Origin of the sequence: Adlercreutzia mucosicola DSM 19490 (assembly GCF_000422625.1) — a bacterium.
In the GTDB taxonomy this organism is placed as follows: Bacteria; Actinomycetota; Coriobacteriia; order Coriobacteriales; family Eggerthellaceae; genus Adlercreutzia; species Adlercreutzia mucosicola.
Genome location: NZ_KE383895.1, coordinates 4,810 through 120,152, shown reverse-complemented (window position 1 = coordinate 120,152; position 115,343 = coordinate 4,810). Strand labels below are relative to the sequence as shown.

Here is a 115,343-nt window from a genome sequence, read left to right as displayed (position 1 = left end):
TCCACGATGCCTCCGCTTGAAAAGCGAGAGGAGTACCGGTCGTCCACGTCGATGTTCTTTGGCGCGCGGTCGGCCGACAGCACCACCTGCTTGCCTTGGGCCGTGAGCGAGTTGAACAGCTGAAACACCATGTCAAGACACTGCTTTTTATTCTGCAGGTACTGGATATCGTCGATGAGCAGAACGTCGGCTTCCTCGTAGTAGTGCTTGAAGTTCTTGAAGCTCGCCTTCTCCCGATCATGGGCGACGCTGGCCTCCATGTACTTCGATACGAAGTCGGCCGAGTCGGCATACACGGTGCGCAGATGCGGCTGGGTCTTGTCGATGTAGTTCTTGATGGCCAGCATGAGGTGGGTCTTGCCCAGCCCGCTCTTGCCGTAGATGAAGAGGGGGTTGAAAATGGGCCGCCCAGGGTTGCCCGCCACCTCATTGGCCATGGAGTAGGCCATCTGGTTCGACTCGCCGATAACGAAGTTGCTGAACGTGAGGGTGGAGGAGGGCTGGTCGCCGGCGGCGGGATCCACCGGCGCGCTGGGTGCGGGGGAGGCGGCCGCCCTGGAAGCCTCGGAAGTTTCGATTGCCCCCGCGGGTGCGACGGAAGCGGGAGAGGGCGGGGTGGCCGGGGCGCCTGAGAACGGCTGCGGCTCGGCCACCGGTGCGACCGTGGACGGTGCAGCCACCTCCACGACCTGGCAAGGTTCAGCGCCCGCAGCCACTGCAGAGACGGGGTTCAGCCCGCCGCCCGCCCCCGCCGTAATGGGAGTCGCGGGGGTCGCAGGAGCAGCCAAGGGCACCGCGGCTCCCGCGGCCTGCGCCATCACGGGTGCGGCCGCAGCGGGAGAGGGCGCCGCCGTGGCGGCCCCCGCCTGCGCGGTCTGGCGCTGTTCCTGGGTGGGATCAACGGCGATGGCCACGGCGAAGGGTGTGCCGGTCATATCGAACAGGGCGCGCTGAATCGAGGCGAGGTAGTGATCCTCCACCCAGGTCTTGATGAACTCGTTGCCCGCTGTCAGCATCAGGAACGAGTCGCTCATGGCCTGGGGCTCCAATCGCGAGAAGAACGCGCTGATCTCGGCAGCGTTCACATCGGGGTAGCCCAAAATCTGCGCTTTGACCGCAGACCATCGATCATTGAGTTTTTCACTGTCCATAATCGTCTCCCAAGATAAGCCGCTCGATGGAGTCCGCCGCACCAGTGAGAGCACGGCGGCTCATGGTAACAAATAAGTGTGCAGAACCCGATGCTTAGAGGGTTCGGGCTATCTGCATGCCGAAGTCCGTCAGATGCTTCACCTTGTTTCGATCGACGATCAGCCCCTCATTCTCAAGTTTCTTCACGAGCCCGTTCATGCTGGATGCCGATATGCAGGTTGCCTTGCACAGGTCTACCTGACGGGCAGGACCGTGGTCCCGAAGAAGGGCAAGCGTCATTTTCTCGCGATCGGTTAGGCTGGCTGCCGTCGGCGCTGCCGGCGCGTACCCGTAGGGAACGGGCTGCGGTGCGGCCGCGTAAGCGGGATAGGGGACCGGTTGTGCGGTGGCGGGGTAGGATCCGTAGGGCGGCGCCGGCACATAGGGCGCGGGTTGAGCCGGATAGGCACCGTAGGCCGCCGCGCCCGTGCTGTAAGGAGTCGCGTAGCCGGCCTGGGCAGGTGCTGCGGCTGCGGGCGGGTTGAAGCCCGCCCCTACGGGAAGGTAGGGGTCGGGGGCGTAGAGTCCCTGGGCGCCGCTCGCGGGGTAGGGCAGCGCACTGGCGGCTGGGTCGAAGTCGGCTTCCTCGCCCCCGCTGCCCTCTAAGTTGCCGTTTTCGAAATCGTCGGCGGGGAATCCATCGGCGGCGTACTCGCTCGGGGCTGCGCCGCGTACAAGGCTGATGGTCACGACGGCGCCGGTGCCGAGATTGTCCTCGATGGTTATGGTGCCATTGGAAAGCTCCAGATACTCGCGCACCCGAGGAAGCCCCGATCCGACGCCGCGGATGTAGGTGCGCATCGGCTCGACCGCCGAGGAGAAGCCGGGCATCTGGGCCTTCTCTTTAGAGGGGATGCCGGGCCCGTGGTCGGCAAAGCGAATCGTGCAGCCGTGATCCAAGATTGTGACCAGGGCTTCTTTGAATTGGGCGTGGATAAAGTTCTCGGACACTTCGCGAATCACCGTATAGGGGATCGACCCGCCCGCACCCCGCGCCTGCTCGTAGACCGTGGTCGCCAGTGACTCTATGTATGAGCCTGTTTCGGCCGGTTGGATGTCGATGACCCGTGGCTCGCTGCGCATGTCGTCGTAGATGGCGATATGGCCGACCGTGTCCACGAAGGCGTAGTCGAAGTCCTCGGCGGCCGCGGTGGTGGTGGGGCTGTGTTTCGCGTCCATGTTCTCCCAAATCATTCCGTTTAAGCTGCATTGTGTTCATCGTTCAGAAGAATTTTCCACGCTATTGTATCGTGTTTCGGTAGTTTTGAACAAAATACGAGAAAATTTCGGTGGATTCAGAGAGTAATTCACCATCAATTCAGAATATGTTGAAAACTCTTCGATCGAATACCAGGGATTTTCGGAGAAATTCAGAGTTATAAACAAAATATTCAGTAAAAGTGGAAAACACGGAATTTTGTGAAAGCAGATGATACCGCTGAAAAAGACGAAATGTTAAAAACCCTCGGCGAAAATCCTTGACAGAACCCCGCAGGAGTCCTTATCGGCCATATTGTGGCGTATCGAGACTCAAAGGATCGCTGCCCTGAAGAAATCTCGAACAGAGGTATGCGCTTGTCTCAGAGTTTTATGAAGAAACAGTAAAATACCAGGTAGATGCCCTGTTATTGAAGCTGTTTCGTAATGGCCCCCTAGTTGTCCCCGCTTATCTACCGTCTTTCACCAGAAGTTTCCACCGCGCTGGAAAGAGCATTCTCTCCTTACGGCGGGGAAAAGCGACAAGTTATCAACTTTTTCCACCGTCGGTTGGCCGTGGATAGTTGAAAAGATCTGAAAACCGCTTCTTGTGGTTCCGCCGAAGATGCCGCGCCGCCGCGGCACAGGGGCGCGAGTGGGGCGCTATAATACCGACGAACATTCTCCTAGTAAAAGTAAGCACCTTTGCGCTATGCAAACCGAGGAAGGGTCCCGTCTTGAAGCTGAGCATCAACCGCACCGAACTGTCCAACGCCCTGTCCATCGTGATGAAGGGTGTGTCCACCCGATCCACCCTGCCCGTGCTGTCGGGCATTCTCATCGAGGCTGTGGGGGACAAGATCATTCTCCAGGCCACCGATCTCGAGCTGTCCATCCAGTATTCCGTGGCCGCGCTCGTGGAGGAAGAGGGCAAAACCGTTGTTCCCGGCAAGCTGTTCTCGGAAATCGTGAAGAACCTGCCCGATGCGGCCGTACATGTTGAAGCCACTGAGGATCAGGCGTTCATTACCTGCGACACCTCGTCGTTCTCTATCCGCGCCCTGAACGCCGAGGACTTCCCCGGCTTCCCCCGGGTTGAGACCCATCAGCAGATCGAGATTCCCTTCCAGCAGTTCTCCACCATGGTGAAGCGCGTGTCCCGCGTGGTGTCCAAGGACGAGAGCCGCGCCATCCTCACCGGCGTGCTCATCACGCTGGAGAACGGCGTGCTGCGCATGGTGGCCACCGACTCCTACCGCCTGGCCATCACCGACGCCCCGCTGGAGGAAACCTCGGCCGACGAATTCCAGGCCGTTATCGCCGGCTCCTTCCTGTCGGAGATCTCCTCGCTGCCCAAGACCGAGTCACCGGTGTCTTTGGCTTTGGCCGATAACCAGATCGTCGTGACCTGCGAGGATACGGTGTTCATCAATCGCCGCATCGAGGGTAACTTCCCCAATTACAAGCAGTTGCTGCCCGATGCCTACGTCACCCGCGCCACCATCGAGGTGGACAAACTGGCCGCCAGCGTACGTCGCGCCTCGCTGCTCGGCTCCAACGCCTCGCCGGTGCGATTCGACCTGAACGCCGCCTCGAGCACGACCCAGATCACCGCCGCCTCGCAGGATGTGGGCAGCGCTCAGGAAATTCTGCCCTGCACCATCGAGGGGGAGGATGTGGAGATAGCCTTCAACTACGCCTACGTGCTGGACGGTCTCGGTTCCATCGCCACCGACGAGGTGTATCTGGAAGTGCAGTCCTCCATGAAACCTGGCATCTTCCGCGCCTTGGAGCCCGAGAACTTCCTGTACCTGGTTATGCCCGTGCGCATCTCCTAAGCAGTGTTTCACGTGCAACGCCGTAAGAACTCCCTGGTAAAGTGCCTTTTCGAAAGGCGCTTGAAAGCGGCGCTCCCATGACGCTGCATATCGAGAGCCTTGTCTTCCGCAATTTCCGCAACTATGAGACGCTGGCGTTGGGCGGCCTTGGCGAGATCACGGTGTTGGTGGGTCAGAATGCCATCGGCAAGACCAACATCATCGAAGGGGTGCAGCTGCTGACGGCGCTCACGTCTTTTCGCCATGCTACACGCGACCAGCTGATTCGCCATGGCAGCGAATCAGCGCGGCTGGAGGCGGCGGTCAGCGACGGGAATCGTGCGTTGGAGATAACCCTCGCCCTGGACGACAAGAGCCGCAAGTACCAGTTGAACGGGAAGGCGAAGCGCCCTGGTGACCTGAAGGGACTCGTACCGTCGGTCATTTTCACTCCCGACGATCTTGATCTCGTGAAGGGGTCCATGACGGGTCGCCGCGCGGCGTTGGATACCCTCGGCTCCCAGGTAAACAAGAACTACTACGCCCTGCGCCGGGACTACGAAAAGGTAATCCGCCATAAGAATCGCCTGCTGAAGGATGAGGCCGACCCCGCGCTCGTGGAGGCGATCAATGAGATGGTCGTCACCTGCGGCGCGCAGTTGGTATGCTATCGCACCGCTTTGTTCGCCCGCCTGGTGCCCCGTATAGTGGAGAAGTACCGCCAGATTTCCCAGGGAAGGGAGATGCTTTCGGCGGTGTACGTTCCTTCCTGGGCCCGCCCCACCGCGACAGCCAATTCTGCCGACTCCTCCCCAGCTTTCGTGGCCCTCTCTCCCGAGGAGCACACCCCGCTCCAACGGGACAAGGCCCGCGAGGCCCTTGCCCGCGCGCTTCATGAGCGCGCGGGGGAAGAGCGCCGCCGGGGCCGGGCCGTCGTAGGTCCCCATGCTGACGAGATCACTTTTCTCCTGGACAGTCAGGACGCTTCCCTCTTCGGTAGCCAGGGCCAGCAGCGCTCCATCGTGCTCGCCTACAAGCTGGCCGAAGCGGCCGTGATCGAAGAGGTGCTCGAACAGAAACCGGTGCTGCTCCTGGATGATGTCATGAGCGAGCTTGACGGCGCCCGCCGCGCCGCGCTGGTGGAAGCCATGGAGCGTGGCAGCCAAACATTTATCACCACGGCGAACCTTGCCTATTTCGATCGAGATATGCTCAATCGCAGCAACGTGGTCTCGCTGCCCCTGTAAGCGACGAAGACCGAAAAAACGATATTTTCCCCACATTAAGGTAAAACCACCCCTTAGCGGCCGTTAAAAAAGGCCGTTTAAGAGCGTTTTCTGCGAATTCATAAATCCCATGCTATAATCGACGCTCAGTCAGCGCTCGCATCGGGCGCATTTTCTATGTAGAGCGAAGGAGTGTCAGTGGCACAAAAACCAGATCATTACGACGGTTCTGACATTCAAGTCCTCGAAGGACTTGAGGCCGTTCGCAAGCGCCCCGGCATGTACATCGGCTCCACCGGCCCGCGCGGCCTGCATCACCTGGTTTATGAGGTGGTCGACAACGCCGTGGACGAGGCCCTGGCCGGTTACTGCGACACTATCGAGGTGTGGATCCATCCCGATAATTCCATCTCGGTCAACGACAATGGCCGCGGTATTCCCGTAGACAAGCATCCCAAGGAGAAAATCCCCACGGTCGAGGTTGTGCTCACCATCCTGCACGCCGGCGGCAAGTTCGGCGGCGAGGGCTACAAGGTGTCCGGCGGCCTGCACGGCGTGGGTGTGTCGGTCGTGAACGCCCTGTCCACCAAGGTAGAGGTACAGGTGCGCCGCGACGGCAAGACCTACGAGATCGATTTCGACCACGGTAAGACCAACAATAAGCTGCACGAGGTGGGCCCGGCGAAAAACACCGGCACCATGGTGACCTTCTGGCCCGACCCGGCCATCTTCACCGAGACCACGACCTATGACTACGACACCCTGGCGGCCCGCTTCCGCGAGATGTCGTTCCTCAACAAGGGTTTGAAGATCATCCTCCACGACGAGCGCGTGACCGATGCCGATGGCAACCCTCGCACCGAGGTATTCCAAGCCCTCGGCGGCATCGTGGACTTCGTGAAGTTCATCAATGATGGCAAGGAAACCCTGAACAAGCCCATCTACTTCGAGGCCGAGAACGCCGACGGTACCGTGGAGGTAGCCCTGCAGTGGTCCAGCTCCTATTCCACCAACTCGGTCATGGCCTTCGCCAACAACATCAACACTCACGAGGGCGGTACGCACATGGACGGCTTCAAGCAGGCCATCACCCGTACCATCAACGATTATGCCCGCGCCAAGGGCCTGCTGAAGGAGAAGGACAACAACCTCTCTGGCGAAGATGCTCGCGAGGGTCTGGCCGCCATCATCTCAGTGAAGCTCCATGATCCGCAGTTCGAGGGCCAGACCAAGACCAAGCTCGGCAACACCGAGATTCGTCCCCTGGTACAGAACGCCGTGACCCAGGGCCTCGCCGAGTACCTGGAGGAGAACCCCACCCCCGCCAAGCGCATCATCGGCAAGGCCACCCAGGCCCTGAAGGCCCGCGAGGCTGCTCGCAAGGCCCGCGAGATGACCCGCCGCAAGAACGTGCTCGACTCGTTCAGCATGCCCGGCAAGCTGGCCGACTGCGCCAGCAAAGATGCCTCCCAGTCCGAAATCTTCATTGTAGAGGGTGACTCGGCAGGTGGCTCCGCGAAGCAGGCCCGCGACCGTAAGTTCCAGGCTATCCTGCCCCTGCGCGGCAAGATCCTGAACGTGGAGCGCGCTGGTCTGCACCGTTCGCTGTCTTCCGAGACCATCAGCTCTCTCATCACGGCTATCGGCACCAACATCGGCGAGGACTTCGACGCCGAGAAGGCCCGCTACCACCGCATCATCATCATGACCGATGCCGACGTGGACGGCGCCCATATCCGCTGTCTGTTGCTCACGTTCTTCTACCGCTATATGCCCGAGCTCATCAACCTCGGCTACATCTACATCGCCCAGCCGCCCATCTTCGGTCTGAAGAAGAAGAACTCCCGCAGCACCAAGGTGGAGCGCTATATCTACGACGAGAAGGCCCTGTCCGCCACGCTCGCCGAATACGATGACCCGGGCAAGTTCGACGTGCAGCGCTACAAGGGTCTCGGCGAGATGGACCCGGAGCAGCTGTGGGAGACCACCATGGAGCCGGCCACCCGCACGCTTCTGCAGGTGAACATCGACGACGCCGTGGAAGCCGAGCGCGTGGTAAGCGAGCTCATGGGCGACCAGGTGGAGCCCCGCAAGGAGTTCATCCAAAAGCACGCCCGCGACGTCCGCTTCCTGGACATTTAGGAGAACGTAAGAGTAAGGAGGGGGAGCCGGGGCCTGTTCGCAGACCTCTGAGCGCCCCCCTGGAGAACGCGATGGGTAAGCAATAGCTTCCACCTCAGCAGCAACGATGTGGGGATAGTACCGATTGGTGTGCGTCGTCTTCGCTATTGCTGTGATCGCGTTCGGAGGGGGACCGGCGCGAAACGGGCCGCGAACAGGCCCCGGCTCCCCCTCCTGGACAAGACCAGTACGTTTCTTTAAGAAAGGAAACCAATGGCAGATTTTGAAGACGAGAACTTCGACGCCGACGAGCAGTCCGGGGCAGAGACCGCCGAAGAGGACGCGCTGTACCTGGCCGAAGAGGTCGACACCGACGACGAGGGCGATGAGGATGCCGAGATTGCCTCGGCCTCTTCCACCCTGGATGAGGAGCACGCCGTTTCCGAGGAGGAGCGGGCCCGCTCTATGATGGTGGACATGCCCAACCCCCACGGCTCTATCATCGAGGGGGCCAACGGCGGCGAGGGTACCACGGTGCGCGCGGCGTTTCTCGGCAAGGAGATGCAGACCTCCTTCCTGGAATACTCTATGTCGGTTATCGTGTCCCGCGCCCTGCCCGACGTGCGTGACGGCCTGAAGCCGGTGCACCGCCGCATTCTGTACGCCATGAACGAATCGGGCTACACGCCGAGCAAGCCCCATATGAAGTCGGCCCGTACCGTCGGCGACGTAATCGGCAAGTACCATCCCCACGGCGACATCGCTGTGTACGACACCATGGTGCGCCTGGCCCAGCCCTTCAGCCTGCGCCTGCCGCTGATCGACGGCCACGGCAACTTCGGCTCCATCGACGGCGATAGTGCAGCCGCCATGCGTTACACCGAGGCCCGCCTGGACAAGCCGGCCATGGAACTGCTGCGCGATCTGGACAAGGAAACTGTTGATTTCCAGCCCAACTACGACGAGAGCTTGCAAGAGCCCACGGTGCTTCCGGCCCGTTTCCCGAACCTGCTGGTCAACGGCTCCAACGGCATCGCCGTCGGCATGGCCACGAACATCCCGCCCCACAACCTGGGCGAGACCATCGATGCCACCTGCCTCATGATCGACAACCCTGAGTGCACCACCGAGGAGCTCATGGCCGTCATGCCCGGTCCCGACTTCCCCACCGGCGGCCTCATCATGGGTAAGAAGGGCATTCTTGATGCCTACGAGACCGGCCATGGCAACATGACCATCCGCGCCAAGTGCGAGATCGAGGAGAAGAAGAACGGCCGCTCCTCCATCGTGGTGAAGGAAATTCCCTACCAGGTGAACCGCAAGCGCCTGCTGGAGAAGCTCGGCGAGCTGGTGCGCGACAAGAAGCTGCCCGAGATCAGCAACATCCACGACGCTGCCGACCGCAAGGGCATCGATATCATCATCGACTTGAAGTCCAACGCCATTCCGCAGGTGGTGCTGAATAAGCTGTACAAGCACACCCAGCTGCAGGTGGGCTTCGGCGCCAACATGCTGGCCCTGGTGAACGGCACCCCGCGCGTGCTGTCGCTCAAGGAGATCCTCCACTACTACATCGAGCACCAGAAGGACGTCGTCACCCGCCGCACCCGCTACGAGCTGGCCAAGGCCGAGGAGCGCGAGCACATCCTCGAGGGCTACATCATCGCGCTCGACAACATCGACGAGGTCATCCAGATCATCCGCTCGTCCCAAACGGACAAGGAAGCCGCCGCGCGCCTGACCGAGCGCTTTGGGCTCTCCGAGAAGCAAACCAACGCCATCTTGGAGATGCGCTTGCGTCGCCTGACCGGACTGGAGCGCGAGAAGATCGAGGAAGAGCTGGCCGAGCTGCGCGAGAAGATCGCCTACTACAAGCGCATCCTGTCCGACGAGAGCCTGCTGAAGCAGGTCATCAAGGACGAGCTGCTGGAGATCAAGAAGAAGTACGGCACCCCGCGCCGCACCCGCATCACCGGCGAGGCGAAGGATATCGAGGTGGAAGACCTCATCGCCGAGGAGAACATGGTCGTCACCATGACCAAGGCCGGCTATATCAAGCGCCTGCCCGTGAGCACCTACCGCCAGCAGAAGCGCGGTGGCAAGGGCATGCAGGGTGTGAACCTGAAGGATGCCGACTTCGTGGAGCACCTGTTCGTGGCCTCCACCCACTCCTACATGCTGTTCTTCTCCACCAAGGGCAAGGTGTACCGCCTGAAGGTGTACGAGATTCCCGAGGCCAGCCGCCATGCCCGCGGCACGGCTATCGTGAACCTGCTGCCCCTGGAGAAGGGCGAGTCCATCAGCGCCGTCATCGCCACGAAGGACTTCCCCGCCGAGGAGTTCCTCATGTTCGCCACTGCCCAGGGCAACGTGAAGAAGACCTCCATGGACCAGTACGACCGCACTCGCCGCGACGGGCTCATTGCCATCAACCTGAAGGACGATGATGAGCTCATCTCGGTGAAGCGCGTGGCCAAGGGCGAGAAGGTCATCATGGTGTCCTCCGCCGGCAAGGCTATCCTCTGGGATGAGTCCGAGGCCCGCGCCATGGGCCGCGGAACCATGGGCGTGCGCGGCATGAATGTGCCGGCCGATGCCCACGTGCTGGGCATGGAGATCGCCCGCCCCGGCACTGACCTGTTCGTGATCACCGAGAAGGGCTATGGTAAGCGCACCAAGATTGAGGAGTACCCCGAGCACCATCGTGGCGGCCAGGGTGTGTACACCATTACCATGACCCACAAGAAGGGCCTGCTCGCGGTCATGAAGATCGTCGGTGCCGACGACGAGATCATGATCGTGTCCGAGGAGGGCGTCATCGTGCGCACCCCGGTGAAGGGCATCTCCGAGCTCGGCCGTTCCACCCAGGGCGTGAAGGTGATGAACGTGGCCGACAAGGACAAGGTCTGCGCCGTGGCCATTTCCTCCACGGGCAAGAAGAAGGCCAAGAAAGCCGGCGAGGTGGACGAGAACCAGCTCGACCTGCTGGACGAGGAGAACACCGATGGATCCTTGGCCATCGACGACATCGACGGCGACGAGGGTGATATCGAGCCCACCGCCGAGGTCGATGTCGAGGAAATCGCCGAGGACGACGGCGAAGAGTAGTTGTCCCGTCACCGGCTAGGCAGAAGGGCCCCGTGCGAGCGAACTGCGCGGGGCCCTTTCGGTTAAGAGAGCGTGCCGAAGTCTTCCGGAGAAATATGGTCGAGGAAGGTCTTGAACTCGGCCAGCTCGGCCTCCGATTGGCGTTCTCCCCTAAAGAGAAAGGGGAACGAGGCGGCATCTAGCACGTCTTCCTCGATATAAAGCGGAGCGTCTTGCCGCAGGGCCAGCGCGATGGAGTCGCTCGGCCGCGCGTCCAGGGTGATCAGACGACCTCCCTGGTTCAGTATCAGGTGTGAGAAAAACACCTGACCGCGTACACGATAGATCACCACGGAGTCCACCCGAGTATCCAGGTTCGTTAGGGCATCCAGGAACAAGTCGTGGGTCATGGGGCGGTCGAACTTCACTGATTCCAGGGCCATTCCGATCTGGGCGGCCTCCGTAGGCCCAATCCAGATTGGGACGATACGCGCCTTTCCAGCGGGAGTGTCTTCCACCGGTTGGAGCACCAGTACCGAGGGCTGGGCGGGGCCAGCCACTACTAGTGTAAGCACCTTCAAAGGGACCATATTCCCACCTCGCTGATTAACCCTTGGGTATCGCTTCTCATTGTCGCACGTTGGCCGCTTACTCCCGAGAACAGATATTTCTCAATTCGGTAAAAATACTTCTTGACCAACCTCCTATTTCGTCGTAAGATAATCAAGCACTTTTTCAAGGGCCCGTAGCTCAGTTGGTTAGAGCGCACGCCTGATAAGCGTGAGGTCGCTGGTTCAAATCCATTCGGGCCCACCATTACTTTGCGATAAACGCTCCACCGTGAGCCGAGTTAGCCGGTGGAGCGTTTATTATATTCTGAGGCAGTTTTCTTGAAGCGGCCGTTAAGCGAGGTAAGGGGAAAAGGGAAGCCACGGGGCATTAGCTCAGCTGGGAGAGCGCGGGCTTTGCAAGCCTGAGGTCAGGGGTTCGATCCCCCTATGCTCCACCAATAACTTCAGAAACCGGGTCATAGGGCCCGGTTTCTTGTATGGTGGAGTTCCCCGAGGTCGAACCTGTTTCATACCGTTTCATCCTCGGATTTTCCCATTCGATACCATGGCAATAGCCTATTATGACGACCGTTTTCCCTTTAAATCTATAGGCAACTCTTCTATACGCGCGTATAGTTCGTTTGTAACCAAACTGACATGTGGATAATAGCGAGCTGTCAACAAAGCTGCATGAGGAACGGTGGATTATGACGACAGTGACCAAACGGCAGACGACTGCCATGGCAACAGGAGCGAAAAAAGCCCTCGCCGTTGTGGCGACGGGTGCCCTCGTCGCTTCTTTGGGGTATTTCCATTTGTGGGGGAGCACTCCGGCCGTGGCGGCCAACGACGGTGACCAGGTTGAGGTGTTCTTCAATCTGGACAGCGACGTGACCGTGGAAGTCGGAAACGAGAAGTTCGACGCCCAGAGCGACGAGGGCTATCGGGCCCCTGTGTCCGAGGACCTGCGCTTTACCGCGACGTCGACCCATGGCGATCGTGAGATCGGCGACGTGGCCGCGCTGCTGCAGAGCGGTGCCCAGCCGACGGCTCAGGTGATGACCGTCCAGGAGGAGCGGGTGACCGATGAGGCCGTGCCTGCAGCCGAGGAGCCGGCTCAGACTCCTGTCGACCCCTCCGCTATGATCGAGATCGTGCCTGAAGTCGAGCCCATTCCCGAAACGGCCGCCGCTCTGGAAGCGAAGAATCAGGCCGAAGGTGGCCCCAAGGCTGATGAGGCTGCCGACGAAGCCGCTGATACCGAGGTCGTGAAGGACGAGGCCACGCCCCTCGCTGCGACCAGCGGGGCAAAGGCCGACGACACCGCTACCGAGATCGTCGTCACCTTCGATGCCGATAAGAACGAATACGTCATCTCTAAGGATGAGCTTCAGAAGGCCGCTAATGCCTCCGGCTCCATTGAAGTCACCATCACCTCCGACGCCCAGGGCGACACGTTCGATAATTGGGATGCGCTGGCTGCCTTCCTTTCCGCTGATGGCGAAGGCAAGGTGAAGCTGACCTCTGACGTGCGCGCCACCAGCACCGTGGTCGTTGCCGGCGACAAGACCATCGATCTGAACGGCCACACCATCATCAGCGAGGCCGAGGGCTCCCTGTTCAAGGTAGGTGACGAGTCCCGCGCGGCCACTTTGACCATCAACGACTCTGCCTCTAAGTATCGAGCTTTGGATCAGGCCTCCGATGGCATTTTGCTGCCGAAGCCCAACCAGGACAACGCCGGCGACCTGGTGAATGACATCATGGGCGAGTTCCGTGAGAAGTGGGTGGGCCAGAAGGCCACGCTCGAAGGCGATACGCTTACTTATTATGTAACGCGTTCCTACGAGGACAAGCACATCGCCGGCGGCACCAACGAGTACCAGATCAAGCACACGGTGAATATGGAGGACGTTGGTACTATCGTTGCCGCGAAAGCCCAGGATCTGGTGGTCGTGGGCAATGGCGCCTCTACGCTGAACATCGAGGGCGGCCGTTTGTCCTACAATGAGGGCGTCACGGGTGACATCCATGCGGTGAACATGAACCAGGGCGGCACCTTCCATATGAGCGGCGGCTTCATCACCAATGTGAAGGCCGAAGGTCTGGGTGGCGCCGTGAGCGCTAACAGTGGCAACAATGGCTCGGCCGTGAACATTACCATTGATGGTAACGCCGTCATCGCCGGTAACGCGACGAAGAAGAACGGCGGCGCCATTTGGATGTCGAGCGAGGCCAAGGGCACTCCGGCGACCCTGACGGTAAGCGGTAACGCCGTCATCGCTGGCAACGAAGCGGGCAGCGAGCCGCTGACCGACCTGACCAAGGGTACTATCGCTACTTCCCAGAACGGCGGCGGCATTTATGCTCGCAAGAACTGCGAAGTGACCATTACCGGTTCGGCGGTCATAGCCGGCAACGTGGCCAACGCCGATGGCGGCGGTGTCTATATCGAGGGTCATGCGAAGGGTTTGACGGCAACGAAGAACCTTCTGACCATCGAAGAGAACGCTACCATTACTAACAACCGTTCCGAGAATGACCGCACTGCCAAGCACCAGAAGAATCGCAGCACTGGTCCCTCCAACGAAGAGCACTTCTGGAAGAACTACGGCGGTGGCGGCGGTGGCGTGTTCACCCAGGATGAGACCATCATCAACGGCGGTCAGATCACCAGCAACTTCGCTTCCGATGGAGGCGGCGGCATCCTGGCCCTCGGCGGTAACGTGACCATTCCGACGAAGTGGGGCGGCGGCCTCGACGAAAACAACAAGTACGAGAACGCCCTTCCGTTGCTGAAGATCGAGAACTGTCGCATTTCTTCCAACTACGCGGGCACCAGCGAGGGCGGTGGCATCTGCGCCGGCACCGACAGGAACAGCTATATCAAGCAGGGCATCATCAGCAACAACATGACCGCCACCTACTTCGATTATGGCGGAGGCGGTCTGTTCATGTCCTCCATCGACTCCAACGACATCAAGGGCACCGAGCACCGGACGGCCGGCATCACCGTGTACCATCCGCTCGTTAGCGGCAATACCGCGGCCGGTCTCGGCGGCGGCGTAGCCTCCTGTACCAACGGCGTGGTAGTTTCCGCCGACGCCGCCGTGTTCGGTAACACGGCGCGGGAGGAGAACTGCACCCAGAACCCCAACGAGTACGGCGACCAGTGGGTGCTCGAAGGCGGCCTCCACGACGGCGAGCCCGAGAGCTACGGCCTGAAGGGCAAGATCGCGAAAGGCCAGGCCAACGACTTCTACTGTGCCCGTAAGAGCACGGTGTTCAACTCTATGCTCGGCGGCGGCTGGTACAACTGGACCGGCTACACCACTGGCGATGTTGTAAGCGAAAAGGCCAACGCCCATCGCGAGGGTTGGAATAAAGACAACTACGTGAAGATCAACGGAACCGACAAGGTTCAGGTCACTAATGTTCTCTACCGGTCGAACGGGAATTTGTTGCGGGTGATCGTGCCGGAGAACGATGTCGAGAAGATAAAGCAACTCAAAGGGTATGTCGTCACGTTCGACACCATCGACTTGTCCAAGAATCCCAGCCCTAAGGTGAGCGACACAAAAATCGTTACCGCTATCGATGAAAATCCCGGAAAGGAACCCGAGAATGATACCTGCAGTGCGGGCGAGAAAATCGTCACTCTGTATCTGAGCAAGGACTCCGTAAATCCTGCCGACTACGAAGCGAAGGCCACGGGCTTTACCCTGACCGACGCCTTCACCACGACCGACCCCAAGGGCAACTACCCGCTGTACCAGGTGAACAAGCTTACCCAAACTGCCGACACCTGTGTGACAGGCAATCGCCTCACGTTCCTCACGGCCGATCCCTCTGACGAGGACAAGGCCAAGGCCGAAGATGCCGCCGTGCTGTTCTTCACAGGGAACTACTCCAACACCCATGGCGGCGGCATTGCCTGCAACGACTACATCGACGTGGGCGCCGCCGGCAAGGAGCCCCCGACCAAGAACGAAGATCAGCTGGGCAAGCTGACCCTCACGAAGAAGTTGACCGGCTGGAATGCCGCCGAGGGCGCTTCCGCCACCGCAGTGTTCAACGTGACGGGTTACGCCGACGTCGAGGCCTACAAGGCTCACCTCGCGCCCATCTACGTGAATCAGATCGGCTTCACGTTCAATGCCTATGGTACCGCCGAGGCTCGCACGCTCAATGAACTGCCGCTCGGCTACTACGTGGTGGAGGAGCTGTTCTACACCGGCGACAACTTTAAGGAGGCCACCGGCCGCAACACCTGGACCGTCACTTTGAACAACGAGAACGCTGAGGAGGGTGTGTCCCACGAGTTCACGAATACGTTCAAAGATGAGAACACCTTCGGCACTGGCGTGGTGAACAGCTACGCGCCTACTGGCGAGGTGACTGATGAAAACGGTAACATCACCGGGTTCATCTACACCGACGGCAAACTCACCTACACGCCCGATGCCAACTACAGCAACCCCAAGCAACCCAACGCGCCCATCGAAGGGGGAAACTAACCATGGCAAAGAAGTATCTTGCCAAGCGCGGCATTGCAGCTCTGGTCATCGCCGTGGCCCTCACCATGGGCACGGCGGTGGGCACCGCGTTCGCCTACTATACCGACACGACCCAGGCCAAGGGCATGGTGTCGTTCAGCTACAACCCCAATCCGCCCACCACTGAGGTGGAAGAATACAAGGTTGACGGCCAGAAAACCGTTGCTATCAAGAACACGGGTGAGGTTGACGCCATGGTGCGCGTAAAGGTCTTCTATCCCGAGTTTCCCGAAGACTGGGGTGTAACGATTAGCATCGAACCCGGCGAAGAGGGTGCGGAGTGGACGCAGGATGTCGTCGGTGTTGATGCTGATGGCAATCCCACGCCGAACAGTGAAGGCTGGCTGTACTGGCCGCATCCCGTGGCTCCTGGTAAGTCTACCCCCGCGTTCACCGTAAAGGCGACGCTGACCAACAAAGATTTTAACCAGCCCTTCGATATCACCGTCGTGCAGCAATGCACCTCCGCCAAGAGCTTCGTCGAGGGCCAGCCGTTGTTGGGCACCTTCGCCGATGGCGAGAAGTCGCTGATTATGCCCGCGAAGGACGGTGAGTAACCCATGATGCAAACTCTGAAGAACCTCACCCTGCAGGCGCGTATCGCGCTCATCGTGCTGGCTGCGGCGCTGGTGGGCTGCGTGGTCATGATGGCCGTGAGCCCGGCCCGTTCCGCTCTCACTTATTTCAGTGGCGAATATGTAGCCGAGATTCAGCAGACGCACATCGGTGTGGCCCTCACCGAGAATGACGCGGTGGTACCCGAGGAGGGCAACTTGATTGCCGACAGCTCGGCCCTGCTGAAGCGTCCCACGGCCGACAACCCCGACAATGTGGATCAATTCATGATTCCCGGTGAAGTGTACAGTGAGCGCTTGTCGGTGCAGAACCGTTCGAGCGATATGGACGAGTACGTGCGCCTGACCGTGCGCAAGTACTGGGCGAAGGGGGCCGAGGGTGATGGCTCCACGGCTGACACTCGGGCAAAGACCGACAAGCTGGATCCTTCGCTCATTCAGCTCCAGTTCACCGACGAGAGCGCCCAGCACTGGGTGCGCGCCGATAACGAGTGCACCGCCGAGCGCGAGGTGTTCTACTACAAGACGGTGCTCCCCGCCGGTGAAGCGGCTGAATACCCCGCCGTCACGGGCATCCGCATCGATCCCTCCATTAAGGACGTGCGCGAAGACTATTCCAATTGCTGGTTGGCTCTGGAGGCCCAGGTGGATTCGGTGCAGGTGAACAACGCGGTGGATGCGGCCAAGAGCGCCTGGGGCGTTGATGTGACCCAGGAGGCGTTCGCCGCCGCGGGTTTGAATTGGTCCCAGGAAGGCTAGGGAGGTTTTTCTCCCATGCAGATGATCCGACAACAAAGAACCTATAACCTGGCAGCGCTCCCCGTACTTGGTCTGATCCTGGCAGTGGTTTTGTCATTGGCCGCCGTGACTCCGGCTTTCGCCAAAACTATCGAGAAGGAATGGACTGTCGAGTTCACCGGCACGGCCATGACCGATCAGGGTTCGGCCGACATCGTGAAGGAGCTGCGCGGCATGCAGCCGGGCGACTCGGCAAAGTTCACCGTGGTCATGTACGAGAAAAGCGACAAGTCGGCTGACTGGTACATGAAGAACAAGGTGCTGGAATCCATGGAAAAGTCGCTGCGCAGCGGCGGTTCCTATAGCTACAAACTTACCTATACCGATCCGACCGGCGCGCAAAAGGTGATCATCACCAACGAGGTTGTCTCAGGCGATGCGGGTACGGGTGCCACCAAGGGCCTGTTCGACGCGACCGAAGCGACGGGCGAATATTTCTTTCTCGATACGCTAGGTCCCCAGGCTCGCGCTCTCATGACCCTGGAAGTGGCCATCGACGGTGAGACCCATGGCAACACGTACTTCGATTCTGCAGCCCAGATTCAGCTGCAGTTCGCTGCCGAACCCACCGATAAGCCGGGCAAAGAAGGAGATCCGCGTCAGCCGAAGAACCCGCCTGCAAACCAGGATGATAAGCCCGACCCGAAGAAGCTTTCTCAGACGGGCGACACGCTGGCAGTGGGCATAGTGGTGGTTGTGGCGCTACTGGCCGCGGCTGTGCTGGTGGGCGTTGGGTTGCGCCAACGCCGACAGAAGAGGAACGACAAGGAGGGCGACGCCCGATGATGAACATGAAGAATTGGGGCCGCCGCGCTCTGACTGTAATGCTTGCTGGCACCCTGGCCGCGACGGTGGCCGCGCCGACGGCCTTCGCTGCCACCGCTGATGCATACAAGCCCACGGAATATCGCGTGACGGTGTATGCCGGCAATCAGGGCAAAGTGAGTATCGGCGATGCTGATCAGGCTGCCGAAAGCGTTCAGCTGGATCCGGCTGTGGGATTGAACGGTGTAGCCGACTTCTCTGACATCGAGTACACGGTGGAGAACGAGAAGTACTACGCCAAGGGCATTCGCGTGGCTGGCTTGGATAACGTTCGTTCCGACAAGAACACCGATACCGTCGATGCCGAGGGTAATCCGGTGAACACCGCTGGCGTGGATACGATGCTGTACGCCGTGCCCACCCCCGACGGCGGTCTGGGCAATACCTCGGCGCCCATTACCGAGGACACCGATTTCGTGGTGGCCTATGGCATTCTGGCCAATCGCGTGGCCTATACCGTGAACTATGTGGACGCCGACGGCAATCCGTTGATGGACTCCCAGACTTTCTTCGGCGACATTGGCGATCGTCCGGCAACCACGCCTGTGTACATCGAGAACTACCTGCCCCAGGCTTCGGTGGTGTTGCTTACCCTATCTGAAGACGAGGCGAAGAACGTGATCACGTTCCGCTACACGCGCTTGGCTGAAGGCACGACAACCGAGCAGCAGCTCTCGGGTCGTGTGGATGTAATCACCTCCGACGGTTCTCGCGCGACGGGCGTTTACACGACTGCTATTACCGAGCAGGAGGCCGTGGCCGCTGCGAACCAGGCGGCAACTCGTGCGGCGACTGCCGACCCGGCGAACCCCATTGAGGCTACGCCGCTCACGACCGATGCTGGCACTCAGGTTATCGCCGAGGATGGCACCCCTCTGGATGCTCCCGATGTGGAGACCATCAATGATGATGAGAATGCCCTGGCTTCGGGCCAGCAGCCAGGTGACTCGACGCCCGTGGCCAACACGGCTTGGATTCCCTGGGCTGTGGCCGCCGCCGTACTTGCCTGCCTTATCGCGGTCATCTTGCTGAGGGCCCGCAAGGAACAACAGGGAGAAGAGGCGCAGCAGGCCTAGAAGGCCATGCCAGCAGCTTTTCAGGGGCGAGGTGCCTTTGGTGCCTCGCCCTTTGTGATACATTGATCCCATGGCAAAGGAAGCGGCGAACATAACGTCTGATTCGTTCTCTCATGCAGTTGAGCGGCGTTTGTCTCGCATGCGCGTCCTTGCCCGGCTGTGCACGATGATAGGTGTGCTGATTCTCGCCGCCCTCGCCATAGTGGGGCTGGGCGCTGCGGTGGTGCCTCGGGTCATAGGTATGCAGTCCTATGCCATCATCTCGGGGTCTATGGAACCTGCTTATCCTACGGGAACCCTGGTGTACGCCGAGCCCATCGATGGGACTTCTTTGCAGCCGGGTGACGTGGCGGCTTTTTGGCGCGACGAGGATGTGATCGTCCATCGGGTGGAAGAGAACAATGCCGAAGAAGGGGAGTTGATCACCAAGGGTGATGCGAACGCCGATTTGGATATCCGACCCGTTCCCTATCAGCACGTGCTGGGCCGCATCGTGGCCTCGGTACCTTTCGTGGGGTATTTTCTCATGGCCCTGGATTCCACACCGGGCAAGCTTCTGCTCGGCTGGATTGTTCTCATAGGGGCTGCTTTCTGCATTGTGGGGTCGGTGGTGAGCAATCTTGCCAGGCGACGGGAACAGGAAGCCTGAGCCCATCTGAAAGCCGTTCTGATCGGTAGCAGAAGGGTGGCGGGCAATAGGACAAAATCGCAGGATTATACCGTTCGCAAGAGATTTTACCCTATCAAATTCATGTCACATCTCTGCTATGGTAAATAAAGCAAAATTTGATTTCGAGAATAGTTTTACCTGTTCAAATTATAAAAATCGCGCTACCCCCCCCCCTCGTTGACTTTGTAGTCATTTTTGTCAGTTTACAGGACAGGGTATTTCTGTAAAGTGGACGTTGAGAAACGTTTGCCAAGGGGTCATAAATCTGTTTCCAGAAGGGAAAACGAGCTCTGATAAACGCTCTCAACCAAATTAAGTATCTGGTGAAAGCCAGTATTTAAGCAGCGGAAACGCAGTAGAAGAAACGAAGGAGAAGGTTGGTGAGGAGTATGCGGAGCATCGCGCGGTTTGTAGATGCGCGGAACACCGCTGAGGGCAAGTTCCTGTCGGTTTTGCTTTCGGTATTGCTGGTGTTCTCGTTCCTGAACGTGACCATGTTCACGGAGCGTGCCGGCGCAGACGAGACGGTGGAGAGCACTGAGCTCGTCGATCAGGTGAACGACCCCGTCGGGGAGGATCCCGTTTCGTCTGAAGAGCCCGAAACCGAGGTTGTGCCCGAAGAGGAGCCCGAAGAGGGGTCCCAAAACCCGTCTTCCGACGAGACTCCCGACCCAGCCCCGACCGAGGAGGAGCCCGAGGCCGACGTTGAAGTTCCCGCCCGGGTAACTCCAGAGCCAGTTGTTGTTAAGCAGGCTCAAAGCGCTCCTTCGGTCACGGTTGCGCCAGAACCCCTTGAGACCACGATTGCCGACAAGCGCCAGCCTGAATCGGCGACGACCCGTGTCTATGTGTTCATTGAGCTCGACGATCCCTCCAATAATCTTGGTGGCACTGTTGGCTTCGACAAGTATTACACCATTGGATATGTTGAGCTGTCTTCCGATGTGCTTCGCCCGGCTGCGGATTGCAAGGCTGGCGATACGGCTGGGCAAGCGGCCCAGGAGAAAATTGAAGCGCTGGTCAATTCTGGCAGCATCCATCGTCTCCCCCTCAATCAGGGCATGGAGTTCGACTACGAAGATATTACATGGAAAACGGCGAAGGTGCAGTCGAATGCCTCTGGTTATGCAGATGAAGACGGCAACCTGACGTGGCATCTGGACGGAAAGCTTACTGTTAAGGCGAAGTGCAATGTGACGGTTGAGTATGTCTACCATAATGAAGATGGTGAGCCCGCTCCGAACAACCTACCTTCTTCGATTACGAAGACGGTGAAGGTGGGCGAAAGCTTTACGCAGGTCACGCCTTTCCTTAAGGGGTATGTTGCTGATAAAGAGCGCGTTCGCATTGAGCACGTCATGGGCAACCAAGTTGTGACTGTTACCTACCATAAAGACAGCAATGGCAATGGTGTGCCCGATTGTGAGGAAACGTATACCGTTAAATACCAGAGTGGAGAGCACGGATCCTTTGTGGGTAATGATCCTGCCGAGGTGGTGTTTCCCAATATTCTTGCCGGATCTCAGACTCCCGCCCCTCCCTCGCTGAATGCCGAGCTCGGTTGGGTCTTTGAGAGCTGGGAACCCGAGGTCGCTGCTACGGTTACAAAAGATGCGACTTATGTTGCTCAGTGGAAGATTCGCGATGATCTTTCCTACACGGTGCGCTACCTTGAGAAGGGCACTGATCGTGAATTGGCCGAAGCCCTGACTATCGGAGGCAAAGCTTTCGGTGACAAGGTAACGGCCACCGCTTGCAGCATTGAGGGCTATAAGGCGGATGCGTCGACCAAGTCGCTTGTTATCGGCTCCAATGCCGCCGATATTGAGGACAACGTTATCACCTTCTACTATACGAAGCGCGCCGATGTTCACTACCAGGTGCAGCATTATCAGCAGAAGTTGGATAACAGCTACGAGCTGGTTAGCACTATTAACGAAGTGGGAACCACCGATGCCCCGGTGAAGGCGCAGCCGAAGCAGTACGACGGCTTTACGCTGAATCTCGACGCGCCGGACACCGTTGCCGAGGGATCTATTGCTGCCGACGGCTCGCTGGTTCTGAAGCTGTACTACAAGCGTGCTCAGCATAAGGTGAGCTACCGCTATACCGGTGTGGTGCCGGCGGCTGCCCCAGCTGTTCCCGCGCCCGAGGATGTCAAGTATAAGGCTTCCGTGAACGTCGCGGCCCTTCCCGTGCTGGCTGGCTATACCTTTAAGGGTTGGAATACCACCGATGTGGACGTCAATGCGGGCGTATTTGCCATGCCGAATAGTGCCGTGGAGTTCACGGGCGCATGGGAGGCCAAAGAGGATACGGCCTATGAGGTTGAATACTACTATATGAAGGACGGCAAGTACGCCGCCGTGGCAGATAGCATCGTGAAGCGCACGGGCACAACCGACGCCGTAGCCACCGTGACCGATGCCGACAAGAACCCGACCCGTCCTGGCTACAGGTTCGACGCCGCGGCTGCGAACGTCGAGTCGGCTCCGATCGCGGGCGATGGCTCCACGACGCTGAAGGTGTACTTCAAGCAGCAGCTGACCGTGAGCTACCTGCCGGGCGATCACGGTGTCTTCGATTCGGTGACCCACGAGGCGCTGGATTACGGCTCCTTGACTCCCGCGGCCCCGCTGGTGGCTGGCGAGGTGGGCTATCAGTTCGAGGGATGGGCTCCTGCGCTGGACACCAAGGTGACGGCCGACGCTTCCTACGAAGCTCAGTGGTCAGAGGATCGCTCGCAGACCCATGGCCTGACGGTGACGGTGCGCTACTGGCTCGATAACGAACCGGTGAAGCCCGATGTCGAGCTGGATGAAAACGGCAACGTGATTTCCGATAGCTCGGTGCTGTTCGACGAAACTTCCTGGATCAACGATGCTCTCACCTATATCCCTAATGCTGAGGCCATCGCTGCGGAGGACAAGTTCCCCGGATACAACCGCGTTCGGGTCGAAGGGCTCCAGCCGAGCTACACCCTTGAGGCGGCCGAGGCCGGCGAGTTCGAAGGCCAGACGACCAAGACTATCGATGTATACTACGCGAAGCGTACCGATCTGCGCTATACGGTGCAGTATTATCTGGATGGCGTGCAGATGACTGACGTGCCGGCGGATTGGGCTCAGGGTGAGACGGGGGTGACCTTCGGGAGCACTCAGAGCGTTAATCCGGAGCCGGTCGTGCGGGTCGATGATGTGCAGTATCGCTTGACCAGCACCGACCATGCTATCGAGATCGGCGTGGGCGACAATGTCATTCGCGTTGACTACGAGAAGATCAACATGGGTGAGGCGGTCTTCGCGGTGGAGTCGCTGACCAAGACCTACGACGGTGAGCCGCTGACCACGACCGACTTCACGGTGGCGGGCCTCGATCGTGCCCATCATGCCACCGCGACGGTGACCGGCGAGCGCACCAATGTGGGTACGACCGAGCTGACGATCAGCGACATGCGCATCTTCGACGAGAACAACGTGGATGTGACGAACAACTACACCGTGCTGACCGTTCCCGGCACCCTGACCGTGGAGCCTCGCCCGGTGACCATCACCGTGGACGATGCCACTAAGCTGCTGGGTATGGCCGATCCGGCCTTCACCGGTCGTATTACCGCCGGTTCCCTGGTTGACGAGAATGATCTGGGCCTGGTTACCTTCGCCCGCACCAACACCGATCAGGTTGCTGGTGTGTACGGTGGCGTGCTGACGGCGAACTATACGGCGAATCCGAACTACACGGTGACCGTGGTGCCCGGCGACTTCACCATCACGGTGCCGGCTCCGCTGCCGACTCCCACCCCGGGGACCCCGGTGCCGCCGACGCCCGTGCCGACTCCGGCTCCTACCCCGGCTCCCGCCCCGGCTCCGGCCGCAACGCCCGCCGCGGCAACCCCGGCCGCTCCTGCGGCTGCCGTGCCCGCCGCAGCGGCGCCTGCTCCCGCGGCGGCCACGCCGGCGCCGACGACCACCACTATCGACGACGACGCTGCGCCGCTGGCCGCTCCCGATGCCGGTGAGCAGATCGCCGACGATGGCACTCCCATGGGCGCCTTCGACGAGCCGCATTGCTGGGTGCATTGGGCGATGCTGGCCGGCATCTTGCTGACGGCCCTCTACGGGCTGGTTGTGGTACGTCGTCGTCTCGGTATCGCTCGCGACATCGACGACTACGAGAACGAGATCACGGGTCGCGTGGAGGCTCGCCCTGCCGATACCGAGTTTGCCCCCGCCCATCAGGCGCTGTAAGAGAACGACACCCCAGGGCGCGGGATTCCGCCTGCGCCCTTCTGAAAGGTTGGTTGGTATGAGAAAGAGCAATTGGCTGGTAGCGGTTATCGCCGTCCTGTCCTGTGCCGTGCTTTTGGGGCTGTGGTTCCAGCTGGGCTTCAACCATGTGGACGATCCACTGGATCTGGTCATCGCCATCGTGTGGTGGGTTGTGGTGGCTGGTGTCATCGGCGCCATCGTGTGGGCCGAGCACCGTCGCCGCGAGAAGATGCGCCTTGCCTTTGTGGGTACGGGCGTGGTATACAACCCCGAGCGAGGCCTGGTGCTGGTCGAGGAAGATGACAGCGAGCTGGATGCGCTGCAGGAAACGCTGCAGGGCATGAGCTATCCCACGAAGATCGTGGAGCTGGCCGACCATGTGCGTCCGGCGTTCCGCTGGGTGGTGCGCTCTGAGCGGTTCGAGCGGAATGGCGATGTGTGGGTAGGCGAAGTGCTGCCGGCCCACGACCCCGAGGCCCAGGCGGTTCGCTTCAGCGGCCGCGACGAGCTGGCCCAGCTGATCGGCCACGCGGCTTAGGACTCTCGCGCTGCGAGACTAGCAGGGCCTACACCAACTGAAAAAAACGCGCCCGGCCGTGTACCGACCGGGCGCGCGTTGGAAAGGGGACAGCCCGCAGTCCGGGAGGCGCGGGCGAGTGTGTTCTGCCGTCCCTCGGAAGAACGGTTACGGGCGTACCCGCCGGCCCCTCGCGTAGTCACTGCCTCATGAAATGGCGATTGGCTGATCTTGCCGTGACAAAATAGGGGCTCTTCTTGCAGATTTTTCGACTTATGTAGCAATGTGCTAGTCTCGGGAGGGGATTCACAAGCCGAATACTGCATGGAGTGGAGTTGTTTCCCCAGGTCATAGTTAGTCTCGAGGACTTCTTGAAGATGATAGAGCCTGCGGAAGCATTTTGGTTGGCTATATAAGTCGAAAAATCTGCACCCGGCGGCCCATTTTTGTCACGGAGATAAAGGGACGGCGCCCCGGGTGGGTGTCGGCCCGTTGCGTTACAGCAGCAGGGTCAGCGCCCAGAGAGCGAGCAGGTGAGCGGGGTAGTACCCGTAGAAGAACCACTTCATCGGCCGTCCGCGCTGGCCGTTGTAGTTCAGGATGAGCAAGGTGGCCGTGCCGAAACCGACGGTATAGTACCCGAGGGCCCCCAGCGTCACGGGGGTGGGATCGGCCACGGCTTGGGAAAGCGCAGGGATGCCCAGGCCCAGGGCGGCCACGGCCATAGCCAGGGCCGATCCGCGCGGCCGATCGTGCAGGTGCCAGAACAACACGATCAGAAGCGGTCCGACGATACCCCAGTCGCAGAAGACGCTGAGCGCGATGCCCCCAATCACGGCCGCGCCCTTCGCCAGCGCATTGTTTCTGCGATCAAGGACCCAGAGAAGGCCGAGCCCAATCAGCAGTGTGATAAGCACATTGCCCTGGGCGCCGAACAACAGGGAATAGGGAACCTGGGAAATAACGGCGAACAGGGCCAGGCGTTCTGCGTAACGTCGCACGCTGGAGGTGTGGCGGTAGCCTTCGCACAGCAAGTACGCCATGATGGGGAACGTGAGTCCACCTACCATATACAGCGCCACGGTAGGCGCTTCGGGCATGCTCGCGCCAAAAACGTTCGCGATGTGGTTGCAGGTCATGCCCGCGATAGCCGCGATCTTCAGGGCGAATGCGTTCACGGCAGGCTGGGGTCTCACGGCGATCCTTTCACGGGTACGGGCGGCCCCCTATTATAATGATGCGTCATGAAGATCACCAACGTCATACCTTCTGGTCTCGGCGCGCCGCTCGGCTGGGTGCTGGTCGCCGCGCTCGCCGGTGGCGTTGCCCTAGGGTGGGCGTCCGGTGCTTCGGGCCCGTGGCAGATTTCCCATCTGGGCGAGCTGCTGGCGCTGGCCTCGGAATCGGCCGTGGTGGAAGAGCTGCTCTTCCGCGGTTTGCTGCTGTGGGGATGTCTAGTCGTGGCCCGTCGTTGGGAGTGCCCGCGTTCGACTGGCTTAGCGGTAGTAGCCAGTTCCCTGGTGTTCGGCTTTCTGCACCTGGTTCCTGAAGGGCCGCTGGTTGCGCCCAGGGCCGACTTGTGTGTTGCAGCGATCCAGGCGGTTCTGAAGGTGATCCAGGCAACGCTGTTCGGCGTGGTTCTGGCCTCTCTCGTGGTGCGCAGTCCGTGGGCGGCACGCCCGATGCCCGCCTGCGGGGTGGCTTTGGTGGCTCCGGCAATCGTTCATGCTCTTTTCGACGTGCTGTACTTCGGCCCTCTTCTGCTGATGGGCGGAACGCTACCTGCAACCTACCTTACGGGCAATATCGCCGATATAGTACCGATGGGCGTCAGTACGCTGCTGTTATTTCTTGCGGTATTCGTGACTGCCCGCGCAGACGAACGACCTACGTGCTAGGATGCCCGCATGAACAGAAACGAAGCCCTTCACATACTCGGCCTGAACGACGACGCTTCGGCCGACGACATCAAGATCGCCTACCGCGAAACGGTGCAGATTCTGCATCCCGACAAGTTCGCTGGCAACGAGAAGCTGCAGACGCGTGCCACCGAGCAGTTCAAGCGCCTTCAAGAGGCCTACGAACTGCTGTGCTCCAACACGGGCCGTCGCGGCCGGAGCGGCAGCGACGGGTCGCGCGGAAGTTCCGCCGGCTCGTCGACGGGTGCTGCCCGCTCGTGGACCGAGACCGAGGGCGACGTGGAAGTGGAATACGTCACCGAAGATGAGATTCGCGCCCGCTTGGCCGGCATCGCCGCCGCCCGGGCCCAGCTGGTGGCCCAGCGCGACACCGTGTCCGACGAGCGCCGCAACGGTCTGGTCATGGCCGGCATCGCCGCGGTGGCCGCGTTTTTCACCATCCGCCGTCCCTTCGGCATCATGGGCGTCATCGCTGCCATGGCGGTGCCCGCGGCCATCTGGGGCGTGGTGCAGGCTATCGGCGCCCAGCGCAATCTCAATACTTTGAACGAGCACCTTGCGCAGCTGACCGAGGAACGCAAGGAATACGAGGCTCTGCTGGAGGAGTAACACGCGATGCAGCGGACACCTTCCCCGCGCCGTCTGCGCCGATCACCATTGATACACGCCGTAAAGCGCTATAATTTCTAGGCCCCAAACCGAATAAGAAAGAAGATTCATGAAGCAAGAGAACATCCGCAATGTCGCTATTATCGCCCACGTCGACCACGGCAAGACCACCCTGGTGGACCGCCTGCTGTGGGCGTCGCACGTGTTCCGCGACAATCAGCAGGTGGAAGAGCGCGTGCTGGACTCCAACGACCAGGAGCGCGAGCGCGGCATTACCATCCTTTCCAAGAACATCTCCATCAACTACAAGGGCGTGAAGATCAACGTCATCGACACGCCGGGCCATGCCGACTTCGGTGGCGAGGTGGAGCGCGTGCTCAACATGGCCGACGGCGCCCTGCTCATCGTGGATGCCTACGAGGGCCCCAAGCCCCAGACCCGCTTCGTGCTGTCCCATGCCCTGGAGCGCGGGTTGCGCATCGTGGTGGTGGTGAATAAGATCGACCGCCCCAACGCCGACCCGGAAGGCGCGGTGGACAAGGTGTTCGACCTCATGGTGGAGCTGGGTGCCACCGACGAGCAGCTGGACTTCCCCGTGGTGTACGCCTCGGCCGTGAACGGCTACGCGCGCTTGGCTCCCGATGACGACAACATGGACATGGTGCCGCTGCTGGATACCATCGTGAGCGAGATTCCCGCCCCCGAGGTGGACGTCGATGGCCCGGTGGCCCTGCAGGTGTGCACCGTGGACCATTCCAGCTACGAGGGCCGCATCGGCGTCGGTCGTTTGGTCAGCGGCACGCTGCACGAGAAGGAGCAGGTGCTCGTGGTGAAGGCCGACGGCACCGAGCGCCGCGCCCAGATCCGCAAGGTGTACACCTTCGAGAACCTCGGCAAGGTTGAAGTGACTGCCGCCGACGCCGGCGATATTGTGGCTGTCATCGGTATCGAGGATGCCGACATCGGCGACATCATCACCTGTCCCGAGAACCCGGTGGAAATGGCCCCCATCGCCGTGGAAGAGCCCACCATGGCCGTCGTCTTCGAGGCTTCCTCTAGCCCGCTTGTGGGCCGCGAGGGCGAGATCGTGGGCGGCCGCCAGCTGAAGGAGCGCCTCATGCGCGAGAAGGAGAGCAACATCTCCATGCGTATCAACGAGCTAGAGGACAAGACCGGCATCGAAGTGGCGGGCCGCGGCGTGCTGCATCTGTCGGTGCTCATGGAGACCATGCGTCGCGAGGGCTTTGAATTCCAGGTGGGCCGCCCGCGCGTGGTGTACAAGACCGCCGAGGATGGCAGCAAGCTGGAGCCCATCGAGGAGGCCACGGTGGATGTGCCCAACGAGTATGCGGGCAAGGCCATCGAGGTTATGGGCACGGCCGGCGGCATCATGGAGGATATGTCTTCCGACGAGACCATGACGCACCTCACCTTCTCTATCCCATCCCGCGGCACCATGGGCCTGAAGACCCGCATCCTGAACGCCACCCGCGGCGAGGCCATGCTGTTCCACCACTTCAAGGAGTACGGCCCCTATTCCGGCGAGATGGCCGGTCGCAAGAACGGCGGCATGATCGCCATGTCCACGGGCAAGGCGGTGGCCTATGCCCTGGACACCCTGCAGGAGCGCGGGCGTTTGTTCGTGAGCCCCGGCGATGATTGCTACGAGGGAATGATCGTGGGCGAGTCCGCCAAGGAAGGCGACATGGTGGTGAACGTCGAGAAGACGAAGTCGCTGGGCAACCAGCGCTCCAGCTCGGCCGACAAGGCCATCCAGCTGACGCCGCCCATCACCTTCACGTTGGAAGAGGCCCTGGAGTACATCGAAGACGACGAGCTGGTGGAAGTGACTCCGCAGTCCATCCGCCTGCGCAAGCGCCTGCTCTCGGCCACGGATCGCAAGAAGGCCAAGAAGAACTAGCGCCGCGGGGCATCCGAGCTGCTTTGCGGCGCGGTTTGCGCCCGGCGCGCCAACACCGTTACCGCTTCTGTTATGTCGGCGGGCGCCCCTACGAGGGCGTCCGCTTTTTTCAATTCGCCGGGCCCGCCGAACCCGTAGGTGCAGCCGACAAAGGGAATGCCCGCGCGCAGGGCCACCTCCTGATCGTGATGACGGTCTCCGACCATAACGTGGGGCTGCGGATAGCGGGCGGCGACTCGCTGGTAGATCTGCCACTTCTCCAGTCCCTCGAAGTCTTCGGCGCACCAGGTGCCGTCGAAGAGGTCTTCCAGCTCGAAGGCAGCCAAGTGCTCGTTGCGGTAGGCTCGGCTGCAATTCGAGAGGAACACCAGGCAAAATCCCTTTTCACGCAGCGATTTCAACACGGTTGTCGCCCCTGAGTACAAGCATCCCGCGCCCTCGGCGAGCAAGCGGCGCATTTCTTCGCCGACGGCGCCCGAAGCGGGTCGCCACACCGCTTCGGGGAGGTCGGGCATGAAGGCGGTCCACATGGCGGCGGGGGAATAGCCGAGCCATGAGGCGATCTCCTTGTCGGAGAACGCCCGCGGCTCGGCCCACCCCTCGGCCACCAAGGCGGCATAGACGCGACGAAAAGCTGGCTCGTAGAGGCGCATGGAATCGTGAAGGGTGCCGTCGTAGTCGAAGAACACCGTGCCGCCCATGGTCGGCTAGCCTTCGATTTCGCGCAGGAGGTTGACCATCTCGATGGCCGCCGTGGCGCAGTCGAAGCCCTTGTTGCCGGCCTTGGTGCCCGCCCGTTCGATGGCCTGTTCGATGGTGTCGGTGGTCACGATGCCGAACATGACGGGCACGCCGCTTTCCAGCGACACGTGGGCGATGCCCTTGGCGGCTTCACTGCACACCAGGTCGTAGTGGCTCGTGGCGCCGCGAATGACGGCGCCGAGGCAGATCACGGCGTCGTAGCGACCTGTTTGCGCCATCTTTTGTGCAGCCAGGGGGGCCTCGAAGGCCCCGGGCACCCAGGCGATGTCGACATCCTGCTCGCGCACGTTGTGCCGCACCAGGCCGTCTATGGCGCCGCCGATCAGCTTGGAGGTGATGAACTCGTTGAAGCGGGAGGCCACGATGCCGACCTTGATGTTCTCCGATACCAGTTTTCCTTCGAATACCGTCATGATAGTTCCTTTCTGGGAAGTTGCTTGTTCGGTTAGGCTAAGGGCATCGCTAGGACGCTTGTCGCTGTTCATCGAAGCGCAGTAAATGCCCCATCTTCTCCTGCTTGGTGCGCAGGTAGAATTCGTCATGGCTGGTTAAGGGCGCCTGAATGGGCACGCGTTCGGTAATCTGCAGCCCAAAGTCGCTCAGTTGGTACACCTTATCGGGGTTGTTGGTGAGCAGCCGCATGGTCTTTACGCCCAACTCGCGCAGAATCTGGGCGCCAATATAGTATTCGCGCAGGTCGCCGGCGAATCCGAGGGCGAGGTTGGCCTCGAGGGTGTCCATGCCGTCGTCTTGCAGCTCGTAGGCGCGCAGCTTGTTCACCAGCCCGATGCCCCGCCCTTCCTGGCGCATGTACAGTACCACCCCGCGCCCCTCGGCCTCTACCTGGGCCATAGCCGCGGCCAGCTGCTGGCCGCAATCGCAGCGCAGGCTGCCGAAGGCGTCGCCGGTCAGACATTCGGAATGTACGCGCACCAGCACGTCGGTGCCATCACCGATGTCCCCTTTCACCAGGGCCACATGGTGTTCGCCATTCAGCTTGTTCACGAAGGCGTGCGCGCGAAACGCTCCGTGGCGCGTGGGCATGGCCGTGTCGGCTACTTCCACCACATGGCATTCGTGCTTCTTGCGGTAGTCTTGCAGCGCCTTGATGGAGATGAACTTCAGATTGAATCGCCTGGCAAGCTCGATCAACTCGGGCGTGCGCATCATGGTACCGTCCTCGCGCATAATCTCGCAGCACAGACCGCATTCCTCAAGGCCGGCGAGGCGCATCAGATCGACGGTGGCCTCGGTGTGGCCGTTGCGTTCCAATACGCCATTGGGTTTCGCCATCAGCGGAAACATGTGGCCCGGGCGGCGGAAGTCGCCGGGTTGGGCGTCGGGCCTCACCACGGCCCGCGCGGTTAGCCCTCGTTCGGCTGCCGAGATGCCCGTCGTCGTATCAACGTGGTCGATAGACACGGTGAACGCCGTCTCATGATTGTCGGTGTTATCGGTTACCATCTGGGGAAACGCCAGCTTCTGACAGAGGTCGGCGGCCATGGGCATGCAGATGAGCCCCTTGCCGTGCACGGCCATGAAGTTCACGTTCTCGGTGGTGGCGAACTGGGCGGCGCAAATAAAGTCACCTTCATTCTCGCGGTCGGGGTCGTCGGTGCACAAGATGATCTTGCCGGCGCGCAAATCGTCCAGCGCCTCTTCGATGGTGCTGAACTGGAATGGTTTCTTCTCTTCCATAGGGCTGCTCCTTCTTTAGAATCCGTGCGTTGCCAGAAATGATCGGGTGATGCCGCCGCTGTCGACGGCCGTGGATGGAGGGGGGGAGGGCATGGCGAGGAAGCGCTCGACATACTTTCCGATCAGGTCGGTTTCCAGGTTCACCTCATCGCCGATCTGCTTGGTGGGAAGGGTGGTTTCGGCGCGCGTGTGGGGAATGATGGACACGGAAAAGCTGTCGCTGGCCAGTCGCGCGACCGTGAGGCTGATGCCGTCGATGGCGATAGACCCCTTCATGATGATATGGCGCAGCGTTCCCTCGTCGGCATCGATGGTGTACCACACGGCATTGTCGTCGCGTTGGATGCGGCGGATAGTGCCCACCGCGTCGATGTGCCCCGATACCACATGGCCGCCGAATCGACCGTCGGCTGCCATGGCCCGCTCTAGGTTCACGGGGCTGCCAGCATGCAGGGAGCCGAGGTTGCTGTGGCGCAAGGTCTCGTGCATGACATCGGCGCTGAATTGGTTCGGGCCCAGCGAGGTGACGGTCAGGCAGACGCCGTTCACGGCAATGGAGTCCCCCAGCCGGGTGTTTTCAAGCACGGTGTGCGCTCCGATGGACAGGGTGGCCGAATGGGCGCCGCGCCGCAGAGCCCGCACCGCGCCCACTTCCTCTACGATGCCGGTGAACATGGGTCCACCTCGCTTTCCAACAGGAGATCGGCCCCGAGGACGGTGACTGCGGGCGGGGAAAGATGCAGCCCGTCGGAGGGAAGTGCCGCCCCCCGGCCCGCTACCGGCCCCGGTGCCTCGTTTCCTCCAAAGAGCTTTGGGGCAACGTAGGCCTGCACACGATTCACCAGCCCCTCGTCGGCAAGCGCGCCGTGCAAGGTGGGCCCTCCTTCGACGAGTACCGAATCGATGCCCAAGCTGCCCAGATGGTCGAGCAGGGCTGGAAGGTTCACTGCTGCCTTGCTGTCGGTCGGCGGCGATACCCACACCGAGCAGCCGGCGCGGCGCAGCGCGGCGAGGCGCCCGGCCCGGGCCTCACAGCCCTCGTGGCTGGAGGTGCCAGCCGGCACGGTACTTGGCCGATGGTCGCGGGTCGCGTCGGCCTGCGACTCCGCCGCCACCGCCACCAGCGTCGGTATGGTGCGCGCCCCTCGCACAAGTTCTGCATCGAGGGGTAAGCGGGCGTGGGAGTCCACCACCACGCGCAGCGGTTGTCGCCACGGGCCGTCTTCCAGACGGCAGGTTAGTGCGGGGTTGTCGGCCAAGGCCGTGCCGATGCCTACCATGATAGCCCCGAAGCGGTGCCGGTCGCGGTGCACCCGCGCCCGCGCTTCGGGGCCGGTGATCCACCGGGACGCTCCTGTGCGGGTGGCCACCTTCCCGTCCAGGGTCATGGCGTACTTCATCACCACCAGCGGCCGGCCCGTGGTGATGAAGTGGAAGAACGCCTCGTTCAGATGCTGGCACTCCTTCTCCATGATGCCAACATCCACGGTCAGCCCGGCCTCGCGCAGCAGAGCACAGCCACGGCCTGCTACCAACGGGTTGGGGTCGAGGGCTCCCACGACAACACGGGCGATACCCGCTTCCAGAATGCCGCTGGTGCACGGCGGCGTTTTGCCCCAGTGGCAGCAGGGCTCCAATGTGACGTAGATGGTGCCGCCAGCAGCGCTTTCGCTACACGCGGCCAACGCCTCTCGCTCTGCGTGGGGCTGGCCGTAAGCGGTGTGCCAGCCCTCGCCGACGACCCGGCCGTCTTTCACGATAACAGCGCCTACGAGTGGGTTCGGGCTGGTCCAGCCAAGCCCCCGTGCGGCAAGTTCCAAGGCCCGGGCCATGAAGGCCTCGTCCTGGGCACGCTGTTCTGGTTTCAGGGTCATCGCTCACCTCCTTCGCATAGATGCGACCTTCGGACACCACTTCCGAAAAGATGAGCGGACCGCCTACGAAAAAAGCCCTGAAACCAAAGGTTCCAGGGCTCCATGTCATCCGCAACGTGCCCCGTAGGGGCGCGTCTATCTTCTTCCATCCAGACTGTAACTGTCGGCTCCGGAATTTCACCGAATCAGCCGCGGGCCGAGGGCCTGCGGGTCGTGGGCTGTACCACCGGTGGGGACTTTCACCCCGCCCTGAAGATCATGTTCAATTGTAGATCGATCATAGTACCCCTGGCGTGTTTGTGCAACCCATAAATTGATGAAGATGGTAAAAGATAGGTTGATTCATCACTTTTGACATGGGGTTTGTCATTTTTGTAATTGACGAACCGTGAATCAAAAGTGGGCAAATTGTGCGTCAGTTGTTACCTCTAGGGCGGCATGGGAAAATGCGGTTTGAAATCATCTGGAACTGCGCCTCAACGCACCCGCGCAACGCATCCCGGCAGTTCCAGTTACCTATGAGGAAGGGTCCTATGAAAAAGCTGTCCTTTGCGAAGTCGCTCGTTACGGTTGGACTCGCGGCGGTGTGCGCCGCAGGTGTCGTTGGTTGCAGCGGCGATTCCGATGCCTCCAAACCGACCTACACGGGGGGCGTGGCCGCCACGGTCAACGGCACCGAGATTCAGGAGGACACCATCACCCAGGCCATCCAGGACATTCGCGCCCAGATGGGAGCCACCGACGAAGAGTCGTGGGGAAAGTGGCTGGCTGAGAACGACTACACGCCCGAAAGCGTGCGTGAGGAGATCATCAACAGCTACGTAGACCAGGAACTGGTGCGCCAGGGTGCCGCCGCCCAGGAGATCACCGCCGACGACAATGCCGTGAACGAGTATGTCAGCCAGATGCGTGGCAACTACGATTCCGATGAGGCTTGGGCCGACGCGCTGCAGTCCGTGGGCCTGACCGAGGACGAGTATCGCGACAACATCGCGCTGTCGCTGATGACCCAGCAGCTGAAGACCAAGGTGGCCGAGAACGTGGGCGATCCCAGCGACGAGGAGGTGCTGACGTCGGCGCAGGCTTACGTGAGCAGCTACACCGGCGCGAAGAAGTCGTCGCACATCCTGTTCGACGCGAGCGACGAGGCCCTGGCCCAGGAGGTACTCGAGAAGGTGCAGTCCGGCGAGCTGGACTTCGCCACCGCGGCTGAGTCCTATTCCAAGGACACTGGTTCTGCGGCCGACGGCGGCAATGTGGGCTGGGACAAGCTGAGCAACTTCGTGGGTGAGTACACCACCGCCCTGGCCGAGCTGGATAAGGACCAGATCAGCGATCTGGTGCCGAGCACTTACGGCATCCATATCATCAAGTGCACCGATGTGTTCACGGCTCCCGAGAAGCTGGAGAGCCTGGATCAGCTGCCTGTGGAATTCCAGGATGCCATCAAGGCCATGCTGCGCTCCACCAACGAGTCCCAGGCCTACTACACCTGGCTGGAAGAGCAGCGCAACGCCGCCGAGATCGTAATCAACGACATGCCCGAGGGCCTGCCCTACTGGGTTGACATGGCGAACTACCCGAAGTCCGATGACAGCGACGCCAACGTCGTGGGCGTGGACGAGGACGGTAACCCCGTGACGGTGGATGGTTCCGAGACGCCTGCCGAGGGCGACGCTCCCGTCGAGGGCGGCGACCAGGCCGCGGCTGGCGATAATGCGGAGGCCGAGGACACTGAAGGTACTCAGACTGCCGAGGGCTCCGGCGATGGCTCTGACGCCGCGGCTGACCAGCCCGCCGATAACGGCGCCGGCGAGCAGCCCACTGACGGTGCTGCCGACGATAGCGCCGCTGATGGCACCGGCGAGCAGCCCGCCGAGGGCGACACCGGCGACGGTACCGGCGAAGGCCAGCCCACCGAATAGTAGCCCCCGCCCTATTCTACGAAGCACTCAGGCCCCGCGGGAGCGGGGCCTCTTTTGTATCTTGAAAAAACTTCTTGTTTGGAAGGGGTTGCTGCGCTATAATTCTTAGACGCTTCGCTTCGGCGGGGCTGTAGGCTAATGGAGAGGTGTCCGAGCTGGCCGAAGGAGCACGATTGGAAATCGTGTATGCGCCAAAAGCGTATCCGGGGTTCAAATCCCCGCCTCTCCGCCAGACTATCCCAGCGAGCCGTGAAGGCTCGTTTCATTATGGCGTCCCTGGGCGGCGCATCACCCCAAGCGGAGGGGTGGCAGAGTGGTTGAATGCGGCGGTCTCGAAAACCGTTTCACCGGTAACCCCGGTGACGAGGGTTCGAATCCCTCCTCCTCCGCCAGTTTTTCTTCAGACAAAGCGATCTTTATCGGAGAAAGTGTTCCTATCTCGTTGAGGTTCGAGTCCTGCGAAGGTCCCGTTCCTTTCCGGGGGACCAAACTCGCATTTCGTGACAGGGGAGAAAAGTTTTCTGGCGCAAAGGGGCAGTTTGGTTCCCTCGGGAAAATCTCTCAACTTCTGTGACCAGGCCTTTTGTCCGCCCGGGGAACCAAAGCCGCGTTTTGTGACACCCTCGAGGGAACCAAACTGCCCCTTTGCGCCAGAAAATCCTAGTGAGTTGTATAAGCCCAAGGAGTGAGCAGGCCGGTTTCGCTGAGTTGTGATTTCAATACGGGGTCTCGCTCTTTCAGCGCTATTCGCCTATCGGGTAGGTGTGGTGCTCGCTGCTCTTTTTGACCGTTTTCGTGGGGGCGGGGGTTGCTTACAATAAGGGGAACGAGTTGAGAGGCGGACGTTTTCATGGCTATTGTCGATGCGCATTCCCATATTTATCCGGAGAAGATCTCCCGCAAGGCGGTGGGCGCGGTCGGGCAGTTCTATGCGACGCATATGGATGCGCCCGACGCTTCGGCCGAGGCGCTGCTGGCGACGTGCGCGGGATCGCCCATCACGCACCATATCGTGCACTCGGTGGCGACGAGCCCGGCTCAGGTAGAGACCATCAACGACTTCGTGGCCGAGCAGTGCGCGGCGCATGATAATTTTATCGGCTTCGCGACGATGCATCAGGACTACGAAAACATGGAAGCCGAGATCGACCGCGCCGTGGGGCTGGGGCTGAAAGGCGTGAAGATTCACCCCGACAACCAGCGCGTGAACATGGATGATCCTCGGTTGATGCGCCTGTACGAGTGCATCGAGGGCCGTCTGCCCATTGTTATCCATACGGGCGATTACCGCTATGACTTCTCACATCCGCGACGACTGAAGAAGATCCTGCATCGCTTTCCTCGTCTGGTGGTGGATGCGGCACACTTCGGTGGTTGGTCCATCTTCGACTATGCGCTGGAATATCTCGAGGATGAGAACTGCTTCGTGGACACGTCAAGCGCCTTGGAGTTTCTCGGGCCGCGCCGCACCGTGGAGCTGTGCCGCGCCTACGGCATCGAGCGCGTGATGTTCGGCAGCGACTTTCCCATGTGGAGTCCCGTGACCGAGTTGAACCTGATAGAGTCCATGGGATTTTCTCAAGCGGAATTCGAGGCCATCACCTGGCATAATGCCGAGCGCTTTGTGGGAGAGCCTATCGGATAGAGGAAAGCGGGCTTGAGGCCATGGAAGCTTGGGCCGACGCTTGCTCAGGGGAGGAGGGCAAACGTCGGCCCCAAATTACGGCCTTACGCTTGGCCGGCGAGATATTTGCCCGTCAGATACCCGTAGGTGAGGGCCGCGGCGTGGCTGGCTCCCGACAACGTGAAGGGGTAGTCCTCCACGAAGCGTCCGCCTTGCACGTTGCCAACGGCAAACAGGCCGGGAATGGGCTCCATGTCGTCGTTGAGCACGCGAGCATTGTCGTCGGTTACGAGGCCGCCCATGGTAACGAGCAGTCGCATGCAGCTCACATCTTCCACCGACGTGTGCTTGAGCATATCGTAGGTGATCGCGTAGAAGGGAGGATCGACCACGGGGAACATCTTCTCTGCTGCCTTGCCGAAATCCTCATCGACCCCTTTTTCGCACAGCTCGTTGTAGCGCGCGACCGCTGCGGTTAAATTCTGGGTGGCATCGGCGCTGAGTTCCAGCTGAGAGGCGAGCTCTTCGAGCGTGTCGGCTTGGGCCGAAAAGCCCTCTCCGTCGCCGTAGCTGCGAATATTTGCCATGATCACGTCAAGCATCGGGTACTGCTCGGGCCAATGGCTGTCTATGATTTGGAAAACCTTGCTGCCTGGTTGGTTCTGCATGACCTTAGCGATATTGGTCATGCTGAGGTCCTCGTTGGTGAAGCGCTCGCCGTGCTCGTTGACCTGCAGGAAGAACTCCTGGCCGAACTGGAGGATATGAGCCATTACCGCATGGGGTCCCACGTCCAGGTGGCCGCCGACGTTCATGCCCATCTGCTGGCCGTCGCCGGTATCGGCGGGGTTGCCGTCGTGATCCGTCACCTCGTATGAGAACAGGAATTTGTCCTGGTTCTTCAGAATCCACGGAGCATACTGCCCCAGCATTTTCTCGTTGTGGGAATAGCCGCCCGTGGCGAGCACCACGCCCTTGGAGACACGATAGCGCGTGTAGCCCTCGCCCTCATCATTGCGGCAGATCACGGCGGTTATCTGGCCGTCGGCAGCTTCGAGCTTCACGGCTGGCGAATAGAATTGCACCTGCGCGTTGCCGGTGGCCACGGCTGCATCGACATTGGCCTGCAGAATGGGCGTATGGGTCTCGTCTCCTCCGCTGATGCAGCAGCATCCGGCAAAGAGGCGCTCGTGGTCGATGCCGAAGCGGTAGATGCCGCTCGTGAGCGTATCGGCGCAGACGAACAACTGGCTAGGATCTTCGGGAAGCTCATCTTCCATGCCGAGCCACAGGAGTCCGTCGTATGCGGAGGTGTACCACTCGAAAGCCTCTCCGCAGTTCTTCAGCCACTTCGTGGTTATGCGATAGTCTGCGCGATGCGACATTTGCGTCATGAGCTCGTTGGCCACCTCGGTGGGGCTGATGTCCTCGATTCCGATGGAGCGCGTCTTCTCGGTGCCGAAGGCGGCGAACATATTCGAGCGAGCACTGGGCTTGCTGCCCTTCTCGACGCCGACTACCTTGAGTCCTCCTTCAGCGGCAGAACGCAGGGCTCCTACCCCCGCCACGCCCAGGCCGACCACGCACACGTCGCAATCAACCGTCTCGATAATCTTGTCCTCGGGGATGTCGGTTTCCACCAGGGTGCCAGTGTCAGCGAGGGCGGTCTGGTCGTCGCCAGCTGCCTCGGTTGGCTGCTTCGGGGCGCAGCCGGCGAGGCCTGCACCGGCAGCTGAAGCGCCCGCCAGGCCGAGTGCTGCTAAAAAGCTTCGGCGGCTGATCGTTCCCTTCTTCCCAAAATCCTTCATCGTCACGGTACCCTCCTTTTGTCGTATATCAGGACGGCACCTATATCACCGCATTCGGAAGTCGCGCAAAACAGGAGAAACGTATGAAATACAAGAAAAAGCACCCTATACGAAAAGTACGACAATCATCTGACCAGGTGGTTTATTTCTTCGAGGTCGTTTCAACGAGCGAGATAAGCTCTTGGCGCGAATGGACGCCGCATTTGGTGTAGACGTGCTGCAGGTGAGATTTCACCGTGCTCTCGCTGATTACGAGCTTCTCTGCAATGTAGGGGGCGCTTCGTCCGACGATATAGAGATTGAACACATCGCGTTCGCGAGCAGTCAGGCCCATGCTGTCGCTGAATGATTCAAGGGGACGACCCGAGAGCGAGGTGAGCTTCGCGCCGCCGCTTGCGGACAACAGCAGCGACATGGTTCGATCCTCCAGAATCCAAATGGATGCCACGACGAGCAGAAGGGCCATGAAGAGCATGGCGACCCTGCTTGCGATGTGGGGTCCGAAAAAAGCGGAAGCCAGCAGGGGGAGGGATCCTAAAGTCCCCACACACCAGGCAGTGGCTAAGATTCTCACACGAGTACCAGGATACAGCCGCCCCAGGAGCAATCCCATGTAGAGGGCGCCGCATTCCAAAAGAGAGTATGCGATGCCGGCCAACACGTAGGCAAGGTAGGTGAGAGTCGATGAGAACAGCACTAAGATAAGAGCGACCAGCGAAAGGGTCACAACCACTTTCGTCCATACCGACAGATTGAAGTCTCGCCCGCGGTTAAAGAGCCAGAGTACGAGTGCGAGCGATATAGCGGTAATGATGACGGGGAACATCTCGCCTTCTGCCTGCTGCAGGAAGACCGAGTACTGCAAGGATCCCACCACCAGTCCGATAACAAAGAAGCTGCAGAGGATTTTCGCCAGCGAAGACGGCTCGAGGGTAAAAGACCGCTCGGCCTCCGATGCGGAAGGCGCGGGGCGCTGGATGAGGCAAAGTGCCACCGCAGAGGCTGCCACGCTCATGCCGGCGAGGACTTGGCACCATGACGCAGGCAGAAGCGAGGGGAGAATCGCCGCCGCCGATGCGAGCACCTCGACCTCTATCATCAGCTCGGCAATGCCGATATCGCGCTGGGCACAGACTGCCGCCAGCCAGCAGAAGAGAAGAACGGTTCCCCCGGTAGACATGAGGATGAGTCCGAAGATGGAGAGGGGCTCTCCCGTGCCTTGCATGGCCAGGCCCATTAGGCAGCATGAGGCACTTGCTATGGCGAGGGGAACACTCGCGAGTGCGCGTCCCCCTCGGTTGCCCGCGATGATCAAAGCGCAAGAAACGAGGGAGGCGACGGCTACGTCTACAATGGTCGCCGGCACGCTGCCTTGTCCCAGGGGAAGATACCAGGAAATCTCGCAGGGCGCCTCAAATGACTGGGCCGCCAGAAGGGCGGAGATACCCGCCACAGCTATCAGGAGATTTCTGCCGAGCCACCGCCCATGATTGCGCTGCAACGGTATGTCCCTTCCTGTTGTGGCCCTCGATCATACAGGGACATTATACATGGGGCCGTCGCTCGGTCGAAGGGCGACCCGAAGACCGCCCGGATACGAAGCTCTCGGGGCCGTCCGCTACTCCTCGTCGGGGCGGTCGATGGCCATGCAGATGCGGTCGATGCGCAGACGGTCCATGGCCAGCACGGTGAAGGTCACCTTGGTGCCGCGATGCTCCAGCACGGCCACATCGCCCTCGTCGGGGATGCGGTCGAACAGCTTCAGCAGCAGACCGCCGGCCGTTTCCACCTCGTCGGCTTCCTCGGGCTCGAAGCCGAGCAGCTCCACCAGGTCGTTGATGGCCAGGGTGCCGTTGATCTGGTAGGTGCCGTCGGACAGCTCCTCCACGTCGTCATCGGTGTCATGGACGTACTCGTCGTCGATGCGGCCCACGATCTGCTCCATGATGTCGCTCATGGTGACGATGCCGGCCGTGCCGCCGTGCTCGTCTACCACCACGCAGATCTTCGTGCAGCGCTCCTGCATGGTTTCCAGCAGCTTCGCGATGGGAATGCTCTCGGGCACGGCGGGCAGCTCGCGAACGTTCCACTCGCTCATGGGTGTGTCCAGCGCCGTGTCCACGAGGTCCTTGGTGTGCACGAAGCCCACGATGTGATCCTTCGAGCCGTGGCACACGGGGTAGCGGGAGTACTTGTACTGGCGGATGAGATCAAGGTTCTCCTCCAGCGTGTCCTCGGTGTCCAGGCAGATGACGTCGGTGCGGGGAGTCATGATGCCCTCGGCGTCCTTGTCACCCAAATCGAAGATGTTATCCACGAACTCGTTCTGCTCGGGGTCGATAAGGCCGTTTTCCGTGGACTCGTCGATGAGCAGCTTGATCTCGTCGCCGGTGTACACCTCGTGCTCGTCGGCCGGGTCATGGCCGAAGAGCTTCATCACGGCGTTGGTCACGCCGTTGAAGATGACCATGATGGGGTAGGTGATGCGGTAGAACACACGCAGGGGCCCGGCGGTGTGCAGGGCGTACTTCTCGGTGGAGAAGATGGCGAAGGACTTCGGAATGAGCTCGCCCACCACCACGTGCAGGGCCGTCACGATGAAGAAGCCCACGGCCACGCAGATGGGATGGATGGCGGCTTCGGGCAGGCCCAGGGCCAGCAGCGGGCCTTCCAGCACGGCGGACACGGCCGGCTCGCCGAGCCAGCCGATGGCCAGGGAGGCCAGGGTAATGCCCAGCTGGCAAGCGGACAGGTAGGCGTTGATGTGGGTCGTCACATCGCGGGCCGCCTCGGCACCGCGGCGCTTTTCGGCCACGGCCATATCGATCTGGCTGCGGCGCACGCGCACCAGCGCGAACTCGGCCACAACGAAGAACGCGTTCATCAGCAGGAACAGGACAACGAGCAACAAGCAAAGTGCGGTATACATACCGTCATGCACCCTTTCGGTGGGCTTCGGCGGCCTTCCCCTTTGAAGGCCCCGGCACCCGTCGGTCGATTTACTGGTTCATATCCTAGGGGATTTCCGCGCGCAGTCGCCGAACTGATAACGCTTTACGGTGAACTTTCACAGTGCTGTTGCCTTGCGGCCCTCGAAGAAGGTGCCAGGTGCGCAACCGTTCGCCCGCGACCACGCACGGGCCTGCGGCGGCGGTGGTACAGTATGTCGACTCACGAAATCAGTGTATCGCGCGAAAGCAAGCGAGACGAGGGCGCCCGGGCCGATGAAGCCACTGGCGCAAGCGAGAGAGAAGCGAGAAGCGAATGAGGTGTTGTGCATGAAACTAACGCGCAAGCAGTGGCTGATGCTGACCGTTTTGGTGCTGGGCGCTTTTGTGACGGTGCTGAACCAGACGCTGGTGACGCCGGCGTTGCCCTCTATTATGGTGGAGATGTCCATCGACCAGTCCACCGCCCAATGGCTCACGACGGGGTTTACCCTGGTGAACGCCATCATGATCCCGATCACGGCCTATTTGCAGGACCGGTTTTCAACGCGGAAACTGTTCCTGGCATCCATGGGCCTGTTCGCCGTGGGCACTTTGCTGTGCGGTTTGGGACATAACTTCCCTATGCTGCTCGGCGGTCGTTTGGTGCAGGCGGCGGGCGCGGGCATCCTGATGCCGGTGACCATGACCGTGCTGATGCTGGTGTTCCCCGTGGATCGCCGCGGCAGCGCCATGGGCATCTTCGGCCTGGTGATCGCCTTCGCGCCGGCTATCGGTCCCACGGTGGCGGGCTTCGTTATCGATCAGGCCGACTGGCATATCCTGTTCCACGCGGTGTTCGGGCTGTCGCTCGTCATCATCGCGGCTTCCATCTTCCTCGTGGACAACAAGGCTCCCGCCAACCGCGGCGACTCGGTGCTCGATCCCCTGTCGCTGGTGCTTTCCACCCTGGGCTTCGGTCTTATGCTGTACGGCTTCAGCGCCTTGGGCTCTCAGGGCTTAAATGTGATCACCGTAGGCACAACGGTGATCGGCATCGCCGGTGTGGTGTGGTTCTTCGTACGCCAGACGCGCCTGCCCCATCCCATGCTGCGGGTGGACGTGCTGAAGAATCGTCGCTTTCTGGTGGGCACCATCATCGGCATGCTCGTGCAGGCGGCGCTGCTGGCCGCGGGCATCCTCATGCCTATCTACATTCAGTCGCTGCATGGTCTGTCGGCGACGGTATCGGGCCTGGTGCTGATGCCCGGTGCCATCCTCATGGGCATCATGAATCCCATCGCCGGCAAGCTGTTCGACCGCCACGGGCCCCGCAAGATGGCCATCGCCGGTATGTCGCTGCTCACGCTGACCACGGTCGCCTTCGCCGTGCTGAACCTGAATACGAGCATCATCTACCTGACCGTGGTGTACACCGTGCGCATGTTCTCCATGGCGCTGGTGAACATGCCCATCACCACCTGGGCCATGAACGCCCTGGACAACAAGGTGATGAACCATGGCACCTCGGTGAACAACACTCTGCGCCAGGTGGCGGGCTCGCTCGGCACGGCCGTGATCATCTCGGCCTCTACCATGACCCAATCGGCGGCCAGCCCCGCCCTCGGCGACGCCCAAGGCACTATGCTCGGCATCAATGTGGCCTTCGGCGTGTGCGCGCTATTGTGCGTGATCGGCCTGGTAATGACCATCGCCCTAGTGAAGGACAAGCCCGGCGAGGAGGCGGCCGTAGACGAGGGAGGCACGCGCAAGTCACTGCTCACCTCTATCATGAAGACCGACGTGTTCTCGCTGCCGCAGACCGCTACGGTGGAGGAGGCCATGCGCCTGTTCGTGGAGAAGAACATCTCGGCGGCTCCTATCGTGGACGCCGCGGGCGAGCCGGTGGGCTTCATCTCCGACGGTGACATTCTAAAGCGCTTAAGCCCCCGCCGCGAGTCGTTCACCGACCCCATCGTGCTGATCAATCGCACGGTTACCGACAACGAGGACTACGAGCAGAAGCTGGCGAAGGTGATGCAGATGCGCGCCAGCGAGATCGGTGCGCCGCGGCCCATCTGCGTGTCGGTGCACGCCAACCTGACCGACGTGTGCCGCGTGCTGGCCGAGAATCACCTGAAGAAGGTGCCGGTGCTGGAAGACGGCCACATTGTGGGCATCATCAACCGAAGCGACATCACCCAGTATTCCATGGCCGCCTACCTGGCCGACCATCCCCAGCGGGCGCTGTACTGCGGGGAAGGCGAGGGCCCCGGCGAGGCGTGCACCGAGGGCTCGGCCGTGGTGGGGAAATAGGAACGGAGCCCGAAAGGATTTCGGGCGGACGTGCCAGCGGTAGTCCAACAGAGAACAAGCAGCCCCGGCGAGCGAAGGCAACGGGGCTGCTTGAGCTTGGGAAGCTGCGAGGCCAGCTTCCGTACAAAGAGAGACGCCAGGTGCTCGCGGCTGCAGTTCAGTGTTGATGGGGCATCTAGTATCTTCAACCCCGATAGTAGCTGTTTCGCTCCATTACCGGCTCGACGCACGGGAACTGTGGCCGAACTGGTACTCCACTGAAGCTGAGGGATGGCACGCCAGGGGTTTCGGCGGAACCGACCGCTATTCGTCGAGGGGGCGGTTTTTGTTGGGGATTTCGATGACGGTGCCCGTGGCTTTCCAGTCATTCCAGTCGAGCACATCGCCGTCGATTTCGTACTGCGTCCAGTCCATGTCCTCATGGTAATCGGTGGTGGTGCTCCAGTAGAAACGAGGCCGCGCCCCATCCGTTACCTCGAAGATGGGGGTTCCATAGGAGGAGCCGTCGCCGCCCACTGCATCGATGACAGTCGCCGCGTAATCAAGGTGCCCGGTGGGTACATCCGATGTTTGAAGAGGCTGCGCCGCTTCTTCGGAATTTTCAGCGGGCTTTACCAGCATGATCACCGACGTGGGCTCGGTGATGCCCTCGGGAGAGAGCTGCCAGTTGCCGTGATCGGCTGTGACGAGAATGGTTGCGTTGTCGTAGATGCCGAGCTCTTTCATCTGTCGGAGATATTCGTCGACAATTTTCAGCGTGCCCTGGGCTTGCTCGGTGAGGGAGGTTTCGCCGCCAGGGGTATTGCCGTTGGCGTCGAGGGTGTAAGGCTTATGGGGGCCCAGCAGGTGAATGAATCGGAAGCTCTTTCCCTCGTTGTTGAGGGAGAGGCCCTGGCCTTGCAGGCCCTCGAAAAAGTGCGCATCGTCAACGGTGTAGGGTCGTTCCTCTTCGGGGCCACCCGAGGAAAACGCGCGATTCAAATCGTCGGTGGTGAACCAAAACCATGGTTTGAGCGCCCAGGGCATATCGCGATAAAGCGACACGCGAATAAGAACTTCGAGCATCTGCCCGGGATCCATCGAGGAGGCACGCCGCTCATGGATGTTCATGACGTAAGGTTCGGCGTTCACGACATCGGTCCCCATGCTATCCGAGTATACGCCCAACGTGTATCCGGCATTTTGAATGTCTGAGAGAAAATGGCTCTTCTCGAACCAAGTTTGAGTGAAATCGGTAAAGGTTTGGGTGCCGTCGGGCGCTCGGCCGGTAAGGAGAAAGGGAATGCCGTAGCGTGTCGGCACCATGGAGGGTGTCGCGTTGCGGAAATAGGTGAAGCCGCTGAACTCGTCCAGCGCCGCGGGGTTCTCTTCCAACACCTCATTCAGATAGCGGGCGTCGTAGGTGTCAAGGACGAAGACCACGACGTTGTCGCTTTTGGAAAGGGTGTACAGCCCCTCCCGCGTAGCCGTTACGGTGGCTCGCCGTTGGTCTTCGGAAGGAGTGTGGTGGGCGATGAGGCTCGCTGCCCCGACACCCTGCACGATGACGAGCCCCACGGCGATAACCATAGTGGCGGCCCGTTCGACGCGCACATGCTTCAGGGCGACCCACAGGGCGGCGGCGATTATCGCGATCCAGACAATGGTGCTTATAACCGTAATGGAAGCGAACTGGCTTAAATCGAGAGATGTGCCATCGGCGACGGGCAGCATGGCGTTCATGAGCATTGCCTGCAGGTAAGCGCCGAGGCCTATCGCCACCATTACGCCTATACCGATATCGAAGGCTCTTCCTCGGAGAAGTGCCAGGCCAAGGGCGCAGAGCACTGCAAGGGCAATGCCAAAGGCGGTCACGAGCGGCACGATGGCGAAAAGGTCGAACAGCAGTCCCGAAGTGGTGCCGCCCACGATCTCAAGAGGGGGCAATACGAACAGCGTCCCTATGGTGAACAGACTTGCAACGACGGATCGGATAAGCCGCTGCGACCAGTTGAGAGTGCGTGTTTGGGGGGAAGGGCCGGAGTCGTTCCGCCGCCGCGCGGCATCATCGGCGGCTGCGAGCAATTCCGCGGCACCCGGTTCGGACGGATCGATGGGGTGGACGTCGCCCTCTACGTACTTCCCACTGTTTTCGTCGATATGCAGCAAGCGCATGAGGGCGCGACGGCTGCGACGAAAGGCCACGCCCAGCACAGCGCTGAGCGCCACGGCCACGCCGGCGAGGGCTTGAATGGTGTAGGTCATGACGGAAGGGTCGACGTAGGCCAGGGCTACGGAGGGGAAGCCCGCTACGAGTACGCAGGCGGCAGCCAAGATGGCCAGCGCGTCATGGGCTGCGAGCAATGCCTTACGCCGCTGCATGGTGATCCTCTTCCTGGTCATGGTTTGCTTGGGAGGGGCCGCTGTCGCCCGATCGTTCCTGTTGTTTTGAGAGAACGGCATTCAGCAGATAACGTCCTGCCGCTGCACCGCCGGACCCTAAGTTGAAGACGAACCCCTCGCGGATGGAAAGAATGCGGTCGCGCCATTGCTCGCGATGGGCCAACATATCGGCTATGACATCGGGGAAGAGGGCAAGCTCGTCGAGAGCGAGGGATTTTCCCAGACGATTGCGGAGGTTGATATCCGTGGAGTCGATGCCGAAATCGCGCCAATGGGGATTGCGCACCTTCGGCGGCGTGTCGATAAACACGGCTGGCCGCAGGGTGGTGAAACAGAACTCGCAAAAAACGCTTGACCAGTCTGTCACGATGACGTCGGCGGTGAGGATGGTATCGTTCGAGCTGAAGTCCTGCTCAAAATACAGCTCTTCGGGCCCAACGGATTCCCAGCGCGCCTGCAGCGCCTCCCAGCGGGGGCGATAGCGCTTGGTGTACTCGGGATGGGGTCGCACGACGATACGGTACCCCCGTCCGACCAGCGACCCTATCAGTTCGTCGATGCAGCAATCCAACAGGTTGTCGTCCTGCCAACTGGGAGCCAGCACGATACTGGGGCGATCTTTCCCCGCCTCGATGTCCTGCTGCCGCATGGCGTAATCTTCCAGATCGCGATCAAGCAGGTCATAACCGCATTCCACGAGGTTCTTGTGGCGAATGCCGCGCATATCCTCGATGATGCGCATTTCGGCGATTTGGTGAGGACCCGTGCACAGAAGCGTGTCGTAATTGTCGTATTCCCCTATGGTGGAGGTCATGTCCATTGAGGTCATGTGGTGGAACATGTACACGTATTCGATGTCGCGGCGTACGTACGAGCGCTTAATATAGAAGTTATCCAGATCTCCCAGCGTGGTAACGACCACGTCGGCATCCATTTTCATCATAAGGGTAATGGCTCGCTTTTCCCCGATGTAGTACGGGAATATCCGGGGCTGCTGCTCGGCGAGGGCAAAGATGCGGTCATCGGGGTCGTTCGTCACGTAGTGGACAGTGATGTCCGAATGGGCGAGCAGCCATTCGATGGCTCCCCGAAAGTATTTGTAGAAGCCGCTTCCCTCGGAGTAGAACACGATGTGCTTGTTCGCTGTGCCGAAGAAGCGCTTGAAGTCGGCCCGTTCTCGTTTAGCGAGGGGGTCTCGCCAGCTTCTCCATCGAGATCGACCACCTGAGAGGGCATTGAGCTCTTCGAGTTCCCGACGACTCGCTTCCAACTCGTCGTAGTCGATGTAGTTGCGCGGATTCACTGCGATATTGCATACAACCTGTACGGCTATGGACAGCAGGTTCGAGCATATCCAGTAGAAGGCCATACCCGCAGCAACGAACATGCCGAGGAAGAGCGACAAGGCGATGGAAAGTCCGTTGGTGGTGTTCTTCTCAGCCCGTGATTGTTCCTTTTGCAGAGGGTTGATGCGATTTTGCGCGAAACCCATAACGGCGGCAGACAAGGCTGCCAGCAAGGGCATCGTCCAGGATATGCCACCTGCCTCCACGGGTACGAGCCCGAGAAACTCGGTGCCAGCGGCGCCGCTGTCGGTGATGCGGTGGATCACATCGACCAATCCGAACAGGATGACGATCTGGAGGGCAAGGGGGATGAGCGAGAGAAGAGGATGGTAGTGCTGCTCTTTGTAGAGGGCTGTCTGTTTCTCGCCGATCGTTTCCGCGTCCCCGTAGTAGCGTACCTTCAAGCGGTTCAAAGCCGGCATGACTTTCACCATAACGATGGAGTTCTTCTGCACCCACAGGGCCACGGGCATGAGGACGATCTTAACGATGAGAGTGAACAAGAGGATGGCGATCCACCAATTGTGGCTGAGGTCGTAACAAGCCTGGACAATGGGCGCGAATACGTCTGCAAGCGCTTCCATGGGAATTCGGGTTCTCCTTTTCCGTATCAAACCTTCGGGATTATAGACCTTTTGCCTTGTCTTTGGGAAATAAGCTGACGATTTGCGCATATTGGAACGACGGGGTGCTTCGACCGGAGGCGCTCCGTGTCCTCAGGGAGAATGTCGCCGCCTGGTAGCACTGATTGCCATGGGAAACTGCTACACTAGGGGCAAACGTGAAAGCGCCCAAGGGAATGCCCTTTCAAGGCGCACCGACGAGCCGAGGAGGGCCTATGTTCGGAGATAATCTGGAACGAATCGTTGCCGATATCGAGAAGAATTACGAAGCGGACGAGATCTTCTTCACCAAGCCCGGACGTCGTTTCCCCAGCCGCGCGGCGATCAAGGGGCTCATCACCGAGCTGCGCCGCGTGCTGTTCCCCGGGTACTTCGGCCCCGAGATGCTGTCGCCTTCCACGAGCCCGTCCTACTTCATCGGCCAGACGCTCATCGAGATCGAGAGCGTCCTGCGCGAGCAGCTCATTCTGGCGCTGACCTACACTTCCGACGACCGCGATGAGCTGGCGGGCAGCGGCAACCACCTGTGCGGCGGCTGCACGAGCGATTCCATTTGCGAGCAGACCGACGAGATCTGCGCGAAGTTCTTCGAAGAACTGCCCGGTATTCAGCGGGTGCTGCTCACCGATGTGCAGGCGCTCTATGACGGCGATCCGGCGGCCGGCTCAAAGGAGGAGGTCATCTTCACCTATCCGGGCTTGTACGCCATCTACGTCTACCGCATCGCACACGTGCTCTACGACATGGGCGTGCCCATCATCCCGCGCGTGATGACCGAGATCGCCCATTCGTCCACTGGCATCGACATCGGCGCCGGCGCGCACATCGGCGAGTACTTCTTCATCGACCACGGTACCGGCGTGGTGATCGGCGAGACCACTACCATTGGCGATCACGTGAAGCTGTACCAGGGTGTTACCCTGGGCGCGCTTTCCACCCGCGGCGGCCAGCGCTTGGCCGGGGTGAAGCGCCATCCCACCATCGAGGACGACGTGACCATCTACTCGAACGCCTCGGTGCTCGGCGGTGAGACGGTTATCGGCAAGGGCTCGGTCATCGCCGGCTCTACCTTCGTCACCTTCTCGGTGCCCCCCAATTCCCGCGTGTCGGTGAAGTCCCAAGAGATCACCGTCCGCCAACCCGGCGAGCGGGATTAGGGGCGATTGAGCCCATCAGACAGCAACCGATGCGCCCCGCTGCGGGATACAGCGAGGCGCTTTTGTATGGGGAAGGGATGCGGGGAGGCGGTGCCCGTGGGCCCAGCTGGTACGGCTTGACCTGACTGGCCTCGATCGGCTTCCTGATTTCGCGCGGGACAAGGGGCTTTCAGCGTGCTATACTGCTAGCATATTGAAAGGAGCGGCTATGCCGAACGCGCAGATGAACTTTCGTATCGATGCCGAGCTGAAACGACGGGGGGACGAGCGCTTCGCGCGCTTAGGTTGCACGCCGTCGGGGGCCATGCGGCGGCTCTACGAATGCGCCGCCCGTTACGACGACGAGTCAGAGGCCTTGCTGCGGTCGCTTCTCAAGCCCGAAGAAGCGTCGCCCGAGGACGAGGGCGAGAGACGGGCTCAGGCCGTGCTGGATTTCGAAGAGCAAACCAAGGAGTTCTACCGTTCCCTGGGCATCACCCATGGGCTTTCCCACTACCCCGTGACGAATGAAGAGCTGCGGGAAGTGCTGTACGAGGCGAAGATCGAGAGAATGGTCGAAAGGGGGCTCTGGTGATTACGGGAGAAAACGCCATTGTTGTTGATAAAAACGTCTGGCTTGATTTCTATCTGCCCGACCGCCCTCTGCATGAACCGGCTACTCGGTTCATCAACACCGTCGAGAAATGCAATGCAAATGTGGCTATTCCCGCCGATGCGGTCAAGGACGTCTTCTATGTGCTGGGGAAGCAAATGAAGCAGCTTGTCCGCGAAAATGGGGGCACGGTTGACGAGGCCACGGCGCGGGCCATAAAAGATTTCGCTTGGCGCTGCGTCGATCACATGACCGACCTTGCCGTGTCCATTCCCCTCGATGATCGCACGGCGTGGCTGACCCGTCATTATCGCGACATCACGTCCGATTACGAAGACGGTTCGGTGCTCGCCTCCTGTGCACTGTGTAAGGCTCGCTACCTGGTAACACACGACAAGGACCTGGCCGCCCGCGCCGAAGTCACCACCAAAACCGCCGCAGAAATGGCCGACCTCATCGCCCACGCCCACCGCTGCTAGGGCTATAGAGATGCCGCGGCTCATCCTCGCCCAGTGAGGGCGTTTCCTCCTAAGTTCTTCCAAGGAGTTCTAAGTTCCACTAAGTTTCCTGGTTTGGTGCGTGACCGGCGTTCGCTAGCTTTGAATTCCCGTTAGCGATGACCGTTCTGCTACGTCCAGCAGTTCTTGGCGGGAATGGACGCCGATCTTGGCGTAGATATGGCTGACGTGGCTGTGGGTGGTGCTAGGAGAGATGAACAGCGCTTCCGAAATGAACGGCTCGTTGCGGCCCTTCATTAGCAGCGCCACCACTTCGGTCTCACGGGCCGTAAGGCCGTAGGTTTCGGCCAAAGCTTGCGTGACCTGTTCGGCGTCGGTGGCCTCAGGAGCCATGGCGGGCCGCTCGAGCCCCCAGAGCGAGGCCACGTTGCGGCTGCCGAACAGAAGCGACGAGACCAAAATCATGGCCAGCAGGAAGAAGAGCAGCGCCACATGCACAATGCCAGCGGCCATGGAGGCCATAACAAAAAGGGAGAAGCCAGTGGCAACGAGCGTGGCCAGGCTGACGAGCCCTCGCACAATGCCGTACAAGGTGTTGAAGGCCACATTTGTTTCCAGGAATAACTCGAAAAGCACGGCCCACAGCATGAGCTCAAGGCAGGTGTACCCCGCGGTGGTGGCGGCCACCGTGAGGACGGCGGTAGATTCAAAGGGCAGCCAGTAGCTGCAAATGCCCAGCGTAAAGGCAAGCAGCTGCAAGGTGCTCAGCACCCAGTAGGCTTTCTTTAGCTTGCCGATAAGCACCAGCGCCACCACGGTCGTGCCGGCGCGAGCAAGGGTGTGGGCCAGATAACTCTCTTGGAACACCTCAATGGATGCGCTGCTGGCGGAAATGCGCATGAGGCCGAAGGCGATGCCGAAGACGGCCAAGCCCAGCAGCAGCTTCCAGGGAAGCTTTTGGGTGGCAGCCCAGAAAGAGGGCTGCGGCTCTGCCTCTCTCGCATCCGGGCGCTCTCCGTTTTGGGCGTGGCCCCCTTGCGTTTCTGCCGCGAGCCCCGCAAGCGAGAGCAGTGGGAGCACAGCGCAAACATAGCCTGCCGCGGTTCCGAGAAAGGCCACGGTCAAATACAGAGCAGCTGCGACGAGCAGCGCCCAAGAGAACAGCATGACGACGTCTTCTGCCGATTGGCACTGGCGCAACGCTCGGCTGACGAAAAGATAGAGTAGAAGACCCTCGGGCAGGCCCACCAGGCAGGCACCGGCAATGAGCGATGCATCGGCATTCGCGCCCCAGAGAACTAACAGCGTGCCGCCCGATGCAGCCAAGGTTACCGCTACACGCAGAAGGCGGCTTTCGGTTACGCGTTGCGCCAGGGCGGGAGAGAGAAATGCCACAACAGCCACCACGGCCGTACTGACTGCCAGCGCCACGAAGTTCGCCAATTCTACCGCGGCGATACCCCCTGGGCCTGCGAGTGTCGTTGAGAAAAAGACAAGGCTCATCCAGCCCCAATAGATGCCCAAATCGAGGATGACGCCAAGGCGCGCCCGCCGGACGTGTGCTTCCAGTTCTGTTCCCATGGATCCCTCCCCCAAACGTTCGGGCTCAGCTTACCACAGGCCGCGGTCATCGTCGGGGAACGCGTCAAGCGGCGGTTAGATACTATTTCCACTGGTTCGGTTGATGGGTATCAACTAGTTTAGATGATGCCTTCACCAGGCATTTTCTCCATGATAAGGGCATCACCTGAGAGCCGCGAGTTGCGGTGGGTGAGAGGATGGAGGCCCTTGGCTTCCGCAAAAAAGCACCGATACAAGGAGGGAAACAATGACTGAAATGAAGGGCATTTCGCGTCGCAGCTTTCTGACTGGTTCCGCCGTGCTTGGCGGGGCGGCCGCTTTGGCCGGCTTGGCTGGTTGCAGCCCGGCGCCGAAGGAGGCTCCGCTGGCTGAAACGGGCGCGGCTGAGGAAGATTGGCTTGGCGAGGCTCCCGCGCTGACCGAGGCCGATTGCGACAATGTGGTGGACACTGATGTAGTGGTTATCGGTTCGGCGGTATCGGGCTCGCTTTCCGCATTTGGCGCGCTGGAGAATGGTGCCCAGGTGGTCGTGCTGGAGCGCAACAAGATCTTCCACTATGGTGGCAATCAGGGTTCCTTCCTGAACTCCGAGTTCCAGAAGCAGTCGGGCAAGCCCGTCTACGATCCGAAGGAGATTGTCTATCACATCGTGGGCAACACCGCCAATCGCTGCGACATTCGTCAGTGGCGTGCGTGGGCCGATCGTTCTGGCGAGCTGGTGGATACCCTCATCGAGAAGGTGCTCACGCCTGCGGGTATCCCCTTCACCTGCTCTCCGGCTCCCGATGAGCCCGAGCTGTGGCTGAATCGCGTGTTCGACATCAACGTGGTTCTGGGCGATCCCACGAAGGACAACTACAAGGAGTTCCTGGCGGGCATGCATGCCTATCTGGCCGATAACGGCGCCGACATTCGCTACAACACCAAGGCCGAGGTGCTGGTGCAGGACGAGTCCGGCCGCGTGACCGGCGTCATCGCCACGGGTGAGGATGGCTCCCGCACGCTGTTCAATGCCGCCAAGGGCGTTATCGTGTGCACGGGCAGCTATGCCGGCAACGCCGCCATGGTGAAGAAGTTCCAGCAGGAAAAGGTGGCGAAGCTGCTGGAGGAGGGCAACGTGTACACCATGTACATGGAGGCCGACGACATTTCCAGCACCGAGCCCATGGACGACGGCATCGGACACCGCATGATGTGCTGGGCGGGCGCCGAGATGGAGGGCGGCCCCCACGGCTTCCTCGGCTGGCCGAACGGCGGCCACATCGGCTGCCCGAATCTGGAAGTGGACCAGGCGGGGCGTCGTTACATGAACGAGGCTCTGTTCCCCGTGAACCAGGTGCAGCAGGTGGTGTCGGCGGCTTCTATGCCCAACGGCGCTTTCACGTGGGAGATTTCCTCCACCGAGGATAAGCTGATGCCCTGCTTCATCGGCATCGATCCGAACGTGCTGGACACCATCGCCAAGAGCGGCACCGGTGTGTACCAGGCCGACACCTTGGAAGAGCTGGCCGAGCTCATCGATGTTGACCCTGCCGCCTTCACGGCTACCATCGAGCGCTACAACGAGATGTGTGAGAAGGGTGTGGACGAGGACTTCATGAAGAGCGCCGAGTACCTCATTCCCGTGAAGACCCCGCCCTTCTATGCCTTCAACGAGAAGTGGGTGTTCGTGTGCTCCATCGCCGGCGTGCATACCAACGACAAGTTCCAGGTGCTGAGCGCCGAGCATGAGGTGATTCCCGGCCTGTTCGCTGCGGGCAACACCGTGGGCCGTCGCTTCGGCTACGCCTATGAGAGCTCGGGCATGGGCATGTCCAACGCCCAGGCCATGGTGGCTGGCTACGTGGCGGGCGAAACGGCCGCCACTGCTTAGCGACTGCAGGTTCCGCGGGCTTCGCGTCGCGGGACGATACAACCGCGCCCTCCCTGGATGGGGCCCCGCTTGCGCCTTGCAGCGGGGCCCCGTTGTTTGAGGTGTGGTGTATTGTGAGAGGAAAAGGGTACGAAAGGATACCGTCCCAAGAAGAGAGAACATTGATACAATCGAGTCCAAATGAATTCTTGAATTCGATCAGGGAGAAGCCCTTTATGACCATGTATCGCGAAACTCCCGACTCCTCTGAAGAGCCGTTGAGCCAACATTCCGGCACGCTTGACGATATTCGCCACCGCGCTTATCGAGAGCAATCTCGGGAAGATACCGTGGGCATTATGATCTGCGATAAGGATCGTCTCTTCGTGGAGGGCATTGCAGCCCTTATCGAGCAGTGGGATGAGTTCGACTTGCTGGCTAAGATCTATTCCTACGATGATGCTATTGAAGCGGCCAAGGAACATCTGCCTGCGGTAGTGCTGTTGGGCGCTCGTGTGGGAGACACCCCGTGCGCTCCGGTTATTCGCGACATTTTGGCCTTCGACCCCGGGGTGTGCATCATGGTGCTGGCGTCGTCGGGGGATTCTCGCGAGGTGCTGGACGCCCTGCGCGCCGGTGCCATGGGCTATGGCGTGCGCAATGAGCTTTCGGTCGATCGGCTGCGCGGCACTATTTGGGGCATGGTCTGCGGGGAAGTAGTGTTTGACGGGTCCATTCGCACCCATTTGCAGGAAGCCCTGCTGGCTTCCGACAGCAAGGTGCCGGCGCCTTCTGATGGCGAGCCGGGGCTGTTGAAATTGCTTACCCAACGAGAGAAGGAAATCCTCTGTCTGCTGATGGACGGTCTGTCGAATCAAGAGGTAGCCGCGCGCCTGTTCATCAGCGAGCCCACAGTGAAGAAGAGCGTCAGTCGCATTATCGATAAGCTGCAAGTGCAGAATCGCGTGCAGGCCGCTGTGTATGCGGCACGCCATCTTCCCCGCTAGTCTTCAAGTATCCGAAAGAATATCCATTCGACACCCTTGCACCGCAGGTCAAGGGTGTCTTTTGTTTCTTATCGGTGAAGTAATTTATATCCCAACTCCGATACGTTTGGGGCTAGGGGTCAGACCTTTCAACCTCCTATGATAACGGCGCGTTAGGGCTCAGGCGGAAACGCGGGCCTATACCAGTCGAGCTGTTTGGAAGGAGCCAAACCATGAAGGGCAAGCTGATTCGTGTGTGCGTCGTGGCCAATGATGCGACCGAGACTATGAAGGATTTCAACGATCTGTTCGGGGTCGAATTCTACGGACCGTTCGATGACGAGCACGTGAAGTTGAAGGTGGCGCTGCCCCGCAGCGGCGGCATGGAGGTGTCTTCTCCGACGGCCGCCGACGACCCCATCGGTTTCAGCGCCTATCTGCAGGAGAACGGTGAGGGTGTCAAGGGCATTGCTTTGCGTGTGGATGATATTCAGGAAGCCATGGAAGAGCTGAAGGCCAAGGGCGTGCAGCTGGGAGTGTACTTCGAGCACAACTTGATGAAGGAGTGCATTATTCCTCCGCAGCCGAAGACCCACAACATCGAGGTGGCCCTCAACGAGTTCCCCGACGAGGATCCGGTTGGCCAGGCTGTGGCTCGCGACATGGGCATCGATCTGTACGCATAGGGCAAAGCGGAGGAAGCAATGAAAGCAGTAGCGATTTTCAAGTGGGCGCCCAATCCCGATGACGCGCTGGTGCGTGTGGATGGCACCGTGAATTGGAGTACGGCCCGCCACGATGTGGGTGACGACGATCACGCCGCGTTGGCCTGCGCCGTGGCTGCGGCTGAAGGCGATGAGGTGGTTGGTTTGTGCGTCGGCGGCGGCGATACCTCGTTTGCCGCAGCCCGTGGCGCCGAGCGCACGGTGGTGCTGGAAGGCTTTCCGGTGCCGACCGACTCGGCCACCATGGCTCGCGCCTTGGCCGATGCGGTGGCTGAGGTAGATGGTGCCGGTTTGGTGGTACTGGGCGATGCCGATTGGGATCCGATGGTGGCTCCTCTGTTGGCCTCTTATCTGGGATGGCCTCTTTTGACAGCAGTGGACACGGCGGCGGCCAACGCCCAGGGCCTGATGGTGACGCGTCGTTGGGGCATGGGCACCCAGGATGTTCTGGTGGAGGGACCCGTGGTGCTGGACGTGGCCGCTCGTCGCGAGGAAGAGGAGAAGCCGGGTATGCGCCAGGTGCTGGCTGCCCGCAAGAAGCCGTCTGAGTCCAAGACGGTGGAGGGCGATCGCTCGGCGTTCGTCTCGCGGGGCACGCGATTGCCCGATGCCACGTCGTCGCGCCTGTTCGACGGTGCCGATCCGGCCAATGCCGTGGAGCAGTTGGTAAGCGTCTTGAAGGCCGATGGCGTGCTGTAGGCCCTGGAAGCAAGAAAGGATTCCCCTATGAGCAACAACGTTGTAATCATCGTCGCCGATGATATGCCGGTGGGCACCGTGGTGGCCGTGGCCAAGCGGGCTGATTCGCAGGTTCGGGCCGTGGTGGCCGGCTCCCGCGAGCTGGCGGAGTCGGTGGCGGGTGCCGGTGTGGCATCGGTGTGCTGGGTGCCTCAGCCCGAGGGCGTGCCGACCGAGGCCTTGGCCGGTGTAGTGGCGCAGAAGGTGCAGCAGCTGGCTCCGGCAGTGACGCTGGCTCCCAACGCCGCAGCTTCTCGCGTGCTTGCCGGTGCCGTGGCCGCCGCTCTGGACGCGGCTGTTGCCTCGTCGGTAGTGGCGGTGAACTTCGAGGATGGCAAGACGGTCGTGGAGCGCCTGGTGGCCGAGCAGCGCGCTGTTGAGACGTTGGAGACAACGGCGCCGGTGGTGGCGCTGGTGTCCGACGGTGCCGAAGACGTGGAGGAAAGCGCCCCGGCTCCCATTGAGGAAGTGGCCGCTGCCGTTTTGGCACCGATGACGGTGGCCGCCATCCATGAAGGCGAGTCCGGTGGAGCCGATCTTGCCAACGCCCAGCGCGTGGTAGGCGTGGGTCGCGGTCTGACGAGCAAGGACCAGCTGGCCCTGGCGGAGGCTTTGGCGGGCGCCCTGGATGCAGAGATCGCTTGCAGCCTTTCCCTGTGCGACGACTACCGCTGGTTCGAGCATGCCCGTGTGGTGGGCACCTCTACCCAGCGTATCGCCCCGCGTCTGTACGTGTCGGTGGGCATTTCGGGTCAGCCACAGCATATGACTGGCGTGCGCGGCGCCAAGACCATCGTTGCGATCAACAACGATCCCGAGGCACCTATTTTCCGCAACTGCGCCTACGGCATTGTGGGCGACTTGAACAAGGTGGTTCCCGCGCTGACCGCAGCGCTTTCCTAAATCAGGTAGTACGGCATCTCATGCGGAGATGTCGGCACATAAGAAAAGAGAAGGAGAAGAGCATGGCGTTCGATACTGAGTACGACCTGGTCGTCATCGGCGGCGGAGCTTCGGGGAAGTCCGCGGCCCTCGAGGCGGCGCGCGCTGGCAAGAGCGTGGTCATCCTCGAGAAGATGCCCGAGACGGGCGGCCTGTCCATGTTCGCCGAGGGCACTGCCGCCTTCGAGTCGAGCGAGCAGAAGAAGCTGGGGAAGCCGGCCCATCCCGACCGTCATTTCCCCACTAAGCAGGAGGGCTACGACAAGTTCAACTCGTACAGCCACTATCGCGCAAACTTCGACGTGGTGCGCGCCTTCGTGGACAACTCCGCTGATACCATTGACTTCCTCAAGGACCTGGGTGTGGAGTACAAGACGGTGACCATTGCCGCCTATGATGACCCCAACGAGGTGTGGACCTTCCATCTGCCCGACGGTCTGGGCGCTCGCGTGCAGGAGCTGCTGTTGTCGGCTGTGGAGCATGCCGGTGTGGACATCTTCACCGAGACTCCGGCCACCGAGCTTATCATCGAGGACGGCAAGGTTGTGGGTGTGGTCGCCGAGTCCGAGGGCGAGCCTCTGCGCGTGGGCGGCAAGGCCGTGGTTCTGGCCACGGGTGGCATGGGCTCCAACCCCGAGCTCATTGCGAAGTATTCCTGGTTCGCGCCCAGTGCTTACAACATGAATACCCTCACGCCGCTGCAGAATATGGGCGACGGCCTTCAGATGGCTCTGTCTGCCGGTGCCGACGACACCAACATCGTCACCTGTCCCATTCTGGCGGCCGGCGCCCGCGACAAGGCCATGGACTCCCACATCGGCGCCGCCGGCGTGCAGCCGGGTGCCATCTGGATCAACAAGACCGGCCGCCGTTTCGCCAACGAGGGCACCGCTGAGAACATCGGCGATATCGGCCCGCTGTACGGCAAGCAGCCTGACGGCATTGTGTGGTCGGTGCTTGACCAGGCCAACATCGACCGCCTCGTTGAGAGCGGATCTGAGATTTCCATCGGCGAGTTCGTTACGTTCGGTCGCCCGCTTGATCGCCTGCGTATGGAACTCGACCAGGATGTGGCCGACGGCGTGGCTTTCGCGGCCAACACCCCCGAAGAGCTGGCCGAGAAGATCGGCGTATCTCCGGAGAACTTCGCCGCTACTGTGGCCGCCTACAACGAGGCCTGCGCTACGGGTGACGACAAGGAATTCTTCAAGCAGGAGAAGTACCTGCGTCCGCTTTCCACCCCGCCGTTCTACGCCGTGGCCCTCGCCACGGGCACTATGGGCTCCGCCGGTGGTATTCGCATCAACGGCAATATGCAGGTAGTCGACAAGAACTACGAGCCCATCCCCGGTCTGTATGCTGTGGGTCTGGACGCTACGGGCCTGTACGGCGACTCCTACAACATGGAGGTGCCGGGCGCGGCTAACGGCTTTGCTCACACCTCGGGCCGCATTGCGGGCCGTCATTTCGCGGCTCATCAGGCCTAACCCCTTAGTACGTAAGGCCGCGCGGCCGATTTCGCGCCGCGCGGTTTTCGTGAGAGAAGAGATTCGAGAAAGGAATCATCATGGCAAACATCCCCAGGCTCGTTGGCGCTCCCGATTTCGGTAAGCTCGTCGCTCCGGAGGAGTCTCTGGGCAAGCGCCTGGAAGGTAAGCGCGTGTTGCTGACCGGCACCACCAAGGGCGTTGGCCGCGTGACCCAGGAGCTGCTGTGCGCTCAGGGAGCCTTCGTGTGCGGCTCCGGCCGCTCCAAGGGCGTGGCTGCCGAGGTGGCCAACGAGTTGGTGGCCAAGGGCTACAAGGCCGCAGGTTTCGACGTGGATCTTTCCGACTACGAGGCCGTGAAGAAGTGGGTGGCCGACTGCGCCGAGCTCATGGGCGGTATTGATATCGTCATCAATAACGCTTCGCATCCGGGTATGGCCCCCTTCGGCGAGATGACCCCCGACATCTGGGCCTATGGCATCCAGAACGAGCTCGATCTGGTGTACAACGTGTGCAACTGCGCATGGCCTCATCTGATTGAGGCCGGCGGCGGCTCCATCATCATCACCTCGTCCACCGTGGGCCTGCAGGGTTCCAACTCCCCCCAGGCCTGCCATGCGGCCGCCAAGGGCGCTTGCCTGGCTCTGGCCCGTCAGCTTGCTGCTGAGGGCGGTCCCTTCGGTATCCGCTGCAACTCCATCACCCCCGGTTTGGTGTGGACCGAAGCTATGGCCAACATCCCCAAGGAGATGGCCCAAGGTCTCATTGCAGCCCAGACCACCCAGCAGGCTATCGATCCGCTCGACATCGCCTATGCCTACTTGTTCCTGGCTTCCGATGAGTCCCGCTTCATTACGGCAGTCAACCTGCCGGTTGACGGCGGCTGCGCTGGTGCGGTAACCGGTGGCATGCAGGGCGAAATCGCTTAAGGAAACGGCGGCGCGCCGGTCAGGGGAATGAGCCGGCGCGCCTTCGTGAGGCAATGCGAGGAGCTTCAGGGAGTTCCTCGAGAGGAGGATAAAATGAAGGGTCCCATTGGATTCGGAAGAGTTGTCAACATCGTCATGAATATCATTTTGGGCCTGTGCATGTCGCTGGTCATGTTGACTGCGGCGGGTGTTCCGCTGTTGCCTGAAATTGTCATCGAGGCTTGGTTTGCCAGTTTCTGCATCGGCTATGCCTTCGGCGATATTATTCCCGTGGCTTCGTGGGGGCCGGCGCTGTGCGCCAAGTTGAACCTGCGCGGCGGTATTGGGTTCTACCTGATCAACTCCGTGATTCTCGGTGTGTACTTCGGCACGATCATTTCGTTCGGCAATATGCTGATCAACAACCTGCCGACTTTGGGCTGGGCAGCGGTGTTCGGCGGCTTTGTCGCTTCGTGGCCGTTGGTGGCTCTGTCGGCGGTAGTGCTGGTGATCATCTTCCTGTGGCTTGCCCAGAAGATCGCCAAGGCCATCAGTGGCTTCGATCCTGCGGCGGCAGCTCGCGAGGCTCACTAATTTAAAGGTTTTCTCGAGCATCTTATCGACTCTTATCATCGTATTAATCAGAAGGGATTGAGATAATGAAGAAGAACCAGCATTTCCCGAAGCTGTTCGAACGCGGCTATATCGCCGGCCTCGAGATCAAGAACCGCATCGTGCGACAGCCCATGGGCACCGAGTTGGGCAATCCCGATGGTTCTCCCAGCTGGGCCACGGTGAAGGCCTATGCCGAGGCAGCCGACGGTGGCGCGGGCATCGTGTATATGGATAACGCCGGTGTGACCCAGTTCCATCATGTGGGCCTGTCCATCGCCAGCGATCCCTACATCGGCCCGATGTCCATCTTGGCCAAGACGCTGAAGCACCACGGTGCGGTGCCCGGCCTGCAGATCGTGCATCCCGGCCGCGACGCCGCCTTCGTGGCAGGCGACGATCTCATCTCGTCGTCGCGCGTTATGTGGGAGCCTTGGTACGAGAACGGTGGCGGTGTGCCGCGCGAGTTGACCATCGAGGAGATTCACGAGTTCGTGGAGGCCTTCGGCGATGCGGCCGAGCGTGGTCAGCGCGCTGGCTTTGAGATCATCGATGTGCACTCCGCTTGCGGCGTGCTGCTCTCCAACTTCCTGTCGCCGCTCAACAACACCCGTACCGACATGTACGGCGGCTCGCTGCACAATCGCATGCGCTTCCTGATGGAGGTCATTCGCAACATCAAGCAGAAGACCTCGGTGCCGCTGTCCATTCGTCTGTCCGGTTGCGATTTCGAGCCCGGCGGCATCACCATCGAGGAGACCATCGAGGTGGCCAAGGCCTGCGAGCGTATGGGCGCCGACGTCATCAATATCACCTGGGGCAGTCATGCCGAGGTAGTGAACGCTGCCGGCCTGCTGTCTCCCCACGGCGCAAACCATGTGGATATGGCCAAGCGCATTAAGGATGCGGTGAGCATTCCGGTCATGTTATGCGGCGGCATCTACACTCCCGAGATTGGCGAGCAGCTGCTGGAAGACGGCGTGTGCGACTACGTGGGCATCGGCAAGCCGGCTCTGGCCGATCCGTTCTGGGCCAAGAAGGCCGAGGAGGGCCGCTCGGGCGACATTCGCCCCTGCATCGGCTGCGGTGTGGGTTGCCACGACCGCGGTATGCTGTCGGGCGGTATGGTGCAGTGCGCCGTTAATCCCACGCTGTACCAGTTCGATCGCGAGTACTTCCCGAAGACCGATCGTCCGAAGAAGGTAGCCATTATCGGTGCTGGCCCTGCGGGCAGCACTGCGGCTCTGACCGCTGCCGAGTGCGGTCACGACGTGACCCTGTTCGAGGGCCGCGAGGTGGGCGGCGTGCTGAAGGAGGCCTCGGTGCCGGTGTACAAGGAGGACCTGGGTCTTCTGGGCAAGTACTACCAGCGCCAGATCGCCAAGTCCAACGTCAAGCTGGTTGAGGAGAATGCCACGCCGGAGACCATCGCTACGGGCGACTTCGACGCTGTAATCGTTGCCACGGGCGGCAAGGTGCGCGAGTTGAACCTGCCTGGTTTGGATTCCGACAACGTGATTTACGCCATGGATCTGATGAAGCAGGGGTGTCAGCTGGATGCCGACAAGGTGGTCGTTGTGGGCGGCGGCATCGTGGGTGCCGAGGCGGCTCTCATTCTGGCCGAAGACTTCGGCAAGGACGTCACCATCACCACGCGCCAGGACAACTTCTTTGTGCCCGGCGTGATGGGCATCGCCTACATGACACGTCTGGCCATGGCCGGCGTGAAGACGAAGACCCGCGCCAACCTGGTTGAGGTGAAGGACGGCAAGCCGGTGTTCTCCACGATGAATGGTCTGGAGATGATGGATGTGGATGCCGTGGTGGTGTCGCCCGGCTTCCTGCCCACCAGCCAGATGCGCGACGACATCGAGCAGATTGCCGATGTGGACACCTACGTGATCGGCGACGCCAAGGCCCCGCGTCTGGTGATGGACGCCGTGCACGAGGGCTACAAGACGGCCATCAACCTGTAAGCAAGCAGAAGGGGTGCCCGCATATTTGGGGCACCCCTTCTGGAAGAACGATCACCGAAGGAGGTGCTGCGTGGAAGAGCGCGATTTCGATATCATCGTCGTGGGCTGCGGCTGTGCCGGCGCCATTGCGGCCTACGTGGCAGCCAAGCAGGGCAAGAGCGTGCTCATCGTGGAGCGCGGCGAGTCGGCTGGGTCGAAGAACATGACCGGCGGCCGCATTTACGCTCACTCGCTGCGTAAGGTTTTTGACAAGTACGCCGATGGCGACGTCGAATGGGACAACATCCCCTTCGAGCGCAAGATCACCCATGAGCGCATTGCCCTGATGGATCCCACCAGTAACATGACCATCGATTTCACCAGCAAGGAGCTGGGCGAGGCGGGTAGTGACAGCTACAGTGTTCTGCGCGCTCCCTTCGATGCGTGGCTGGCCCAGCTGTGCGAGAAGGCTGGCTGCGAGATCATCGCCGGCATCGGCGTGGAAGATTTGGTGAAGGATGACGCGGGCGCCGTTATCGGCATCAAGGCCGGAGACGACGAGATTACCGCGCAGGTGGTGATTTTGGCCGAGGGCGTGAACTCCCTGCTGGCCGAGCGCTGCCTGGGTGCGCCGCGCCCGAAGCGCAGCGAGATGGCGGTGGGCATCAAAGAGGTGTTCGAGCTGTCTCCGCGCGCCATCGAGGATCGCTTCCTTACGCCCGAGGGCGAAGGCGCGGCCATGCTGTTCGTGGGCGACTGCACCCACGGTACGGTGGGCGGTGGTTTTCTGTATACAAACAAGACGTCCATTAGCCTGGGGTTGGTGGCCACCATCGAGGAGTTGTCGCTGAGCAACACCACTATCTATCAGGCCATGGACGACTTCAAGCGTCATCCGGCTGTGGCTCCCATTATCCGCGATGCCACGATGACGGAGCATTCGGGGCACATGGTGTCCGAGGGTGGCTACGACATGATTCCGCCGCTCGTGCATGATGGCTGCCTGGTGGTAGGCGATGCGGCCATGCTCTGTATGAACTTGGGCTATCAGGTGCGCGGCATGGATCTGGCCGTGGCATCGGGTCAGTTCGCTGCTGAGGCTGCCTGCGCCGCCATCGACGAGGGCAACGTGAGCGCTTCGGCATTGATTCCCTACCGCACGATGCTGGAAAACAGCTTCGTGGTGAAGGATCTGAAAACCTTCCGCGCCTGGCCTCAGACGATGGAGAAGTGGGATCGCATGTTCACGGAGTATCCCACCATGGTGGCCGATGTGTTCAACGCCCTGTTCGTTGTGGACGGCATGCCGCAGCAGCATCTTGTCAAGCGCTTGCTGCCGGTGGTGAAGCAGCGCGGTTTGCTGAGCCTGGCCAAGGAAGTGAGAGGAGCGCTGAAGGCCCTATGAGTACCGTGCCCGAGATAACGGTCAGCGTTGACGAGCTGATCGGCGCAAACAAGTACAACGTAGATGAGGGCGGCTCGCATATCGGGTTCACGGCTGAGGATGTGGACGCGCTTGACGAAGCCGAGTTCCTGAAGTTGGTGAAGGTGTGCCCTGCGGCTCTGTACAAGATAGGGCCCGATGGTCGCAAGAGCTTCGACTACGCGGGCTGCTTGGAATGCGGCACGTGCCGCATTTGCTGTGAGGACACCATCGTGGCACGCTGGAACAATCCGGCTCCTATGATGGGCGTGCAGTATCGTTTCGGCTAGGAAGTGTCTGGTCGTCGTTTGTAAACCAAGAGTATGAAAGACTGATTCGCCGTGAGCGGTGATGGTGCGGACTCGACGATTTTCCTAGAGCGCGAACGTGGGTGAGGTGTCGCCGACCGCTGAGAGGTGTCGTGCAGGGCGTATGTTGCCAATTGGAAATACGGCGCGCGTTACCTTGTATCAGTTGATCCTCAACAGGAAAGAGAGAACTATGGGGCGTTTAACGGTAGAACCCGCGGCGCGAGCCGACGGGCGGATGGGAGAGTTCGTCGAGGCGTTCGCGCGTCGCGTCGAAGCCATGCCGCCAGGGCAGTGCCCGGTGGGGATGGTGCTGGGACAGTTGCAAGCGAGCATGGTGCAGACGTGCGGCAAGTGCACGCCGTGCGCTCAGGGTATGCCGAAAATTGTGGCGCTGCTGCGCGACGTGGCGGAGTTCCGTGCCACCAAGGCGACGGTCGACGCGATTCGTGCTAAGGCCACGCTGCTGCGCGACACGGCCGATTGCGCTGTGGGCTGGCAGGCGGGTCAGATGGTGCTGGCCGGTCTCGATGCCTTCGCCGACGAGTTCGCCAGCCATGTTGAGGCGGGGGAGTGCGCGTCCGGTACGCGTCAGACGGTGCCCTGCGTCACCCAGTGCCCGGCTCACGTGAACGTACCGGCCTATATCGCGCTGGCCGAGGAGGGCCGCACGGCTGAGGCCGTGAAGATGATTCGCAAGGACAACCCGTTCCCGACGGCCTGCGCCCTGGTGTGTGAGCATCCGTGCGAGGAGCGCTGTCGCCGCGCTATGGTGGATGCGTCGCTGAACATTCGTGGCATCAAGAAGTATATCGTGGATACGGTGGCGGCCGATACGGTGGAAACCCCGCAGCCGCTGCCGGCGACGGGCAAGCGCGTTGCCGTGGTGGGTGCCGGTCCCTCTGGTCTCACCTGCGCCTACTTCCTAGCTCTGATGGGTCACGAGGTGGTGGTGTACGAGGCGCGCAAGAAGCTCGGCGGCATGATGCGCTACGGCATTCCCGCCTACCGTTTCCCTCGCGAGCGCTTGGACGAGGACATCCGTGCCATTCTGGGCGCTGGGTCCATCGAGGTGAAGACCGAGTGCGCCGTTGACGCGGCCGAGATGGCGAAGCTGACTGGTTGGTACGACGCTGTGTACGTGGCCATCGGCGCCCAGGGCGGCAAGACCCTGGCGCTGGAAGGTGCTGATGCCGAGGGCGTGATGAGCGCTGTCGATCTGCTCGGTATGATTGGCGACGGCGAGCATCCGGACTTCACCGGAAAGAAGGTGGTCGTTATCGGTGGCGGTAACGTGGCCATGGACTGCGCCCGCACGAGTGTGCGCTTGGGCGCAGAGTCGGTGACGGTGGCTTACCGTCGCCGCCTGGAGGACATGACGGCACTGCCCGCCGAGGTGGAAAGCGCCATTGCCGAGGGCGTTGAGATGATGTGCCTGCAGGCGCCCGAGCGCATCGAAGTGGGTGCCGATGGGCAGGCTACGGCGCTTGTGTGCCAGCCCCAGCGCATCGGCGCGGTGAAGCGCGGACGTCCTGCGCCGGTGGCTGCTGACAAGCCGGAGCTGCGGCTTGAGGCCGACATCGTGCTTGTTGCCGTGGGCCAGGCCATCGAGAGTGCCCCCTTCGAGGAGTACGGCATGGAGGCCGATCGCACTTACTTCGTGGCTGACCAGTATCTGCGCGCCATGGGGCAGGAAGGCGTCTTCGTGGGTGGCGACTGCCAGTGGGGCCCCAAGACCGTCATCATGGCTATCGCCGCAGGCAAGACGGCTGCGGCCAACATCGATCACGAGCTTGGGTTCCACCACGAACTGGACTGCGGTGCCACCGTGCCGCCGGCGCATCCCAATGATCGGACGGCTTACGGCCGCGTGCAGGTAGCCGAGCGCCCGGCGTGCGAGCGCAAGCACGATTTCGAGGGCGTGGAGGTCCCGATGACTGATGAGGAGGCGGCTCAGGAGTGCCACCGCTGCCTGCGATGCGACGTGTACGGCATAGGTGCGCTAACCGGAAGGGGGCTTGAGGCATGGTAACCATTACGTTGAACGGCCGCGCAGTGGAGGTGGCCGAGGGCTCCACGCTGCTTGAGGCCGCCGTGGCCATGGGCGTTAACATTCCCACGCTGTGCTATTTGAAGGATCTGAACTGCATTGGCTCGTGCCGGGTGTGCTTGGTAGAGGTGGAGGGCCAGGGCCTGGTGACGGCTTGCAATACCGCTGCGGCCGAGGGCATGGTGGTGCGCACCGACACCCCGCAGGTGGCTGCGGCGCGCCGGGCGAACCTGCAGGCCATCATGGATGGCCATCGCGCCCTGTGTGCCACGTGCGTGCGTCAGGACACCTGCGCCCTGCGCTCCCTCTCTAGCGCTTTCAATGTGCAGGATGCCGACGAGGCCCTGCCTGTGCCGGAGCCGTGGGATGCCGATTTTCCGCTGCAGCGCGACAGCAGCAAGTGCATCAAGTGCATGCGCTGCGTGGCCATCTGCGACAAGGTGCAGCATTGCGGCGTGTGGGACTTCACGGGTGTAGGCCCTTCGATGAAGGTGATCGTGCGTGACAATCTGCCCATCGCCGATGCCGGCTGCGCGCTGTGCGGTCAGTGCATCACCCACTGCCCGACGGGCGCTCTCACTGCTCGCGATGACGTGAACCGTATTATGGATGCCATTCTGGACCCGGCCGTGGAAACCGTGGTGCAGGTGGCGCCGGCGGTGCGTGCTGCCTGGGGCGAGGGTGTGGGGCTTTCCCGCGCCGAGGCTACCCCGGGACGTTTGGCTGCGGCCCTGCATGCGGTGGGTTTCGACAAGGTGTTCGACGCCGATTTCGCCGCCGACCTCACCATTATGGAAGAGGGCAGCGAGTTCGTGGAGTTCCTGGGATCCGACAAGCCGCGCCCCATGTTCACCAGCTGCTGCCCGGGCTGGGTGCGCTTCGTGAAACTGCACTACCCTCAGTTCACCGCCCAGCTTTCCAGCGCCAAGTCGCCTCATCAGATGATGGGCGCTGTGGTGAAGAACACCCTGGCGGCTGAGGCCGCCGAGGCGGGCAAGCGCCTGTTCGTGGTGTCCATCATGCCCTGCGTGGCGAAGAAGTACGAGTGTGACGTGCCGGAACTGGCCACCGAGGCCGATGCCGATGTGGATGCGGTGCTTACCGTGCGCGAGTTCAATCGCTTGCTGCGTATGGTGGGTGTGAACTGCGCGAATCTGACCGAGACTCCTTTCGACAACCCGCTGGGGCTGTCCACTGGCGCGGCCACCATCTTTGGCCGCACTGGCGGCGTGATGGAGGCAGCTCTGCGTTCGGCGGCCTTCCTCATCACCGGTGAGAACCCCGATTTCAGCGTGTGCGACACCACCGATGCCACGCCGGAGACCCCGTGGATTTCCCGCGAGCTGACGGTGGGCGACGCCACGGTGCGCATCGCCGTGGCCAGCGGCTTGGAGAACACGGCGAAGCTGCTGGATGCCTTGGAGTCGGGCGAGGCGGCCTTCGACTTCGTCGAGATCATGGCTTGCCCCGGCGGCTGCGTGGGCGGCGGCGGCCAGCCCATCGCGTTCAACTGCGAGCTGGCCAGCGACCGTGCGGGCGTGCTGAACCGCCTGGACGCCGACGACACCCTGCGTTATTCCCACGAGAACCCCGATATCGCGCAGCTGTACGCCGACTGGATTGGCGAGCCGCTGAGCCACACGGCTCACGAATGGCTGCACACCGATCAGGAGACGTGGCAGATTTAGCAACGAGGGCGGGAAAACCCGCTTAAGGGGCGGGACGGAGAGCGACGCCTGCGTCCCGCCCCTTGTTATTTTGGAAAGGAGGATGCGCCATGGCAGATAACGTAACGTCGCTCGTGGACAGCTTGGCTGCCGGGCGCTCCCTTTCCGCGGACGAATACGAGCGGCTTGTTACCGCTCGCACGCCCCAGCTGGCTGACGAGTTGGCCGGCCGCGCGCGCGAGGCGTGCGAGCGTGTGTACGGCGACGCCGTGTTCACCCGGGCGCTTATCGAAATCAGCAATGTGTGTCGCAACGATTGCTACTACTGCGGCATCCGGCGCAGCAACCGAGACTGTGCGCGCTACCAGATGGATGCCGAGCAAGTTATGGCCTGCGCTCGGGAGGGGTGGCGTGCGGGCTTCCGCACCTTCGTGCTGCAGGGCGGCGAGAGCTCCATCCTGACCGATGCGTGGCTGGGCGATCTGGTGCGCGATTTGAAGGCGTCGTTTCCCGGCTGCGCGGTCACGCTGTCGGTGGGGGAACGGTCGCGTGACAGCTATCGGCACCTGAGGGAAGCGGGTGCCGACCGCTACCTGCTGCGCCACGAGACCGCCACGCCCGCGCATTACCAGCAGTTGCACCCCGCGGCCATGAGCTTCGATACCCGCATGGAATGTCTGCGAAACCTGCGTGAGCTCGGCTATGCCGTGGGCACGGGCTTCATGGTGGGTTCGCCTTTCCAAACGCCGGCCCGCATCGCCGCCGACCTGAAGTTCATCGAGCACTTCAAGCCCGAGATGTGCGGTATCGGCCCCTTCGTTCCCCACCACGGGACTCCTTTCACGAACGAAGGGGCCGGTACGGTAGATCTCACGTGCTATCTGCTTTCCCTGATTCGGCTCATGCAGCCCGCAATGCTGCTGCCGGCCACCACGGCGCTGGAGGCGTTGGAGCCCGACGGCCGTGAACGCGCCATTCGGGCTGGAGCCAATGTGGTCATGCCGAATGTGTCGCCGGCCATGCTGCAGGAAAGCTACGAGTTGTACGACCGCAAGCCAGTATCGAAGAAGACGGCATTCCAGAAATGGGCCGAGCTGGAACGGAAGCTCGCTCCGCTGGGCCGCCGCCTCGTCGTTGACCGGGGAGATGTGGCCGAATCGAGTCCGAAGGAGGATCGTCGTGGCTAAGTACGATGTGCGTTCGCCGCGCGCCGACGAGTTCATCAATCACGAGGAAATCATGGACACTCTGGCTTACGCCGAGGCCCACAAGGACGACGTGGAGTTGGCGCGCTCCATTTTGCAGAAAGCCCGCGCCAACCTGACGCCCGCCCACGACCACGGCACGACGCTTACCCATCGCGAGGCCAGCGTGCTTCTGGCGTGCGACGATGATGCGATGAACGCCGAGATACGTCAGCTCGCTCGCGATATCAAGCAGGCCTACTACGGCAATCGGGTGGTGCTGTTCGCGCCCCTGTATCTTTCCAACTACTGCGTGAACGGTTGCTTGTACTGCCCCTATCATGCGAAGAACCGCGAGATTCCGCGCCGCAAGCTTACCCAGGAGGAAATCCGCGCCGAGGTGGTGGCCCTGCAGGATATGGGCCATAAGCGCTTGGCCGTGGAGGCGGGGGAAGACCCGCGCCACAACCCCCTTGACTACATTCTGGAAAGCCTTCAGACCATTTACACCACCAAGCACGAGAACGGCGCCATCCGCCGCGCCAACGTAAACATCGCTGCGACCACCGAGGATGCCTACCGCCAGTTGAAGGCGGCGGAAATTGGCACGTATATCCTGTTCCAGGAGACCTACCACCGCGAGCGCTACGAGGTGCTGCACCCCACCGGGCCCAAGGCCGACTACGCCTGGCACACCGAAGCCCACGACCGGGCCATGGCCGCCGGCATCGACGACGTGGGGCTGGGTGTGCTGTTTGGGCTGGAGGGGTACGCCTACGAGTTCGCTGGCCTGCTCATGCATGCCGAGCATCTGGAGGCGGTGTTCGGCGTGGGGCCGCACACCATCAGTGTGCCCCGGGTGCAGCCGGCTATGGATATCGACCCCGATGCCTTCGACAACGGTATTCCCGACGAGATGTTCGAGAAGATCATCGCGCTTATTCGCATTGCGGTGCCTTATACGGGCATGATCATCTCGACGCGAGAATCGGCCGACCTGCGTGCGCGGGCACTGCAGCTGGGTGTGTCGCAGATTTCCGGCGGCAGCCGTACCAGCGTAGGAGGCTACACCGATGAGCAGCGGCCGCGCGACACCGAGCAGTTCGACGTGTCCGACCAGCGCACGCTGGACGAAGTGGTGGGATGGCTGATGGACGAAGGACATATTCCCAGTTTCTGCACGGCGTGCTACCGTGCTGGACGTACGGGCGACCGCTTCATGGAGTTCTGCAAGAGCGGTCAGATCAGCAGCTTCTGCGCACCGAATGCCCTGATAACTTTGGCGGAGTATCTGGCCGACTATGCCTCGCCGGTGACGGCGGCTTCAGGTTGGCAGACTATCGAGCGCGAACTGGCGCTGCTTCCCGAAGGGCGCCGCGACGCTTGCGCGGCCTACATTGCCCGCGTTCGTGATGGCGAGCGCGACTTCCGGTTTTAAGAGGAGATGCCATGTCACTGAACGATACCCCTTCGGGTGAGCGCACGCATCTGGCGTTCTTCGGGGTGCGCAATGCGGGCAAATCGAGCCTGGTGAACGCGCTGACGAATCAGACGGTTTCCGTGGTGTCCGACACAGCGGGCACCACCACCGACCCGGTGCGAAAGGCCATGGAGCTGCTGCCGGTGGGGCCGGTGCTGGTGATCGACACCCCCGGCATCGACGATGAGGGCGATCTGGGAGGCCAGCGCGTGGCCCGGGCCGAGGCGGTGCTCGATACCGCCGACGTGGCCGTGCTGGTGGTGGACGTCACCCGTGGTATGACGCCCTTCGATGAGCAGTTGGTGGCTGCCTTCCAACAGCGGTGCATTCCCTATGTGATTGCCGAGAACAAGGCCGATCTGCTGGATGCCGCCATGCCGGTTCCGGCCGTCACCATCGACGAGGACAAGCGTGGTTGCCGCCGCGCCCGTGTGCGCCTGTCAGCTGCCACAGGGGCGGGCGTGGTTGACTTGAAGGGCATGATCGCGGCCTTGGTGGCCTGTGCGGGTGACGACCGTCATCTCGTGGCCGACCTGCTGGCGCCGGGCGATGTGGTGGTGCTGGTGATCCCCCTGGATTCAGCGGCGCCGAAGGGGCGCATCATCCTGCCCCAGCAGCAGGTGCTGCGCGACGCGCTGGAAGCTGGTGCCCTCCCCTGCTCCGCTAGCGTAGAGGCTCTCCCTCAACTTTTAGATACGCTGACGTGCCCGCCGCAGCTGGTGGTTACCGATTCCCAGGCATTCGGCGCTGTGGCTGAATTGCTGCCGGCAACGGTGCCTCTCACCTCGTTTTCCATTCTCATGGCTCGTTACAAGGGCGATTTGCCCGCGCAGCTTCAAGCCGTGCATGCCTTGGAGAATCTGACCGACGGCGACATGGTGCTCATTGCCGAGGGCTGTACCCACCACCGCACCTGCGAGGACATCGGCATGGTGAAGCTGCCCCAGTGGATTCGTGAGATCAGCGGCGCAAATCCGCAGTTCGCGTTCACCTCGGGTCGCGATTTTCCCGACGACCTGACGCCCTATGCTGTTGTCGTGCACTGCGGTGGTTGCACTCTGAACGCTCGCGACATGGGCTCCCGTATCCAGCGCGCCCGCCACCAGGGCGTTCCCATCACCAACTACGGCATGGTCATCGCTCGCGCCCATGGCATCCTCGACCGCGCCCTTAAGCCCCTCTCATAACGGCGCCTACACCACTTTTGTTTCGTCGGGCTTGCGAAAGAACCAGTCGTTCAGGCGGATGACGGGGCGGGCCTTGCCCACGGTTCACGGATGGGTGGGTAGTGTTTGTCGCTACGTGGCGGTTGTCAGCTCACTTTCTCGTACACCAGGGCACCATCGTCGGCCACGTGCCGCCGGGCTCTTTCTGTATCGACGAGATATTCCAGATAGCCGAATGCGGTGGCCACGCGTCGGGTGCGCATGCCTGCAGGCAGGCCCGCCAAGCCGCCGGGGAGATGGCGACACGCGTTCTCGGTGACGGCATACACCGTGGCGGGACCTTTTTCGCCGAGTACGTCGCAAGTTTTCGTCAGGGGCTTTTTGTATGTGTTCAAGATGCGGTTGAGCAGACGCACAATGTCGTCTTCGCCTTCCAGGACTTCGTGATGGCTCATGTAAACCGTGCGCAGCCCTGCGTCGCGCAGCTCGGCGATGCTTTGCAGGAAGTGCAGCAGCAGGTGCTGGTCGCGTTCCAGCTGCATCACGCCGGGCGCGGCCACAATGATGTGGTCTCCTGCGAACAGAAAGCGATGGTCTGGTTCCAGAAGGCACAGGTGTTCCATAGTGTGACCAGGGGTTTCCAATACTTGCAGGTGATAATCGCCGATATCAATGGCGTCGTCGCCGTTTACTTCCCTCACAAGGGGCAGGGGGTCGTACAGAGGGTTGCCCCTGCCGCGCAGCAGGGCGACGAAGCTGTCCAGCGCCGTGTCATTCACCGATGCTGCACCTGTCTCGCGTAAAAAGGCGCTGACCGTTTGCGAATCGAAGGACTTGCACGCCCCGCGTATGAGGTGACGTGCCCCTTGGTTCAAACAGTAGGGCACGTTTCCTGCATGGTCATCGTGCAAATGCGTAAGGAAAACGTCGGTGGCTTCCCAGGGTGTGTCCGTGGCCGCCAACAGTTCGTCGAGAAAGTGCATGCCGCACAGGTCGTAGTGACCCGTATCTATGAGCAATGCCCGCTCGCCCGGTTCGATAATGCTGTACAAGTCGATGCGCTCGCAGAAATGGAACTCGTTCAGTGAAAACGAGCACCGGTACAGATGGGGGCGAATTTCCTTGGCTTGCACCAAGGGCGTGGCGGTGACGTCTGGGTATCGCACGGGCAGCTGGTGCTTGCGCCCATGAGGATCGCGATAGGTGACGACGTCGCCGTGATGGGGCTCGTTCACCCAATCGAATTCAGCGGGGGCAAAAGATGTGTGGCTCATGGTGCTTTCCGAAAGAGGTGCGTTCTTTTCTCCCAGTATAGGTCTCGCGGCCCTCGCGCGCTTTGGAGAATCGCCGAAATGACGCCTCTTGCGGCGGAGGTTTCTCTTTCGCTGGCCTACACTGAGAAGGTACAAATTCGCAAGAAAGGAGGCCGACCGTGGCCGACCGCAACATTGAGAACGACAGCCAGGATGTACCCGAGATCCCCGAAGATTTGCAGCGTGTGCTGGTGTTCTCCCTGGATGAAGCTAAGGAAAAAGTAGAGGCCGGCGAGGATCTCATTCCGTTTACGGCTCTCATTGTGAAGAACAATCTGTTCCTGGAAAGCCATCCCGGCGACAGTGCCGAAGAATGCTTCGAGGCTGCCGAGTACACCGTGCGCGGCGCTCGCGGTGCCGGTGCTTATGCGTTTTGCTACGACGGCTATATTGAGACTGACGATGGCGTGAAAGACGCCCTTATCGCCGAGGGAGGCCAGCCTGGTGCCGACACGGGACATGCTGTGGCCTATCTGTATACGGTGGACGACAATGGGAAGTACGTGTTTGAATCGGAACCGGCCTATATCGGCGAGGCCCCCAACTTCATGGAAGCCCTGAAGGAACCCGTGGCCTACGCTGATGAGGAAATCGACGAGAAGTACGCCGATGCTGAGGATGAGTGCTGCGGCGAGGGTGGCCATGACGCTGGCGACGGCTGCGGTTGCGGCTGCCATGAGGAAGCTGCCGAGTAGGCTTCCATTCCATACAAATCGTTCGTTTTTGGCTTCTGCGAGATGCGCGGAAGCCAAAAAGCGGCGATTTGTATGGATTTCTAGCCAGAAGTGAACGCTTTGTATGGATCCGAGTGCCTTTTTCCATACAAAACGGCCTTTTGCGGCTACCTTTCTGAACAGGGAAAACAGAATGGGACAAAGTACTCGATCCCTGTCACACAAAAGAAATGGCGCGGCGAAGAGGGGTACTTCGCCGCGCCGGAGGAGGGGGTAATGCGGTATCGAGTACCGCATTCTGCTTTCAAGGGGTATGAAGCAGAGCGATGGAAGCAGGGGAACTTCCAAATCGCTAACGCGAATAATAATACAAGCCTTGTTTTCTCGGTGCTGTTGTGCATTGGTTCTTGCGAGAGCGGTGCGGATTTGGCGGTGAATTGCGCTTCTGCATAGAGAAAGGCCCGCTCACCTCTGCTAAAGCTCCGCTCGCCTTGAGGGGTCGTGTATCATAGACGCGAGCATTTTTCTCAGAAAGGAACTCCCCATGGCTGATCTCGCGCTGCGCTTCTTCAAGGACATGCTGGTTTTGTCGTCTCCAGTGACTGGTACGTTGCGGCGGCAGGGTGTCGAGTCGGCGCGCGATCAGGCTCTGACTTTGCTGCTGGAGCCGGAGACCATTGAAGAGGCCTATCGCGTAGAAGCGGTGGCCGGCCCCCAATGTTTCGTGCTGCCTACGGCCATGTTGGCTCCGGCGCGTCTGGCCGAGCTGGGCATGGGGGGGAGGGGCGGCGAGTTGGCACGCAATGCGCTAGAGGCCGCATCGCCATTCAGGCCCCAGCATATTTTGGCTGAGATCGGGCCTTGCGGCTTGCCGCTGGATTCCTCGTCGAAGGCATCGCTGGTGGAAAATCGCGATCAATACGCTCGTGCGGCCCGTTTGTTCGGCGATGCGCAGGTGGATGCTATTTTCCTGAATGGCTTTGCGAGCGCTGATGATTTGAAATGCGCCCTCATGGGAGTGCGGAAGGCATGCGACCTGCCCGTATTGGCTTCGGTGGATGTAACGGCTGACGGTGCGTTGGCATCGGGCCGGGGCACCTTGGCCGAGGCGGTGGACGTCATGGTGGAATTTGGCGCGGCGGTGGCCGGCTTCGCCACGTTGGTCGCGCCGACCGTTGCGACGGCCCTGGCCGCCTCGGTACGCGATCGTCTGGCGGCCCAAGGAGCCGACCTGTGCATGCTGGTTTCGCTGGTGGTGGGCGAGCGCAACCCGAAGCAGCAGGGTCCTACGGCCGAGAATCCCTATTACACTGCCGACACCATGATGCCCGCCGCGGCTGTTCTTCGCGATGAGGGCGTGCAGTTTCTTCGGGCCGTCGGCGATGCCACGCCGGCGTACACCGGTGTGTTGGCGGCATCTGTGGCCGGGCAAGACGTTAGAATCGACGTTTAGCGCCCGTTTAAGTTGGGCCAAGGCGTTTGCGGCCCGCGTCCGCGCGGATTTCTCAATAGGCGAATGTGGCCCGGGTCCCGCAGGCGACCCGGCACGGATGAATCGGGGGACTTCGGGCTCTCGGCGCCGGACGATGCTCTGCAGCGTCGTCCGGCACCCCTTGTCGAAAAAATTTCTGTAGTTTTCGCTGCGTAAAAACACAACTTGTTCGGTTGAACTCGAACGTCGCCGCGAGTACTATATATATCCGCCATAAGAACCACGAAACACAATATATAGTGGTTTATTTGGTGAATAACCTGTGGAAAGCGTGTTGGCAAAACATTCGAAAACATAGGTTTACCCCCTCGGTAACAACGAAGATCGGCGATGGGGAAAACATCGCGGGGCTTCTGTATGTTGTGGTTGGCAAGGCGCGGAAACGCGGCAGATGAAAGGAAGAAAGCGGTTATGGTCAAGACCATCATCAAGCGCGACGGGCGTATGGCGGAGTTTCATCCCCAGAAGATCGCCGATGCGGTGGAAAAATCGTTCCAGGCTTGTGCAGCTATGCAGGATCGTGCTACTGCCGAGCAGATTGCCGCCACGGTCGTCGAGAAGCTTGAGAGCGGCGCCATCGAAGGGACTCCTACGGTGGAGGGCGTGCAGGATTTGGTAGAGGAGACCCTTATCGAGTCCGGTTTCGTGCAGACTGCCAAGGCCTACATCCTGTACCGTGCCGAGCGCAGCCGTGTGCGCGATGTGAACTCCCGCCTCATCCAGACACTGAAGGACATCACTTTCTCCAAAGCCGCCGATTCCGATATGAAGCGCGAGAACGCCAATATCGACGCCGATACCGCCATGGGCACCATGCTGAAGTACGGCTCGGAGTCGGCCAAGCAGTTCTACGAAATGTGCGTCATCGATCCGCGTTTTGCCAAGGCCCACCGCGAGGGCGACATCCACATTCACGATATGGATTTCTACACCCTGACCACCACCTGCTGCCAGATTGAGCTGCGCAAACTGTTCAAGGGCGGTTTCTCCACCGGCCACGGTGTGCTGCGCGAGCCCAACGACATTTCCAGCTATGCGGCGCTTGCCTGCATCGCCATCCAGTCGAATCAGAATGACCAGCACGGTGGCCAGTCGGTGTGCGATTTCGATTACGGTCTGGCCGTGGGCGTGGGTAAGACGTTCCGTCGCCTGTTCAAGAAGCATGTCGCCGAGGCAATCGACCTTCTGACCGACATCGCCGACGATCGCGAGTTTGCCGAAACCACCCTTGCGCGCATCGAGGCCGAAACGGGCAAGGCTGCCAGCTTGGAGATGGCCCCCGAGTTCCGCGCGGCCGTCGTTTCCGCTATCGAGGATGCCGGCGCCGATGAGGCCACAGCCGACCGCATCGTGGCCTACGCCGAGAAGAACGCCTCGCGCGACACCGACCGCCAGACCTTCCAGGCCATGGAGGCTCTCGTGCACAACCTGAACACCATGCACTCCCGTGCTGGCGCCCAGACGCCCTTCAGCTCGGTGAACTACGGCATGGATACCTCCCCCGAGGGCCGCATGGTCATCAAGAACATGCTGCTGGCCACCGAGGAGGGCCTGGGCTCCGGCGAGACCCCCATCTTCCCCGTGCAGATCTTCCGCGTGAAGGAGGGCGTGAACTACAACCCCGAGGATCCGAACTACGACCTGTTCAAGCTGGCCATGCACTGCTCGGCTAAGCGCCTGTTCCCGAACTTCAGCTTCTTGGACGCGCCGTTCAACGCCCAGTACTACAAGGGCACCCCGGAGACCGAGATTGCCTACATGGGCTGCCGCACCCGCGTCATGGGCAACGTGTACGATCCCGACCGCGAGGTCACGCCCGGCCGCGGCAACCTGTCCTTCACCTCCATCAACCTGCCCCGCCTGGCCATTCGCGCCAAGGGCGACATCGACCTGTTCTTCGACCTGCTCGACTCCAAGCTGCAACTGGTGACCGGCCAGCTGGACGAGCGCTTCGAGATCCAGGCCCGCAAGCACGTGTACAACGCGCCGTTCCTCATGGGCCAGGGCGTGTGGATCGATTCCGAGAAGCTCTCTCCCACCGACGTGCAGCGCGACGTGCTGAAGCACGGCACCCTGACCACCGGCTTCATCGGCCTGGCTGAGTGCCTGGTGGCCCTGACTGGCCAACACCACGGTCAGTCGCCTGAGGCCCAGCGCCTCGGCCTGGAGATTGTGGGTCACATGCGCTCCTATTGCGACCGCATCTCCCAGGAGCGCGGCATGAACTACTCGCTCATCGCCACCCCTGCCGAGGGTCTGTCGGGCCGCTTCGTGCGCATCGACCGCGAGCGCTACGGCGTCATTCCCGGCGTGACCGACCGCGACTACTACACCAACGGCTTCCACGTGCCGGTGTACTACGACATCTCCGCCTACGACAAGATCGCCCTGGAGGCGCCATACCACGCGCTCACCAACGGCGGCCACATCAGCTACATCGAGCTGGACGGCGATCCGTCGGACAACCTGGAGGCCTTCGAGAGCGTCATCCGCTACATGAAGGACTGCGGCATGGGCTACGGCAGCGTGAACCATCCCGTGGACCGCGACCCGGTGTGCGGCTACAACGGCATCATCGAGGACGTGTGCCCGAAGTGCGGCCGCTCCGAGGACGCCCACAACCAGCCCTTCGAGCGCATTCGCCGCATCACCGGCTACCTGGTGGGCACCCTGGATCGCTTCAACGACGCCAAGCGCGCCGAGGAGAGCCAGCGCGTGAAGCACGCAGTACCGATGCCGGAGTCTGCCGAGTAGCGGCGCCACGCTCAAGCTCCCAAGCTTCGCGAGCACCCCAAGCACCTAGGGCCGTCCCAGCGACGGCCCTCTTCTTGCTTTTCCTCAGAAAATGCCAGTTCGACCCTTAACTGGCATTTTGAGCGATATTCGAAAAGCGGGCGCCTTCGAAATGCTGGACACATTCGAAATATCGAGAATCTTGCAGGCGAAAGGTGCTCACGCGCGCTTCTTGCGGAAACTGGCGGCGGCCAGGGTGAAGAATAGGGCGAGAAATCCCCACAGTATGGCGAGATCGAACCCTACGGTGGCGAGGTTCGCGCCACACAGCAGAATTTGCGGAACGACAAACAACAAAATGAGCTGGATGACTTGGAACGGCGTAGTGGCCAAGCCCGACACCAGAAAGCCGAGCGCCACCGACACCATGGCCATGGTTATGCAGGTGAACACCACCAGTCCCACGTTGCCTTCATTGGGAAAGCCGATGAACACGGGCCCGTAGCAATCGAACATGCGCCAGTCCTCGTTGCCGTGCAGGTAAGCGGTCTCCATGTCTTCTATAGGCAGGTAGTTGCTCGCATTCATCGAAAGATCTTCGGTTGAAAAGCTCAACGCCGCATCGTCGTCGAAGAGGCCTCCCAGTGCCTCGGCGAGACCGGCGCGCGCCTCAGCGGGCATCGAGATCGTCACGCCCTCCAGTGCTGTTCGGGCCTCTTCGCGCTGTTGGTTCGCCCCGTCGATGGCCTCTTCCACTTCTGCTCGCTTATCGGCGATAGTGGCTTCCATCTCGTCGGCTGCCTCTCCGCGCCCCTCGCCCAAGGCTTCGGCGCATATGGCGAGTACGGCTGCCGACTTCGTGGAGTCGGCGCCTTCCAGTTCCACCTTCAGCGTGCGGTCGCCTTCCATGGACAGAACGGCTGCCACGTCGTTGTCGGCCAGCAGCGCGCTTGCCTCGTCGGCATCGGCCTCGGTTATGCGCGCATCGATCTGCTCGAGCTGCGTTTGGAACTCGGTGGGCAGGTTCACGGTAGCGATTTTGGGCCCCACGGTGTCGGCGCCGAGAATGACTGACAGCAGCCACAGCACCACAAGAGGCGCCACGAACAGCAGCGCCAGCGTGCGCTTATCGAGCGCGAATTGCGTGAGAATACGGCGAACGATGGCCAGGGTGCTAGGCATGGCGCACCTCCTTGCGATTGCGGAGTTGCGGGGTTTTCGGTTCCTCCGTCGGTTCCGGAATTCCTAATGCCTCCAGCGCCAGGAAGGCATCTTCCAGGGTATTGGTGCCCGTGCGGGCCAGGATATCCGCCGGCGAGGCGTCGGCGATCAGCCGCCCCTCGCGAATCATGGCGATGCGCGCCCGCGCCGTGGGGAAAGGGGCCGCCTCTTCCAGCACGCGCACGGTGCCGGAGATGGGCACGTCCACGCCCATGATGAGGTTCACGAGCGTCGTCTTGCCGCAGCCCGAGGGCCCCAAAAGGCAGAGGATGTCGTCCGCCGCCACGGAAAACGAGATATTGTTCAGCACCAGGGGGGCATTGCGCTGTCGGGGGCCGGGGCGCCCGTAGCGGAATTGGACGCGGTCGATGGCGACGGCCGGCACATCGGCATCAGCGGGAGCGCGATAGCTGGCACGGAAGGCGTGACTCTGGATCCTCGCCGCTTCGCCGATTTGGACTTCCCTGGTCTCGTCCAGCGTAATTCCCCAGGTATCGACAAGCTTTGCGCGGCTTTGAACGGCCCCAACGCGGCGCTCGCGCAGAAGCGCGCGAAGCGCCGTCTTTTAGAAGAAGTGTTGCCCGAGCTAAGTGAGAGCTTGCCATTGAGTGCCGAAGACCTAATATTCCGCATCGTCTTCGAATACGCAAGCGGCGGTATCCTGGCCCTTATGGCCTATCGCGCCGAAACGGGTTTCGCCTACCCCGTGGAGGCATTCCTGCAATGCCTCACCCCCGAAGTCCCCATCGCGTTGCTCGCTGTCCTTTCAGAGAAGTGATGCTCATGTCTACGTACGCCTTCCCCTTCCAAGTTTTCCGGCCTTCCTGCAGCAAAAAGACGATTGAGCGAGTTCCGTAGGTATCAAAACTCGCTCAATCGACTAAAATGTTGCTTGAGGTGCTCTTTTGGGCTCTCTCAACTCGCTCAATCGTTGTTTTTATTGCAGGAATTGCCTTCGCTTTGTTTTGGCGTGGCTGTAAAGCAGATTCGACGCCTCTTTCTTCTTGAAAAGAAAGGTTAATGAACTAACCCTTCTTTTTTACGACGGGAAAGAAAGGTTACGTGGTGGGGGATGTCGCGGAGGCTTTCAACGCCTATGAGCGCTCGCTGGCCACCATCTCGGGCGATACGGCGGCAGAGAAGCCGAACAAGCCCGTGCCTCAGAGGGGTGTGCGGATGGCCAAGGGCCACTGAAAGATACTGCTTGATGAGGCCGGAGCCGGGCCTCGCGAGAACTTACGAAAAGCACTCAAAGGTTTTCCTCACGGCTTACCGAAGCTTTACTGTGCCGATCTATCGTTGAGTTGTTAGCTGAACGATGAAACCCGAGAAAGGACTTCTCATGATAGATGATGCGATTCCGGATCTTGTATCCCGCCGCAACTTCCTGCGCGGGACCGTGGGCCTGGCGGGAGCGGTGTCCATGGGCGCGCTGCTCGGCTGCTCCTCGGACGAGCCAAGTTCGGTGGCCATAGCTGCCACCGGCGAAGGCGGGGCGCAAGGGGACTCTGCGGCCGCAACGCCGAAGTACGTGTTCCTCTTCATCGGCGACGGCATGAGCTACCCCCAAATTCAGGCAACAGCCTACTTCAACGGCACCCAGCAGGGCGGGGAAGAACCGACCATCGGGCGCGTGAGCTTCATGGACTTCCCGGTCATCGGCTCCCAGTACACCTACGACAGCACCTCGTTCTGCCCCGATTCCGCCTCCACGGCCACCTCCATTGCCTCTGGGCGCAAGACGGCTAGCGGGGTCATCAACGTGTCGCCGGACGCCTCCGAGCACTTCGAGACCATCGCCGAGAAACTGAAGCGCCAGCTCGGCTACAAGGTGGGCGTGCTCACCAGCGTGAATTTGAACCATGCGACGCCGGCGGCCTTCTACGCTCATCAGCAGTCGCGCAAGAACTATTACGAGATCGGTCAGGAGCTTATTGCGAGCGGGTTCGACTACTTTGCCGGCGGCGGCCTGCTCAACCCTACGGGCGCCAGTGATAACCGCATCGATCTGTACGAGGCGGCGCGTGATGCCGGCTACGTGGTGGCGCGCACCTACGACGAGGCCGCCCATGTCACGGCTGGTAGCAAGGCGCTGCTTGTGGCGGAGAAACTGGCCGACGAGGACGCGCTTTCCTACGCGATGGATGCGTCGGCCGACGAGTGGTCGCTGCGCGATTACGTGGCCAAGGGCATCGAGGTGCTGGGTGACGGCGACGCTGGCTTCTTCATGATGTGCGAGGGCGGCAAGATCGACTGGGCGTGCCATGCGAATGACTGCGCCGCCGCCATCCACGACGTGATGGCCTTGGAAGACTGCGTGGCTGAGGCAGTGGCGTTCTGCGAGGACCATCCCGACGAGACCCTGATCGTTGTGACGGGCGACCACGAGACGGGTGGCTTGACCATCGGCTATGCGGAAACCAACTACGACACTTTCCTGGCCAACATCGCGCGGCAGAAGATCTCCTATGCCAAATTCAACAGCGATTACGTGGCCGGCTATATTGATGCCGGGGCAACCTACGAGCAGGCGATGGAAGATGTGGCCCAACTGTTCGGGTTGGAAAGGCCGGCCTCGGCGCTGTCGTCGGGCGCCGACGCGCAAGCGGCCGAGGCCGAGCCGGGCAGCCTGATGCTCACTGCCTACGAGGACGAGCAGCTGCGCGAGGCCTACGAGCGAACTGTGGCCGTCGGCGTCGGCGACCAGGAGGACATGACCCAGGAAGAGTACGTCCACTACGGCACCTACGAGCCCTTCACGGTGACTCTCACTCATTTGCTCAACCGTAAGTCGGGTGTCGATTTCTCCACCTACGCCCATTCGGGACTTACCGTGCCCGTGTTCGCCATGGGCGCTGGCGCCGAAGTTTTCGACGGCTTCTACGACAACACCGAGGTCTACGCGAAGTTAGCTGCGCTGACTGGCGTCGCCTAGATTGTTTTGTCGCCCTCGCCGTCTTGCTTGTCGAGATTTCTCTCCTCCTCTTCGTGACCCTTCATCTGTTTTCTCCTCTCTGTCTGGCCGGAGCGCGTCCCCTCCCAAGCGCTCCGGCCTTCTTGCGGTGAGTCGCACCATTAAGTAACTTTCCGGCATCTGAAAAACGCCGGAGCGGCCGAAGAGATGTCAAAGGTGCCTGAAGGGCACGGAAATGCCGCTTCGACCCCGAAATGGTAAGGCCGAACGAGGGTGGTCTGCCATATCTGCCCTCAACTGGCATTTTTCTGCCACTTCAGGCTCGTAATGGCAGAGGCATTCGTCGGCCGCCGACCATTTCGGCCCTCAACTGGCATCTACTCGGCGAAAGCGCGGCGCCTGGAAATACGCCCGGGCAGCTGCTCGGAGTTGCCATTGACGCGCGAGCCAAATGACAGTCAAGTAAGCGCTTCAGGCGTTTGGCGCTGGGGTTTTACCGAAGCTTTTCAAAACTGACGGGGACTCTTTACGGGTGTTGCTCGGTTCTTTTACGAAGCGGGGCCCATCATGGATGCACGGAGGCGACCCTTCCCTTGCGGGCCGCTTTCGAAAGTTGAATGGCCTTGCGGGGCGGCGGTTCTGGGATACTGCCCCGCGCACGTGAAAGGAACAACGGCATCATCGAGGACGTGTGCCCGAAGTGCGGCCGTTCGGAAGATGCCCACAGCCAGCCCTTCGAGCGCATCCGCCGCATCACCGGCTACCTGGTGGGCACCCTGGACCGCTTCAACGACGCCAAGCGCGCCGAGGAGAGCCAGCGCGTGAAGCACGAGGTTCCCGCCGCCGAATAGCCGTGGCGCTACCTATTGCTCTCAAGAAGGGACGGCCTCCGGGTCGTCCCTCTTTTTGTGTTGCGCTATGATAGAGGGAGGACATAGATGCTGCCTGCGGCCGAGGACGGTTGCCGGGAGGGCGCTACCGGGAGGGGATGGCGAGATTGGCAGAAAGCACGGGACGGCGATGAGTGACGCGACGGGGATGACTGAGCGGGATGGGGTGGATGTGCCCAAAGGGGCACTGGCTCAGGAACAGCTACGGGAGACGATCGGGTTGGCACTCGTGCCCTTCCGATGGGACTTGCTGGGATTTGGGCTCAGCCGCGCCCAGGCTACGGCGCTGCTGGCTTTCGCGGCCAATGAGATTTGGATTTCGGGTGCCTCGCTCGCTGTGCAGGAAGTGGTGTTCATGCTGGCCGCTGCAACGGCTTTGGCCATCGCGATGTTCGCGAAGCGCCGGACGGACCTGGCCGCGCCCGTCGGGGCGGTCGTAGCCTTTCTTACCGTGGGCGTGCTGGGCATGGTGTCCATTATGATCGGAAAGTTTGACGGCTCGGGAGTGCTGCTGGTTGCGGGGTTTTCGCTGGCCGGCGCGTCGGCCGGCTTCTTCGAAACGGCCTGGGGGCCGAAGTTCGTGCGACTATCCCAGGCGGGCATTCAGCTGTACACGCTGTTTGGCATGGCGGTATCGTCGCTGTTCGGCATTATGCTGTCGTTTCTGCCGGGGAACGGGTTTTACCTGGCATCGCTGACGCTGCTGGGTGTGCAGGCAGTGCTGCTGCTGGTGCGCCGCCGCGCCGACGAAGCGGCCGGGGAAGGGGGTGACAGCGAGGCTTCGTTGCCCTCTACCGGCGCGGCCGTGGTGACCGCGTCGGGTCTGACCCCGGCCGACCGCGTCGCTCAGCGTGATCGCGGCCCCGCGCGCACAGTGCTTGCGATTCTGGCAACGACGCTGGCGTTCTCGCTCATCTACAACATGTTCATCACCCTGGCCTACAGCTCGCTGCCCTCCGATGCCGCATCGCAGATTCGCTTCTGGGCCAACCTGCTGGCTGCCTGTGTGATCATCTGCTCGTTTCTGCTGCTGCGCCCGGTGCGCCCGGCGACGCTGTTCCATCTGGTGCTGCCCGTGGTTACCCTGGGCTTCGTGCTGTTTCTGCTTTCTCCAGGTCTTTTGGGCGAGGGAGCTCTTATGGCCTCCAGCATCGGCCGCAAGTTCTTCGACATCTTCGTGTGGATCATTGTGGCCGAAGCGGCCTCGCTACCGGGTATCGGCGCTTGGCGGTCCTTCGGCTTGCTCACGGCGGCGAAAAATTTCGGGTACGGCGTGGGGTTGCTCGGCGCCCATGCGGCCCTGGCTGCCGTGGATGCCGATATCGTGCAGGTGGCGGCTATCGTGGCGGTGCTCATTTTGGGGCTCGTGGTGCTGCTGTCGTGGCTCTTCCCCGAGCGCATGCTCAGCCGCCTGTTCCATACGGCTCCCGCCGCGCCCGTTGCCGGCGCCGTTGCGCACGAATCCGAATCGGCTTTCGAGGCCAGCATCGCTCGTGTGGCCGAGCGCGGGCGCTTGACTCCGCGCGAGTGCGAGGTGATGGGTCTTCTGGCTCGCGGGCGCAACATTCCCGCCATTGCCGAGAAGCTGTGCATTTCGAAGGGCACGGCGCATACCCATGCGACTCACGTGTACCAGAAGCTGGACGTGCATCGTCAGCAAGAGCTGATCGAGCTGATAGAACGCGAGAAAACAAAGAACGTTTCCCCTGATCAAATCGGTGACTAGACGAGTTTGGTAGAGAAGTTTCGCACCCATTTTTCAAAATACACGCCTTTGCCAGATGCACCGACGCGCGCCCTTTCCCTAGGATGGGGGCCGTTGGAGGCCATAAGACAAAGGAGGAGTTATGGGAGAAATGCTCAAGCACAAAGGCCTGTCGCGCCGCAGCTTTCTGAAGGGCGCCGCGCTCGGCTTGGCCGGTGCGGGAGCCGTGGGGGCGGCGCTGCCCTTGGCCGGGTGCGCTGGTGGCGGCACGGACAAGATGGCGGCTACGGGCGAGGCCACGGCCTCGGCTACGGTGCCCGGCTTCGGCGGCGATGTGACCGTCGAGCTTACAGTGGATCGCGGCTCGGGCAGCGTGGTGGCTGCGACCATCGACGCACCCATGGAGACGCCGAACCGCGGCGGCCGGGCGGCCACGGTGATGCAGGAGGCCATGGCCGAGAACGCTACCATTGACGTGGATGCCGTCAGCGGTGCCACGGTGACGTCCGAGGCCATCAAGAGCGCCTCGGTGCAGGCCTACAATGAGGCCATCGGCGCCGCCGAGGATGCGTCGTCGGCGGTGATGAAGCCCGGCACCTATACCGGCTACGCCAAGGGTTACTGGCAGATTTGGGATCTGCCTGTGACCATCACCGTGAACGATCGCTCCATCCTGAAGATCGAGGTGCCCGACGATCGCTTCCAGCACGGCGAGACCGAGGTCATTCTGCAGAGTGTGAAGGACCTGCTGTTCCCGCGCATCATCGAGAATCAGTCTGTGGCCGTGGATGCCGTCACTGGTGCCACCGCTTCCAGCAACGCTGTGAAGTCGGCCATCACCCAGGCCCTGAAGGAGGCCCTGGAAGCGGGCGGCTCGAACCCCCATGCGGTCAGCGCCTTCCAGGTGGCCCCCGAGAAGCCCGAGCCCTCCGATCCCGAAACCATCGACGTGGATGTGTGCGTCGTGGGCATGGGCACCGGCGGCATCATCGCCATGAAGCGCGCCTGCGAGTGCATCCGCGCCATGAACGGCGGCGGCCGCGTGAGCCTGCTCGGCATAGACCGTGCCGGCAAGTACGGCGGCAAGTCGGCGCTCACCCACGAGGGCTGCGCCGTGAATCCGCCGCAGTACATGGAGGCCATCAACGGTGGCGAGCCCTTTGTGGACGCCGAGCGCTTCAAGGAGAAGTGGAAGCACTTCACCACCACCGACGGCACCCAGATGGCGAAAGAGGATGTCATCGACCTGTTCTTCGCCGAATCGGGCAATACCATCGACTGGCTGTACGGTCAGGACTGGATCTTCGGCAGCATGGGGAAGCCCAACCCCATGACCGAGGGCCTGACCAGCTACAACGTGGCGCTCACCTCGAACACCGATGTGGGCACCTACGAGGATCGCCGTGCCGTGCTGGACACCTACTACAAGCAGATGCTGGCGGCGGTGGAGGCCCAGGGCGGCCGCTATATGCTGGAGACCGAGGGCTACGAGCTGATCACTGAGGGAGATCGCGTCACCGGTGTGAAGGCGCGCAACCTGTACACGGGCCAGGAATACGTCATCAACGCCAAGGCCATCATCATGAACACGGGCGGCTTCAGCGCCAACCCCGACATGGTGAACGAGCTGCTGGACGAGCCGTGGCGCGGTGAGCGCAAGCGCATCGGTACCGATCAGGACACCGGTGCCATGATCCAGGCCGCCCTGAACATCGGTGCGGGCACCTTCAACATCGGCATGAGTCCCAATGTGATGCACGTGACCTGCGACCACTGGCTGAGCCGCTACCCCATCAACTTCTACGACGACGTGCTGGACGGGCGCACGGGCCGCTATAAGACGTGGACGCTGAACAACATCCCGCTGGCTTGCGGCATCACGGCCGATGCGATCATGGTGAACCAGGAAGGCAAGCGCTACATGGACGAGGCCCGCTACGAGAGCTTTTCCGCGGACATCGACAGCGAATCGTGGCCCTGCTTCGCCGCCGGCAGCTGCTTCTACACCATCCTGTCCGATGAAGTGCTGTCCACCATCGCCAACGAGGGCTTCAACAACATCCCGAAGTTCGAGGGCTACTGCTCTCAGGGCGACATCCCCGGTGAGATGCCCGTGCCCGAGGTGTACGAGGGCCTGGAGTTCTCCATCGAGGAGGGCATGGCGTGGAAGGCCGATACGCTGAGCGCTCTGGCCGAGCAGATCGGTGTGCCCGCGGCCACACTGGAAGAGACCGTGGCTGCCTACAACAAGCTGGTGGAAGCTGGCGCGGACACCGATTTCGGAAAGGATCCGAAGTTCCTGAAGAAGATCGCCACGGGCCCGTTCTACGCGGTGCAGGTGTTCAACGCCTCGTTCTCGACGGCGGGCGGCCTGGATGTGGACACGCAGATTCGCGTGCTGAAGGACGACCACGCGACCCCTATCGAGGGCCTGTACGCCATCGGCGTGGACTCCATGGGCGTGCTGCTGAACCCGAACCACAACTACGTGGGCTTCGGCGGTGTTGCCCAGGGCTGGCTGTGGACGAGCGGTCGCTTGGCCGCCGAGGACGCGGCCCGCTACATCAACGAGACCTATGGCGGCTTCACCTACGTCAGTCCTGCTCTCGTGGACGTGGAAGCCAAGTCCACGGCCCGCTAGCTGGCACTTTTCCAATCCTCCCTCCCCAGGAAACCGCGCCCCGGCGCGGTTTCCGCGTTTGAGGGGCAGGGAGGTGCCGCGCCGAGCCCAGGAGATGAGGGACGGCCCCTCCCTCACAGCAAATTTTACCTAGGCTTTACGGTTGCCTTACTTGTTTCACCCATGGGTTTCGTAGGATGCATCGCGCAATGACAAGAGCTGTGCGGGCATCGCCCGGGCGGCGCGAGAAGGAGACGTGGGTGGAAGAACTGTTGCAGATCGGGCTAGGACTGTTCGGCGGCTTGGCTCTGTTCCTGTATGGCATGAACCTGATGAGCGGCAGCTTGCAAGACGCCGCGGGCGAGCGCATGCGCTCCATTCTGGCTGCGGTGACGAAGAATCCGCTGGTGGCGGTGCTCGCCGGCGCTGTGGCCACGGCGGTGCTGCAAAGCTCGTCGGCCACCACAGTTATGACCATCGGCTTCGTGGCGGCCGGTCTCATGAACCTGCGCCAGGCCATCCCCATCATCATGGGCGCCAACATCGGCACCACCATCACGGCGCAGATCATCGCCTTCAAGCTATCCGACTACGTGCTCGGCATTGTGCTCACGGGCTTCATCATCATGTCGGTGGCGAAGCAGTCGAAGGTGAAGCTCACCGGTACGGCCATCTTTGGCTTCGGCCTTCTGTTCCTCGGCATCGACACCATGGGCGCCGTCATGAAGCCCCTGGCCGAGAACCCCGTGTTCACGGACATGATCGCCCAGGTCACCGGCGTGCCGATCCTGGGTGTGCTGGTTGGCACCGTCATGACCCTGGTGGTGCAAAGCTCCAGTGCCACCATCGCCGTGCTGCAGAACTTCGCCGCGCAGCCAGGAGTCGATGGCGCCAGCATCATCGGCTTGGAAGGGGCCCTTCCCATTTTGCTCGGCGACAACCTGGGCACTACCATCACGGCTCTTCTAGCCTCTGTCGGCCAGAGCCGCGATGCCAAGCGCGTGGCTCTGTCCCACTGCATCTTCAACCTGTCGGGTTGCCTGCTGTTCGTGTGGCTCATCGGCCCGGCAGCTTCGGTGGTGGCAGCCCTCACGCCGGGCCCCGAGATCGAGGTCATCGCGCGCCAGATCGCGAACGCCCACACTCTGTTCAACGTGACCATGACCGTGTTGTGGCTGCCGCTGGTGTCGCTGATGGTGCGCATCGTCATGGCTGTGCTGCCCGACACGCCCCGCCGTCCCCGCAATCCGCTTACAAAAAAGGAATGGGTTCCTGACGCGGCGGCCGCTGCCTAGGAAATCGGCTACCATAGCCCCATGGAAGAAAAGCCGCTCATATATTATGTGGAAGACGATGCGAACATTCGCGATCTGACCGCCTACGCCCTGCGCCAAGCAGGCCTGGCTGTGGAGGCGTTCCCCGATGGCCTGGACCTGCTGGAATGCTGCCGCCGCCAGCGCCCGGCGGCGGTGCTGCTGGACATCATGCTGCCGGAAGTGGACGGCCTGGAACTGCTGCGCCAGCTGCGCACCGATGACGCCACCGCCACGTTGCCCGTGATGATGCTCACTGCCAAGGGCGCCGAGTTCGACAAGGTGTGCGGCTTGGACGCCGGGGCCGACGACTACCTGGCGAAGCCCTTCGGGATGATGGAGCTGGTCTCGCGCGTGAACGCCCTGTTGCGTCGCGCCGCCCGCCCGGCGGAAGGGGCGGGGGCAGCCGGAGGCGCGGCTGCCTCGCAGCCATCGGCGGCCGGCCCTGCCGCCCAGCCGCCCGCGCCCGGAGCCCTCGTCGCCGGCCCCATCACGCTCGACCCCGATGCCCACATCGTGGAAGTGCAGGGCGTTCCCGTGCAACTGACCCTGAAGGAGTTCGACCTTCTGCGCGTGTTCATGGAGAACACCGGCCGCGTGCTCACGCGTGACTACCTGCTGGAGAAGGTGTGGGATGTGCTGTACGCGGGCGAGACGCGCACTGTGGACATGCATGTGAAGACTCTCCGGCACAAGTTGGCCGCAGCGTATCCCGGTGCCGAGGCGGCCATTGCCACGGTGCGCGGCGTGGGGTATCGTTTCAGCGGCTTCAGCGAGGCGCATCGTGAGTAAGCGCGGTCTGCCCAGTCTGTCGGGTCGCATTTTCCGCAGCATCCTCATCTTCACTCTGGCTGGCATTGCGGCCTTCACGCTGCTGTTCGTCGGCATCTTCTCTGCTACTATGCGCCAGCTGCCTGGCTCCCGCGAGGCTATGGCCGACTTCTTTACCGGCGAATTGGCCGTGTGCGTGCTGGCTACCCTCATGGTGGGCACGGTGCTGGCCTTTGCCGTATCGCGCCTGCTTACACGCTATATTATGCGGCCGCTCGACAACGTTGACGTGGCCGATCCCCTGGCTAGCAAAGCCTACGTGGAAATGGAGCCGCTGCTGCAGCGCATCGATTCCCAGCAGCGCATTCTGCGCACCCAGAACGAGGAACTCGCCCGCGCCGAAAGCATGCGCCGCGACTTCTCGGCCAATGTGTCCCACGAGATGAAGACGCCGCTGCAAGTGATCTCCGGCTATGCCGAGCTGATGGCCAACGGCATGGTTCCCTCCGACGATGTGCCGCGCTTCGCGGGCCTCATCTATCAGGAATCCCAGGCGATGCGGGCGCTTATCAACGATGTGCTCATCCTGTCGCGGCTGGACGAGTTGCCTCCCGACGAGGCCAGCGCCCTGCCCGTGGAAGTGCTGGCTGTGGCCGAGCGAGCCGCCAGCCGTCTGCAGAAGTTGGCCGAAGAGCGCCACGTAGTCGTACAGGTGCAGGGTACGCCGGCGCGCATTGTCGGCAACGAGCCGCTCATGGAGCAAATGATCTACAATCTGGTGGAGAACGCCATCCGCTACAACGAGGAAGACGGCCAGGTGCTGGTGGAAGTGGGCGAGAACGGCGGCGAGGTTGTGGTGCGCGTGAGCGACGACGGCCCCGGCATTCCCGTCGAGGCACGCGAGAAGATCTTCGAGCGTTTTTACCGCCTGGAGAAGAGCCGCTCAAAGGAAACTGGCGGCACCGGTCTTGGCCTCGCCATCGTCAAGCACGGCGCGCTGCGCCATCGTGGCTCTATCGAGGTGGGGGGCGAAGAGGGTCAAGGCGCCCAGTTTACCCTGCGGTTCCCTGGTATTCGCTAGCCCTGTATGTTTCTGCTGGGAGAGAGTCTCCATTTTTGGCCAAAACCGCTTCGAGTGAGCTCGTTGCGGGGCTTTTAGGGCCTTGTTTTCCTCGAAAACCCAACGAAACAAACGAATATCGTTTATTTGCATCGGATTTTGCGGATTCATTGCCGCTTTTGCGCGCACTCGAGACGTTTTTGGCCACTTTTTTGCAAAGTGCTCCACCGGCGAAGGCCTCTGCCAACCGTGCGGCAGGGTGGTCGGGTCGTGTTTGCTACCAGTTGGAGGGTTTCTCCAGGTCGAAAGAGGTGGGGTGCCACAGCTCCGTCACGAATTCGAGCGCTTGTGCCCGCACCGCTCCCCGCAGCGCTCGTTCACGGCGTCAATTATCTCCTGCTTTGAGTGTACGTCCATCAGTGTGTAGATCTTCTTCATATGGGTGCGCACGGTATTCTCGGAGATAAACAGCTTCTTTGCCGTTGAGGGAACATCGTAGCCGTGCACAAGCAGGTCGAGTACCTCGCTCTGCCGTGGCGAAAGACCGTACTCTTCTACCAATTGTTGGCAGACTTCGCGTAGCACATCGGTGCCGCTCGGTGTTGCGGTGCTCGTGTCGCTAGCTGTTTTTTCGGCCCCCTTGCGCGCAAGCACGAACATCACCAGCGAGCAACCGTAAAGCAAGATGGCCACGCTTGCAAAGATCTGTGTTTCCTGAGAGAGCGAGCTTCCGCTAATTGCTGAGGCGAGCCACAACCCGACCATGCGCGATCCGTAGGTGACACCGCCAAACAAAGCGTACACGCCGGTGAGGCCCATGTGCCATTGTTTTGCTGCAGTAATGCACCACACCATCATGATGATGGAAAAGAAAGTAAACGAGAAGCTTCCGATAAATATGATGACGATACGGAAGGGCGCTGCAATAAAAGGAAGCAGGAGCAGGGCCGTTACGAGGAGGGGAAACAGGATAACGTAGGTGCGTGAGATGCTCGTTTTTCGGCGAAAGACGAACCAGATAATACCGAGGATAAGGGCCGACAGCAGGTTTGCCGATAGGACAAGAAGACAGCTCTCCTCGAGCGCAAGAGGCTGAGGTAAGGCGGCGCCGCCCAACACTGGCGAGATGATACCGATCATGACAATGCACAGCAAGGGTTTCCCGAAGCGCGTCTTGAGGTCAGAAAGGGTTGCGGGCTTAAAGGGCGCGGCGCTCGGTTCTTCTTCGAGGTTCCGCCGCTCGGCAGCGAGCGAGGCATACAGCAGTGCGAGGTTCACGAAGGCAAGCAATGCGACGGAAAAGAGCAAGGTGCCGTCTCCGAAAGAGAAAAGCAGCGCGAAAGCGAGGATAGAGGCGGCGGAGCCTGCGATAATGCGGTGCTCGCCTTGGCGAGGGCTTCCGAAGGAGAAAACATGCTCCCAGCATATGAAGCAGCAGGTGGTGCCGGCGCCCACGAGGATACCTGCAGCCACCAGAAGGGGCAGGTTCGACGAGAGGAAGAATCCCAGCAGCAAGATCATGCCGCAGGAGATGAGAAGCACTGCCTCCGGGAAAGGGATTCGGTTTGTCAGGTGCGGGACGATTCGCGAACCCATGCAGTACAAAAGGAACGTGGCGACGTTGCTCAGCTGGAGGGGGATGGTCCAATAGCCGCTCGTGTCGGTGCCGAACGCTCGCTGGGGCAGGTCGGAGAAGCCCCAGAGGGAAAAGGAGTTCATGGCGAGAAAGGCGGCGAACCCTATCGCCGCTACGAGAAAACGAAAACGTCCTTTTGCTAGAGCCATTGCTTCCCTCCCTGGAATGCCCCTGCATCATTGTAGGCCAACCCACGTTTCGGTTTGAGAAAAAGCGCGCAGCTACTCTTTAGTTTGATCAGGTAAAACATCATTTTCACCCAATATGTGTGACCCCTCTTGAAGGCAAAAACACCGAATCCGGATGAAAGCAGAGAGCCTTGAGCCGTGGCATGCTTGCGTCATGTTTCTGGCAACGACAATCATAGGAGGGACCATGGAACTGAATCGTCGTGACTTTCTGAAAGGCGCTTTGGCAACAAGCGCACTGGCCGCATCGGGTGCGGCGCTTGCGGGATGCGCCTCGGCTCAGGGGGCTGGCAGCGCAAGCTCCTCTGATGCTAAGGACCAGGGAGAGCTTTTGACCGCTGATAACTACCAAGAGCGCAAATGGAGCTTCGAGATCCCGCCCGAGCCGGTCGCTGACGACGACATCGCCGAGACCATTACTCACGATATCGTTATCGTGGGGGCGGGCATGGCGGGCCTGTGCACAGCGGTATCGGCTGCCGAGAAAGGTGCCGATGTAGTGGTGTTCTCTGCCAGCACGAAGCCGATTAGCCGCGGTGGCTCGAACCATGCCATCGGGTCTAAGATTCAGAAGGAGTTCGGTATCGATTACACTCCCGAGACCGCTGCCCATGTCGTGAAGATGGAGCAGACGGCAGGCTCGTACTTCATGGACAAGAAGAAGTGGGAGCGCTGGATCAATCACTCGGCTGAGTCTATCGACTGGACTATCGACCATATGGAGGCGCGCGGCTTGCATTGCTGCCTTGAGCCGGGCTACACGGATCCAACGGGGGTGCTCACGGTGCCTCCCGCATCGCACAATTTCTGGAACGAGGATCAGCCCTTCGGGGCACTGTTTGGCGCGCCGTTGGAGGCGCAGGCCTACGCCGACATCTTTACCGAGGATTTCGGTGGCGAGATTCATTATCAGACCGTCGGCCAGTATCTGATCCGAGACGATAACAACACCGGCCGTGTGTCGGCCGTGGTGGCTCAGCGCGAAGACGGCACCTACGTGAAGTACGTGGCCAACAAGGCGGTCGTGCTGGCGACGGGCGATTTCTCCAAAAACCCCGACATGATGGCCAAGTACAGCCCGTGGGCTTGGGAGAACTTCAGGGATACGCTCACGGTGGGCGACGTGGATTACGACGTGGAGCTGGGCTACTCTGGTCTTATGCCCGGCGACGGTCACAAGATGGGCCTGTGGGTTGGCGCCGCATGGCAGAAGACCTTCCCCGTGCCGCCCATGATCAACGGTGGCTGCGCCGGCCCCTCCCACGATGTGATTTCCAACTTCTGGGGCCTGAACATGGACATCCACGGTGAGCGCTACCAAAACGAGAACACGAACTTCTCCTATGGCGCCATTTCGGTGCTGCAGCTGCCCGAGAAAACTGCATTTGGCGTATGGGACACGGCCTATGCCTATACGCGCGACTCTTGGGAGCAATTCGGCTGTTCGGTTGGGTACACCAATGGCATCATGCCGCTGTCGCCGGAAGAGCTGATCGCCAAGTGGGACAAGAGTGTGGAAGAAGGCAGCAACTCCATCGGTAACGGCTCGACGTATTACAAGGCCGATACTATCGAGGAACTTGTGGAGCAGATGGAGGGCATCGACAAGGAGCAGGCCCTGAAGACCATCGAACGCTACAACCAGTACGCCGAAAACCATCTGGATGAGGAATACTTCGTGGATCCGTCCATCCTGTACCCCATCTCCACGCCGCCGTTCTATGCTACGAAGACCGTGGGCGCCACCTTCCTGACGGTGTGCGGCGGCTTGCGCACCAATGAAAAGATGCAGGTTTGCGCGGCTGACGATACTCCCATCGAAGGTCTGTATTGCACGGGCATCATGACGGGCGACTTCTACGCTAACACCTACAACTTCGTCATGCCGGGTCAGAACCTGGGCGCTGTTTGCGGCACGCTCTCTTACCTGCTCGGCCGCGATTTGGCCCAGCTGTAAGGACTGCTGTTTCGGAGCCTGCCGCGTTTTGAGCGGGGCGGGGTACGGGTGTTTTGCGCCTAACCTTTGCCGCAAGGGCTCATTTCGAGAAGACGACCTCGCCGCGTCCCTCCCCGCGGCGAGGTCGTTGCCGTTGAGGGAGGGGCGATGGAACCGAAAGGCCGCGCGCGATTTGCCCTCACCTTTCCCGGCGCTGGCCGCGCGGCATGGCGGTTGGGGTCGTGTTTGCTACCAGTTGGAGGGTTTCTCCAGGTCGAAAGAGGTGGGGTGCCACAGCATCACTTTGCCAGCGGCGCGGGTGGCAGCAACATCGACGAGGCGCTGGTTGGAAGAGCCGCACCATTTCAGTTCCAGCGATTTGCGGGCTTCCACGAAGGGGCCGTCCACCAGCACGTCGATGGAGTCGAGCAACTCTCCCACAGCCAGGTCGTCGACCAGATCGGCGAAGGCCGCGGCACCCGTCGCCCCCGCATCTCTTCGGCGCTTCCATTCTTCACGGGCGGTGGTGGCTCGTTTCGATAGGTCGTCGTACAGGTATCCGGAATAGCTCCAGACGCCGTAGCCGCGTTCCTTCAATGTGCGCGCTAGGATCGCGCAGGCTGCTGGCTGCTCGAAAGGTTCGCCGCCCGAAAGCGTGACGTCGTGCACAAGGCCATTTGCCTCGATATCGGCCAACAGGTCGTCTAGCGCCGTTATGGTGCCGCCCTCGACAGGCTGGCTCTCGGGATTGTGGCACCCCGGGCAGTTGTGTGTGCATCCCTGCACGAACACGGCATAGCGAAGGCCCGGCCCGTCCACAATGGAGTCGGGCACGGTTCCGTAGAGGGAAATATGGGTAGGAGCGGGGATTTCGGCGTCCCCCACGCGCGGCACAGTCTTGTTCATGGCGGAGATTCTAGCACCCGAGAGACCAAAATGACGTTTGGGCGAGGGCTCGTCAGCATAATTCAACCATTTGAGCCCAAAACCAACGCAAAACAAGCGATTTTCAGCCTTCGAAAGGATCGCACCCTCGCCCAAACGTCATTCCGGTCGTTTTTCGCAGCAGCCGGGGGTGGGAGGGGTTTTCCCTGACGTCTTGTCGGCGCCTCTTGCGAGCTTCTTGGCATACATCGCTCTCTTCAGGCTCCCATGCTCCAGTTCCCTGTGACGATTGCGTAAGGTTGGAGGCTTGTTGACCCCGTGACCAATGGTTTATGGCAAAATATTCCGATGTGCATTTAGTCGCAGCTTAAACATGGTAGATACAAGGAGAAGCGCATGGGACTCCTCTCAAGGTTCGAAGGCAAAATGGAAGACACCGTGGAAGGTGCCGCCGACCGCATGGGCGCGGCCCCGCTGTCTCCCGTGCAGATTGCCAAGAAGGCCGAGAAGCAGATGCGCCGCGAGAAGATGGTCGGCGCAGGCAAGCAGTATGCTCCCACCCTGTACACCGTGCTCGTGAACGCCGACGACGATCGCCGTCTGCTGGGCTACTATCCCACGTTGGCCGGCGAGACCGAGACCTACCTGTCCGCCAAGGCCGCCGAGCAGGGTCTCGTCATGGACGGTCAGCCCCTTGTGCGCTTCATCGTGGATGACGATCTGCGCCATGGCAAGTTCGACGTCATTGCCGAGATGGTGGCCTCCCCCCTGGTCGAGCAGCTGCGCCAGGAAGAATACGCTCGTTACGGTATCCTGCGTCCCCAGGGCCAGGGCGCCATGGGCCGCGCCGCCGCGCCCGCCGGCTACCAGGCCGGCTACCAGCCAGCGCCCGCTCCGGCGCCGGCTCCCAAGCCTCAGACCATGAACTTCAACCAGATGGCCGACGACTACGACTTCGTTCCCGAGGACACCGAGGGGCGCCAGGCCTACATCTATGACATCACCAACGATCGCGCCTTCACGCTACCCGGCGACGCCGAGACCATCGGGCGCGAGTCGAAGAACGACATTGTCATTCCCGACATCAACGTGTCGCGCGTCCATGCGGAAATCCGCCAGGACGAATCGGGCGCGTGGATTCTCACCGACCTGGGCTCCACGAACGGCACGTTCGTGAACGGCCGCCAGATCAAGTCCACGGCGCTGCAGGACGCCGATCGCATCATCGTGGGCACCACCAACCTCGAATTCCAGCTCATCTAGCCGGCCCGCGCCAGCACGAGCCAAGGAGGCCATCGGGTGATCGATCTCGTACTGTTAATAGCGCGCCTGCTGTTTGTGGCGCTGCTCTATCTGTTCCTGTTCGCCATCATGCGCACGGGCATCGGTATGGTGAAGGGCTCGCGCAAGAAGGAGCGCGCCTGGACCGTATCGGTGGAGCGCGGCCCCAAGGAGCTGCGCGGCGTGTCCATCGCGGTGCATGGCCCCGTGATCGTGGGCCGCGCGCCGGGTGCCGACATCGTGATCGGCGCCGGCTACGTGTCGGGCCGCCACGCGCGGTTCCAGCTGATGGGGCAGAACCTGTTCGTAGAAGACTTGGGCTCGAAGAACGGCACGGCGGTGAACGGTCGTCCCGTGCACGAACCAGTGGCCCTGCGCAATAAGGATGTGGTCACCATCGGCGACGTCGATATTCGTGTGAGGAACCAGTAATGGCGCGCCTGACTGGTCGCAAGAAGGCGAACTCCGCTTTCGGCAGCCGCACCGATGTGGGCTGTGTGCGCAAGCATAACGAAGATTCCCTGGTCGTGATGCCGCCGCTGTACGCGGTGTGCGACGGCATGGGCGGTCACGCTGCCGGTGAGGTGGCCTCGGAGATCGCCGTGGACGTCATTGCGAAGAATGCCCCCAAGCACGCCGATGCCAGCGCGCTGGGCCAGGCGGTGGAAGAGGCGAACCTGGCCATCATCAAGGCCGCTCGCGAAGGGGTGGGCCGCGCCGGCATGGGCTGCACGGCCACGGCGGCGATTTTGGAGAAGGACCGCCTGGTAATCGCCCAGGTGGGCGACTCGCGCGCCTACCTGCTGCATCGTGGGAAGCTGCAGCAGCTGACCCGCGACCATTCTCTGGTGGCCGATCTCATCGAGGCCGGCCAGATCACCGAGGCCGAGGCGCGGGTACATCCCCAGCGCTCGGTGATCACGCGGGCTCTGGGTTCCGACCCCCGCACTTGCCCCGACCTCTTCGAGATCAACGTGGAAGCGGGCGACCGCCTGCTGCTGTGCTCCGACGGCCTGTCCACTATGCTGGAGGACAACCAGATCGAGAAGATCCTCGTCAACGCCGAAGACCCGCAGCGTTGCGCGGCCCAGTTGGTGAACGAGGCCATCGGCCTGGGCGGCTACGACAATGTGACCGTCATCGTGGTAGACGTGACAGGCCTGGCCGAGCAGCACCGCCGCAAGATGACCCGCCGCGCCCGCGCCACCGCTATCATGCTGGGCGTGCTGTTGGTGGGCGTGCTGGCGGTATGCGCCTACGGTTTCAACTATCTGGCCAACAACTCGGCCTATCTGGTGGAGGAAAACGGGAAGGTGGCCATCTACCAGGGCGTTCCCGGAGAGCTGTTCGGCTTTTCCGCCCACAAGCTGGTTCGCGCCACCGATGTGGCCGTCGATGATTTGCAGCCGGGCACGGCCAATCGCCTGCGCGAAGAGGTTATCAAGGTGGACAGCGTGGATGCCGCCGAGCGCCTCGTGAAGGAATACGAGGCCGAAATCGCCGACCGCGCCAAGGCCGATGCCGACGCCGCAGCCGATGTGGCTGCTGCCAGCTCGGCCGCCGGCGAGCCGGATGCCGGCTCCGATCGCGACCCCGCCGGCGCCTCGGCCCCGGGAGCCGCGAGGTGATCATCCGATGAGCCGGCGCAACATAGAACTTCTGCTGCTGATCATCGCGTCGCCCATCGTCATCGTCCTGTTCTCGATGATGGTGGTGACCGGTGGCCAAGAGCTGTCCGTCAACACCCTCGGCGTGCCCCTGGGCATCTTCGGGGCGTTTGTGGTGGCCCATCTGGCGGTGCGCAAGCTGGCCCCGGCAGCCGACCCGGCCATCCTGCCCATCGCTTTCGCCTTGTCGGGCATAGGCATCGCCTTTGTGACCCGTATCGTGCCGGACCTGGCCGTGCGCCAGGTGATGTGGCTGTTCGCGGGCATTGTGGTCATGATCCTGGTGCTGGCCTTCGTGCGCAACCTGGACAAGCTGGCCAACTACAAGTACACCCTCATGATCGCCGGCATTCTGCTGCTGCTGTCGCCTATGCTGCCGATCATCGGCTACGAGTCCGGCGGCGGTCAGCTGTGGCTGCAGGTCGGCTCGTTCAAGTTCCAGCCCGGCGAGCTGGCGAAGATCCTCATCGTGTTCTTCATCGCGGCTTATCTGGCGGCTAATCGCGAGATGCTGTCGGTGTTCACGTGGAAGGTGGGCCCGGTGCATCTGCCCAGCCTGCCCACGCTGCTGCCCCTCATTATTATGTGGGCCCTGGCCTTCGTCGTCGTGGTGCTGGAGAAGGACCTGGGCCTGGCCCTGGTGCTGTTCAGTGTGTTCGTGATCATGCTGTACGTGGCCACCGGGAAGAAGATGTACCTGGTGGTGTCCATCGCCCTGGCGGCCATCGCCGCGGTGGCGCTCTATGGCATGATGGGGCACGTTCGCACCCGCGTCAGCATCTGGCTCGATCCCTTCGCGGCGGCCCAGGGGGGCGGCTTCCAGCTAGTGCAGTCGCTGTTCTCGCTGGCCGACGGCGATCTGTTCGGCACGGGCATCGGTCGCGGCATGGGCGGCGGCCCGGTGGATGCGGGCGGCATTCCCGTTGCCGAGAGCGACTTCATCTTCCCCGTTATCGCCGAAGAGACGGGCCTGATGGGCGCGGCCGGCGTGCTGCTGCTGTACCTGTGCTTCGCTATCCGCGGCGTCGTCACGGCGGCGCGCGCGAAAAGCGATGTCAGCTCGTTCACGGCGGTGGGCCTCACCTCGATCATCGTGCTGCAGGCCTTCATTATCGTGGGCGGCGTTACCCGGCTCATTCCCCTGACGGGTATTACCCTGCCCTTCGTCAGCCAGGGCGGCTCGTCGCTTATTGCCAGCTTCATGATCGTGGGCTTTCTGCTGCGCTGCGGCGACGAGGGCACGGGCGTTGACTCGGAAATCCAGCGTACGGGCGCTATCGGCGTCCACGGTGCCGATTCGGTGCTGGGCCGTGTGGCTCTGGGCAAGCGCCTGACGGGTGCCATGCTGATGTACTCGCTGCTGTTCGCCGTGCTGGTGGCGAACCTTACGTACATCATGATCATCAAGGCGCCGGAATATCAGAACATGCCCAGCAACAACCACACTATCGCCCGCGAGGCGAAGATGGAGCGGGGCACGATATCCACCGAGGACGGCGTGGTGCTGGCCCGGTCGGTGCGCCAGGACGACGGCACCTATAAGCGCGAATACCCTGCGGGCACCTTGGCGGCCCACATCGTGGGCTACTCGTCGCAGAAGTTCGGCACCGCCGGCATCGAGGCGGCCTACAACGACACCCTGCGCGGCCAGCAGAACTTCGCCAGCTTTACCGACGTGGTGAATTCCCTGGCGGGCATCCAGACCAAGGGCAACGACGTCACGCTGTCCATCGACTCGCGCATCCAGGAATCGGCCCAGGCGGCTTTGGAAGGCCAGGTGGGCGCCTGTGTGGTGATGGATCCCGAGACCGGAGCGGTGCTGGGCATGGCCTCGTCGCCCACCTTCAACGCTGCCGACTACGAGGCGCTGCTCAGCCAGAGCGCTGATTCGAACTCTTCCGAGCTGTACAACCGTGCGACTCAGGCGCTCTACGCGCCCGGCTCCACCTTCAAGATGGTGTCGCTGGCCGCCGCCCTGCAGGACGGCGTGGCCACGCCCACCACGGAATACGACGCCCCCGGCGAGATGGAGATCGGCAACGCGCCCGTGACCAACGTGAAGAAGCGCGACTACGGCCGCATCACGCTGGAGCAGGCCACCTGGTACTCGTCGAACACGGTGTTCGGCCAGGTGGGCGTGCAGATCGGTGCTGATCTGCTGGTGCAGATGGCCATGAACTTCGGTTTCAACGAGACCATCAAATTCGACCTGCCCCTAGCCATGTCGCTCATGCCCGACCCCGACGAGATGACCGAATGGGAGACGGCCTGGGCCGCCTGCGGCGAGCCCGTGGGCGAGCACGAGAGCCCCGCCGGCCCCCAGGCCACGGTGCTCGAGATGTGCATGGTGGGCTCGGCCATCGCCAACGAGGGCGTGCTCATGCAGCCCTACCTGGTGGACGGCGTATACAACGCCAATGGCGAGCGCAGCTTCTCAGCCGCGCCGGTGAAGCTGAAGCAGGCGATCGACAAGGAAACCGCCGCCAGGGTGATGACCGTCTTGGAGGGTGTGGTAACCGAAGGCACAGGCACCCGGGCCGCCATCGAGGGTGTGAAGGTGGCCGGCAAGACGGGTACGTCGGAGAGAGGCGACGGCGACACGGACAGCTGGTTTGTGGGCATGGCCCCGGCCGAAGATCCGAAGGTCGTCGTGGCCATCAACCTCGAGCGCGCCGAGTCGGGCTCGGGTGCGGCGGCCGCCCATGACGTGCTGAAAACAGCTCTCGAAGTGGTAGGAGCGCTGTAGTACAATGAAGCAACTCACGCGAGATCGCATCGAAAACCAAGCGCAAACAAACCCCCGCATGTGACTTTAAGGAGTAAGAACGTGACCGCACAGGGAACCATGACAGGCAAGGTCTTCAGTGGCCGCTATGAGATAAAGGATCGTATCGGCATCGGCGGTATGGCCGAGGTCTACCGCGCTCAGGACAACACTTTGGGCCGCGTGGTGGCCGTGAAGGTGATGCTGCCCCAGTTCGCCGCCGACCCGTCCTTTACCCAGCGCTTCCGTCAGGAAGCCGCCGCTGCGGCCAACCTGCAGAGCCCCTACATCGTGAACGTGTACGATTGGGGCCAGGACGACGACACCTATTTCATCGTGATGGAATTCGTGCGCGGGTCCGATCTGAAGACGGCCATCCAGCAGCGCGGCGCTATCAACCAGCGCAAGGCCGCCGAAATCGGCTCCCAGGTGTGCCAGGCCCTCACCGTGGCCCACAACCAGGACATCATCCACCGCGACATCAAGCCGCAGAACATCATGGTGCAGCCCGATGGCAACGTGAAGGTGATGGACTTCGGCATCGCGCGGGCCAAGAACTCCGTGAACGACAAGACCTCGGCGGTGCTGGGCACGGCCCACTACATCTCGCCGGAACAGGCCCAGGGCAAGGACCTCACCGCGGCCAGCGACATCTACTCGCTCGGCATCGTGCTGTACGAGGCCGCTACGGGGCGCCTTCCCTTCGACGGGCCCGACGCGGTGTCGGTAGCCCTGCAGCAGGTGAAGAACGAGCCCGAGCCGCCCAGCGCCATCAACCCCGACATCGATCCCGACCTGGAAGACATCATCATGGTGGCCATGGCCAAGAACCCGGCCGACCGCTTCGCCACCGCCAATGACATGCGTCTGGCGCTGAACGACTACCTGGCCGGCCGTCCCGTGTCGCTGCCTGGCGGCGGGGCGGGCTTCACCAACGCCCAGACCCGCGTCATGGGCCCGGTGGCCACCCCGGCTCCCCTGGTGGACAGCACCCAGGTAATGCCCGCGGTGCACGGTGCCGGCGCGGGCATGAGCCCGTCCAACACGGGCAGCTTTGCCCCCACCACCTATCGCGGCGACAGCAAACCGCCGCAGAAGAGCAAGAAGGGCCTAATCATCGCGCTCGTGTGCGCGTTGGCCATAGCCTTGATCGGCGGCCTTGCCTTTGCCTTGTCTCAGGGCGGCGCGGCCAACGAGGGATCCGAGGCAGTGCCCCACGTGGTGGGCAAGGTGCAGAGCGAGGCCGAGTTCGAGCTGAAGCAGGCGGGCTTCGAAGTGAACGTGTCCCGCGTGGCCGACGACACCGCACCGGTGGATGCCGTGATCAGCCAGGATCCGGCCGGCGGCGAGAAGCGCGACAAGGGGACCACGGTGAACATCGTGGTGTCCCAGGGTCCCGATACCGTGGCCGTGCCCGATCTGTACAACCTGTCGGTGGATGACGCGCGCAAGAAGGCCGAGGCATTGGGCTTCAAGATCGTCGAGCGCGAGTCCAACTACTCTGAGCAGGTGGAAGAGGGCCACATTATGGAGCAGTTCCCCGCGGCCAACGAGCAGGCCGCGAAGAATTCGACCATCGAGTACGTGGTATCTCGCGGCACTGAGCTGATGTCGGTGCCGAAGGTGGAGGGCTCTACCGAGGAAGAGGCCACCAAGATCCTCGAGGATGCCGGTTTCAAGGTCGAGGTCGAGCTTAAGTACGACGACAGTGTGCGCGAGGGCCGCGTGATCTGGCAGAGCCCGCTGAACGACAAGGTGAAGCCCGGTTCCACGGTGAAGATCGCCGTGAGCAAGGGGCCCGAGCCCGACCCCGAGGTAGAGGTGCCCAACACCATCGGCTCGTCGCGCGACAACGCCAAGAGCACGCTGGAAAACGCGGGCTTCAAGGTGAACGTGCAGGAAGAGACTTCCAGCGACGTTGAGAAGGGCAAGGTCGTTTCCCAGGATCCCGCCGGTGGCTCGGCCAAGAAGGGATCGACGGTCACCATTGTGGTGAGCAAGGGTCCCGCTGCGCCGCAGCCCGATCCCGACCCTCAGCCCGACCCGGGCGCGAACGGCGGCCAGCAGGGCGGTCAGGCGGCCTAGGACGGCCGACGGCGCGGGCGTCGGCGAGGGCTGGCCAGGTTCGGCGGCTCGGCGCTGAGCATCGGTCGCAGCTGGCCCGCGGGCGCCTGTGCGGATCGCGCACGGCCCCACCATCGCTTCTGCGCTCATAACGAAACCGTGAATACGAGCGGCTCCCTGCACCAGGTGCGGGAGCCGCTTCTATAATGGAGCCATGGAACACCTCTTCAACATCTTCGACCAATTCGTGCATGCCGACTGGTTCAACACGGCCCTGGGTGCTGTGGCCATTCTGCTGGTCACGCTGGTGATCTCGCGGGTGACGGTGTCGTTCATGCGGCGACTGCTCGACCGCACGACGCTGCTGCCCTCCAGCTCCATCTTCATCAACCTGGTGCGGGTGGTGGTGTGGATCGTCGGCGTGGGGTGCGTGCTCTCCATCTGCTTCGACGTGAACGTGAACGCCATGGTCACGGGCCTGGGCGTCGTCGGTATCGCCATTTCCCTGGGTTTTCAGGACACCCTGTCCAACCTGCTCGGCGGGCTGCAGGTCAGCCTGTCGCGGTCGGTGGAGCCGGGCGACAACATCCGCATGGGTCCGTCGGGCGTGAGCGGTGTGGTGCAGGACGTCACCTGGCGCTACACCTCCATCGTGGACAGCGCGGGCAATCGCGTGAATATTCCGAACTCGCTGATGACCTCTACGGCCGTGGCGAAGCTGGCGCCGCTCAACGAGGTGTCCATCGCGCTCATCGTGACCACCGACAGCGAGCGGCTGACAGCGGCGGCCCATCACATCGAGGCGGCGGCCGAGAAGGCCGTGTCGCGGGTGAGCCGCATCAAGAAGGGTCCCTCGGTCAGCTTCAGCGCCATCACCGAGCACGGCTTCAAGGGCTCTCTCAACTTCACCATTGCCGATGCCGACCGGGCATCCCATGCTACCGATGCCGCCATCCGCGCCATCGCCCCCTACGTGCACAACCACCTCATCGAGGAGGCGGTGGACACCCTGGCGGGAAAGGCGGTGGGGAAACCGGCGGACGCGCCGGTCGTCTCCGAGCCTGCGGAGGTGGCGGTGGCCGCCGCCGTGCCTGCTCCCAGCGAGGGCGCTGAAAAGTAGCGCGCTGCCGCAGGCGATGGGTGCGGTAAGAGGAAGCGCCCGTTAGCGCCGTGCGAGGGACGGCAGCAAGGCAGAGAAACGTCCTGCCCCCGCCCGAGGATGAACCCACCTCACAAGGTGGGTGCTCGCATCTGGGCTCCTGGCTTTCGTATCAACGGATACGAATCTCCATTCCACCAGCTTCTAAAGCTCCCTCAGTTCAATACGTCGGTCCATCGCAGTGTATGGCGGGAACAGGACTTGCCCTTAGTATACGACAACAACCCCGCAGCAAAAGACTTGACAATTTTTGTTACCAACCCTTTCTCTTAGAGGGTCGGTCCGACCCGACGTATGTGGGCAACGGGTCGTTGCCAAGTGAATTGATCAGTGGGAAGGTCTGGGTTTCAGACGGTAGTATGGGGGCGCGGAAAGGAGGCGCCGTGGCCACATTCGAAGAGTTCGTCAAAGTCGCCGAGATATCGTTGAAGGACAAAACCTCGCACAAGCGCATGAACGAGATCATCCATATCATGCGCGAGTACCACGTGATGCGCGGCCTGACCCCCGAGAAGGCCGTGGAGGTGCTGCAGGCGCTCGGCCCCACCTATGTGAAGATCGGCCAGCTGGCATCGAACCGATCGGATCTGCTGCCGAAGGCCTACTGCGATGCTTTCGAGAAGCTGCGCGACGACGTGAATCCCATGCCCTTCGATCAAGTGATCGAGCAGATCGACCGCGCCTACCAGGCCTCGTGGCACACGGTGTTCGCCTCCATCGATCCGGAGCCCTTGGGCGCGGCGTCCATTGCGCAGGTGCACAAGGCCCAGCTGCTGGACGGCACCACCGTGGCTGTGAAGGTGCGCCGCCCCGGTGTGGCCGAAGATATGGCCGAGGACATCATGCTGATGAAGCACCTGCTGGCTGTCGGCGAGTTTGCCAGCAACGCTCACCGCGACATTCTGCTGTCGCTGGAGGGCTTTGTGGAGGAGATCGAGCGCACTACGGCCAACGAGGTGGATTTCACCCACGAGCTGGGCAATCTCGTGCGCTTCCATCAGGAGATCGCCGACGAGAAGGGCGTTACCTCGCCGGTGCCTTATCCGGCGTTCTCCACGGAATCGGTGTTGGTGATGGAATTCGTCCAGGGCACCGAGATTACCGACACGGCGGCTCTGCGCGACCAGGGCATCAGCGTGAAGCGCCTGGCCGAGCGCGTGTGTCAGAGCTACGTGACCCAAGTGCTCGATCACGGCTTCTTTCACGCCGACCCGCACCCGGGCAATATCCTTGTGCGCGACGGCGAGGTGGTATGGATTGACTTGGGGATGGTGGGCAGCCTCACGGTGTCCGAACGCATGCTGGTGGGGAAGGTGTTCACGGCCGTAGCCACGGGCAACGCCTACCTGCTGAAAGAAGCGCTCATGGGTCTGGTGCGTGTGCGCGGACCCGTGGACCACGGCGCGCTGCTGGACTCGCTCGGACGGCTGCTGGTGGAATACAGCACCGCCGAGATGAAGGAGATCAACGTCGGCACGGTGCTGACCGAGGTGATCGAGATTCTGCGCAACCAGAACCTGGTGATGGTGTCGTCGGTGACTATGCTGGCCCGCGGCTTCGTCACCATTGAGGGCGTGATCGCTCACCTATCGCCTGACACCAGCGTGATCGAGATCGTGTCGAAGCACGTGATCACCCAGCAGGCCGACCCACAGTACCTGGCCACAAAGGCCTTTGACTTGATTACCTCGTCGGCGGAATCGGTGGAGGCTCTGGCGAAGCTGCCCACTCAGCTGTCGAACACCCTGGAGATGATCGATCGCGGCCAGATTAAAGTGAATGCCGACGTGGACGTGTCGTCGCGCATTCTGGCCACGATCTACGCATCGGTGGGGCGCCTGTCGCTGGCCCTGCTGTCGGCGGGGCTGTTTTTGGGATCGTCCATTTTGTGCACCACCCACATGGAGCCGCAGCTTCTGGGCGTGCCGCTGTTAGGCGTGCTGGGATATCTGGGCGCCTTCGTGCTGGGCGCCTACACGGTATTCCGCATCATGGTGTCGCGGCACCGGCTGCTGAACAACGAAGAGCCGCGGTAGGAGTTGGCGCGCGGATGCGGGCGCGGTGCGCTGATCCATCGCGGAGGGGCGCCCGCGCCGGTGTGGAGCTCGCCGGCCCATGTAACATCGCGTCTACAGGTGCGCGCCGACGGGGGCGGCTTCAGGTGCCGTGATAAAATGAACGGAGCTTAATTATTGAGCGCACGGGTAATGAATACCCGCATAAGGGCGAAGGAGGTCCCCATGTATAAGAAGATTCTCGTTCCCTATGACAAGTCCGAGCCGGCGAAGAACGCGCTGGCGGCGGCCCTCGATCTGGCGGCCGGTGTGCCCGATGCGCAGATTACCGTGCTGTCGGTGGTGGACTGGCACGACTTCAACGCGGAAACCTTCAAGATCGCCTCGCGCATGTCGGGCGTTATGGGCGACAGCATGGACATGGATGTGATCAACCAGGTGGAGAGCGAGGCCATCAAGGCCGACACTGATGCCATCGCGGAGAACATCGCGCCGTTGGTGGGAGACGCCGAGGGTATTGCCATCGCCGTGGTGAACGGCTCGCCCCACGACTCCATCACCGCCTATGCCGACGAGGGCGCCTACGACTGCATCGTCATGGGCCATCGCGGGCTGGGCGCGGTGCGCGGCATGCTGGGCAGCGTGTGCTATTCCGTGTTGCACAAGACCAACGTCCCCGTGCTCATCGTAAAGTAAGGCGGCGAATATGGGTCGGTCAGGCGGTGGCGGCGGATTCTCGGGAGGCGGCGGCTTTGGAAGCGGCGGCGGGGGCTTCAGGGGCGGGTTCTCCGGAGGCTCGGGCCGCGGTCGCTCGGCCGGTGGCGGCGGCTTCGGAGGCGGCGGATTCGGCGGCTACCCGGGTGGCTACTACGGCGGTGGCGGCAGCTTTTGGGGCGGTCTGCTGGGCGGCTTGATCGGCTCGAGCCGCGGCGGCGGATCGTCGCGGCCGCCGCAGATGCCCGTGGGTGGTCCGCAGCAGCCGGGACCGGGTGGCCCGGGCGGTCCGGTCGGCGGCGGTCCCGGTGGCCCCGCGGGCGGGGGCCAGCCTGGCGCGCCCCAGGGCAAGGCGCCCAACAACGGATGCGGCACCGTGTTCGTCATTCTGGCGGCCGTGGTGCTGGTGGTGCTCCTGGTGGTGGCCCTGGGTGGCGGTGGATGTTCCGCATCCGGCGTGCCCGCGTCCACGGTGGAGCGCACGGCCCTGCCGGCCGGAGCGGCCAGCGAGACCAGCTACTACACCGACGTGGACGGCGACTGGATTCACAATCCCGCCAAGCTGGAGCGCGGTCTGCGCCACTTCTACGAGGAGACGGGCATTCAGCCCCACGTGTACATCCTTCCCAACGGATCGGTGACGTCCTACCAGGAATTGCAGGCCATTGCGAAAGAGAAGTACAACGAGCTGTTCACCGATCAGGCTCATTTCGTGCTGGTGTTCTGCGACACGGGCGATGGGCGCTTCAACGCGGCCTACTGGGCGGGATCGCAGACCGGCTCGGTGCTCGACAACGAGGCGATGCAGATTTTCGAAGCCTACCTCAGCCAGGACTACGATGATCTGAGCCTGTCCGAGGAGGAAATCTTCTCGAAGGCCTTCAGCGACACTGCCGACCGTATCATGACGGTGACGCCCTCGCCGCTGCCGATTGTCGCGGTGTGCGGAGCGGTCATAATTGTCGCCGTGGTCGTGTTCGTGATCGTGCGGAACCGGCGTCTGGCCCAGCAGCGTGAGGCCGAGCGCATGGAGCAGATTCTGAACACGCCCTTGGAGCAGTTCGCCGACTCCGAGCTGAGCGACCTGGAAAAGAAGTACGCGCAAGAAGCAGCGTCGGATGCGCCGCCGGTGCAGCCGACACGCAAGTAAACCGGCCCGCGGGCCAGATAGGAGAGCCACCATGGGTATTCTTGATCGCTTCACCTCTATCGTGAAGGCAAACATCAACGAGCTTTTGGACAAGGCGGAAGACCCGGAGAAGATGGTCGATCAGTACCTGCGCGAGATGACCGAGTCCCTCGCTGAGGTGCGCGAGGCCACGGCCGGTGTCATGGCCGAGGAGAAGCGCTGCAAGAAGCTGGTGGACGAGAACACCGCCGAGATGGCAAAGTACGAAGATCTGGCTCGCAAGGCCCTGGCCGCGGGCAACGAGGCCGACGCCCGCGTGTTCCTAGCGAAGAAGCAGGAGCTGGCCGGTCGCACCGAGGGGCTCGTGGTGGCCTACGAGGGAGCCAAGGCCAACGCCGACAAGATGCGCCAGATGCACGACAAGCTGGTGGCCGACATCGAGGAGCTGAACGCGCGCAAGGCCACGATCAAGGCCAAGGCCGCCGTGGCCAAGACCCAGAGCAAGGTGAACGAGATGACCTCGGCCAGCGATCGCGCCGAGGGCGCCCGCAGCGCCTTCGATCGTATGGAGGCCAAGGCCGACGACATGCTGAACCGCGCCAACGCTGTGGCCGAGCTGGCCGAGCAGCCCGCCGACCCCACCGAGGACTTGGCCAAGAAGTACGCCGAGGCTGGCGCCGCCGCAGCCGTGGATGATGATCTGGCCCGCCTCAAAAAGGAAATGGGCATGGAGTAAGCGGCTGACCGAGCCATCCGAAACGATTCAGGGGCGGCCAGGAGGTCGCCCTTCTTTTCGGGCCTACTTGCGGAGCGGGCCCCTACTTCAGGCACGTCGGGTGCGTCTCATTACCCGAAGGGGGTGATGAGGAGCTAGCGGGTCGCCAGGTCAGCGGCTCGTTGATGATCCAAGTGGGTGGGGCTTTGGCCCGGGCTCGCAAGGGGCGGGGTATCACCCAGTACGAGTTGGCGCAGAGAACGGGTATCCAACAAGCAGCCATCAGTCGTATTGAAAACGGTCGCGGGAACGCTACGCTCGACGTCATAGAATCGTTCGCCCAAGGCCTTAATGTGCAAGTGCGCATCGATGTTGCGCGGTGAAGAGCCGGTGTCATCGGGGTCCTCTTCCGTACGAGTAGCCCCTTCTGAAATGGTCCACCTCGCGCAGGTTACCTCACCCCATGCTTGGCAAGTTTGTTGCGGCGGGGGTTACGAGACTAAACTCTCCCTAAACGATTATCGCTTTCTCGTTCCGCTCTGAGCCGAAACAGTTCATTCTTCACATGCTCGGTCATATGCGACATTTTGTGTCATGGCCGGCCGCACCACTCGTGGCATACTGGTGGGCGGGAGGGGATAGGCGGTTTTTCGCATATCCCTGAAAGTAGAAGGCGGGGCGTACCCCCGCCGTGTACGGAAGGGGTTTCAATGACTGAAACACATGACTTCTCGCGCCGTGATTTTCTGAAGCTGGGAGCCGTCGGCGCCGCTGGTGCTGCGGCAGCAGCGGGGCTGGCGGCCTGCTCGCCGGCGGGCAATACCGGCTCGGGCAGCACGGGAGGCTCGGGCGCGGGCTCGGGCAACGCGGCGGTCGAGGGCACCGTCAGCACCAACGACGTGGTCATCAAGCTGGGCGATCAGATGCCGAAATGGTCGTTCATGGTGCCGCCGGAGCCCATTCCGGCCGATCAGATCACCGAGACCAAGGAAAACGACATCATTGTCGTGGGCGCGGGCATGTCCGGCCTGACCACGGCGGTGGCCGCGGCCGAGAAGGGCGGCAAGGTGACGCTGTTCTCGGCTTCCAGCGCTCCGATCAGCCGTGGCGGTTCTAACTACGCTCGCAACTCCAAGGTGATGGAGGAGCTGAAAGTGGAGCCCTTCAACCCCGTGCCGTTCTACTACCACGAGATGCGCGCGGCGTCGTTTGCCGTCGACCAGCGCAAGTGGATGCGCGGCTACAACGAGTCCGAAGAGGCCATGAACTGGATGATCGACATCGCCAGCGAGGCGGGGCTTTCGGTCATTCTGGAGCGCGACAACAACTTCGACCTTGGCCCCCACTACGCTCACGCGTTCTCCACTTTGGGTGACTCGGCCATGGTGTCCACGGGCCAGCAGGGCGCTGTGGAGGCGCTGGAGAAGAAGGCTCTGGAATATGGCGTGGAGATCGTCTACGACATGAAGGCCGAGCAGTTGATCCGCGAGGACGGCGGCCGTGTGACCGGCGTGGTGGCGTCGAAGATCAACGGCTCTGGCGAGGGCTATGTGCAGTTCAACGGCAAGTACATCGTGCTGGCCACGGGCGACTATTCTCTCGACAAGGAAATGCTGGCCTGCTACTGCCCCGAGGCCCTGGACGTGGTGGGCTTCGACCAGGTGGAGACCGACTACAACACCAGCTTCCAGATGGGCGGCATCTACGGCGGCGACGGTCAGAAGATGGGCCTGTGGATTGGCGCCGCGTGGCAGAGGGCCGAGGCGGCCCCGATGTACCAGGGCGGCTGGGGCGGCGGCCACGAGCCGCTGGGCTTCCACTGGGGTCTGAACGTGAACACTCGCGCTGAGCGCTACCAGCGCGAGGACGTTTCGGCTCCCTACACGGCGCACCATCTGTTGTCGCAGCCCGATATGAAGGCCTTCGGTATTTGGACGAAGAACTACCCGCAGACCATCATCGACCGCGGTCAGGAATGGTTCCTGTTCGGCTCCGACTACACCCTGCCGCCGAAGACCGCCGAGGAAATGATTCAGATTTGGGATGCTGGCGCCGAGGAAGGTTCGTACTTCAAGGCCGACACGCTGGAAGATCTGGCGAAGCAGTTGGAGCTGGACCCCGCTAAGCTGAAGGAGACCGTGGCCCACTACAACGAGCTGGTGAAGGCCGGCGAAGACACCGACTTCTACAAGGATCCCACCTACCTGGTGGAGATTGAGGAGACGGGCCCCTACTACGCTGCGGTGAACACCTGCACGTTCATGACCATCATGGGCGGTCTGCGCACGAGTGCCGACATGGAGGTGTGCGACGAGAACGACGAGCCCATCCCCGGTCTGTTCAACGTGGGCTGCATGATCGGCGACATGTACGCCAACGAGTACAATTTTGCCATTCCGGGCAACAGTTACGGCATCAACTGCCTCACCTTCGGTTACACCCTGGGCCACCGCCTGGCCGCCGGCGACTTCGCCTAAGCGACAGCGCGGGCGCGAAAGCGCGAAAAGGCATGGTGAAACGAGAGGGCGCTTCTTCGGAGGCGCCCTTTTGCGTGCGGAACAAGGATCGGCACGAGACGGTCCTGTTTGCAAAAACTAAAGTGAAACCTATGAAAAAGTTAAAATGACCAGATGGCAGGCCCGTAGACAATATTGTCGCCAGCGGCGGCATCTGCGTCTCTAAGTGAGGGCTTCGCGCACGTATTCCTTGAATCCGGGCAGCTCAACGGTGTAGTGCCCCTGGCCCACGTCTCCCACCACGCCCGCCTCGATAAGGCGTTTCTTATATTTCGAGGCATAGTTGCTCTGCACCCCCATGCGCTGGGCGATATCGGCGAGGGCACTCGGCCCCTCGTCGGGCAGCATGGCTTCCCCTCGGTCAGAAAATGCTGGGATGCCTGGGTGAGCGTTTCCAGTTCCGCGCAGTCGCGCTGAACCTCGTCAACGGTTATCAAGATGCCCGACCCATGGGGTTCCTTTCGCATCTTTCGCAAACTTTTGCAACTTTCGCAAGTTTTCGCATTTTTCGCGAACTGGGCGGAAACGGTTCCACTTGGTGCATCCGCATGTAGTCGGCTGCCCTCCTCGTTCAGCGTGCCCCTCCGCTGGCACCCCCCCCCTCGTAGGGGCGGCCTTCAGCCCGCCCGCAACCGGCAAAACCCCAGCGTACGCTATGGGCGCAGAAGGGCGCTGCGAAGTTCGCTCATGCGGTGCATGCAATATTGGCGAAATTGGTCGTCGGTCATGGTGGCGTATGCGGTTTGAGGGCGCTGCGACACCACGTGCTCCACGCCCGGAGAATCGATGTCGGCGAACATGGTTGCGAGGTACGTCGCAGCGGCCTGTGCGTTCTTCTGACGCGAGAGGTGAGACAGTTGATCGAGAATTTCCGCACGCCATGCGGGAAAAGCATCGAGAACGTAGAACGCATAGTAGAGGTCTTTGGCGGTTTTGCGGACGCCTTTTCTTCTGGGGGCAACAAGAATTTTATGAAGCACGTACTGACTCGGCCGCGGAACCTTAAGGCACCCAGAGCCTGTGAGCGCATAGTCTTCCAGTGGAAAAGACCAGGGTTCATCGAGAAGAACATCGATATACTGAAGAGCTTGGGCGTTGATGGAACCAATAACTTCCACAGGGCGCTTGGCCGCACCAGCTTCGGTGAGGAATTCTATTTCGGCCTGCTGGTTGTCCTCGAGATTCTTGACGTATTTAACAACAGGAGGAATGTCGAGGGAGGCAAAATCGTAGTTAAAACCCGCGCTAAGGATAGTTTTGTCTAGGGTGATGGAATGCTCGACGAATGCATGGCGAGCGATGACAGCATCGAAATCCACCGTTAAGAGTGGCTCGTGGGTTGCCGCGCCTTCGTAGAGCTTGACATAGAGGTAGGGTACCCATCCGCCGGCGACGACAAGCTGATCGAGATAAGGCCTTATTGCCTGAATGCACTCTTCCAAAACTCTATCTGCGGAGATGCTCATAGCCGTTCGCCTTCTTCGAGGAGGGGTCGGATGCGACGTTCGTAGAGGTGCTCGGCGGCCTCTTCGCCGCGCTGGGGCTGGCAGCGAAGGTCGAGATAGAGTTGGAGATCGGAAACGACTGGAACGCCGTCGACAGAACGGGACCCGTAAAGGGAGGAGAGGGGGTAGGCGGCTTCGCGCACATTGATGTTGGCGCCGCGCTCGGCGGGTACGGCTCCCAGTTTCTCCAGAACCTCGCTGGTGGCGTCGCGATTGCTTGGCAGGATATCGACGGTATCGAACGACGCGTGGGAGTCAATGAACGAGGCCCCGCTTCGGTCGGTAAGCGCCCCGTTGCCCTCAAGCGCGCGGCCTACGAGACGAGCCAGCTGCGCGGGATCTGCTTCCGGCAAATACCAGCCCCTACTGTGCCGTCGCCGCGCCTTCTGCTGGTAAGCATGGCTCCAATCTTGCAGAAGAAGCTCGCGGTTGACGAGCCGAACGCCGTCCCCTGTTTTCACCGCATAACGCAGCTCTCCTAGAGAAGCGACGACCTTCGATACGTAGCCAGGGCTCAGGGCGAAACCCTGCTCGCTGAGCGCAGCGCTTATAGGGCGGATGCCTAACGTGTTCCCGGAAAAGAGAAGCCTTATGACGAGGGACGCCTTATCCGAGAAGGGGTCTTGCGTCAGCGACGGGATCACTTCCTTTTGCTTGCCGCTGCAGCGGTCGATGAAAACGCCTCCCGCTTCCACCCATGCGTTCCCTGCCGTATCAAGGTAGCAGACTTTCTCGTCTCGGAGGAGTTGCTGCTTTTGGGGCGAGAGATAGGGCGCAACAAGGAGTGGGATGCAATCCGAAGCGGTGCCGAACGCCTTGATCTGCTGCACCGCTCGCGAGAGGGCCGCCATGCTTTGGAACGAGCCCGCTTCGAAACACACGTCGATGGACAAGCTTTCTCCGAAAGCGAGGCGCCCCGTGGCGTCCCATCTTCGGCCTGGAGTGCCAGATTGCGGGTGCATTTCTAGTCGCTCGAGCTTTCCGAAGGGAAGAGCGCGCTCAACCGCACGCAGAATAAGATCATGCTCGTTTGCCATGATGTTTCCTTAAAGCATACCGTTTCTTTAAAAGGAAACAGTAATTTTTAAGGAAACATCTGTCAAGAAAAACTTGCAGGAGAATAGGTTGTCTACGGAAGGGGCAGAGTCCCTTCCGTATGGGTCTGGGGCCTGCTGGCAGCCCCCTCGTAGGGGCGGCTTCAGCCCGCCTGCAACGAATGCACCCGCACGCAGCGTTGGGCTACTCTTCCGGGTACACCAAGACTTCCAAAGGGCCGTGGATGGTGTTGCCGGCGGCGTCGGCCACGTGCAGCTCGTAGGTGCCGCTGGGCAGCTGGAAACGATAGGTGCGCAGGGTGCCCGCGCCTGTTGCATCCAAGGGGTGGTGGACGGTGTCGTTCGCGTCGATGCACCAGGCATCGGCAACGCCCGAGACATCGTCGGCGATAGTCAGTACCACCAGGCCGTTCTGGATCTCCTGGGCGGCCACGGTGGGCGGGGCGGTGTCGGCCGGTGCCTCGGCGGTTGGGATCGGGTCGGCGGGCAGCACCTCTTCGGGCGGCTCGATGGGTTGCAATGCCACGGCCACGGCCCCCAGGGCCGCCGCCAGCGCCACGGCCCCCACGGCGCGCGTGCCCCACTGGGCCGCTCGCTCGCCAGCGCTGGTCGCTCCCTCAACGTCGGGCAGCATGCGCACCTCCACGGCCTGGGCCAGCACGTCGGCCAGCCCGAAGGGCAGCACCGCCGCGCCCATCTTCATGCGCAGGGTGGCCAGCGCCTGGTTGATGGTGCGCTTCACGGTGCTCAGCGACAATCCCGTCTGCTCGGCGATGTCGGTCAGCTTCAGGTTCTGGTAGTAGCGCATCAGCAGCACGTCGCGCTCCTGGTCGGTCAGGTGCTCTTGCAGGGCGCGGGCCAGGCGCTCGTGCTCGTCTTGGGTGGTCACCGTCTCAGCTGGGTCGCCAGCGCCATCGCCCCCGCCGACTAGGCTGCGGTTGTTGCGTCGCATCAGTTCCAGCTCGTCGTCGGAGGCCGTCACGGCCGCACTCGGGGCGCTGGAATCACGCAGGTGCTTGCGACACAGATTGCGCGCGGTGGCGTTCAGGTAGGCCACCACGGATCGCGGGTTTATCTTGCCGATGTTGCGCCACGCTACCAGGTACACCTCTTGCAGCACGTCGGGCGCCGCAGCCTCGCCGATTTTGCTGACGATGGTGAAGTACTGCACCTGCGCCGTCTTGCGGTACAGCTCGTCGAAGGCCGCCCGCTCGCCCGCCTGGGCCCGACGCACCAGGTGGGCCAGGTGCTCATGGGGGCTTATGGGTACGGGCATGGCGGCTCCTTCGGAATGGCGGACGGCTCTTTATAATGAATCACCGCATCCCGCATCGCAAGGCTTGCCGCCGCAGGGCGACGAAAGTTCGTGCCCCTGTCCTCGGGAAAACCAAAACCTTTTTTGAGCCGTTTTCATCTCGAATGGTATAAAGACAGCAGTTGCTTGCGGATTGCAGCCACCTTGCCAAAAAAGTTCGGAAGAATTTGAACCGTTTCAGAGGCGACGGGAATATACACGCATTGAGAGAATTTGTTTTTGAGACGCTCTGGCGTGTGAAACGGGGGTGCGTGTATATGAGAAGGGACAGAACCAAGGGGGCACTGCGGCTGGGGAAGGCCAACCGCGCTGCGGGGGGGGGGGTGCCTCCAAAGCGCCATACTGAATAAGCTCGTGCGACTGACTGTCGCGCTTTTGCTGGTAGTTATGCTGGTGCCGGCGATTCCAGCTTCTCAGGTTGAAGAAGCCGAGGCGCTAACGGGGACGACAAGCTATGCAGGCTTTTTCAATATAGCCAATAGATGTGGCGTGGTGGGTCAAATCAAAGGAGACACGCTTCGTGCAGCTTGCACAGACTCTGCAAGTTATTACACAGCAGTCGGCACCCAGAACAGATCCTCTTCAGCAGCTTTTATCTCGAAGGAAAAGGTAT

87 protein-coding genes, 4 tRNA genes and 1 riboswitch (1 of these 92 running past the window's edge) are annotated in these 115,343 nt (G+C 61.5%); of the genes, 67 read left to right on the top strand and 24 right to left on the bottom strand.

The genetic code is table 11. The annotated features are described in order from the left end of the window. Positions 1-1,151: the 5' portion of a chromosomal replication initiator protein DnaA gene (gene dnaA, locus G503_RS0111500; RefSeq protein ID WP_028027679.1), read on the bottom strand. It extends 553 nt beyond the left edge of the window; the window shows 1,151 of its 1,704 coding nt (coding positions 1-1,151); its start codon is at positions 1,149-1,151; the stop codon falls past the left edge of the window. Positions 1,152-1,245: 94 nt separating this feature from the next. Then, a complete protein-coding gene (locus G503_RS16090) occupies positions 1,246-2,370 on the bottom strand; it encodes an ATP-binding protein (RefSeq protein ID WP_084636660.1) in 1,125 nt (374 codons plus the stop codon). A 755-nt stretch (positions 2,371-3,125) separates the two neighbouring features. Between G503_RS16090 and dnaN the strand changes: the two genes are divergently transcribed. The 4 genes from dnaN (at position 3,126) to gyrA (ending at position 10,660) form a co-directional block, all read left to right on the top strand. Then, the gene (gene dnaN, locus G503_RS0111490; RefSeq protein ID WP_028027678.1) at positions 3,126-4,226 is read left to right on the top strand and encodes a DNA polymerase III subunit beta; all 1,101 of its coding nucleotides are present in this window, start codon (positions 3,126-3,128) and stop codon (positions 4,224-4,226) included. Between the two features lie 77 nt (positions 4,227-4,303). Next, positions 4,304-5,452, top strand: coding sequence for a DNA replication/repair protein RecF (gene recF, locus G503_RS0111485; RefSeq protein ID WP_028027677.1), 1,149 nt, complete (start codon positions 4,304-4,306; stop codon positions 5,450-5,452). Between the two features lie 177 nt (positions 5,453-5,629). Then, positions 5,630-7,573: a DNA topoisomerase (ATP-hydrolyzing) subunit B gene (gyrB, locus tag G503_RS0111480; RefSeq protein ID WP_016310108.1), complete on the top strand. Its 1,944-nt coding sequence runs from the start codon at positions 5,630-5,632 to the stop codon at positions 7,571-7,573. Between the two features lie 456 nt (positions 7,574-8,029). Next, entirely contained in the window at positions 8,030-10,660 is a 2,631-nt protein-coding gene (gyrA, locus tag G503_RS0111475) for a DNA gyrase subunit A (RefSeq protein ID WP_202805185.1), read from the top strand. A gap of 62 nt (positions 10,661-10,722) precedes the next feature. Here the strand turns inward: gyrA and G503_RS0111470 are convergent, their stop codons facing one another. Next, positions 10,723-11,229, bottom strand: coding sequence for a bifunctional nuclease family protein (locus tag G503_RS0111470; RefSeq protein ID WP_028027675.1), 507 nt, complete (start codon positions 11,227-11,229; stop codon positions 10,723-10,725). A gap of 149 nt (positions 11,230-11,378) precedes the next feature. On the opposite strand from G503_RS0111470, the gene G503_RS0111465 reads away from it, so the two are divergent. From G503_RS0111465 to G503_RS15745, 10 genes are all read left to right on the top strand, one after another. Next, positions 11,379-11,455: transfer RNA gene (locus tag G503_RS0111465), tRNA-Ile, on the top strand. A 117-nt stretch (positions 11,456-11,572) separates the two neighbouring features. Next, a tRNA-Ala gene (locus G503_RS0111460) sits at positions 11,573-11,648 on the top strand. Between the two features lie 249 nt (positions 11,649-11,897). Beyond that, complete coding sequence (locus G503_RS0111455; RefSeq protein WP_156892012.1) at positions 11,898-15,707, top strand: hypothetical protein; 3,810 nt, start codon at positions 11,898-11,900, stop codon at positions 15,705-15,707. Positions 15,708-15,709: 2 nt separating this feature from the next. Next, entirely contained in the window at positions 15,710-16,303 is a 594-nt protein-coding gene (locus tag G503_RS0111450; RefSeq protein WP_028027673.1) for a hypothetical protein, read from the top strand. A gap of 3 nt (positions 16,304-16,306) precedes the next feature. Next, positions 16,307-17,080, top strand: coding sequence for a hypothetical protein (locus G503_RS15760; RefSeq protein ID WP_051191200.1), 774 nt, complete (start codon positions 16,307-16,309; stop codon positions 17,078-17,080). A 15-nt stretch (positions 17,081-17,095) separates the two neighbouring features. Beyond that, the gene (locus G503_RS15755; RefSeq protein WP_156892011.1) at positions 17,096-17,905 is read left to right on the top strand and encodes a hypothetical protein; all 810 of its coding nucleotides are present in this window, start codon (positions 17,096-17,098) and stop codon (positions 17,903-17,905) included. Further along, positions 17,902-19,020 (top strand): MucBP domain-containing protein, encoded by a 1,119-nt coding sequence (locus tag G503_RS0111435; protein WP_028027672.1) that lies wholly within the window; start codon positions 17,902-17,904, stop codon positions 19,018-19,020. The genes G503_RS15755 and G503_RS0111435 overlap by 4 nt, the downstream gene beginning before the upstream one ends. A 175-nt stretch (positions 19,021-19,195) precedes the next feature. Further along, the gene (locus G503_RS0111430; protein ID WP_169628173.1) at positions 19,196-19,669 is read left to right on the top strand and encodes a signal peptidase I; all 474 of its coding nucleotides are present in this window, start codon (positions 19,196-19,198) and stop codon (positions 19,667-19,669) included. Positions 19,670-20,079: 410 nt separating this feature from the next. Then, positions 20,080-23,937, top strand: a complete 3,858-nt coding sequence (locus tag G503_RS15750) for an MBG domain-containing protein (RefSeq protein WP_028027670.1) — start codon at positions 20,080-20,082, stop codon at positions 23,935-23,937. Between the two features lie 58 nt (positions 23,938-23,995). Then, positions 23,996-24,496, top strand: coding sequence for a hypothetical protein (locus tag G503_RS15745; protein WP_028027669.1), 501 nt, complete (start codon positions 23,996-23,998; stop codon positions 24,494-24,496). A gap of 476 nt (positions 24,497-24,972) precedes the next feature. On the opposite strand, the gene G503_RS0111410 is transcribed toward G503_RS15745, so the two are convergent. Next, positions 24,973-25,671 carry a TraX family protein gene (locus tag G503_RS0111410; RefSeq protein ID WP_156892009.1) on the bottom strand — a complete coding sequence of 233 codons (699 nt, stop codon included), beginning with the start codon at positions 25,669-25,671 and terminating at the stop codon, positions 24,973-24,975. A gap of 48 nt (positions 25,672-25,719) precedes the next feature. Here G503_RS0111410 and G503_RS15740 point away from each other — a divergent pair, with 48 nt between their 5' ends. From G503_RS15740 to typA, 3 genes are all read left to right on the top strand, one after another. Further along, entirely contained in the window at positions 25,720-26,373 is a 654-nt protein-coding gene (locus G503_RS15740) for a CPBP family glutamic-type intramembrane protease (protein WP_028027667.1), read from the top strand. A gap of 9 nt (positions 26,374-26,382) precedes the next feature. After that, positions 26,383-27,003, top strand: coding sequence for a J domain-containing protein (locus G503_RS0111400; protein WP_028027666.1), 621 nt, complete (start codon positions 26,383-26,385; stop codon positions 27,001-27,003). Between the two features lie 109 nt (positions 27,004-27,112). Continuing rightward, positions 27,113-28,924 (top strand): translational GTPase TypA, encoded by a 1,812-nt coding sequence (gene typA / locus G503_RS0111395; RefSeq protein WP_028027665.1) that lies wholly within the window; start codon positions 27,113-27,115, stop codon positions 28,922-28,924. On the opposite strand, the gene G503_RS15010 is transcribed toward typA, so the two are convergent. The 5 genes from G503_RS15010 to ribD are packed head-to-tail and all read right to left on the bottom strand — an operon-like array spanning position 28,921 to position 33,258. Beyond that, positions 28,921-29,625: an HAD family hydrolase gene (locus G503_RS15010; RefSeq protein WP_051191195.1), complete on the bottom strand. Its 705-nt coding sequence runs from the start codon at positions 29,623-29,625 to the stop codon at positions 28,921-28,923. The two genes, typA and G503_RS15010, sit on opposite strands and share 4 nt — an antisense overlap. Before the next feature lie 6 nt (positions 29,626-29,631). Next, positions 29,632-30,099 carry a 6,7-dimethyl-8-ribityllumazine synthase gene (gene ribH / locus G503_RS0111385; RefSeq protein WP_028027664.1) on the bottom strand — a complete coding sequence of 156 codons (468 nt, stop codon included), beginning with the start codon at positions 30,097-30,099 and terminating at the stop codon, positions 29,632-29,634. Positions 30,100-30,148: 49 nt separating this feature from the next. After that, positions 30,149-31,384, bottom strand: a complete 1,236-nt coding sequence (locus tag G503_RS0111380) for a bifunctional 3,4-dihydroxy-2-butanone-4-phosphate synthase/GTP cyclohydrolase II (RefSeq protein ID WP_028027663.1) — start codon at positions 31,382-31,384, stop codon at positions 30,149-30,151. Between the two features lie 15 nt (positions 31,385-31,399). After that, positions 31,400-32,059, bottom strand: coding sequence for a riboflavin synthase (gene ribE, locus G503_RS0111375; protein ID WP_028027662.1), 660 nt, complete (start codon positions 32,057-32,059; stop codon positions 31,400-31,402). Next, positions 32,041-33,258 carry a bifunctional diaminohydroxyphosphoribosylaminopyrimidine deaminase/5-amino-6-(5-phosphoribosylamino)uracil reductase RibD gene (gene ribD, locus G503_RS0111370; protein WP_051191193.1) on the bottom strand — a complete coding sequence of 406 codons (1,218 nt, stop codon included), beginning with the start codon at positions 33,256-33,258 and terminating at the stop codon, positions 32,041-32,043. Before ribD ends, ribE begins: the two co-directional genes overlap by 19 nt. Positions 33,259-33,391: 133 nt before the next feature. Further along, a riboswitch (FMN riboswitch) is annotated at positions 33,392-33,519 on the bottom strand. A 272-nt stretch (positions 33,520-33,791) separates the two neighbouring features. Between ribD and G503_RS15005 the strand changes: the two genes are divergently transcribed. From G503_RS15005 to G503_RS0111350, 4 genes are all read left to right on the top strand, one after another. Beyond that, the gene (locus G503_RS15005; protein ID WP_051191191.1) at positions 33,792-35,183 is read left to right on the top strand and encodes a peptidylprolyl isomerase; all 1,392 of its coding nucleotides are present in this window, start codon (positions 33,792-33,794) and stop codon (positions 35,181-35,183) included. A 140-nt stretch (positions 35,184-35,323) separates the two neighbouring features. Further along, positions 35,324-35,415: transfer RNA gene (locus G503_RS0111360), tRNA-Ser, on the top strand. Positions 35,416-35,482: 67 nt separating this feature from the next. Then, a tRNA-Ser gene (locus G503_RS0111355) sits at positions 35,483-35,575 on the top strand. A 458-nt stretch (positions 35,576-36,033) separates the two neighbouring features. Beyond that, the gene (locus tag G503_RS0111350) at positions 36,034-36,828 is read left to right on the top strand and encodes an amidohydrolase family protein (RefSeq protein WP_028027660.1); all 795 of its coding nucleotides are present in this window, start codon (positions 36,034-36,036) and stop codon (positions 36,826-36,828) included. Between the two features lie 83 nt (positions 36,829-36,911). On the opposite strand, the gene G503_RS0111345 is transcribed toward G503_RS0111350, so the two are convergent. From G503_RS0111345 to G503_RS0111335, 3 genes are all read right to left on the bottom strand, one after another. Next, entirely contained in the window at positions 36,912-38,615 is a 1,704-nt protein-coding gene (locus G503_RS0111345; protein ID WP_035023039.1) for an FAD-dependent oxidoreductase, read from the bottom strand. 142 nt (positions 38,616-38,757) lie between these two features. Next, positions 38,758-39,840, bottom strand: coding sequence for a helix-turn-helix transcriptional regulator (locus G503_RS0111340; RefSeq protein ID WP_169628172.1), 1,083 nt, complete (start codon positions 39,838-39,840; stop codon positions 38,758-38,760). 393 nt (positions 39,841-40,233) lie between these two features. Next, positions 40,234-41,544: a hemolysin family protein gene (locus G503_RS0111335; RefSeq protein ID WP_028027657.1), complete on the bottom strand. Its 1,311-nt coding sequence runs from the start codon at positions 41,542-41,544 to the stop codon at positions 40,234-40,236. Between the two features lie 349 nt (positions 41,545-41,893). Between G503_RS0111335 and G503_RS15000 the strand changes: the two genes are divergently transcribed. After that, positions 41,894-43,858 carry an MDR family MFS transporter gene (locus G503_RS15000; RefSeq protein WP_084636658.1) on the top strand — a complete coding sequence of 655 codons (1,965 nt, stop codon included), beginning with the start codon at positions 41,894-41,896 and terminating at the stop codon, positions 43,856-43,858. Positions 43,859-44,161: 303 nt separating this feature from the next. Here G503_RS15000 and G503_RS14995 read toward each other — a convergent pair whose 3' ends face one another. Continuing rightward, positions 44,162-46,219 carry a sulfatase-like hydrolase/transferase gene (locus G503_RS14995; protein WP_051191188.1) on the bottom strand — a complete coding sequence of 686 codons (2,058 nt, stop codon included), beginning with the start codon at positions 46,217-46,219 and terminating at the stop codon, positions 44,162-44,164. Then, complete coding sequence (gene yidC / locus G503_RS14990) at positions 46,206-48,170, bottom strand: membrane protein insertase YidC (protein WP_051191187.1); 1,965 nt, start codon at positions 48,168-48,170, stop codon at positions 46,206-46,208. The genes G503_RS14995 and yidC overlap by 14 nt, the downstream gene beginning before the upstream one ends. Before the next feature lie 254 nt (positions 48,171-48,424). Here yidC and G503_RS0111315 point away from each other — a divergent pair, with 254 nt between their 5' ends. The 3 genes from G503_RS0111315 to G503_RS0111305 all read left to right on the top strand — a co-directional run bounded on the left by G503_RS0111315 (position 48,425) and on the right by G503_RS0111305 (position 50,437). Then, positions 48,425-49,366 (top strand): serine O-acetyltransferase, encoded by a 942-nt coding sequence (locus tag G503_RS0111315; protein WP_028027656.1) that lies wholly within the window; start codon positions 48,425-48,427, stop codon positions 49,364-49,366. Positions 49,367-49,574: 208 nt separating this feature from the next. Beyond that, entirely contained in the window at positions 49,575-49,940 is a 366-nt protein-coding gene (locus G503_RS0111310; protein ID WP_028027655.1) for a hypothetical protein, read from the top strand. Then, positions 49,937-50,437 (top strand): type II toxin-antitoxin system VapC family toxin, encoded by a 501-nt coding sequence (locus tag G503_RS0111305; protein ID WP_028027654.1) that lies wholly within the window; start codon positions 49,937-49,939, stop codon positions 50,435-50,437. The genes G503_RS0111310 and G503_RS0111305 overlap by 4 nt, the downstream gene beginning before the upstream one ends. A gap of 114 nt (positions 50,438-50,551) precedes the next feature. On the opposite strand, the gene G503_RS0111300 is transcribed toward G503_RS0111305, so the two are convergent. Next, positions 50,552-51,997: a helix-turn-helix transcriptional regulator gene (locus tag G503_RS0111300; protein WP_028027653.1), complete on the bottom strand. Its 1,446-nt coding sequence runs from the start codon at positions 51,995-51,997 to the stop codon at positions 50,552-50,554. Positions 51,998-52,244: 247 nt separating this feature from the next. Here G503_RS0111300 and G503_RS0111295 point away from each other — a divergent pair, with 247 nt between their 5' ends. From G503_RS0111295 to hydF, 16 genes are all read left to right on the top strand, one after another. Beyond that, complete coding sequence (locus tag G503_RS0111295; protein WP_028027652.1) at positions 52,245-53,870, top strand: FAD-dependent oxidoreductase; 1,626 nt, start codon at positions 52,245-52,247, stop codon at positions 53,868-53,870. Between the two features lie 215 nt (positions 53,871-54,085). Next, a complete protein-coding gene (locus tag G503_RS0111290; protein WP_028027651.1) occupies positions 54,086-54,856 on the top strand; it encodes a response regulator transcription factor in 771 nt (256 codons plus the stop codon). Between the two features lie 212 nt (positions 54,857-55,068). Continuing rightward, positions 55,069-55,521, top strand: coding sequence for a VOC family protein (locus G503_RS0111285; protein ID WP_051191185.1), 453 nt, complete (start codon positions 55,069-55,071; stop codon positions 55,519-55,521). An 18-nt stretch (positions 55,522-55,539) separates the two neighbouring features. After that, positions 55,540-56,259, top strand: a complete 720-nt coding sequence (locus tag G503_RS0111280) for an electron transfer flavoprotein subunit beta/FixA family protein (RefSeq protein ID WP_028027649.1) — start codon at positions 55,540-55,542, stop codon at positions 56,257-56,259. Positions 56,260-56,286: 27 nt separating this feature from the next. Then, entirely contained in the window at positions 56,287-57,201 is a 915-nt protein-coding gene (locus G503_RS0111275) for an electron transfer flavoprotein subunit alpha/FixB family protein (protein WP_028027648.1), read from the top strand. Between the two features lie 62 nt (positions 57,202-57,263). Beyond that, complete coding sequence (locus G503_RS0111270) at positions 57,264-58,727, top strand: FAD-dependent oxidoreductase (protein ID WP_028027647.1); 1,464 nt, start codon at positions 57,264-57,266, stop codon at positions 58,725-58,727. Positions 58,728-58,807: 80 nt separating this feature from the next. Then, a complete protein-coding gene (gene ddr, locus G503_RS14985) occupies positions 58,808-59,656 on the top strand; it encodes a dihydrodaidzein reductase (RefSeq protein ID WP_051191183.1) in 849 nt (282 codons plus the stop codon). A gap of 93 nt (positions 59,657-59,749) precedes the next feature. Next, a complete protein-coding gene (locus G503_RS0111260; RefSeq protein WP_022741750.1) occupies positions 59,750-60,229 on the top strand; it encodes a hypothetical protein in 480 nt (159 codons plus the stop codon). A gap of 65 nt (positions 60,230-60,294) precedes the next feature. Continuing rightward, a complete protein-coding gene (locus G503_RS0111255) occupies positions 60,295-62,223 on the top strand; it encodes an oxidoreductase (protein WP_035023034.1) in 1,929 nt (642 codons plus the stop codon). A gap of 70 nt (positions 62,224-62,293) precedes the next feature. Further along, a complete protein-coding gene (locus G503_RS0111250) occupies positions 62,294-63,607 on the top strand; it encodes an FAD-dependent oxidoreductase (protein ID WP_028027645.1) in 1,314 nt (437 codons plus the stop codon). Further along, on the top strand, positions 63,604-63,915 hold the full coding sequence (locus G503_RS0111245) for a ferredoxin family protein (RefSeq protein ID WP_028027644.1): 312 nt from the start codon (positions 63,604-63,606) through the stop codon (positions 63,913-63,915). The genes G503_RS0111250 and G503_RS0111245 overlap by 4 nt, the downstream gene beginning before the upstream one ends. 211 nt (positions 63,916-64,126) lie before the next feature. Then, positions 64,127-65,965 carry an NAD(P)-binding protein gene (locus G503_RS0111240; RefSeq protein WP_028027643.1) on the top strand — a complete coding sequence of 613 codons (1,839 nt, stop codon included), beginning with the start codon at positions 64,127-64,129 and terminating at the stop codon, positions 65,963-65,965. Continuing rightward, on the top strand, positions 65,959-67,671 hold the full coding sequence (locus G503_RS0111235; protein ID WP_028027642.1) for a [FeFe] hydrogenase, group A: 1,713 nt from the start codon (positions 65,959-65,961) through the stop codon (positions 67,669-67,671). The genes G503_RS0111240 and G503_RS0111235 overlap by 7 nt, the downstream gene beginning before the upstream one ends. An 89-nt stretch (positions 67,672-67,760) precedes the next feature. Then, positions 67,761-68,837, top strand: coding sequence for a [FeFe] hydrogenase H-cluster radical SAM maturase HydE (gene hydE, locus G503_RS0111230; RefSeq protein ID WP_035023031.1), 1,077 nt, complete (start codon positions 67,761-67,763; stop codon positions 68,835-68,837). Further along, positions 68,830-70,272, top strand: a complete 1,443-nt coding sequence (hydG, locus tag G503_RS0111225; protein ID WP_028027640.1) for a [FeFe] hydrogenase H-cluster radical SAM maturase HydG — start codon at positions 68,830-68,832, stop codon at positions 70,270-70,272. The genes hydE and hydG overlap by 8 nt, the downstream gene beginning before the upstream one ends. Before the next feature lie 11 nt (positions 70,273-70,283). After that, entirely contained in the window at positions 70,284-71,501 is a 1,218-nt protein-coding gene (gene hydF / locus G503_RS0111220) for a [FeFe] hydrogenase H-cluster maturation GTPase HydF (protein ID WP_028027639.1), read from the top strand. 125 nt (positions 71,502-71,626) lie between these two features. Here hydF and G503_RS0111215 read toward each other — a convergent pair whose 3' ends face one another. Then, positions 71,627-72,754: an MBL fold metallo-hydrolase gene (locus G503_RS0111215; protein WP_028027638.1), complete on the bottom strand. Its 1,128-nt coding sequence runs from the start codon at positions 72,752-72,754 to the stop codon at positions 71,627-71,629. Between the two features lie 158 nt (positions 72,755-72,912). On the opposite strand from G503_RS0111215, the gene G503_RS14980 reads away from it, so the two are divergent. From G503_RS14980 to G503_RS0111200, 3 genes are all read left to right on the top strand, one after another. Further along, entirely contained in the window at positions 72,913-73,488 is a 576-nt protein-coding gene (locus G503_RS14980) for a hypothetical protein (RefSeq protein WP_235715561.1), read from the top strand. Between the two features lie 523 nt (positions 73,489-74,011). Beyond that, on the top strand, positions 74,012-74,920 hold the full coding sequence (locus G503_RS0111205; RefSeq protein ID WP_028027637.1) for a homocysteine S-methyltransferase family protein: 909 nt from the start codon (positions 74,012-74,014) through the stop codon (positions 74,918-74,920). 450 nt (positions 74,921-75,370) lie between these two features. Then, entirely contained in the window at positions 75,371-77,713 is a 2,343-nt protein-coding gene (locus tag G503_RS0111200) for an anaerobic ribonucleoside triphosphate reductase (RefSeq protein WP_028027636.1), read from the top strand. A 198-nt stretch (positions 77,714-77,911) separates the two neighbouring features. Here the strand turns inward: G503_RS0111200 and G503_RS0111195 are convergent, their stop codons facing one another. Continuing rightward, entirely contained in the window at positions 77,912-78,874 is a 963-nt protein-coding gene (locus G503_RS0111195; protein ID WP_028027635.1) for an ABC-2 transporter permease, read from the bottom strand. After that, positions 78,867-79,223: an ATP-binding cassette domain-containing protein gene (locus tag G503_RS16530; RefSeq protein WP_028027634.1), complete on the bottom strand. Its 357-nt coding sequence runs from the start codon at positions 79,221-79,223 to the stop codon at positions 78,867-78,869. Before G503_RS16530 ends, G503_RS0111195 begins: the two co-directional genes overlap by 8 nt. A gap of 45 nt (positions 79,224-79,268) precedes the next feature. On the opposite strand from G503_RS16530, the gene G503_RS16525 reads away from it, so the two are divergent. The 9 genes from G503_RS16525 (at position 79,269) to G503_RS0111145 (ending at position 90,207) form a co-directional block, all read left to right on the top strand. Further along, positions 79,269-79,691, top strand: a complete 423-nt coding sequence (locus tag G503_RS16525; RefSeq protein ID WP_028027633.1) for a hypothetical protein — start codon at positions 79,269-79,271, stop codon at positions 79,689-79,691. Between the two features lie 284 nt (positions 79,692-79,975). After that, a complete protein-coding gene (locus tag G503_RS16900) occupies positions 79,976-80,107 on the top strand; it encodes a hypothetical protein (RefSeq protein WP_022926615.1) in 132 nt (43 codons plus the stop codon). Between the two features lie 148 nt (positions 80,108-80,255). Then, the gene (locus G503_RS0111175) at positions 80,256-81,848 is read left to right on the top strand and encodes an alkaline phosphatase (RefSeq protein ID WP_156892007.1); all 1,593 of its coding nucleotides are present in this window, start codon (positions 80,256-80,258) and stop codon (positions 81,846-81,848) included. A gap of 596 nt (positions 81,849-82,444) precedes the next feature. Next, a complete protein-coding gene (gene nrdD / locus G503_RS16790; RefSeq protein WP_235715560.1) occupies positions 82,445-82,678 on the top strand; it encodes an anaerobic ribonucleoside-triphosphate reductase in 234 nt (77 codons plus the stop codon). Positions 82,679-82,865: 187 nt separating this feature from the next. After that, positions 82,866-84,443, top strand: coding sequence for a helix-turn-helix transcriptional regulator (locus G503_RS0111165; protein WP_169628171.1), 1,578 nt, complete (start codon positions 82,866-82,868; stop codon positions 84,441-84,443). A gap of 121 nt (positions 84,444-84,564) precedes the next feature. Next, positions 84,565-87,063 carry an FAD-binding protein gene (locus G503_RS0111160; protein ID WP_028027630.1) on the top strand — a complete coding sequence of 833 codons (2,499 nt, stop codon included), beginning with the start codon at positions 84,565-84,567 and terminating at the stop codon, positions 87,061-87,063. A 239-nt stretch (positions 87,064-87,302) separates the two neighbouring features. Beyond that, positions 87,303-88,337 (top strand): Na/Pi cotransporter family protein, encoded by a 1,035-nt coding sequence (locus tag G503_RS14975; protein ID WP_051191181.1) that lies wholly within the window; start codon positions 87,303-87,305, stop codon positions 88,335-88,337. A gap of 21 nt (positions 88,338-88,358) precedes the next feature. Further along, the gene (locus G503_RS0111150; RefSeq protein ID WP_035023022.1) at positions 88,359-89,147 is read left to right on the top strand and encodes a response regulator transcription factor; all 789 of its coding nucleotides are present in this window, start codon (positions 88,359-88,361) and stop codon (positions 89,145-89,147) included. Further along, positions 89,140-90,207: a sensor histidine kinase gene (locus tag G503_RS0111145; protein ID WP_051191180.1), complete on the top strand. Its 1,068-nt coding sequence runs from the start codon at positions 89,140-89,142 to the stop codon at positions 90,205-90,207. The genes G503_RS0111150 and G503_RS0111145 overlap by 8 nt, the downstream gene beginning before the upstream one ends. A 309-nt stretch (positions 90,208-90,516) precedes the next feature. Here G503_RS0111145 and G503_RS14970 read toward each other — a convergent pair whose 3' ends face one another. After that, complete coding sequence (locus G503_RS14970; RefSeq protein WP_051191178.1) at positions 90,517-91,971, bottom strand: helix-turn-helix domain-containing protein; 1,455 nt, start codon at positions 91,969-91,971, stop codon at positions 90,517-90,519. Between the two features lie 226 nt (positions 91,972-92,197). Between G503_RS14970 and G503_RS0111135 the strand changes: the two genes are divergently transcribed. After that, complete coding sequence (locus tag G503_RS0111135) at positions 92,198-93,967, top strand: FAD-dependent oxidoreductase (protein ID WP_028027627.1); 1,770 nt, start codon at positions 92,198-92,200, stop codon at positions 93,965-93,967. A 228-nt stretch (positions 93,968-94,195) separates the two neighbouring features. Here G503_RS0111135 and G503_RS14965 read toward each other — a convergent pair whose 3' ends face one another. Then, on the bottom strand, positions 94,196-94,852 hold the full coding sequence (locus G503_RS14965) for a 4Fe-4S single cluster domain-containing protein (protein ID WP_051191176.1): 657 nt from the start codon (positions 94,850-94,852) through the stop codon (positions 94,196-94,198). Positions 94,853-95,227: 375 nt separating this feature from the next. Between G503_RS14965 and G503_RS0111125 the strand changes: the two genes are divergently transcribed. The 12 genes from G503_RS0111125 to G503_RS0111065 all read left to right on the top strand — a co-directional run bounded on the left by G503_RS0111125 (position 95,228) and on the right by G503_RS0111065 (position 110,816). After that, positions 95,228-96,094, top strand: coding sequence for an FhaA domain-containing protein (locus tag G503_RS0111125; protein ID WP_028027626.1), 867 nt, complete (start codon positions 95,228-95,230; stop codon positions 96,092-96,094). 36 nt (positions 96,095-96,130) lie between these two features. Then, on the top strand, positions 96,131-96,544 hold the full coding sequence (locus G503_RS0111120; protein ID WP_028027625.1) for an FHA domain-containing protein: 414 nt from the start codon (positions 96,131-96,133) through the stop codon (positions 96,542-96,544). Next, complete coding sequence (locus G503_RS0111115; RefSeq protein ID WP_035023019.1) at positions 96,544-97,740, top strand: Stp1/IreP family PP2C-type Ser/Thr phosphatase; 1,197 nt, start codon at positions 96,544-96,546, stop codon at positions 97,738-97,740. Before G503_RS0111120 ends, G503_RS0111115 begins: the two co-directional genes overlap by 1 nt. Before the next feature lie 7 nt (positions 97,741-97,747). Further along, positions 97,748-100,525: an FtsW/RodA/SpoVE family cell cycle protein gene (locus tag G503_RS0111110; RefSeq protein WP_028027623.1), complete on the top strand. Its 2,778-nt coding sequence runs from the start codon at positions 97,748-97,750 to the stop codon at positions 100,523-100,525. Between the two features lie 99 nt (positions 100,526-100,624). Beyond that, positions 100,625-102,628, top strand: coding sequence for a Stk1 family PASTA domain-containing Ser/Thr kinase (gene pknB / locus G503_RS14960; RefSeq protein ID WP_051191174.1), 2,004 nt, complete (start codon positions 100,625-100,627; stop codon positions 102,626-102,628). Positions 102,629-102,821: 193 nt separating this feature from the next. Then, the gene (locus tag G503_RS14955) at positions 102,822-103,727 is read left to right on the top strand and encodes a mechanosensitive ion channel family protein (protein WP_084636572.1); all 906 of its coding nucleotides are present in this window, start codon (positions 102,822-102,824) and stop codon (positions 103,725-103,727) included. Positions 103,728-104,149: 422 nt separating this feature from the next. Then, positions 104,150-105,802: an ABC1 kinase family protein gene (locus G503_RS0111095; RefSeq protein WP_028027622.1), complete on the top strand. Its 1,653-nt coding sequence runs from the start codon at positions 104,150-104,152 to the stop codon at positions 105,800-105,802. A gap of 204 nt (positions 105,803-106,006) precedes the next feature. Beyond that, positions 106,007-106,477 carry a universal stress protein gene (locus G503_RS0111090; protein ID WP_051191171.1) on the top strand — a complete coding sequence of 157 codons (471 nt, stop codon included), beginning with the start codon at positions 106,007-106,009 and terminating at the stop codon, positions 106,475-106,477. 10 nt (positions 106,478-106,487) lie between these two features. Further along, positions 106,488-107,645 (top strand): hypothetical protein, encoded by a 1,158-nt coding sequence (locus tag G503_RS0111080; RefSeq protein WP_051191169.1) that lies wholly within the window; start codon positions 106,488-106,490, stop codon positions 107,643-107,645. 31 nt (positions 107,646-107,676) lie between these two features. Then, positions 107,677-108,360, top strand: a complete 684-nt coding sequence (locus G503_RS0111075) for a PspA/IM30 family protein (RefSeq protein WP_028027620.1) — start codon at positions 107,677-107,679, stop codon at positions 108,358-108,360. 164 nt (positions 108,361-108,524) lie between these two features. Next, positions 108,525-108,722, top strand: a complete 198-nt coding sequence (locus G503_RS16965; RefSeq protein ID WP_035023014.1) for a helix-turn-helix domain-containing protein — start codon at positions 108,525-108,527, stop codon at positions 108,720-108,722. Between the two features lie 327 nt (positions 108,723-109,049). Further along, on the top strand, positions 109,050-110,816 hold the full coding sequence (locus tag G503_RS0111065) for an FAD-dependent oxidoreductase (RefSeq protein WP_028027619.1): 1,767 nt from the start codon (positions 109,050-109,052) through the stop codon (positions 110,814-110,816). Between the two features lie 201 nt (positions 110,817-111,017). On the opposite strand, the gene G503_RS0111060 is transcribed toward G503_RS0111065, so the two are convergent. The 4 genes from G503_RS0111060 to G503_RS15735 form a co-directional block, all read right to left on the bottom strand. Continuing rightward, positions 111,018-111,203 (bottom strand): hypothetical protein, encoded by a 186-nt coding sequence (locus tag G503_RS0111060; RefSeq protein ID WP_028027618.1) that lies wholly within the window; start codon positions 111,201-111,203, stop codon positions 111,018-111,020. Between the two features lie 305 nt (positions 111,204-111,508). Further along, complete coding sequence (locus tag G503_RS0111055) at positions 111,509-112,321, bottom strand: GSU2403 family nucleotidyltransferase fold protein (protein WP_028027617.1); 813 nt, start codon at positions 112,319-112,321, stop codon at positions 111,509-111,511. Further along, positions 112,318-113,397 (bottom strand): type IV toxin-antitoxin system AbiEi family antitoxin, encoded by a 1,080-nt coding sequence (locus G503_RS0111050; protein WP_028027616.1) that lies wholly within the window; start codon positions 113,395-113,397, stop codon positions 112,318-112,320. The genes G503_RS0111055 and G503_RS0111050 overlap by 4 nt, the downstream gene beginning before the upstream one ends. A gap of 202 nt (positions 113,398-113,599) precedes the next feature. Continuing rightward, positions 113,600-114,691, bottom strand: coding sequence for an RNA polymerase sigma factor (locus G503_RS15735; RefSeq protein WP_028027615.1), 1,092 nt, complete (start codon positions 114,689-114,691; stop codon positions 113,600-113,602). A 393-nt stretch (positions 114,692-115,084) separates the two neighbouring features. On the opposite strand from G503_RS15735, the gene G503_RS16785 reads away from it, so the two are divergent. Then, positions 115,085-115,343 (top strand): hypothetical protein (locus tag G503_RS16785; protein ID WP_235715559.1); only part of this gene is annotated, 259 nt, incomplete at its 3' end.

Bases quoted from the DNA above. Each gene is read 5' to 3' on its own strand.
- G503_RS16090 (WP_084636660.1), bottom strand. From the start codon at position 2,370: ATGGACGCGAAACACAGCCCCACCACCACCGCGGCCGCCGAGGACTTC.
- recF (WP_028027677.1), top strand. From the start codon at position 4,304: ATGACGCTGCATATCGAGAGCCTTGTCTTCCGCAATTTCCGCAACTAT.
- gyrA (WP_202805185.1), top strand. From the start codon at position 8,030: ATGCCCAACCCCCACGGCTCTATCATCGAGGGGGCCAACGGCGGCGAG.
- G503_RS0111470 (WP_028027675.1), bottom strand. From the start codon at position 11,229: ATGGTCCCTTTGAAGGTGCTTACACTAGTAGTGGCTGGCCCCGCCCAG.
- G503_RS0111455 (WP_156892012.1), top strand. From the start codon at position 11,898: ATGACGACAGTGACCAAACGGCAGACGACTGCCATGGCAACAGGAGCG.
- G503_RS0111450 (WP_028027673.1), top strand. From the start codon at position 15,710: ATGGCAAAGAAGTATCTTGCCAAGCGCGGCATTGCAGCTCTGGTCATC.
- G503_RS15760 (WP_051191200.1), top strand. From the start codon at position 16,307: ATGATGCAAACTCTGAAGAACCTCACCCTGCAGGCGCGTATCGCGCTC.
- G503_RS15755 (WP_156892011.1), top strand. From the start codon at position 17,096: ATGCAGATGATCCGACAACAAAGAACCTATAACCTGGCAGCGCTCCCC.
- G503_RS0111435 (WP_028027672.1), top strand. From the start codon at position 17,902: ATGATGAACATGAAGAATTGGGGCCGCCGCGCTCTGACTGTAATGCTT.
- G503_RS15750 (WP_028027670.1), top strand. From the start codon at position 20,080: ATGCGGAGCATCGCGCGGTTTGTAGATGCGCGGAACACCGCTGAGGGC.
- G503_RS15745 (WP_028027669.1), top strand. From the start codon at position 23,996: ATGAGAAAGAGCAATTGGCTGGTAGCGGTTATCGCCGTCCTGTCCTGT.
- G503_RS15740 (WP_028027667.1), top strand. From the start codon at position 25,720: ATGAAGATCACCAACGTCATACCTTCTGGTCTCGGCGCGCCGCTCGGC.
- G503_RS0111400 (WP_028027666.1), top strand. From the start codon at position 26,383: ATGAACAGAAACGAAGCCCTTCACATACTCGGCCTGAACGACGACGCT.
- typA (WP_028027665.1), top strand. From the start codon at position 27,113: ATGAAGCAAGAGAACATCCGCAATGTCGCTATTATCGCCCACGTCGAC.
- G503_RS15010 (WP_051191195.1), bottom strand. From the start codon at position 29,625: ATGGGCGGCACGGTGTTCTTCGACTACGACGGCACCCTTCACGATTCC.
- ribH (WP_028027664.1), bottom strand. From the start codon at position 30,099: ATGACGGTATTCGAAGGAAAACTGGTATCGGAGAACATCAAGGTCGGC.
- G503_RS0111380 (WP_028027663.1), bottom strand. From the start codon at position 31,384: ATGGAAGAGAAGAAACCATTCCAGTTCAGCACCATCGAAGAGGCGCTG.
- ribE (WP_028027662.1), bottom strand. From the start codon at position 32,059: ATGTTCACCGGCATCGTAGAGGAAGTGGGCGCGGTGCGGGCTCTGCGG.
- ribD (WP_051191193.1), bottom strand. From the start codon at position 33,258: ATGACCCTGAAACCAGAACAGCGTGCCCAGGACGAGGCCTTCATGGCC.
- G503_RS15005 (WP_051191191.1), top strand. From the start codon at position 33,792: ATGAAAAAGCTGTCCTTTGCGAAGTCGCTCGTTACGGTTGGACTCGCG.
- G503_RS0111350 (WP_028027660.1), top strand. From the start codon at position 36,034: ATGGCTATTGTCGATGCGCATTCCCATATTTATCCGGAGAAGATCTCC.
- G503_RS0111345 (WP_035023039.1), bottom strand. From the start codon at position 38,615: ATGAAGGATTTTGGGAAGAAGGGAACGATCAGCCGCCGAAGCTTTTTA.
- G503_RS0111340 (WP_169628172.1), bottom strand. From the start codon at position 39,840: ATGCAAGGCACGGGAGAGCCCCTCTCCATCTTCGGACTCATCCTCATG.
- G503_RS0111335 (WP_028027657.1), bottom strand. From the start codon at position 41,544: ATGTATACCGCACTTTGCTTGTTGCTCGTTGTCCTGTTCCTGCTGATG.
- G503_RS15000 (WP_084636658.1), top strand. From the start codon at position 41,894: ATGAAACTAACGCGCAAGCAGTGGCTGATGCTGACCGTTTTGGTGCTG.
- G503_RS14995 (WP_051191188.1), bottom strand. From the start codon at position 46,219: ATGCAGCGGCGTAAGGCATTGCTCGCAGCCCATGACGCGCTGGCCATC.
- yidC (WP_051191187.1), bottom strand. From the start codon at position 48,170: ATGGAAGCGCTTGCAGACGTATTCGCGCCCATTGTCCAGGCTTGTTAC.
- G503_RS0111315 (WP_028027656.1), top strand. From the start codon at position 48,425: ATGTTCGGAGATAATCTGGAACGAATCGTTGCCGATATCGAGAAGAAT.
- G503_RS0111310 (WP_028027655.1), top strand. From the start codon at position 49,575: ATGCCGAACGCGCAGATGAACTTTCGTATCGATGCCGAGCTGAAACGA.
- G503_RS0111300 (WP_028027653.1), bottom strand. From the start codon at position 51,997: ATGGGAACAGAACTGGAAGCACACGTCCGGCGGGCGCGCCTTGGCGTC.
- G503_RS0111295 (WP_028027652.1), top strand. From the start codon at position 52,245: ATGACTGAAATGAAGGGCATTTCGCGTCGCAGCTTTCTGACTGGTTCC.
- G503_RS0111290 (WP_028027651.1), top strand. From the start codon at position 54,086: ATGACCATGTATCGCGAAACTCCCGACTCCTCTGAAGAGCCGTTGAGC.
- G503_RS0111285 (WP_051191185.1), top strand. From the start codon at position 55,069: ATGAAGGGCAAGCTGATTCGTGTGTGCGTCGTGGCCAATGATGCGACC.
- G503_RS0111280 (WP_028027649.1), top strand. From the start codon at position 55,540: ATGAAAGCAGTAGCGATTTTCAAGTGGGCGCCCAATCCCGATGACGCG.
- G503_RS0111275 (WP_028027648.1), top strand. From the start codon at position 56,287: ATGAGCAACAACGTTGTAATCATCGTCGCCGATGATATGCCGGTGGGC.
- G503_RS0111270 (WP_028027647.1), top strand. From the start codon at position 57,264: ATGGCGTTCGATACTGAGTACGACCTGGTCGTCATCGGCGGCGGAGCT.
- ddr (WP_051191183.1), top strand. From the start codon at position 58,808: ATGGCAAACATCCCCAGGCTCGTTGGCGCTCCCGATTTCGGTAAGCTC.
- G503_RS0111260 (WP_022741750.1), top strand. From the start codon at position 59,750: ATGAAGGGTCCCATTGGATTCGGAAGAGTTGTCAACATCGTCATGAAT.
- G503_RS0111255 (WP_035023034.1), top strand. From the start codon at position 60,295: ATGAAGAAGAACCAGCATTTCCCGAAGCTGTTCGAACGCGGCTATATC.
- G503_RS0111245 (WP_028027644.1), top strand. From the start codon at position 63,604: ATGAGTACCGTGCCCGAGATAACGGTCAGCGTTGACGAGCTGATCGGC.
- G503_RS0111240 (WP_028027643.1), top strand. From the start codon at position 64,127: ATGGGGCGTTTAACGGTAGAACCCGCGGCGCGAGCCGACGGGCGGATG.
- G503_RS0111235 (WP_028027642.1), top strand. From the start codon at position 65,959: ATGGTAACCATTACGTTGAACGGCCGCGCAGTGGAGGTGGCCGAGGGC.
- hydE (WP_035023031.1), top strand. From the start codon at position 67,761: ATGGCAGATAACGTAACGTCGCTCGTGGACAGCTTGGCTGCCGGGCGC.
- hydF (WP_028027639.1), top strand. From the start codon at position 70,284: ATGTCACTGAACGATACCCCTTCGGGTGAGCGCACGCATCTGGCGTTC.
- G503_RS0111215 (WP_028027638.1), bottom strand. From the start codon at position 72,754: ATGAGCCACACATCTTTTGCCCCCGCTGAATTCGATTGGGTGAACGAG.
- G503_RS0111205 (WP_028027637.1), top strand. From the start codon at position 74,012: ATGGCTGATCTCGCGCTGCGCTTCTTCAAGGACATGCTGGTTTTGTCG.
- G503_RS0111200 (WP_028027636.1), top strand. From the start codon at position 75,371: ATGGTCAAGACCATCATCAAGCGCGACGGGCGTATGGCGGAGTTTCAT.
- G503_RS0111195 (WP_028027635.1), bottom strand. From the start codon at position 78,874: ATGCCTAGCACCCTGGCCATCGTTCGCCGTATTCTCACGCAATTCGCG.
- G503_RS0111175 (WP_156892007.1), top strand. From the start codon at position 80,256: ATGATAGATGATGCGATTCCGGATCTTGTATCCCGCCGCAACTTCCTG.
- nrdD (WP_235715560.1), top strand. From the start codon at position 82,445: ATGGCCTTGCGGGGCGGCGGTTCTGGGATACTGCCCCGCGCACGTGAA.
- G503_RS0111165 (WP_169628171.1), top strand. From the start codon at position 82,866: ATGACTGAGCGGGATGGGGTGGATGTGCCCAAAGGGGCACTGGCTCAG.
- G503_RS0111160 (WP_028027630.1), top strand. From the start codon at position 84,565: ATGGGAGAAATGCTCAAGCACAAAGGCCTGTCGCGCCGCAGCTTTCTG.
- G503_RS0111150 (WP_035023022.1), top strand. From the start codon at position 88,359: ATGGAAGAAAAGCCGCTCATATATTATGTGGAAGACGATGCGAACATT.
- G503_RS14970 (WP_051191178.1), bottom strand. From the start codon at position 91,971: ATGGCTCTAGCAAAAGGACGTTTTCGTTTTCTCGTAGCGGCGATAGGG.
- G503_RS0111135 (WP_028027627.1), top strand. From the start codon at position 92,198: ATGGAACTGAATCGTCGTGACTTTCTGAAAGGCGCTTTGGCAACAAGC.
- G503_RS14965 (WP_051191176.1), bottom strand. From the start codon at position 94,852: ATGAACAAGACTGTGCCGCGCGTGGGGGACGCCGAAATCCCCGCTCCT.
- G503_RS0111125 (WP_028027626.1), top strand. From the start codon at position 95,228: ATGGGACTCCTCTCAAGGTTCGAAGGCAAAATGGAAGACACCGTGGAA.
- G503_RS0111115 (WP_035023019.1), top strand. From the start codon at position 96,544: ATGGCGCGCCTGACTGGTCGCAAGAAGGCGAACTCCGCTTTCGGCAGC.
- G503_RS0111110 (WP_028027623.1), top strand. From the start codon at position 97,748: ATGAGCCGGCGCAACATAGAACTTCTGCTGCTGATCATCGCGTCGCCC.
- pknB (WP_051191174.1), top strand. From the start codon at position 100,625: ATGACAGGCAAGGTCTTCAGTGGCCGCTATGAGATAAAGGATCGTATC.
- G503_RS14955 (WP_084636572.1), top strand. From the start codon at position 102,822: ATGGAACACCTCTTCAACATCTTCGACCAATTCGTGCATGCCGACTGG.
- G503_RS0111090 (WP_051191171.1), top strand. From the start codon at position 106,007: ATGTATAAGAAGATTCTCGTTCCCTATGACAAGTCCGAGCCGGCGAAG.
- G503_RS0111080 (WP_051191169.1), top strand. From the start codon at position 106,488: ATGGGTCGGTCAGGCGGTGGCGGCGGATTCTCGGGAGGCGGCGGCTTT.
- G503_RS0111075 (WP_028027620.1), top strand. From the start codon at position 107,677: ATGGGTATTCTTGATCGCTTCACCTCTATCGTGAAGGCAAACATCAAC.
- G503_RS16965 (WP_035023014.1), top strand. From the start codon at position 108,525: ATGATCCAAGTGGGTGGGGCTTTGGCCCGGGCTCGCAAGGGGCGGGGT.
- G503_RS0111065 (WP_028027619.1), top strand. From the start codon at position 109,050: ATGACTGAAACACATGACTTCTCGCGCCGTGATTTTCTGAAGCTGGGA.
- G503_RS0111060 (WP_028027618.1), bottom strand. From the start codon at position 111,203: ATGCTGCCCGACGAGGGGCCGAGTGCCCTCGCCGATATCGCCCAGCGC.
- G503_RS0111055 (WP_028027617.1), bottom strand. From the start codon at position 112,321: ATGAGCATCTCCGCAGATAGAGTTTTGGAAGAGTGCATTCAGGCAATA.
- G503_RS0111050 (WP_028027616.1), bottom strand. From the start codon at position 113,397: ATGGCAAACGAGCATGATCTTATTCTGCGTGCGGTTGAGCGCGCTCTT.
- G503_RS15735 (WP_028027615.1), bottom strand. From the start codon at position 114,691: ATGCCCGTACCCATAAGCCCCCATGAGCACCTGGCCCACCTGGTGCGT.